This is a genomic window from Rhizobium esperanzae, assembly GCF_002204185.1.
Lineage (GTDB): Bacteria > Pseudomonadota > Alphaproteobacteria > Rhizobiales > Rhizobiaceae > Rhizobium > Rhizobium esperanzae.
In genome coordinates, this window is record NZ_MXPU01000008.1 from 56,903 (window position 1) to 168,989 (window position 112,087).

The following is a 112,087-nucleotide window of genomic DNA, read 5'->3' on the forward strand; positions in this document are numbered from 1 at the left end:
CGTCCATGGGCCTTCAGCCAGTCGGCGAAATCGTCAGGGCGATGGGGCAGCAGGCTCATGCGGCCGGCAGGCACGTTGAGGCGATGGAGATAGAGCTCCGTCCTATATGCCGTCCCGCGTCCGAAACCGGCATCGTCGCCGACGACCGCTATCTTCGCCGTCGCGGGAAGCAGCTCGACGAGATTACAGGTCACAGCGATCGCTGAAAAACCGGAACCGACGACGATCACATCATATGTCAAGGCATTCTCCTTGAACCTCGGTAAAGCCGCTTCTTGTCACTCACCGCCACGCGGATGGCTCAACCGGCAGAATCACGAAAACAATTATCTTCATAGTCTATAAATATAGTTTGTTATTCCTCCCGCCAGCCCCATATCAACCATTACCCTTTTGCAGGTGAGATCAAGGGGCCGCGTGGCCCTCGAACAAAGGGGCTCAAGATGAATTTCAGAAATTTGCTTGCCGCAATCGCCGTCGGCGTCGGCACTCTCGCAACGGCGATCGCCGCTGAGGCGGCGGACAAGAAGGTCGTCGTCGGCTATCAAACCGACGCCCTGCCGTCTTCCGTGGCAATCGCCAACGGCGAATTCGCCAAGAAGACCGGGTATGACATCGACTTCCGCAGGTTCAATTCCGGCGCCGAGATATTCGCGGCCATCGCCTCGGGCGACGTTCAGGTCGGCTATGTCGGCTCCAGCCCGTTTGCGGCTGCGGTATCGCGCGGGCTCGAGGTCAAGGCCTTCTACCTCGCCTCCATCTCGGGCATCGACGAGGCTCTCGTCGTCCGCAACGGCTCGGGCATCGAAAGCCTCAACGATCTGAAGGGCAAGAAGCTTGCCGCCGCGCCCGTCTCCACGGACCACTATCAGCTTCTGGCGCTGATCAAATCGCTTGGCCTGAGCGAGAAGGACGTCCAGGTCTTCGCAATCCCCCAGCCTGAGATCGTGGCGAGCTATAACCGCGGCGATATTGACGGCGGTTTCGTCTGGGATCCGGCGCTCACCGAACTCAAGAAGAACGGCAAGGTTCTGGTGACCTCCAAGGATGTGGCGGACAAGGGCGCGCCGACATTCTCAGCTTGGGTTGCCACCTCGAAATTTGCCGGCGACAATCCGGAATTCCTGAAGGGTTTTGCCTCAGTCGTCACCAAATACTATGCGTCCTTCGCCTCGGACAAGGCCGCCTGGGGTCCTGACAGCGACAACGCCAAGGCGCTCGCCAAGCTTCTCGGCGGAACGGCCGAGCAGCAGGCCTCGGCTCTGAAGAACCTGACGCTGCTCACTCCCGAGGTCCAGGCATCGGACGCCTGGCTCGGTGGCGGCGAAAAGGCGGGCGCCGGCAAGATCCTGAAGGACACGGCATCGTTCCTGAAGGAACAGGGCAAGGTGTCCGACGTGCTGGCAAATTACGGCGCCTTCGTCACCGCCGACGCGCTTACCAGCGTCAGCAACTGATCCTCCCCGATGCCGGCGCGACCATCGTCGCGCCGGCATCGAACTTGCGAGTGGCACCATGCTTAAAGTCGATCACGCCAGCGTTTTCTTCGCAGCCCGGGACGGGCGGACCGTCCACGCGCTCGATCGCGTTTCCTTCGATATCCCCGAACGGGGTTTCGTCGTCGCGCTCGGCGCCTCGGGATGCGGCAAATCAACCCTTCTCAACGCGATCGCCGGTTTCCTTCCACTGTCAGATGGCCGGATCACGCTCGATGGCCGCGCCGTCGAACGGCCGGGTGCTGATCGCGGCGTCGTCTTTCAGAAAGATGCGCTGCTGCCCTGGAAATCGGTGACCGACAATGTCGCCCTCGGCCTGAAATTTGCCGGCGTCAACCGCAAGGAGCGGCAAGCACGCGCCTTGGAACTGCTCCGGCTCGTCGGGCTTGACGAATTCGCCAATGCCTTTCCCTATGAGCTGTCGGGCGGCATGCGCCAGCGGGTCGGCATCGCCCGGGCGCTTGCGACCAATCCCGATATCCTGCTGATGGACGAGCCTTTCGGCGCGCTCGATAGCCTGACCCGCGAGCAGATGCAGGAACTGCTGGTTTCCGTCTGGAACAAGACGGCGAAGAAGATTTTCTTCATCACCCATTCGATCGAAGAGGCGCTGTTTCTCGGCACGCAGGTGCTCGTCATGTCGCCTCGGCCTGGGCGCGTCGTGGCCCGCTTCGATCTCGATTTCATCAGACGCTTCGCGGAGACGGGCGATGCACGATCGATCAAGGCGTCGCCGCAATTTGCCGAACTGCGCGAGGAGATCCGCGCCATTCTCCACAGCAGCGAAGATTTGAGGAGCGCCGCATGAGCGATGTAATACAGGCCTCGCCGGCTACGGCCCATGTCCAGGATCGTCAGGTCAAGCTGGTGAAAATGGCCGGCTTCGGCGCCGGCGAGAGATCGACGGTGGCCATCAGTGTTGCCACCGCCCTGGCAATCCTGCTGCTGTGGTGGCTCGTCGCGGCCCTTGGCATCGTCCCGCACCTTTTCCTGCCGCGTCCCGACGAGGTGCTGACGCAGATCGGCGTCATCTATCGCGATGGGTACGCCGGTGCATCGCTTTCTGAACACGTCGCTGCAAGTCTGTTCCGCATCGTTGTCGCGGCTCTCATCGCCATCTCCGCCGGCATTCCGCTCGGACTGCTGATGGGCCTGAACCGCTGGGCCAAAGGTGTGCTCGATGCGCCGATCGAGTTCTACTGGCCGCTTCCGCCCCTCTCTTACCTGCCGCTGATGATCATTTGGCTCGGCATTGGCGAGACGTCGAAGATCACGCTGCTGGTGCTGGCGATGTTTGCGCCGATCTGCCTTTCGGCCCACGCCGGCGTTCGTTCGCTGCCGATCGAGCGCGTCAATGCCGCCCGTTCGCTGGGTGCAAACCGGCTGCAGCTCTTCATCGACATCGTCCTGCCGTCGGCCCTGCCTGAAATCCTTACCGGCATCCGCATTGCGCTCGGCGTCGGCTGGAGCACGCTGGTCGCCGCCGAATTGATCGCCTCGACGCGCGGGATCGGTTTCATGATCATGTCGGCGTCGCAATTCCTGGCAACCGACGTCGTCTTTGTCGGCATCGCCATCATCGCGGCCTGCGCCTTCACCTTCTCGGCCGCCATCCGTTTCCTGGAGACTTACCTTGTGCCCTGGAAGGGCAAGCTCTGAGGGAATGCAAGCAATTCAAAACGTCAAAGCGCCGTGGGTCTGAAAGGACGCACGGCGCTTAACGGGTTGGCGCAACCTCGTTCAGGCCATGGATCGACAGGAGTTCGGCTGCGACGAGCTCCTGGAGGCGCCATAAATTGCGATCGCGAATGCCGCGTTCTTCCAGATGCTTCACCGTCAGATAGAGGTATTCGGCGCAGGAGCCCACATGTCCGCAGGCCCTGGCAAGCACGCGCGCCACCGTCTCCAACGGCAATCTGCGGGAAACGCGCTCGCCTTTCGGGCCGGCCCAAAAGACCAGCGCGCGCACGAAGCCATGTGCGGTCTCGACAGGAATCCAGCGAACCGTCGCCGCATCTTCGATCGTGCCGACCTCACGGCGGATCAAGCGTCGAATCTGGCCGAGGCGATCGTCATCGGCAAGCCTGAAGAGGATGCCATTGCAGCGTCCGCCGCGATCAAGCGCCATCATGAGGCCAGGCTGCCCCCGGCTTCCCCGCCAACGTGTCATCTTCAGGCAGAAGGACCGGTGCCAACCCCTGGCTGCGCCGCGCTGCCACTCGACGGCATCGAAATCCGGCTTCCATATCAATGATCCATAGGCGAAGACCCAGAGCGGCGCGTCGGCGGATTCCTGGAGCAGCCGCCTGGCGAACATCTCCACCTCCAACTCGGTCAGCGGTGTGCGGTGCGGCTCGGGGCCGGGATCGAGCTCGGGGCGAAGGCTGAGCGACACGAGCTCGCCCGTGAGAGCCATACTAGTTGCACTGAGCATCCGAACCTCGCTTCGCCGGATTATCACCTGCCTATGCTCGGCGATATCGGTCACGTTTCAATGCACCGCAGATGTGGCCGCATCGGCCTGGCGCCGCTGCAGGCTGCGGATCAGCATCGCGGCCTCCCTGACGATCGCGGCAAATGTCGTATCATCGGCCTCGGCGATCCTGCCCGTCATGTCGCGGATGATCGTCGTCAAATGCATGATCGAATGGCGATGTTGCGCCTCGTCAGGCCCGATTTCGGCGTCGGCCATGGCAAGCAGCGTCTTCACCAGGCGCTCCATGGTTTGCCGGCGCCGGCTCCTGGGGTCGGCATTCGGATCTTCGCTGAGGCGCAGGAGATCGTCGGTGATATCGGACATTCCGCTTCCATTCACATCGCAAAAGCCGGTCGTGCGAAAACGCTGCGCCTTCGATCGCCGGTGCGCATCTTCAAGGCATCCAGCAGCCGGTAGCCGGTTCGCCAGCGGCCAAAACCACTTGCGATGTTGATGTGGCCGGCAAGGCCGATATTCCTGGTCTCCGCCTTCCACAGTCGGCCAAACAAGGTCAGCCGATCGACCGTCATGTAGGCGTCGTTCATGCTGCCGATGACGATGCTCGGAAATGGCAGAGGCGCCGTCGGCATGCCGCCGAAGGCGATATGCCCGGGATGCAGATTTTCCGTGGCCGGCAGATCGCAGGGAGCAACGAGCAATGCTCCCTTTACGCGCCGGGCAGCGCTTCGCCCGGCCAGCCTCGCGGCGAGCAGGCATCCGAGACTATGGGCAACCAGATAGGCTTCGCCAGCCTCTTCAAGCGCTTCTTCCAATCGCGGCAGCCAGCTGTCGAGGGTGGGATGATCCCAATCGTCCTGAGCGACAAAATGGCTGCCCGGCTGATCCTGCAGCCAGTGCTGTTGCCAATGCCCCTCTCCCGAGCCGAACAATCCGGGAAGAATGAGGACTTCGCTCATTGGATCAGCCCGATTACCAGCGCGAAGAGGAAGGTGAAGGAACCGACGACCGTGCATATTCCGGCCGCATGCCTGAGCTGCGATATGAGGTTTCCTGTTGCTCTTCTGGTGTCGTGCCGACTGACGCCGGTCTCAACAGCAATCGCCATCCCGCCACCCTCCTCAATACCAAAGTCCAGGCATCGCGCCCCAATAGTGAAGCTCGTATTCGCGCGCCGACCGTTCCTGCAGCTCGTCGCAGGTGACCGTTGCGTCTGCAGGCTTTCGCAGCTGGCGCTGGAAGCGGGCGATCGCAGCCTTCAGCCAGAGATGGAAATCAAGCTTCATGCGAACCTCCTGTCAGGAACTGGTAGGTTGGGGAATCAACGAATGACGTTGCGCATTGGCGAGAAGATCGCGCAGCGATGCAGTCGGCCCGTAGAGCATAAGCAGGCGGTTTTCCTCGCGCTTGGCCAGCCGATATCGGCGGGCAAAGTCAAAGACACTCCAGATTTGTTCGCTTGATCCCGGCGGGCCTGCATCATTCATCGCTGCCTCCTGAGAACGAATTTCGTGACCCGCCTTATTCGGCCGCCGCTACTGCCGGTCTTGCCTCTGGAAAGAAGGCCGACAATTCGCCGACCACTTCGTCGATGCGGTTCGAAAGCGCATCGGATGAGACCGCGTAATCCGCAAAATCACGGTCGGACGCATAGACGGCCGTCGGCAGCGTATGGGCCATGAAGAAACCGAACAGCGGCCGAAGCTGATGCTCGACCATCAAGGCATGCCGGTCGCCGCCGCCGGTTGCTGTAATGATGATCGGCTTCGCGCGAAGCTCCTGCGGATCGATCAGATCGATGAGGTGCTTGAAAAGGCCGGGGTATGAGCCCTTGTAAGTCGGCGAACCTATAATCAGCACATCGGCCCTTACGATCTCGTCGACGACACGCTTGGCCTGCTCGTCAAGGTCCTTGCGCCACAGCGCGCCGCCCAGAGACGGACCGACATCGTGCAGATCATAGGTTTTGCTCGAAAAGCCGTATCTGATGCTGGCGCGTTCGGCGACATGCCGGACGAGCGCCAATGTCTTCGATGGGCGGTTGAAGCTGCCGGCAATGCCGACGAGTTTGAAACCTGACATGGTTTTTCCTCTCTGTGGTTGCTTCAAATATTGTCTATAAAATTACTCGATTAAAGGAATGTGCATCTCTCCTTCGGGGTTCGATTGAAAAAAGATTCGCCTTTTAGTCTACGGTCTGTCGCCGCGCAGATGACGCTCGAGGAAGGGCAAGTTGTCCTGGCCCCAATAGAGCTCCCCGTCATAGATATAACTGGGAAAACCGAAGACGCCGCTGTCGCGCGCATGCACCCGGTCTGCCGACCACTTGTTCTGAACGTCGTCGTCGGCTTGGCGCCTGAGAAGCGCTGCGCCATCGAAACCTGCTGATGTAACGATCGCCTCGCGTATATCAGCCTTGCCGATATCCCTGGCCTCGCTCCAGAAAGCATGCTGCAGGGCGCGGGCAATGCCAATCCAATCCTGCCCGTCGAGATAGGCGGCGATCACGAAGAGGGAGGCCGGCGTCGGATCGCTCAGCTCCGGCCGATGTTCGAGCAGCAGTTCCTTGCCGCGCACACGCGCCCAGCGTTTGAGGTCCCGCGTCCAGTAGGCGCGGCGGATCTCCGGCCGGTTGCGCGAGAAGATGCCACCATTCTCCTCGACCACCGTCGTCAGATAAGGCGTGACGACGACGTCATTCTTCGCCGCCAGTTCGGTAAAGGCATCGAAGCCGATGTGCGACCAGGGCGAGCCGATCGAAAAGAAATATTCCACCGATTTGGTCACTGACGAATGCTCCTGCTGAGATGATTGTTTGATGGCGAATGGGACGTTGTCTGCCGACGGCCAATCAGGAAGCAGTCCGAATTCCCGGCTGCGCTTTCCATCCGAGCTCCGGGGCGATTCTGGTGGCGAAGTCGTGGAGGATCTGGCGATATTCCTCGTGCTCGAACTCGTAAGGGAGCTCCAGCCGCAACTCGCTGACCTCTGGAAGGATCGGATCGGCGAAAAGCCGCTCCAAAATTTCCTCCGATGTGCCGACAATATCGCAGGCGAACAAGGTACGCCGCTCGCCCTGTGGCGAAAGCGTCCGCTGATGGCGGCCGTCGGCATAATCGCGGTAGCGGCGGCGCGTTGGCGCATCGGCGCTGTCGAAAGGCACGATGACGCGGCCGAGCGCGACGCGGCGCTGCGTTCCAGAGTCGCGATAGGTTTTAATGAGCGTGGATTGGGCAACGAAGAAATCGTCGGTCCCCTCCCCCGTTATCACATTGCCCGTCAACAGGTTAAAGCCGTTGCGGCCGGCCCAGTCGGCCGAGCGCTGCGACCCGCCGCCATACCAGATCCGGTCGATCAGACCTTTGGCATAGGGCTGCAGGCGCGGCCGCTGCGGGCCGAAGGGCGTCTTGATGAAGGTCGCGTCGTCGCCGAGATAGGCACCGCGCAGATTGTCGGCAAAGCGCAGCACGCGATCATGCGAGAAATCGTAACGCGTCCAGTCGCCGTCGAAGGCGAGCGGACCGATCAGCTCGGCATGCAGCGGCCGGCCGGCGCTGACGCCGATATTCAGCCGCCCGCGCGAGAGAACATCGACCGTCGCAAGGTCCTCGGCCAGCCGATACGGGCTTTCATAGCCGATCGGAATGACCGCCGTTCCGAGCTCGATCCGGCTGGTGCGCTGGGTGGCGGCCGAAAGAAAGGCGCTGGCGGACGAGATCCCCGGCTCCAGGTGGCGCTGGCGGACCCAGGCGCTGTCGAAGCCAAGCGCCTCGCCATAGTGCAGTTGCTGGAGCGTCTGCTCCAATCCCGACAAGGGATCATCATCGGAATAGTTGCCGGGGGTGAGGAAGCCGATATGGCTAATGGATATATTGCCGCCGCTCATGACCTGCTTCCCGCAATCAATATTTCGGCAGGCCGGGCGGATTGGTCTCGGATGCCGGGAGAGCTTCCTCGGAAAGATGCCAGTGAGCGAGAATCCTCGCATAGGTGCCATCCTTGATCAGGCCATTGGTGGCGATAGTCAGCGCATCGGCGAGTCCGCTTCCCTTGCGGGTGGCGATGGCGACGTCCGATCGATCCGGCCAGCCGGCGCTCAGCGTGCCCACCCGCTTGATGTTCTTGTCACGCGCCGCGATGAAGACGAGCTGCGCGTGCGGCTGGACGATGACATCGGCCCGACCGGAACGCAGCGCGAGAAGGCTTGCCGCCTCGTCGTCGTAATATTGCAGCTCGATCGGCTTCAGGCCCGCGGCGACGTCCTCTTCGCTCCACTTGATCAGGATACGCTCCTGGTTGGTGCCGGCACCGACGATGATTCTGAGGCCCGCCGCATCCTTCGGCTCCTTGATCGAGGTGATCGGGCTATCAGCTTTCACGAAGACACCGTGCAGACCCTGGCGATAGGTGGAGAAATCGAACTTCTCCTTGCGCTGCTCGGTCACGCCGACATTGGAGATGACGGCATCATATTTGCCCGATGTGAGCCCGAGCGGCCAGTCGATCCAGGCGACCGGCACGATCTCCAGCGTCAGGCCGAGGCTGTCGGCGATCGCATAGGCATAGTCGGGATCGGCGCCGACCACGGTCTTGGCATCGGTGGCGTAAGTCGCAAGCGGCGGCCCGCCGGGGCTGACGGCGATGGTGAACTTGCCCGGTTTGACGAACTTGAAATCCCTGGGGATTGCGGCGATCGCCGCATTGTTCCTGGCTGCATGAAGCCTGCCCGGCTGCTGCGGGCTCAGGTCGAAATCATCGGCCGCATGGGCTGCACTGAGGCCGGTCAAGGCTGCCGTCAGCGCCGCGAAGAAAAAGCTGCGGATATCAAGAAAACTCGCCACGTTCGGTATGTCTCCGTTTGCAGTGCAAGGCAGGGACGGACCGGCTCGAACGGCCGTCCGTCCCGTAAAGATTACGAACCACTCTTCGGCAGGCCGGGCGGATTGGTCTGGGCCTTGTCGATCGCCTCGGGACCGAGATTCCAGGCGTCGAGGATCTTCTTGTAGGCGCCGCTGGCAATCAGGTCGTTGACGACATTGGTGACGGGCGCCGCCAGACCACTGCCCTTGCGCGTGGTGACGGCGATCTCGGCCGTGATCGGCCAGCCGCCGCTGACGGTGCCGACAAGTTTGGTCTTGCCGTTGATTCCAGCCGCATAGGCCTGGGTGGCGTTGACGCTGAAGACAGCATCGGCCCTGCCGGACTGCACGGCGAGGTCCTTCACCGCATTGTCGTCGTAATACTGCACCTCGATCGGCTTGAGGCCGGCCGCAACATTCCGCCGGTCCCATTCCAGCAGGATCTTCTCCTGATTGGTGCCGGCATCGGTGATGACCTTCAGGCCGGCAATATCCTTTGGCTCCTTGATCGACGTGATCGGGTTGTCGGCCCTGACGTAGAAACCGAGCTCATCCTTGCGGTAGGTCGAGAAATCGAACTTTTCCTTGCGCTCTTCCGTGACAGTCACGTTCGAGATCACCGCATCGAACTTGCCGGAGGTGAGCCCCAGCGGCCAATCGGCCCATGCGACGGAAACGAGGTTGAGCTTCAGGGCCAGGCTGTCGGCAATCGCCTGCGCCAGATCGACGTCATAACCGATGACCGTCTTGGAGTCTGAGGCATAGTCATGGAGCGGCAGATTGCCGCTCGAGCTGATGCCGACGGTGAAGACGCCGTTCTCGACGAACTTGAAGTCCTTGATTTCAGCGATGCGCTTCTCGTTCTTTTCCACCCGCAGCCGGTTCGGCTGTTCGGGGCTTAGATCGAACTTCTGCTGCGCCTGAGCGGAACCGAAACCGATCGCGCCAATGGCGACGGCTCCCGCTATGAGAAGCCTTACTCTATCTGTAAATGCCACGCCCCTTCTCCATTTCATCTTAAGGTTGCGGTTATTGTCATTCGACCGGAGCAGCCCGTCGCGGCCCGGCATTTCACCAGCGCTATCAGGCGCTAGAGAACCTTGGCGAGGAATTCGCGCGTTCGGGGGTGCTCCGCTTGCGTGAAGATCCGGGCCGGCGGACCGACCTCCAGAATGCGGCCGCTTTCCATGAAGACGACCGTATCGGCGACTTCGCGGGCAAAGCCGATTTCGTGGGTAACGATGACGAGCGTCGTTCCGGTGCGGGCGAGCTCCTTGATGACGTCGAGCACCTCACCGACGAGTTCCGGATCGAGTGCGGAGGTCGGTTCGTCGAAGAGCAGAACCTTGGGGCGGAGCGCCAGCGCCCGGGCGATCGCCACACGCTGCTGCTGGCCGCCGGAGAGCTGGCGCGGATAGGCATTGATCTTGTCGCTGAGACCGACGCGTGCCAGCAGCTCCTGCGCCAGCTGCACAGCTTCCTCACGATCGACGCCACGAACCTCGATCGGCGCCTCGGTCAAGTTTTCGAGCACGGTCAGATGCGGGAAGAGATTGAAGCTCTGGAAGACCATGCCGATATCGGCGCGGCGTTTGAGGATATCCTTCTCCTTGAGCTCGTAGAGCGTGTCGCCCTTCCTGCTATAACCGACAAACTCGCCGTCGACGGAGATGAAGCCCTCATCGACACGCTCCAGGTGATTGATCGACCGCAGCAGCGTCGACTTACCCGAACCGGAGGGGCCGAGAATGGCGGTCACGCTGCCGGCGGGCAGGTTGAGCTCGACATCGTGGAGCACCTTCAGCGAGCCGAAACTTTTCGAAATGCCATGGATGCGCACCGCACCGCCTGCCCGGAGAGCCTCGGCATCATGGAAACCGAGATTGCGCACCTTGTCGGCTGCGCTATCCAGCACCGGCAGCGGACGACGGAAGCGTTCGAAAAATGCCTGGAAAGGCAGCGGCGTCGGATTGCGTACGGCGCCTCTGGAGAAATAACGCTCGATATAGTGCTGGGCGATCGACAGCACGGTCATGATGATCAGATACCAGACGGTCGCGACCATCAGCAGCGGAATGACTTCGAGATTACGGCGGTAGATCACCTGGACGGTGTAGAACAGCTCCGGCAGCGCCAGCACATAGACGACGGACGTGCTCTTCGCCAATCCGATGAGCTCGTTGAACCCGGTCGGCAGGATGGAGCGCATGGCCTGCGGCAACACGATGCGGAAGGCCTGACGGCGGCGCGGCAGGCCGAGTGCAGCGGCGGCTTCCAATTGCCCGTGATCCACCGACAGAATCCCGCCGCGGACGATCTCGGCGAAGAAGGCCGATTGGTTGAGCGTGAGGCCGAGATAGGCAGCGGCGAAGGGCGTCAGCAGCTGCACGGTAGGATAGTCGAAGAAGACCGTATCGGTGAACGGAACGCCGATCCTGATCGTTTCGTAGAGATAGCCGAGATTGTTCAATATCAGCAGCAGCACGATCATCGGTATCGAGCGCAGCAGCCAGATATAGCCCCAGGAAAGGCCCGATAGCAGCGGCGACTTGGAGACACGGGCGAGCGCGAGGGCCGTTCCGAGGATAGAGCCCGATATGGCGGCAAGCGCGGTCAGAAGCAACGTCCTGCCCAGGCCGACGAGCACCGGCTCGGCGAAGAACCATTCGGCGAAGACGCCCCAACCCCAGCGCGGATTGGTGAAGGTGGAATAGAGCACGGCGATGATGACGACGGACGCGAATATCGTGCCCGCCAGCCGCTCGGGGTGGCGCGCCGGCACGATGCGATAACGGGAATATTCCTGCCTGAGTTCTGCCGTTCTGCTGCCGGTCTCAATGCCCGCGAAATCCGTCGTCAGTGCCATTCTTGCTTCCCTTTGTGATTATCGTCTTGTCAGAGATTTGCGCCGGCCACGCGCAGGCGCGGTTCGGCCGCCTCGGCTCCGAAGACCGGCGGACCGAGATGGGTGATGTCCTTCTCGAAGGGCAGGCTCTTGTAGGTCTCGGGATCGGCTGATGTGTCGAAGAGAGCGGTGTAGCCGTAGTTCAGGTAGAGGCCGACGGCCTCGGGCTGGCGGAAACCGGTCGTCAGATAAATCCTCGTATAACCTTGGCGGGCCGCCTGAGCCTCCAGCTCCACCAGCACCTTGCGGGCAAGGCCCTGGCGGCGCAGGTCCGAGCGTGTCCAGATGCGTTTGAACTCGGCGGTGCGATTGTCGTAATGCTTGAAAGCGCCGCCGCCGATGGTTTCACCATCCCGGATCAACAGGAGAAAATTGCCGTGAGGCGGCGCGAAGGCTTCGGGAGGATAGCGGTTGAGCTCGGCCGCAGCACCTTCGGCATTGAAGTAGGTGCCGTAGCGGCTGTCATATTCGTGAATCAGTTCCTCAATCAACGGCTTGGCGTGGGGATCGAGAGGGGTCGTATAGAGAAACGTGTCGCTCATGTCGTTCGTCACCCGTTGTCGTCAGTGAGGAAGGTTTCGGCGAGCCGGACCCAGTAGCGGGCGGCGGGCGCGATGATCGCGTCGTTGAAATCGTAATGGGCGCTGTGGAGAGGCGCGCTGTCGCCGTTTCCGACGAAGAGGTAGCTGCCGGGATTGGCCTGCAGCATGAAGGCGAAATCCTCGCTTGCGGTTCGTGGACGGAAGTCCTTCTCGATCGCCGCGAGACCGAGCGCGTCGTAAGCGACATCGCGGGCAAATGCCGTTTCCTTGGCGTGATTGATCAGCGCCGGAAAACCGAGGCGATAATTCACATCCGCCTCGGCGCCGAAGCTTTCGGCCTGGGCGCGGGCAAGGGCCGGAATGCGCTCTTGCAGCAGCTGGCGAACCTCCTCGCTGAAGGCCCGCATGGTGAGTTTCATCTCCACGCTCTCGGGGATGACATTCGAGGCGGAGCCGGCATGGATCGAGCCGACAGTGGCGACTGCCATATCCTGCGGATCGACATTGCGGGAGACGACGCTCTGCAATGCGGTGATGAAGGAAGCCGAAGCCAGCACCGGATCGACGGCGCGGTGCGGTTCAGCGCCGTGACCGCCCTTACCGACGATCCTGATGACCGCCTGGTCGACAGACGCCATGGCCGGACCGGTGACGAAGCCGAACTGGCCCGCCGGAATGCCCGGCCAGTTGTGCAGTCCGAAGACAGCATCGACAGGAAATCGTTCGAACAACCCTTCCGAGATCATCTTGCGGGCGCCGGCGCCGATTTCCTCGGCGGGTTGGAAGATCAGCCTGAGCGTGCCGCTGAAATTGCCGCTTTCGGCGAGATAGCGAGCGGCGGCCAGCAGGATCGCGGTATGCCCGTCATGGCCGCAGGCATGCATGACGCCGGGATTGCTGCTGGCATAGGCAAGATCGGTCGCCTCCTCGATCGGCAGCGCGTCCATATCCGCGCGGATGGCGATCCGCTTCCCGCCTTCGCCGCGTCTGAGGGTGGCGACGATGCCGGTGCCGGCAATGCCTGTCGCCACCTCGTACCCCCAGGAGGAAAGGCGGGATGCCACGAGCTTGCTGGTCCTCAACTCCTGAAAGGCCAGCTCCGGATATTGGTGCAGATCGCGGCGAAGCGCGATGATCTCATCGAGACAGGCGGCGATGCCCTTTTCGATCGGATCATTGCTGCGGGTGTTCTGAGCGATGGTGTCCATGGCGGTTCGCTCGGCACCTCAAGCGCCGACAGCCCTTCCCTGCTCGACCTGATCGGCGCCGGCCGCATACCGGCTTTCCCGGAAGGGCAGGCCCAGATGATCGCGCAGCGTCTTGCCCTTTAGGACCGGATCGAAATAGCCGCGCGCGGTCAGGATCGGCAGGACGTGCTCGGCGAAATCCGCAAAGCCTTCAGCGATGACGGGAAAGCCGAGAATGAAGCCGTCGGCGGCGCCGTGATCCACCCAGCGGATGATCTCATCGGCAATATGCTCGGCCGTGCCGATGAAGGCGGTGCGCGGCGTCGCGGAATCGAGCGCGACCTGGCGGAGCGTCAGCCCCTTCTCGCGCGCCGTCCTCTTGATGCGGTCGGTGGTGGCGCGAAAATTGTTCCTGCCTATATCACCAAGCTCGGGGAACGGCTCATCGAGCGGGTAGACGCTGAAATCATGATGATCGAAGAAGCGGCCGAGATAGAGGAGCGCCTCCTCGATCGTGACGAGATTGCGGATCGCCTGGTACTTGGCTTCCGCTTCCTCGGCCGTTTTGCCGATGATCGGACCGATGCCCGGATAGACGCCGACTTCCGCCGCAGGCCGTCCATGCGCGATGACGCTATCCTTCAGCTGACGATAGAAGCCTCGAGCCTCTTCGAACGGCCCGCCATTGGTGAAGACGGCGTCGGCATGTTTGCCGGCAAGCCTGATGCCGGAATCCGAAGCGCCCGCCTGGAAGACCACCGGCTGGCCCTGTTTCGATCTGCCGATATTGAGCGGCCCCTCGATGCGGAAGAATCGGCCCTTATGGTTGAGGCGATGCATCTTCGCCTTGTCGACAAAAACGCCGGTCTCGCGATTGCGCACGAAAGCGTCGTCGTCCCAGGAATCCCAGAGACCCTTGATCGCATCGATATAATCCTCGGCGATCTCGTAGCGCAGCTCGTGCTCGGGATGTTCACGGCTGTAATTTCGCCCAGAACCCTCGAGTGGCGAAGTCACCGCATTCCACCCTGCCCTACCGCCGCTGATAAGATCGATCGAAGCGAACTGGCGGGCTATGGTGAAGGGGTCGCTGTAGGAGGTGGAGACCGTGCCGACGAGGCCGATCCTCGAGGTCGAAGCCGCCAGCGCCGAGAGAATGGCGATCGGCTCGAACCGGTTGAGGAAATGCGGGATCGACTGCTCGTTGATATAAAGCCCGTCGGCGACAAAGGCGAAAGCGATGCCCGCTGCCTCCGCCTTGCGCGCCGTCGTCACGAAGAACTCGAAATTGACGCTGGCATCGGCCGGTCCGCTTGGATGTTTCCAGGCATTCATGTGACCGCCGGGGCCTTGCAACATAATGCCGAACGTGACGCGTTTCTGAGCCATGGGATCGATCCTCCTTGGAAAGGTCAGGCAACGAGGGAAAGCCGCTCGGCAGCGAGCAGCTCGATAGAGGCGAGGCGCTCGGCGGCCGAAAGCGCCGGCGTGTCGAGCACGAATTCCTTGACGCCGTGGCGGCGGTGAAGTTCGTCCAGTTCCGTGCGGATCTGCTTTGCCGTGCCGTGCAGCACGCTCGGCACCCTCTCCTCAATGCGGTATTCGGTGACGCCGGCCTGCCGCGCAAATTCGGCCGCCTGCTCCTCGCTGCCGACGTTGACGGTCTGGCCGTTCGGCAGGAACAGCTTGACGATGCGCAGCTCGCCGATCCGCTCGCGGGCATAATCCTCGCTTTCGGCCGCAAAGACAGCGAGCGCCAGGATCGGCCGCTTGCCGCCCGATGCCCGCTCATAGGCCTCGAAGGTTCTGCGCAGATTTTCCGGATCGCCGTTCAGATGGCCGGCGAAGACGAGATCCCATCCCTTCTCGGCGGCGAGTTCGGCGCTCTCGACGCTGGCGCCGAGCAGGAAGCGCTCCGGAGCCATCGGCGGGAACGGAGTCGCCTGCGCACCGTCGTAACTGGGATCGGCCGCGAGATAGGTGTTGAGGTCGGAAAGCTGGCTCGCAAAATCCGGCTTCCTGGACGGATCGACGGCATTCTGCAAGGCGCGCGTCGACAGCGGAAAGCCGCCCGGTGCCTTGCCGACGCCGAGATCGACGCGCCCAGGCGCAAGCGATGCCAGGAGATTGAACGTCTCGGCAACCTTGTAGGCGCTGTAGTGCTGCAGCATCACTCCGCCGGAGCCGACCCGGATCCTCGATGTCCTGGCGAGAAGATAGGCTATCAGCGCCTCCGGCGCCGAACTCGCCAGATTGGACATGTTGTGATGCTCGGCAACCCAGAAACGGTGATAACCGAGTTCCTCGGCCCGGGCGGCAATCTTTACCGTCGCCCGCAACGCGTCGGCGGCGGATAGGCCTTGTTCGATCGGGCTTTTGTCGAGAAGGCTGAGGAGGTAGGTCATGCGCCAAGATCCGCTCAGTGGTTGCAATCTGTACTCTATAAAATCAGTAGACAAACATCATTATAAGAAATGACATTCTCTTTCGCGGACATTGAGAGGAAAAAAGCAGCCGTAGCGGAGACGAAACTTCAGGTGCTGGGAATGCGGGCCGCCATGCGCGTGGATCTTTCAATCGACTATTTAATGATCTATATTCTGGTCAAAATGGAGTAGTCGTATGAAGCTGTCAGAACAGGTAAAGCCGATCAGCTATCTCAAGGCGCATGCGCCCGAGATCATCCGGACGCTAAAGGACAATCCGCAGCCCATCGTCATTACCCTTCACGGCGAAGCCAAAGCGATCCTTCAGGATGTCGGCCAATACGAAGAAACGCAGGAGACGCTGGCGCTGCTGAAGGTGCTGGCGCTCACCAATCGAGAGGTCGAGGAAGGCAAACTGCGCCCTGCATCGGAAGCCTTCGCGCGCATCCGCAAACGTCTGGCCGACAACCAGTCCTGATGCGCTACCGTGTTCTTCTCGCCGAGGAGGCGGAACGCGACGTCGAAGATCTCTATCGTTTCATTGCCGCCCGCGACGGCGCCGAGACGGCGGAGCGCATCCTGACGGAAATCGAAAGCGCCTGCGCCGATCTCGGAGAATTCCCTACACGCGGAAATATTCCGAAGGAACTGGCCAGCATTGGTATCTCCGAATACCGCGAACTGCATCACAAGCCTTGGCGCATGATCTACCGTATCATTGGCACCGACGTCGTCGTCTACTGCGTGGCGGACGGACGTCGCGACATGCAGTCGTTTCTGGAACGACGGCTGATCCGCTAACATTCGGTATACCCCTCTCCTTCGACATCCCCCGGCGATCATCCGAGCATGGATGACCCGGACGAGCGCCGAAAACCTATCCCGCCTTTCGGCCTGCCGGCGCATTTGCCCGCAGGAGCGCCATCAGCATCGGGCCGATCGCGAATTCTCCCTTTTCACTTCTCCGCGTCAGGTCGCGAAGATAACCGCCGGCTGAATTGATGTGGCCGCCGCGTTCCAGGATGCATGCCATCACGGTCGCGGCGTTCTCAGCGCCCATGACATTTGCCGCCTCCTCATAGGCCGACGGACTGACGCCCAGCATCGATCGAACCGTGACGGCGGCGCTCATCAGCTCGCGCCAGTTGCCGATCACGCCATTCGGCCCATAGGCCAGGATTTCCGGGCAGGCCTGCAGGACCAGGCCAAGCGGGAAGGATTTCAGTCCGCCGGCATCATGGCGACCGCCCGGCCCCCCACCTTGCCGTTCCTCCGGCCTAATCATCTTGGCATCCTCGTGCTTCTTCCCTTCCATCGTCACGGCCCCTCCCCCATTGTCTTGCTCGGCCGCTGCGCCCTGCTTCGTTTCGAAGCACGGTTCAAGTTCAGAAGTGGATTCGGGGTTTGAATTCTGTATGTGACGCTCGATATAATGGGCATTGCCGCGCTGTTTTGCTGATTTAATCTGAATTTCCAGCCGGTTGAGTATCTCCGCGCGAAGTGCTGTCAATTCATCCAGCAGCTGTTCGACCTGGGCTGTCGTCGGCGACCGCGGCAGGCTTTCGACCAAGCCCCGAAATTCCTGGTGCAGCCCCTGCCAATCCCCTGGCACGTCCTCCTCGACAGCCGCTTCGATCAGTTTCGCGACGTCACGCCGGCAAAGGGTGATGCGTTCGCGCAAGCGCTGGACGTGCAGCCGCTCAGCCATCACCTCGGCTGCGAGCTGCTCGATCTCCTCAGCCCGGGCAAGCAGTGGCGCCAGCGAGAAGCCGAAGGCCTCGTTGACCTCCCCTGCCCTGTCCCTGCGGACATAGCGCTTGCCGTTTGGACTGTCCTTGCGCAACAGAAGCCCCGCCTCGACAAGTGCGGCAAGATGGCGCCGCACCGTCTGTTCGGCCATGCCATGCGTTCGGAGCGACAGCTGGACATTCGACGGAAAGACGATCAAGCCGTTTTCCTGGGCCAGTTCGTTCTTCGGATAGAAGCTCAACAACGCATTGAGCACCGCAAGCGCCCGATCGGTGATGCCGAGCAGCGGCTTTGCTTCGCACAGCGCACGAAACAGTTTCCATTTGTCGACCGACTGATCAGGCTTGATCTCACCTGCCATAACCTGGTTTGCGAGCATTCCAAGCGTCATCGACCGCCGCCCAAAGGGCGTCGATATACTTCCGGTTTCCATCTCTTCCACCTCGACGAGGCAAAAGAAATCCGCTCACCTAAACGGCGTCAAAAACTCTTGACAGCGATTCTCGGAAGTGCGATTCTCGGAGGTGTTCAAGACTACGAGGAAAGCTTCCGTGACGGTGACGTTCGGGGGCTTTTTTCTTTTGCGCGTTATCTCCTGTCCAAATTGTCAGCTGACAACTAGTCTAACTGCCTCATTTTCCCTCATTTTCCTCTTCGAATTCGGCGGCGAGGCCCGCCAACCGCCGAGCCAGGAATTCCGAAAATGCCGCCGATTTGACGGTGATGCGAAAGCTCTTGCCCGAGCGGCTCACCGAAGCAAGCGTCCCGCCGCTTTGCGTCCGCAGCGTCTGCTCGATCCGCTGCGGCGCGCTCTTCTCCTCCAGTGCCTTCCAGATGACATCGAAGCGGCTATTGCTCTCCAGCGTCTGGAAAGCGGCGCCTGCGATTGCGGCCTGCACCTTCTTCCGCCCGCCTGTCTCTCTGAATTTCTCGGCAAAGGCCAACCAGCGGGGACGCCCCACCTTCGGCGCCGGTCCGATGGCAAGAATGATCTCGGGATCGATCGTCTGCGCCACCTGCAGCAGCCGTGACGTTTCCGGTTTATCCGTCGCCAGCGCCTGAGCAATCATGTCGCGACTGAAGCCATGTTCATCCATGCGTCGCGCAAACAGCGCCCGTTCGATGAAGCTCAAGTCGACACGCGGGCCGTTCTCCTGACCCTGCGCGAGAATCAGCTCTTCATCCGTGAGCTTGCGCACGACGGCCTTGACGGGAACACCGATTTCCGCGGCCGCACGCAACCGCCGGTGGCCATAGGCGGCCTGGTAATGCCCAGCCTTTACCGGGTCCGGACGCACAAGGATTGGAACCTGCTGTCCGCTTTCCTGGATCGACTGCTTCAATCGCTCGAACTCAGGATCCCTGTCGACCGGGATGCGGTCGCGGATAAAAGACATTTCGACGACAGCCGCATCGATCTCCAGCACTTTGTCGCCAGAGGCGAGGGACTCACGCAGGGACTTGGCGGCGGCTGCTTCCTCTCCCAACCGTCCCAGCGACAGGTTCATCGCCTTGACCGCACCCGACGGTCGATGCGGCGGCGGCGCGCTTGGCGTCTCCGGCCGTGCCGGTTCGACAGCGCCAACCATGCTCTTCAGGATATCGCGACCTTTTGGGCTCATGTCCTGCTCCATGCACTGCGGATGAGTTGCTCGACCTCGGCATTGACATTGTCGACGGATTCGACGCCGCGGTCATAGGTCTGGCGATGCATCGTCTCGCGGCCCGCCTCGTAGATCGTCTGCTTGGACAGGCCAGCGTCCGAAACCGCCGTTGACTTCACCATCATCGAGGTCAGCACACGCTCGCCGAACAGGCTGCGCAGGAAGGCGACGATCTGCGCCTGCGGACCGTCATTGGACTCATAACGGGTGATCAGATAGCGCATCCAGTCATATTCGAGATTGCCGCCTGCCTGCTTGACGACGGCCAGAAGGTCGGAGGTCATCGTCAGGAACTGGTTCATCGACGCCACGTCGAGCATCTGTGGATGGACGGTGATCAGCACGGCAGTCGCAGCGCAGAGAGCAGACAGCGTCAGAAAGCCGAGGGTAGGGGGGCAATCGATGATGACGACGTCGTAGCTCTGTTCCAGCGAATGCAGCGCATTGCCGACCCGCATGAAGAACATGTCTTTGTCGTCGCGATTGCTGTCGGCCAGCGCCTTCGGGGTATCGTGCTCGAACTCATGCAGTTCGAGATTGCCCGGAATGAGATCGAGACCGGGGAAATAGGTCTGGCGGACGATGTCGGCAACGTCGCGGCGCGTCTCGTCATATTTGATGGCGCCGTAGAGCGTCTCGTTTTCACCGACATCGAACTCCGGCTGATATCCGAGCATCGCCGACATCGACGCCTGCGGGTCGAGGTCGACGGCGAGCACACGATAGCCGCGCAGCGCCAGGAACTGCGCCAGATGGATCGACGTTGTCGTCTTGCCGGATCCGCCCTTGAAATTGGTGACGGCGATCACCTGCAGATGGTCGCCCAGCCGGCGCGTCGGCAGATAGGAGGGTTTGGTGCGCCCCAGATGCTGGCGCATCGCATGGATTTCTTCGAGCGAGAAGACACGGCGGCCGGCCGCCGTCTTTTCGGGATTGATGCTTTCCACCTGGGCGGTGAGGTGGCGAACATAGCTGTCGGTGACGCCGAGCAGCTTGGCGGCCTCGGTGCTGCTGAACCGCCGCAGCGATTTGCGGGCATCGGGCGAAAATAACCGCTCGAACAGCACCTGGAGTTGACTGCTGAGCATCGTCGAGTCCTGCGCAATCGTCTCGTCGATCGAGACTTGACTCGCTCTTCTGGCTTTCTCAACAATCGCGGCCTTGGTCGGCATTCACGCAAATCCTGATAAATCGGGCAATTTTGCGCAAATGATCGTGAGTCTGGCGATTCCGTCAAGCGATTTCTTGGTTAGCCAATATATAACAAACTGAATTCGTCAAAAAAATAGCGTGGAATTCCGGAATCTTAGCGCAATTGTCAGCTGACAACGGCGCCGACCCCACATCGCCGGCGGCGGCCCGACGGATCGCCGCAGATTCTCGATTGAACGTGAAAGCCACCGCCGACTCATCGCAGGGTAACTGCGCTTGGCACAGATCGACCAAGCAAATGCCGCTTCTTATTTATAGGCAGAGGAACGGCAGAGGCTTTCCGCCTCCAAGCCGCGGACGGGCTCGACGCCGGAAGCCTTGACATTTCCATCTTGGGATTCGGAATCGCGGCGTGACGGGGCAAGGCCGAGCATTTGTTCGAGACGGCCAGCGTTGAGCGGAGCGCTTATTCCCTTGAAGTTCATCTTCCATCTTTCGTCTGCATGTGAGCTTGCGTGAAGGAGAGATAAGCGCAATTTGAACCGGCGGAGAACCGCCCGGCGACTTTATCACCATCTTTTCCATGTGCGGCGAAAAAGGAGAGGGGCTCAATCAAGCATCGGTCCCGAGATGGCGCTTGCGACAGCGACAATGCGACGGCATACACGCGAATACGACGGCCGTGTTCTGTTCGCACCATGCGTATTGCAGGGTCGCGAACAGCGGCCGCAGCTGAGCTGCGCGCAGACGGGAACAGTCGCATGTGACTATCGACTGTACGGATTGCAGACGCTCGCGCTATGCGAATCATGTCTCGAGAGGTATGATCGAAATCGTTAAACGGTCCTATGCCGAGCTGCTCCTCCAGAAATTATCTCCTGCCTAACGGAACCTACGGGGGAATTTGCTTCCGTCTACGGAATTCCTCGTTGTTTACCTGTTGTTTACCATAAGGCGGACACAGCGCCGGCCGACTCCATTTTGCGGTCCACGCGCAGGAGGGGCGACATGATCATTGCGTTGCCGGCCGCTTTCCCGCTCTTGGTCGGGGCTACCGCGCTTTCATTCCCTCTCGATTGGTAAAATGGGCATTGCCCAACCCTGTTCCGATGGTCAGCACCGCCCATGTCGATACGTCGTCGATGAATGGGATCTGCGACAAGCCTTGCACGACAGCGTCATTGTGCATCATCACGAATGTGCTGTGATCGCCGATTGCGGGAATGGCCTTCATCAGTGCTGCGGGAAGGTTGAAGCTGTCGCTTTCCCAATTGCCGCCTGGCAGGTTCTGTCCGCCGCGTTCGATCGAACCGTCTGCTTTGATGATACCGGGACAGCCGATCCCGATGATCGGGGCCGGCTTCAGATTGGCCTTTTCTGCCTTATCGATTAGCTCCTGCAACATCGCCGCCAGCCTTTCTATCGTCGCACTGCGGCTCGGCTCGTCGTCGGCGTGACGCCAGATGGTTGATTCCCAGACACTCGCATCGGCAAAGTGCGGTTTTTTTTCCTTTCCGAACTCGACGATTCCGGCACGGACGTTCGTGCCGCCGATATCGACGGCCAGCATCGCCTCATAGCCTTTGAACATCCAGGACGGCATGAGGTGGACGGAACCGATCAGTCCAGCCTCGTCGGGATGGTGGACGATCGGGATGACCTCGATATCGATACCGGCCGCCTTGAGCAGAACCATGGTCCTGGCGATCGTCAGCTCCCCGAAGCGGCTTTGCCTGAAGCCGCCGCCGACGACGATGCGCTCGGTCTTGGACCAGCGCTCGTCCTTGAGGAATTTTTTGATGACCTCGGCGAAATCCTGTGCGAAGTCCTCCACCGCGCCCATGATCAGTGCGGCGGCCTCCATGTCGTCTCCCTTCAGCAGAGACTCGATCTTTTTCTTGGAAAGCTTCGTCGTCTCGACCCTGCCGAGCGGATCGTCTCCGAACTTGCGGACATGGTTTCTCCAATCCTCAAGCTTCTGCTGAAAGGTCTTCTTGTTGGCGTTGTCGCCAACGAAGCCGTTCTTGTCACGCAGTTCGTTGTTGTAGTCGTCGACCGTTACCAACGGCAGGACCATCGCGCCATGCGCTAATGGGGCACTCGCCCCGTCACGGGGCTCCGGATTGCGTTTGGCCATCGATGTCCCTTTCCGGCCGCGAGGGGTCGAACAGGCGGCAAAATAAAACGCCGACCAGCCTCTGGATGTTCCGGAGCTTATTAACTCATCTTGCCCTCGTCCGCCGGCGACCTAGCTTCAATGATTGCAGAGTTTGGAGAATGCCGTGCAGAACGACGCCGCTACGCAGGAAATGCTTTCAATGGTGCTGGAGGAACCGGAGCACTGGGCGATGTTTCTCGACATCGACGGAACGCTGCTTAACCTTGCGCCTACGCCGGATGCGATTGAGGTCCCAGAAGACCTGCCCGGACACCTTCATCGTCTCTCGAACAAGCTCGGCGGCGCCTTGGCGCTGGTCACCGGGCGCTCGCTTGCCTATGCAGACGAGCTGTTCAAGCCCTTTGCGTTTCCAACCGCAGGCCTGCATGGCGCCGAGATCAGGAGCGCCGCCGGAATGCATACGGTCGAGGCGACCCCCGAATTCCAGGCGCTGAAACATGCATTGACCGCCGAAGCCGAACATTATCCGGGTGTTCTGATAGAGGATAAGGGTGCAGCCGTTGCCGCGCATTACCGGCTGGCGCCGGAATATGAAAAAGTCATTGAAGAGCGCATGCACCACTATGCGGAGCTTGCCGGACCGAACTGGGCGCTGCAGCTCGGTAAAAGGGTGTTCGAGCTACGACCGGCACGGTCGAGCAAGGGCGATGCGCTGGAGCGCTTTTTTCAGTCAGATCCTTTCAAGAACCGCTGCCCGATTACCATCGGGGATGATTTGACCGACGAGTCGATGTTTGCGATCGCCAATGCGCGCGGCGGTGTCTCCGTGCGTGTCGGGGCCATCGGCGCCCCGAGCTGCGCCACGAGCCGGCTGTCTTCGGCTGCACTGGTCAGGAATGTTATTGCCGCCCTGGCCGCCTGAGATGAATTTCAGATTGCCGTCGTCTTTGCGCTGCCGGCGTAGCGTCAATCATCAAAAAAGTATCGGTTTTGGCCGGGAATCGTGGTGGCGGGCATGAAGCGAGCCCACTACACTCGTCATAATAATAAAGCCAAAGGGAATTTGGCAGGCGGACGTAGAATCGCCCCTGGAGGAGGAAACGATGGAACCCGACTTGGAAGTCGTTCAGATCAGACCGGGCGAATCCTTCGCAACGAAGGCGCATGGTTATCCCTATCACACCGTTCGCTGGCATTTTCATCCGGAATATGAACTGCATCTCGTCGTGGCGACCACGGGACGCTATTTCGTCGGCGATTTCATCGGGGAGTTCGAACCCGGCAATCTGGTGCTGGCCGGCCCCAATCTGCCTCACAACTGGATCAGCGACGTCCCGAAGGGATCGAGTATTCCGCTTCGATGCCAGCTCATCCAGTTCAGTGAGAATTTTATCAGCGACACGATGAAGGTGCTGCCCGAGCTCAATCCCTTCGAGCCGGTCCTCGAAGCGTCCCGCCGGGGCGTGCTCTTCGGCACTGAGACCAGCCGGCAGGTGGCGCCTTTAATGAACGAGGTGCAGCAGGCCCAGGGCGTACGCCGTATCGAGCTCTTCATGATGATCGTCGGGCTGCTCAGCCGGTCGCAGGATGCCCAGCTTCTCGCAAGCCCCAGCTATCTGCCCGACCCCTCGGGCTATATGTCGGCCGGCATCAACAAGGCGCTCGCTTATATCAGAGAGAATCTGACGAAATCCTTCGACGAAACCGATCTTGCGGCGATCGCCGGGCAGTCCACAGGCGCCTTCTCACGCGCTTTCCGCCGCCACACCGGCATGTCGCTCGTGCAATATGTGAAACGCCTGCGCATCAATCTCGCCTGTCAGATCCTGATGAGCGACGACCATGCGTCCATCACCGACATCTGCTTCGAGGTTGGCTTCAACAATCTCTCCAACTTCAACCGCCAGTTCCTCGCGGAGAAAGGCATGACGCCGTCCCGCTTCCGGCGATTGTTGGGTGACAATATCAACGTGGCGAAGGCGGCATAAGGTCCGCCGAAGACGGCAATAGGGGAGGACAAGGAGGAGGAACGAAAACTGACGCAGGCTTGGACGTGAGCGCGCGAGGAGCGGCTCGCGAGAGGAGACGCTTGTCCTCAGAAACAGCAAACCGCTGGGACAGGCACAGCCGCTCATTCAGCCGAACGGCACAGCAGAACACTGCAATCACGCACTACACGATTTTTTCCAATGGGAGGAGATGGAAATGATGAAATTTTCGACAAAAGCGGCAGGCGCCGCGGCACTTATGCTGTCCTTGCTCGGCGGAACGTCCGCCTTTGCACAAAGCAAAGTTGCGGATGCAACCGTCGCGTTCCTGATGCCCGACCAGGGCTCAACCCGTTATGAAGAGCACGACCACCCCGGCTTCGTCGCCGAAATGAAGAAGCTTTGTGCGTCCTGCAAAGTCATCTATCAGAATGCCGATGCCGACATCGCCAAACAGCAGCAACAGTTCAATTCGGCCATCACCCAAGGCGCCAAGGTCATCGTGCTGGACCCGGTGGATTCGGCGGCGGCAGCCTCTCTCGTTCAGCTCGCTCAGAGCCAGGGCGTCAAGGTCATCGCCTATGACCGTCCGATCCCGAAGGGCAAGGCCGATTTCTATGTCTCCTTCGACAACAAAGCGATCGGCAAGGCGATTGCGGAATCGCTCGTCAAGCATCTGAAAGCCAAGAACGTGCCGACCGACGGCGGCGGCATTCTGCAGATCAACGGTTCGCCGACCGATGCCGCCGCCGGGCTGATCAAGGACGGCATTCACGAGGGTCTGGCGAGCGGCGGCTACAAGACGCTTGCTGAATTCGATACGCCGAACTGGCAGCCGGCGAATGCCCAGCAATGGGCGGCCGGACAGATCACCCGTTTCGGCAAGCAGATCGTCGGCGTCGTCGCCGCCAATGACGGCACCGGCGGCGGCGCCATCGCCGCTTTCAAGGCAGCCGGCGTCGATCCCGTGCCGCCGGTGACCGGCAATGACGCGACGATCGCCGCGCTGCAACTGATCATATCGGGGGACCAGTACAACACGATCTCCAAGCCGAGCGAAATCGTCGCTGCTGCCGCTGCCGACGTCGCCGTGAAGCTCCTGGCAGGCGAGACGATCAAGGCCGAGATGACGCTTTACGATACGCCGGCGCAGCTTTTCGTGCCGGCTGTCGTGACCGCCGAGAACCTGAAGGCCGAGATCATCGACAAGAAGATCAACACCGCCGAGGAGCTCTGCACCGGCCGTTACGCCGACGGCTGCAAGAAGCTCGGCATTATCAAGTAATCCGCCAGGGAAGCGCGGCCGCCATCGGTCGCGCTTCCGCTTCGCTTTTCGGAAAGGCCAGGCGATGTCTGACACCTCTCACACTTTTGACTCGCACCAGCCCGTCCTCAGCCTGCGCGGAGTTTCGAAGAATTTCGGAGCGGTGTCGGCGCTGACCGACATCGACCTCGACGTGCATGCCGGCGAGGTCGTGGCGCTGGTGGGCGACAATGGCGCCGGCAAATCGACACTGGTCAAGATTCTGGCCGGCGTCCACCAGCCGACCTCGGGCACCATCCTGTTCGAGGGTCAACAGGCAGATTTATCGAGCCCCAGCGCGGCGCTCAATCTGGGCATTGCGACCGTGTTCCAGGATTTGGCGCTTTGTGAAAATCTCGATGTCGTCGCCAATATCTTTCTCGGCAAGGAGCTCAATCCCTTCCAGCTCGACGAGGTCGCGATGGAGATCCGCGCCTGGAAGTTGCTGAACGAACTTTCCGCGCGAATCCCAAGCGTGCGCGAGCCCGTGGCCTCGCTATCCGGGGGCCAGCGTCAGACCGTGGCGATCGCCCGGTCGCTGTTGCTCGAACCGAAACTGATCATGCTCGATGAACCCACGGCCGCACTCGGCGTTGCCCAGACGGCCGAGGTGCTGGATCTGATCGAGCGCGTGCGCGAGCGCGGCCTCGGCGTTATCATGATCAGCCATAACATGGAGGACGTGCGGGCCGTCGCCGACCGTATTGTCGTGCTTCGGCTCGGCCGCAACAACGGCACCTTCATGCCCGACGCATCCAATGAAGAGCTCGTCAGCGCGATTACCGGCGCATCCAACAATTCCGTCTCCCGCCGCGCGATGCGCCGCAAGGCGCAAAGCCCAGAGAATGAGGAGGGCAGGCCATGATGAAGACCATTCGGAACGAGCCGGCAACACCCGCGCTTCTCGACCGGCGCGACGAAAGAGTGCGCCATGACGACAGCTTTGCCGGGTCGGTCCGCGCCTTCTGGGACCGCATCCGCTCCGGCGACCTCGGCTCGCTGCCTGTCATTGTCGGCCTGGCGATCATCTGGACGGTCTTCCAGGCCCTCAATCCGGTGTTTCTCTCCAGCGCCAACCTCGTCAACATGCTGTTCGATTGCTCGACGGTCGGCGTCATCTCGCTCGGCATCGTCTGCATTCTGATCGTTGGCGAGATTGATCTCTCCGTCGGTTCGGTCAGCGGCTTCGCCTCGGCGCTCACCGGCGTCTTCTGGGTCAATCAGGGCTGGCCGGTGGCCGCGGCGGTGCTCGCCGCGATGATCGTCGGCGCTCTGATCGGCTCGCTTTACGCGTTCCTGTTCAACCGCTTCGGGATGCCGAGCTTCGTCTCCACGCTGTCCGGCCTGCTCGCGGTTCTCGGCCTCCAGCTCTATATCCTCGGAGCAACCGGTTCGATCAATCTCCCCTATGGGTCCTGGCTTGTTAATTTCGGTCAGATCATGGTCATGCCCGACCCGGTCGCCTATCTGCTGGTGGCAGTTGCCGGCTTTGCCTTCTTCTCCGCGAGCTATCGAACGGCGACACGCCGGCGAGCGGCCGGCCTTTCGTCGAAATCCCCCAGCGGGCTCTTCCTGCGCGCCGTCATCATTACCCTCGCCCTGGAAACGGTCGCCTTCTATCTCAACCAGTCACGCGGCATTCCCTGGATGTTCGGACTTTTCGTCGGCCTCGTCGCAGCGATGAACTATGCGCTGACCCGCACGAAGTGGGGACGCTCCATGCATGCCGTCGGCGGCAACAGGGAGGCGGCCCGCCGCTCGGGCATCAACGTATCGCGCATCTATGCGAGCGCCTTCGTCATGTGCGCCCTGCTGGCCGCGACCGGCGGCGTGCTTTCGGCGGCGCGATTGGCGACGGCCAGTCAGCAGGCCGGCACCGGCGACGTCAATCTCAACGCCATCGCTGCGGCGGTCATCGGCGGCACCAGCCTGTTCGGCGGGCGCGGCAGCGCCTATTCGGCCCTTCTCGGCATCATCGTCATCCAGTCGATCGCGAGCGGTCTGACGCTCCTCGATCTGTCGTCATCGCTTCGCTACATGATCACGGGGGCCGTTCTTGCCGTCGCCGTCATCGTCGACTCGCTGGCACGCCGATCGCGCATTTCGCACGGCCGGGCCTAAACAACCAAGAAAGCAGAGGAAGAAAATGGGACAGGATCTGTCTGGAAAAGTCGCGGCCGTCACTGGGGCGGCGTCGGGTATCGGCCTGGAGTGCGCCAAGACCATGCTTGCAGCAGGCGCCCGCGTCGTGCTGATCGACCGCAACGAAGAGGCGTTGAGGGATGTCTGCTCGAAACTCGGCGAAAAGGCCATTCCGCTGGTCGTCGATCTCTTGGATCCAAAAAGCGTGGCGCAGATGATGCCTGCTATTCTGGAGAAAGCGGGCCAGCTGGACATTTTCCACGCCAATGCCGGCTCCTATATCGGCGGTGAAGTGCTTGATGGCGATCCCGACGCCTGGGATCGCATGCTCAACCTGAACATCAATGCCGCATTTCGCTCGGTGCACGCCGTCCTGCCGCATATGGTCGGACGCAAGACCGGCGATATCATCCTGACGAGTTCGGTCGCCGGGATGATCCCGGTGGTCTGGGAGCCGATCTATACGGCTTCCAAACACGCGGTCCAGGCCTTTGTCCACACGCTCAGACGCCAGGTCGCCAAGCACGGCTTGCGGGTCGGCGCCGTCGCGCCAGGGCCTGTCGTGACCGCTCTTCTCAGCGATTGGCCGCAGGAGAAGCTCGACGAGGCGCTCGCCGCCGGTGGTCTGATGGAGCCGAAAGAAGTGGCCGAAGCGGTGCTCTTCATGCTGACGCGTCCACGCAACGTCACCATCCGCGACCTCGTCATTCTGCCGCAGAGCACGGACATCTGATGAAGATGTGGCGCCTCCGGCAAGCGCAGAAAGGAAACGGACATGATCTTCGACAGATTTCGTCTGAACGGACAGGTGGCGCTGGTGACCGGCGGGACGCGCGGCATTGGGCTGGCAATCGCCGAAGCGCTCGGCGAGGCAGGCGCCAAGGTCTTCATCGCGGGACGAACGCGCAATGAAGCCGCTGAGGAACGGCTCTCCAGGGCAGGGGTCGATTTCGAGTTCATCGCCGCAGATCTGGCGAAGGAGCGTGCTGCTGACGCGCTCATGACGGAAACCCTTTCGCGGTCCGGCCGGCTCGACATCCTCGTCAACAATGCCGGTATCGCCATTCACGGCAACAGCGGCGAGTTCTCCGATGCCATCTGGCGCGAGATCATGACCGTCAACGTCGACGCCGTCTTCCGCGCCTGCCGGGCCGCGCTCGCGCCCATGCGCCGCCAGGGCGGCGGCGTTTTATACGACGCGGTAAAGCTCGGAGAGGGGAGGGCGGGTTCCCGGCGGCTAAGCCGTTTTTCCTTGCGTTCAGAAGTTCACGGCTTCGTGCCGCAGGCGCTCTGGTAGTCGGCAAGTACGCGGTCGACCGCGGTAATCAATATTGTCTCGGGATCGCCGGCTTCGGCTGGCGAGAGCTGCGGCAGGAACTGGTGCAGCAGCGTCTCCGGAATTGTCTTTCCGCGGAGAGCGGCGAGTAGTGTCTCGAAGGCATTATCCGCCTCGGGGCGGTTCCAGTAGTAGCGGATACGATCGCTGTAGCTGTAGTGCCGCTGCAGACGCAAGGCCGTCTCATCACCGTGATAGTGAGCCTGCCAGTCACCCGGCGCCGACAGCATCACCGCCTCCATCGTTGCGGCCAGCGGCCTGTCGCCGTATCCAGGAACCATCTCGGTCGCGATCATGTCGAGCGCATAGGCGGCCTCGCGCAGCGCGAAGGTCAGGCCGGGGCCGACCTTCAAGATCGGGAAGCCGTCCTGCACCAGCCGCGTCAGCGCATCGCGCGTCTGATAATCAGTGGAATGAGCCTCGAAGACGAATTGCGGTTCCTCGTCGAGCAGTGCGGTCAATTCACTCGCAAGTTCGGGCCTGTAGCCGAAGACGTTCTCGCTGCCGAATTCGACACCCGGCTGGACGACGAAGGCGATGACGCGGGAAAACGCCTCCTCCAACCCAGCCCGCGAAAAGATCTCGCGATGAATGGCGATCGTCGAGCGGGCTGCATCCGGCGCGGTCGGCCGGAGTTCTTCGAGCGCATGGTCGGCGCCGCCCGGCACCGGAACCTCGGTGCCGAGAATATAAAGCGGCGGCGGCACGCCGATCGCTTTCGCCGTCCTTTCGCTGATCTCTGCCAATCCTGCGGCACGTTCGGCGATCGTCCGGTCGTCGAGCACTGCCGGGTCGCCGGCGCAGCCCATCGAGGCGTCGAGATGGATCTTGCCGTATCCGGCTCTGACATAGGCTTCGACCATGAGCTCTGCCTGCTCAAGCGCTGCTTCCGGCGCCTTCTTGCGCCATGGATTGGGACCGAGGTGATCGCCGCCGAAGATCATCTGCGCGGGGTCGAGCCCTTCCTCGGCGGCAATGCGCTCGGCAAAGCGGATGAAGTCTTCCGGCCTCATGCCGGTATAACCGCCGAGATGATTGACCTGGTTGCAGGTCGCCTCGATCAGGACCGGCCCACCATCGCGCACCGCCCGCCGGATGGCAGCCCTGAGGACGAGGGAATGGGCGGAACAGACGGAGGTGATGCCGAAGGGTCTGCCTTCGCGCCGCGCGGCGGCAAGACGGGTCAATATCCGGTCCATCGTCTATCTCCTCGGGGTTTCGGCAATAAAGGCCGTGAGTTCGGCAAGGGCGGAGACTCCTTCCATGGGACCGAGCCGGGTCACGTTGCGTGCACCGGCCGCATTGGCGTGGAGCAGGGCGGCATCCGGCGCCATGCCCTTGCGGCGGCAGGTGAGATAGGCGGCGCCGAAGCAGTCGCCGGCGCCGGTCGGATCGACCTCGTCAACGGTGAAGGCTGCGCAATCGATGCGCGGTAGGCCGCGGCCGAAGAAGGAAGCGCCCTGTTCACCGCGCTTCAGGACGATTTCACCGATGCCGCTCTCCAAAAGCTTGGCGACCGCCGCCGCTTCGTCTGCGCGGCCGGCGGCGGTGAAAAGCTCCTCGCCGGAGGGCAGCAGCAGGTCGGCTGTGGCAAGCACCTGATTGAAGCTGCCCAGCGCGCCGTCATCGGTCAGCAATTCCTTACGAATGTTGGGGTCCAGCGACACCGAACCGCCGCGGGCCTGCACCGTCTCGACGGCATAGAGGATCACCTCGCGGGCACCAGGAATGGTGAGAGCCGTTCCCATGACATGCACGTGGCCGGCACGCCGGACGAGAGCCTCGGCGGCTGAAGTCAAGCCGATCTGGCCGGCCGCGGATCTGGCGATGTTGAAGACGAAATCCCGGGCGCCATTCGGCCGGTAGCGAACGAAAGCACTGCCTGTTGGCCAGTCTTCATGGATTGCGATGGCCGACACGTCGACGCCGTCCTGCCGCAGGCGGTCGACGTTCAGCCGGCCGAAATCGTCATCGCCGACACCGGCGATGATGCCGGCCGCACCGCCCATGCGCGCGACCTGATCGATGAAAATCGCCGGTGCGCCGCTCGGATAGGGACCTGTCAGGGATTGCGGCTCGAGAAAGCCGGTGCCGACTGTGGTCGCCATGATCTCCACCAGGATCTCGCCGACGGTGATCGTCGGTCCGAGCGCTTCCGGCGCAATCGCCCTTTGTGACGGCATCTGCACTCTCCGCATTCATCAAATCTCGATCCGCCGTAACTTGCTTGCGGAAGGCAGTCAAGACGAATTTGACGCGCGATAATTTTAATATTGCAATGCAGCGAATAGAGACTGCTTCATCTTGCGCCGCAGAACGTCCTCCGAGCTGAAGAATGGGCGTACATTTGCATGAGCGCTATAAGATGCGATGGATTTACCTCCCCAAACCCGCTTGACAAGATCGATCAAGTTGGCGGATAGAAGTTTACGCATGTAATTTTATGCGTGAACATCCGTAAAGGAGGAGCGGAGACCATGAGCAAGATCATTTGCATTCTATCTGCATCCGTCGCCTGCCTCGCACTGACCGCCGGACTGGTCGGCGCCGAGGAACTGACGATCGCCACCGTCAACAATGGCGACATGATCATCATGCAGAAACTGTCGCCGGAATGGGAGAAGGAGACCGGCAACAAGGTGAATTGGGTGGTGCTCGAAGAAAATGTCCTGCGCCAGAAGGTGACGACCGACATCGCAACGAAGAGCGGCCAGTACGACATCATCACCATCGGCGGCTATGAGGCGCCGATCTGGGGCAAGCAGGGCTGGCTGGCGCCCGTTGACGATCTCGGCGCCGACTACGACTATGACGACTTGCTCTCTCCGATCAAGACGGGCCTGACCGTCGACGGCAAGCTCTATGCCGTGCCTTTCTATACAGAAAGCTCGTTTACGCTTTACCGCAAGGATCTCTTCGATGCCGCCGGCATCAAGATGCCTGATGAACCGACCTACGACCAGATCAAGGAATATGCGGCCAAGCTGACCGACAAATCGAAGGAACAGTACGGCCTATGCCTGCGCGGTAAGCCCGGCTGGGGCGAGAACATGGCGTTCCTCGGAACCATGATCAACGCCTATGGCGGCCGCTGGTTCGACATGGACTGGAAGCCGCAGATCAATTCCGAGCCGTGGAAGAAGGCAATTACAGATTATGTCGAGCTGATGACCAAATATGGTCCTCCCGGCGTGACTGCGAACGGCTTCAACGAAAACCAGGCGCTGTTTTCGACTGGTCATTGCGCGATGTGGATCGATGCCACGTCGGCTGCCGGCCGCGTCTACGACCCGAAGCAGAGCAAGGTCGCCGACAAGATCGCTTTCACGCGCGCGCCTGTCGCCGTTACCGCGAACGGATCGAGCTGGTCATGGTCCTGGAACCTGGCAATCCCGGCCACCTCGACCAAGCTCGATGCGGCCAAATCCTTCCTGAAATGGGCAACCTCCAAGGACTACGTCAAGAAGGTTGGCGAGACGGAGGGCTGGGTCGCGGTGCCGCCCGGCACCAGAAAATCGACCTACGCCCTGCCGGAATATCAAAAGGCGGCTCCCTTTGCCGATACCGTGCTGAAGGCCATTCTTTCGGCCGACCCGTCCAAGCCGACCAAGGACCCCGTTCCCTATACCGGTGTTCAGTTTGTCGCCATTCCCGAGTTCCAGGGCATCGGCACGAGCGTCGGCCAGCAGATCGCCGCCGCTCTGTCCGGACAGCAATCGGTCGATGCCGCTCTCGACAGTGCTCAGAAACAGGTCGAACGCGACATGAAGAAGGCCGGCTACCCGAAGTAAGCCTTTCATCCTCGCGGTCTGCCGCGAGTTCCTCCCGGAAAGGTCAGGCGGCTAGCGTCATTTCGCACTACCGGCGTCTGCGCCGGCTGAACTGGAGAACGACATGAGACTGAAAGACAAGGTCGCCCTCATCACCGGCGGCGCGCGCGGCATCGGCCTCGGTTTTGCCGAAGCCTTCGTCAAGGAAGGCGCCAAGGTCGTGATTGCCGATATCGATATCGAGCGGGCAACGAAGTCCGCCGCCGCGATCGGCCCTGTTGCCAAGGCGATGAAGCTCGACGTCACGGAACTGTCGGCCATCGACACTCTCGTTGCACAGGTCGACAAGGAGTTCGGCGGTATAGACATCCTCGTCAACAATGCCGCCATCTTCGACATGGCCCCGGTCAACGAGATCACCGAGGCCAGCTACGACAAGGTCTTCTCGATCAACCTGAAGGGGCCGCTCTTCATGATGAAGGCCGTCTCGAACGTCATGATCAACCGGGGCAGGGGCGGCAAGATCATCAATATGGCCAGCCAGGCCGGACGGCGCGGCGAGGCGCTGGTGCTTTTATACTGCGCTTCCAAGGCGGCGATCATCTCGGCGACACAGTCGGCAGCACTGGCGCTCGTCAAATACGGCATCAACGTCAATGCGATCGCCCCCGGCGTCGTCGACGGCGAGCATTGGGATATCGTCGATGCGCATTTTGCCAAATGGGAGGGGCTGAAGCCTGGCGAGAAGAAGGCTGCCGTCGCCAAATCCGTTCCGATCGGCCGCTTCGCCACACCCGACGACATCAAGGGCCTCGCCGTCTTCCTCGCCTCATCGGACAGCGACTATATCCTTGCCCAGACTTACAATGTCGACGGCGGCAACTGGATGAACTGATCGCCCTCGCGCAAGACGTCTGGAGTCTGAGATGGAAGCCATCTGCTATACCGAGAAGGGCATCGCGGTCACCAAGGCGCTGCCGCTGCCGGAACTGCGGCCCGGCCATGCGCTTGTGCGCGTGCGCGCCGCCGGTCTTTGCCACACCGATATCGACGTCCTCTACGGCCGTTACGGCGAGGGCCGCTTTCCGCTGGTCCCCTGTCATGAATATGCCGGCGTGATCGAGGCCGTGGCCGGCGATGTCTCCGGCCGTGCCGTCGGCGCCCGTGTCGTCGTCGATCCCAATCTTCCCTGCGGGCAGTGCCGGGCCTGCCGCAAGGGACTGACCAATCTCTGCCGCGATCTGAAGGCCTATGGGGTCACGGAGGACGGCGGTTTTGCCGAATACAGCCTGGTCAGGACCGATCACCTGCATGAGATCGGCGATCTCGACTTCAATCTCGCCGCGCTCGCCGAGCCGCTCGCCTGCGTTTTGAACGGCCTTGGCAGCGCCGGATTGCGGGCCGGTCCGGCGGGAACGGAAACGGCGCTCGTCTTCGGCGCCGGGCCGATCGGACTGCTGCTGGCGCTTTCCCTGAAGGCCGAAGGCGTTTCGTCGGTAACGGTTGCCGATATCAACGAGGGCCGCCTGGCCTTTGCCGAGCGGCTGGGACTGGAGACGGCCGTCTCCGGCTCCGAAGCGCTCGCCGGCCGCCGCCGCTCTTTCGATTTCGTTGCCGATGCAACCGGCATTGCCCGCGTCGTCGAAAGCATGATCGACTTTACCGCCGATGGTGGCACGGTTCTGGTCTTCGGCGTCTGCGCCCCCGACCAGCGCATTTCCATCGCGCCCTTCGAGATCTTCCGACGCCAGATCCGCTTCGCCGGCTCCCACTCGCTGAACCGCAACATTCCCCGGGCGCTCGACGTTCTTAGAAGAGATACCGGCGCCATGGCGCAGCTGGTCTCCCACCGGCTGCCGCTTGGCGAAGTGCTTCCCTTTATCACCAAAAAGTCCGCCGATCCGGCAACGATGAAGGTGCAGTTCTCCATAGACTAAAGCACGTGGCGATCTTTCAGATTCGCTCCCCGTGCTTTAGGTCTTTGTTTTTACGCCTGTCGTTATCGCAAAACCGCGCACACTTTTGCGCGACACGCTTTAGGTTCAGGTGATCGACAGGGCCGCTTTTCGTCCGGCGATGAGTCATCTAGAAACCGTCGGAGACGCCGCGTCAGGAGATCAGATGGTGGGAAAGAGGATCAAAACCATGGAGGACTTTTCGGAGTTCGTCGGCTTGTCGCGTCCCACCGTCTCGAAATATTTCAGCGATCCGATGTCGGTGCGCCAGAAGACACGGGAAGCAATCGAGCAGGCGCTGAAGAAATCGGGTTTCCGGCCGAATATCTTCGCCGTCAACCTCAACCGGCGGCGCAGCAACATTCTCGGCGTCATCATCCCCAATTCCACCGATCCCTTCTATATGGCGCTGACCCGCCGTATCGAGATGATCGCCAATGAGTCCGGGTTCCTCGCCTTCGTCCTGTCGTCAGACGGCAAGGCTGAAATGGAGGATCGGGCGATCAAGACGCTGAAATCGATGAATGTCGCCGGCGCGATCATCGCGCCGCTTGGCGTCGAATCTCATCACGCCACGCTCGACGAGCTTGGCCGCAGCGTACCGCTCATCTATGTCGATTCGCCGCTCGACGAGACATCCTCCTTCGTCGGCACGAACAACCGGCAGAGTTTCAACCTGATCGTTGATTATCTCTGCCGCTCGGGCGAGCCGCCATGCTATTTCGGCATGCCGCATGTCAATACCAATGCCTTGACCCGCCAGACGGCCTATCTGGAAGCGATGGACCAGTTCAAGATGGCGCCCAGCATTGTCGAGCTGACAGACAGCAAGAGCTGGGACTTCGAGCGCTTCGGCTTCGAGGAAGCGACCCGCATCCTGACGTCGGGGCAGGGCTTTCCGACGCGCACTGTGCTCTGCGCCAACGACCGCGTCGCCTTCGGCGTCATCGCCGCTGCATTCCAGCTCGGCCTCAAGGTCGGCCACGGCGCCAATTACGACTTGCGGGTCGCGGGACATGACGATCACCCCCTGTCGCGCTACGCCTGCCCCCCGATCACGACGGTGGCACAGAATTATAACGAGATCGGCCGGCTCGCGATCGAAATGCTGCTCGGCAGGCTCGGCGAAGGCGAGGGGCTTGCCACCACGCCGGCGGCCCGTATTCTTCTCAATGCCGAGCTCATGCTGCGGACCTCGGCCTGACATCGCATCTCAGGCGCGGGGCAGTCCCGGCGGCCGCAAATGTTTCCTCAGTGCGGCAATCCTGAAGATGGCGTTCGCGGCGCCATAGCCGCGGTAACCGCGCCGCTCGACGATCTCGAAGAACAGACCCTCGCCATAGGTCGGGCTGTAGAGCTGGAAATATTCGCCTGAGTCATCGCGGTCATAGAGAATGTTGTTGGCCTTGAGGCGATCGGCGAATTCGGCGTCGAGGCCGAAGCGGGCTTCGAGATCGTCATAATAATTCGACGAAATCGTAAGCGACACGAAACCGTTTGCAGCAAGAGCGGCGGCGGTCGCGAAGATGTCGTCGGTCCTGAAGGCGAGATGCTGGATGCCGGAGCCGAAGGTTTCGGCAATGAAACGGCCGGCGAGCGTATTGCGGTTTTCCGCGCCGTTCATCGTGATGCGCAAAGAGCCTTGCGCATTCTCCACCACCTGGCTGTGGACGATGCCGGAGGGATCAACGATATCGACCATCGGCGTCTTCTCAGCTTCGATGAGCGAGGTGTAGAACAGCAGCCAGGTCAGCAGCTCCTCATACTTCATCGTCTGCGCCATATGGTCGATCGATTGCAATCCGGCCGGCTGCGGCGCGGCGTCGTCTTCGATCGCATCGAATTCGATCTCCCAGATGCGGGCAAGCTCGCTCTTGCGGTCGAGGAAATAGAGGACGCCGCCACCGACGCCGCGGACCGCCGGCATCTCGATTTCGCCGGCATCGAGCGATTGGGAGAACCGTTCGGCGCCCAGCGCCATCGCGCGCTGCAAGGCCGCCTTGGCATCGTCGACCATCAGGCCGGCGGCGTAGGCGGAAGTGCCATGGACGGCGTAGGAGGCGCTGGCAAAGCCTTTCCGCTCGGTATTGATCACGAGATTGATGGCGCCCTGGCATAAGACCGTCACCCGCTTGGTCTTGTGTTTGGCCGCCTTGAGAAAACCGAGGCTCGCAAACAGCGCCTCGAGCTCCGGCGCCTCGTCTTCATCGGCGGTGAACTCGACGAAGGCGATGCCCTCGACGGCAACGCGCGGCGGCATTGAAGGCACCGGCAGAGCGCTCTCCGGCTGCTCACGCTTCACCTGATCGCCGAGATAGATCAGCGAACGACGGCCGTCGACGGCGATCGCGCTTGGCGAACCGCCGCGGAACTGATCGTTGAAGATCTCCAGCGAGAGATAGCCGTCATAGCCGGTTGCGGCAACGGCCTTCATGAAACCGAGCACCGGCAGGTCGCCTTCACCCGGCATGTTGCGGAAGTGCCGGCTCCAATAGAGCAGATCCATATCGATCACCGGCGCATCGGCAAGCTGAATGATGAAGATCTTTTCCTTCGGGATCGACCGGATCGAGTTGACGTCGATCTTGCGCGACAGCGTGTGAAAGCTGTCGAGAATCAGGCCGATATTCGGATGATCGGCCCGCCGGACGATCTCCCAGGCATCGCGATGGTCGTGTATGTGGCGGCCCCAGGCGAGCGCCTCATAGCCAACGCGCAGGCCGCGTTTGGCGGCGCGCTCGCCGAGTTCACGAAAATCCGCCGCCGCCCGGTCGAGACCGCCGAGTGATGCCGGCGAGACGTTGGAGCAGACCAGCACGAGATCGGTGCCCATTTCCTGCATGAGGTCGAATTTGCGCTCCGCCCGGTCGAAGGTGCGGCTGCGCAGCGGCTCAGGCATGCCTTCGAAATCGCGGAACGGCTGAAAGAGCGTGATCTCCATGCCGAGATCGCGCACCATCCGGCCGACCTCCTTCGGGCTTTCGTCGAAGATCAGGAAGTCGTTCTCGAAGATCTCAACCCCGTCGAAGCCGGCCTTGGCGATCGCCTCCAGCTTGTCGCGGAGGTCGCCGCTCAGCGAAACAGTCGCAATCGATGTCTTCATCGCAGTGGTCCTTGCGAGAGCGTTAAGTCGTCATGGTCTTGAAATGCGCAAGCATGCGACCGGCATCCGGCTCCCTGCCGGTAATCAGGCGAAAGGCGCCGACCGCCTGAAAGACAGCCATGCCGCCGCCATCGAGCGTCGGGCAACCGCGCTGCCTCGCCTTCCGCAATAGCTCGGTCTCCAGGGGGAAGTAGACGATTTCAGCAACCCAATGCCGCCTTTCCAGAAGTTCTGGCGGAAGCGGCGTGCCGGGATATTTGGCCATGCCGGTCGGCGTCGCGTGGATCAGCCCGGATGCCGCCTTCATCGCGGCCTCGAGGTCGCCGCCGGCAGTGATCGACGCATCGGGAAAGAGCGCGGACATCGTTTCCGCCAGATCGACGGCGCGCTCATGCTCACGATCGAAGACCGTCAGTCTCTTCAGGCCGAGGGTCAGGATCGCATAGGCGGTTGCGACACCCGCTCCACCCGCTCCGAGCTGCACGGCCGAGGAAAGATCGGCCTGCGGCAGCCCGCGCCGGAAGCTCTCGGCGAAGCCCCACCAATCGGTATTATGCCCGAAGCGCTTGTTGTCCTTCAGAACGACCGTATTGACGGCGCCGAGCGCCCGGGCTTCCGGCGACAGCTCGTCGAGCAGGGCAATGACGAGCTGCTTGCAGGGATGGGTGATGTTGAGGCCGGCAAGAGCACGCTCTTCGGCATCCGCGACCAGCCGCGAAAGATCGGCAGGCGAGGCATTCAGCTTGACGAGATCGATCAGCTCATAATCGTAATCCAGCCCCTGCGCCGCACCTTCCTCCATATGCATGGCAGGCGTCAGCGAAGCCTGGATGCCGGAGCCGATCAGCCCGGCCTTCAACGGTTTCAGCAGTGTCTCGGCCATGCGCCAGTTCCCGTTTCTCTTGTGATGGGAAAGGCCCGCAGGATCGCTGCGGGCCCTGATCCGCTTACTTGCCGCGAACCGTGTCGAGCTCCTTGAAGAGCTGCGTGACGGTCTCCGCGCCGATCTCAGCCGTGAACTTGTCGATCAGCGGCTTGACGGCGTCGCGCAGCTTCTGCGTCTCTTCGGGGCTGAGTTCGGCGACTTCCATGCCGGTCTTCTTGATTTCCGCGATCGCGTTGGCATCCTTTTCCCTGGACACCTTGCGCTGATAGTCGCGGGCTTCCGTCGCGGCGGACTGGAAGACCGCCTTTTCCTCATCGTTCAGACCATCCCAGAACTTCTTGCTGATGAGCACGATCTGCGGATTGTACTGGTGACGGGTGATCGTCATGTACTTCTGCACTTCGAAGAATTTGGCATTGATGATGTTGGCGGCCGGGTTCTCCTGGCCGTCGACGGTGCCGGTCTCAAGCGCTGTATAGAGCTCCGTATAGGGCAGCGGCACGGCATTGGCCCCGAGGCTGTTGAAGAGTTCGATCGGGATCGGCGACTGGATCGTGCGGATCTTCAGGCCCTTGATATCCTCGAGCTTGGTGACGGGATGACGGTTGTTGGTGAGGTTACGGAAGCCGAGCTCCCAATAGGCGAGACCGACGAGGCCGGTATCGGGCAGAAGCTTCATCAGGCTCGTGCCGAACGCGCCGTCCATCACCTTGTCCGCCTCTTCGCCGCTGTTGAAGAGAAAGGGTAGGTCGACGGCGCCGAACTGCTTGACGTTGCTGGCGAGAATGCCGGCGTTGAGCACGGTCATCTCGATGACGCCGCCCTGCAGCGCCGACACCGTCTGAACGTCGCCGCCGAGCACACCGCCCGGAAACAGCTTGACCTCGATCTTGCCGCCGCTCTTTTCCTTCATCAGCTCGGCAAACTTCTCCATGCCCATCACCTGGGGATGGCCCTTGTTGTTGGCAGCGGCGAATTTGAGGCTGTGTTCGCGGATTTCGGCCATTGCAGGGCCGCTTGCCAGGAGGGCAATCGGCAGGGCCAGCCCCAGAGCCAGTTTCGTCAATCTAGTCAGCATGTTTTCCTCCCAGGATGAGGCCGGCATCTCCCTCCGGCCATGTTGAAATTCCATCGCCGCAGGCGAAGTCAGTGCCCGAACCAGGCGACCGGCGCGGTCACCAGTGTGGGAAAAAGGACGAGCAGAAAAAGAACGATCAGTTCGGCGATCATGAAGGGAATGACGCCCTTCATCAGATCCTCCATCGAGAGCTTCGACACGCCGCAGATGACGTTGAGAACCGTGCCGACCGGCGGCGTTATCAGCCCGATCGAATTATTGATGATGAACAGCACGCCGAAATAGACCGGATCGATCCCCGCCTGCTTGATGATAGGCATCAGCACCGGCGTCATGACCAGGATCGTCGGCGTCATGTCCATGGCGGTGCCGACGACGACGATCAGCACCATGATGGCAAGCAGCAGCAGTGTCTGATTATCCATCAGCGGTTCGACGAGAGCGGCGAGTTCGCCGGGCACGTCGGCGACGGTGATCAGCCATGCCGAAACGGCGGCGCAGGCCACCAGGAACATCACCACTGAGGTGATTTTCGCGGCCGCGACGAAGACCTCGAACAGCCGCGACGGCGGCAGTTCCCGATAGACGACCATCGATACGAAGAGCGAATAGACAGCCGCGACGACACCGGCTTCAGTCGGCGTGAACACGCCGAATTTCAGGCCGAAGATGATGATCAGGGGAAGCATCAGCGCCCAGATGCTCTCGGCGAATGCCTTCATCCGCACCGCGCTGCTTTGCTTCGGCGGAAGGGCGAACTGCTCCTTGCGCGCCACGATCAGCCAAGTGACACAAAGGGCCGCGCCGATCATCAGGCCTGGAAAAATGCCGGCCAGGAACAGCTTGGTGATCGAGACCCCGCCGATGACGCCATAAAGGATGAAGCCTATCGAGGGCGGGATGATCGGGCCGATGATCGAGGCGGAAGCGAGCAGGCCGCCGGCGCGAGCCGGATCATGGCCCGATTTCAGCATCATCGGGAAGAGCAGGGCGCCAAGCGCGGCCGCATCGGCGACGGCCGATCCGGAAAGGCTCGACAACACACAGGCCGCGAAGATGGCAACAAAGCCGAGGCCGCCCCTGATATGGCCGACCATGGCCATGGCGAGATTGACGATGCGGCGCGAAAGGCCGCCTGTGTTCATCACCTCGCCGGCGAGAAGGAAGAAAGGCACGGCCATCAGCGGAAAGCTGTCGGCGCCGTTCAGCACGTTCTGCGCGACGATCTGCGCATCGAACATGCCGAGATACATCATCAGCGCCACGCCTGTAATGATGAGGGCAAAGGCGATCGGAACGCCGAGCGCCATCGGACCGAGAAGGGCGCCGAGGAAGATCGTGACAGTCATGACGCGCTCCTCAGTGCTTCGGCTTCAGAACGGGGAATACCGTCTGCGCGGGATCTTCAAGTGCCGCCTGTTCCTCGCTGTCGCGCACAAGCTCGGCGGTCGTCACGTCGATGCGGTCGGTCACGATGGCAAAAGCATCCCACAGAAGGATGAAAAAGGCCGGCACGCCAAAGGCGAGCCCCGCGCCGTAGAAGACGCCCATCGAAATGCCAGTCGCCGGGGCCGAGACGTGAAGGTTGATTAGCGTCTGGGCCCAGCTGCCGCTGATCATCAGCCAGGTGGCGACCAGCATCATTCCATAGCCGAGGAGCACGGCGAGCTTCGCGAGGGTTTTCGGGAGGCGGACGATGAGGGAGTCGACGCCGAGATGGGCATGCTCGCGCATTGCCACCACCGCGCCGAGGAAAGTCAGCCATATGAAGAAGATACGCGACAGCTCTTCCGACGAGGTGATGCCTTGGTTGAAGGCATAACGCAACACGACGTTCCCGAAGACGAGGACGACCATGCCCGCCAGTAACAGAGCGATCGTTGCTTTCAGCGCGAAGAAATAAAAGTCGATAATACGGGTCATTCGCTCCTCCAAGCGCGGCCTTGTCTAGGCCGTCCGCCGACCATCCGTCAGACATGCGAAAGCGTGCCGTGACCGAACAATTGCCGTCGCGATCAATTCCTCCATTGTCGCGATTCCAAAATGTACTAACTAGTTCGTATGTCAAGCGTCATCTATTGAAACATGCAGCCAAGATGAATAAGACTGACGAAAAGACAGATGGAGACGTTCGCGTCGAACGCCGGCCACAGTCTGAATTCCTTATGCACGACAACAAGTTAGAGGATCGGCAATCAGGCTCATGGCGGAACGGGGCGAAAACGGCCGGAAGAACGATCCACAGCAGACGAAGGAAGATATCCTCCTCGTCGCAACGGAGGAATTCTCCACCCATGGGCTTGCCGGCGCCCGCGTCGACGCGATCGCCGAGAAGACGCGCACCTCGAAGCGGATGATCTATTACTATTTCGGCAGCAAGGAAGGGCTCTATCTTGCCGTCCTCGAGCAGTCCTACCGCAAGATACGCTCGCTGGAATCCGATCTACATCTGTCCAATCTCGAGCCGGAAGAGGCGTTGAGGACGCTGATCTCAACGACTTTCGATCATGACGAGGCCAATCCTGACTTCGTTCGTCTCGTCAGCATCGAGAACATCCATCATGCCGCCCATATGCTTCGCTCCGAGGCGATCCGCGATCTCAACGTCTCGGTCATCGAAACCATCGCCGGCATTTTGCAGCGCGGCTTCGACCAGGGCGTCTTCCGGCGGAACGCCGACCCGATCGACATCCATATGATGATCAGCGCCTTCTGCTTCTTCCGCGTCTCGAACCGCTATACGTTCGGCACGATCTTCCGGCGCAACCTATCGGACAGCGACACCATCGAGCGCCATCGCGGAATGATCGCCGATGCCGTCGTCAGCTATCTGAAAAGCTGACGGCGCGGTCTCCTCAGCCGCGCTGGGAAAGCAAGGGCATCGCAATTTCGAATTCGGCGCCGGCGCCGGTCGTCTGCCGAAGGTGGATCGTGCCGCCGTGGGAGCTGAGCATGGCATGGACGATGCCGAGCCCCATGCCGGTGCCGCCCTCTTCGCGGCGGGTCGAGAAGAACGGCTGAAAGATGCGGTCGCGGTTTGCCTCGGAAATACCGCTGCCATCGTCACGGACGAGAATGAGTGCTGTTCGGGCGTCGGCCGACACGGTGAATTCAAGCAGCGCGGCGCCGTGCTGCAGGGCGTTGTCGGCAAGGTTGGCGAAAACGATGATGGCAGCCTCGTCGGGAAGCGCAATCAATGTCTCCGTATCGCCTTTCCCTGAGATATCAAGAGCGGGAAATCGCTGGCACAGTAGGGCCATGACGCTTGCAATGCTGGCTCCGCCCCCGGTCATCGGCATTTCCGCCTGTGCAAGTTCCCTCAGCCGCTGCAGCAGCGCGTCGAGACGGACAGCGTCGGCGGCGATGTTGTCCAGAAAGTGCAGGCGTTGCGCCTTCGTCATCGCTCTGTCGGCATCATCATCACGCAGAAGCTCCGCCGCGCCCCGAATGGCTGTCAGGGGCGATTTCAACTCGTGGGACACATGAGCGGCAAAGGAGCGGACATATTCGGTGCGGTCGACCAGTTTTCCCGCGAGATCGAGGAAACTCTGCGACAAGACGGCGATCTCCCGCGTCCCATAGCTTTCAAGCGGACGGATCGCTGCCTTGCCGCCGCGGGCGATCTCATCCGTCCGGGCGATCAGGGCGTCGATGGGACCGGTGATGGTGCGCGTCAGCACGTAGGCGACGGCGAGCGTCAACACGAGGACGACGACGAGGGCGATGATTTCCACCGGCTCCATCCGGTTCGCGCTCGCCTCCGTGGCGCGAAACCAGATGACGATCAGGACAGGCAGCGCCATCACCGTGAGAAGCACCGCGTAGACGATCAGCGCCAGCGGCGGCCGCCATTTCACCCGGACTTTCGGCGCCGGCATCACGCCTTCCTCCCGATTTCACCGCCGAGCTTGAAGCCGATGCCGTGAACGGTTGCGATGACCCCGGAGCCGCCGACGGCGGCCAACTTGGCCCTGATATTGCGGATATGGCTGTCGATCGTGCGATCGGCGACATAGGTGCCGGCGCCGTAGGCCGCCTCCATCAATTGCTCGCGGCTGAAGACCATACCGGGCCGTAACAGCAATGCGTCCAGGATGGCGAATTCGAGCGCCGTCGTCGCAACAGCGCTCTTGTCGAACATAACGGTCCTGCCGGCGCGATCCAGGCTGAGCTCGCCGGCGACGAGCGTGACGTGGCGCCTATCCGGCCCCGCTTCGTTGCCGCTGCGCTTCAGGATCGCCTTCACCCGCGCCACGAGTTCACGCGGGCTGAAGGGCTTCGTCACATAGTCGTCCCCGCCGATTTCGAGGCCCAATATCCTGTCAATCTCCTCGTCGCGCGCCGACAGAAACAGGATCGGTAGTCCTGACGTCGTGCGGATCTGACGGCAGACTTCCAGACCGTCCATACCGGGCATGCCGATGTCGAGAATGATCAGATCGATGTTGCCGCGGCGGAAGGCCGCCATCGCCTCCGCACCGTTGCGGGCCGCCATCGACGCCAAGTTCGCGCGTTCAAGGGCGAAACAGATCACATCGCGGATGTGAGGTTCGTCATCGACGACGAGAATACGGGGCGCCATCACCAGTCCTGCGTTGGTTTGTCGTGCCTGTTGTTATCGTTCTCGTTCGATCTTGCAATGGTCGCAGGAGACAGAAGATAGTTCTCCAGTCGCGCCGCCCGGAAGGTCCAGTTCCGCCAGCCGCTCCGGCGCATCCCGAAATTCCTGGAGAGATAATACCGAGCTGTCACCGCTTCGCTCCTCTGGTCGATCAGGTGGTCCGGCAGCTTGCGGAGATAGAGATCGAGCGCCGGTATGACGGAGGGGCCAAGCGAGGAGAGATAAGCAAGGTCGAGCGGCGGACCCTCCCGAGTGATCTCCTGGCTGTGGGCGACGTTGAAGCGAGCGATGAAAGCCGGAAAGTCGATGAAGGCGCTGATATAGAGAACCGTCACAAGAGAGGCGAGGTTCATTGCGATCAGCCATTCGTTGGATCGGTTGAGCAGAATGCGCAGCAGGATGAGCACGAGACCGATGGCGACGAGCCCCATCCAGAGACCGGCGGCAACACGCAGTTCCGTCAGCGAATAGGCTTCGATGTAAAGCCCAAGACGCAGCATCGACGACAGGCAGAGAAGGACGTTCTGAGCGATCCAGGCGTGGACAAGGCCGCGGATGAGCGGACTATAGTCGCCGGGTCCGCCGCGTCGCATCGCAACGAGGACAAAACCGGCGGCCAGAAGCGCCGTCGCAATCAGGGGATAGGCGCCGCGATGTGCATATTCAGCATGACTCATGTGATCCGGCAGATCCACGCCACCCCAGAGATAGACGAGATCGAGGAGCGTCTGCACCGCAAAGACGGCATTGAACAGGGCGAGCGACCGCAGCAGCGAGGCGTGGCCGAGCGGTGCATTCCTGGCGGGCACGATCATGAACGTCCTGCCGGCCTGCGACCGCGCAGCACGCCGCTTCAAGCGCGGCCGCAGCATCGCCCAAACCACGATGGCGGTCATCAGCCAGAAGCCTATCCGCCAATGATCGAGGAACTGCAGCAGAACGCCGAAATCGACGCTCCGCAGCGCAATCTCGATAAGCGGGTTCGCAGCCGCAAAGAGAGACACGAAAACCGCTGCGAGAACGACAGGCATGATCCAAAGACCGATGCCCTGTCGAACGCTGACAAGGGAGAGGCGTCTGCCCGGCTTCGCAAGATATTTCTTGATGCTCTCGACAAGTCGCAAAGGAATGACGAGAGCGAACCGAAGAAATACCGGGGGCAGGGCTGCTAGCCGACGAGGCATCAGGTCGGCGCTGACGAGAGCGACCGACATCAGCCCACCGACGCAAAAGGCAAGGCCCGTGAGTGAGGGCGCTTCCAGCAGGGGCGCCGAAGCCAGGACCAGAAAGCCCACGAGAAGAGCCGCTGTCGAAGGCGATGGCGGCTTGCGCGCCGAGAACAGAATGCCGACGCAGACCGCAACAGCAAAGAGAAAAAGATTGATCCCGGGCGCGTGACCGAAGATCAGAAAATCGGCAAGCGCCACCAGCGCAAGCAGCGCGGCGACCCGGCCGCTGCCGCGCCTGATGGGCAGCGGTTGTGTCAGGATGTCGGCTGTGTCCATTGGTGCTCCTCTTGCGGATGCCCATTTTCAATCATGATGAGCGTATTTCCCAGCCTTGCCTCGATAGGAACCTCGGTCAGCCACCACCCGTCCTTGCGCAGGCGATCCGGCAAGGTTGGCGATGTGACGCGCGGCGGGGTGTCGTTTTTGCTCATGACGGGAAGATGCCCCGCCGGATTGCAGATTTTGTGCAGAGAGCGAGGAGCAATTCAGGAGATTGTCCGATCGGGAAGTCATGGAGGGTCGCTCCCGCTCACAACGGGCGTGACGACGGATGGGAATTCCCCGATCCCTCCGGAGCGCGACAACGAACGTCACCCGATCAGGTGATGCTTCTGCCGGTTCAAGGGGATGGCAAGTCGAAATGAACTAAGGAAGCGGGGAATATCGCCGGTCGGCGAGCGAGGACCTCATCGGTATCGAGGCGCACGCCTGGCATTATGGAGCAACTCGCAGGCTGTCGCGAATGGTCCGAAGAGTTTGAGCAACAACGCTTGCTCCTCGACATCTATCCGATGGCGAGCGCAGAACTCGGTTACGGACCAGACTTTCGTCAGTTCGTCCGTTTCGATTTGCTTGGGTTCGATGTGTTCGGTCAAGGGCGTGTCCTCCGAACATCGAGACTACGCCCGCCTCTCTTTTATAAGAACTAGCTAAAAAGGGTTATGTCTGCCAAGGGGCGGCACATGTACAAAAAAGCCCGCCGATTGCGCGGCGGGCGTCTTGTCTCACTGATCTCGCTGCGGATCAAACACCGACGCTGTCGGGATGAGCGTCCGTGCCGAGGATGTTCAGCGTCACCTTGGCAGTGTCCGTATGGCCTTCGCCGTCGGAGATCTTATAGTAACGGAGAACTTCCGTGTAGGTCTGACCATCGTTCAGATCGCTCGTCAGATCATAGGTGAACGAGCCGTCGGCCTTGACGTGGAACATGCCGTAGGTGCCCTGAACATCGGTTACGGCATCAGCCTTGGAGTCCACCTTCGTGCTCAGAAACTGACGGAGAAACAGCTTGCCGTTGTCGCCGGCAATGTCGTTGTCGAGAACGTTGCCGGCGATGGGGCTGCCTTCGGTGAAGCTGTAGGTATCGTCGACTGCGATCGGCTTTTGGGTAACGCCCTGTATGTTCAGCGTGAAAAGGCCAACATCGGTGTGACCGCTGCCATCGGAGATCTTGTACGATACCTTCTCCTGGAGCAGTTCCCCGTTGGTGAAGCCAATCTTTGCAGCATCGCTCAGAACATAGGTATAGCTGCCGTCCGGCTTGACGAAGAACGTGCCGTACTCACCCTGAATTTCGGTGACCTGGCTCATGCCGCTCTTAGCACCAACGCTGGCACCGTCAAAGGCGCGCAGGAACAGGTGACCGTTGTCGGACGAATCGTTGGAAAGCAGATTTCCGGAAATTACGTCAGTTTCTTGAAATATTGCACTATCATCAGTTGCGTGAATTGGGGAAGCCATTAGTTTCTCCTAAAATTGTATATTTAACGGGCCAATTTGACCTTCGAGAGCGGCTTCTTTAACAACTTATTAATACTTCAAGTCAACGGGTTATTTAACGAAAGGTTAAGATTCACCTATAACGTGTGTCTCCGCTTCATAAAACGACCATTACGTACGGCGCTTCAATCAAATTTGAAGCAATTTAGAACAATTTACACGCGGTAAACTTGAAGGAACTTCTGTGGCGGCTAGGTTACGGCGGCGTTTTTCTGGTGCTGCTTTATGGTGCCCGCACACCATTGCAATCCCCGTCGCCGCCACCTATTTTTAGAGCCGAACCCGATCCCATCGGTCACTCAAGCAGTGCCGACTCGTCAAAGACGTAAAGGATCGGCGGTGGGCGTCATCCGCCCGCTATGGGCAATCCCAGCAACAAACGATGAATCCGGCCGCGGCCGGCAGAGGATTTCTTTTTGAGCGACGAAACACAGCGACTGCGATTGCGGTCGTAGGCCGGCAAGCGCAAAAGGACGACATGTTCCCGAACTTGCCGGAGCCTCAAAGGCATTTCGACCTCTTTAGCCGCGCGAATACAGGCGCCGATCGTCGCGCAGTTTGGCTGAAAGACGATCGACACATCATTCAATAAGGAGAATTCGACATGCAGGTACTCGTCAGAGACAACAATGTCGATCAGGCCCTCAGGGCCTTGAAGAAGAAAATGCAGCGCGAAGGGCTGTTCCGCGAAATGAAGGAACGGCGCGCCTATGAGAAACCGTCCGAACGCCGCGTCCGGGAAAAGGCGCAGGCGATCAGCCGGCAGCGAAAGGCTACACGCAAGAAGATGCAGCGCGAAGGGCTGCTGGTCGGGCGCAAGCGGACGGCCGCACGTTAGAATCCTGCCCGGTCTCAGCGGTTACATTTCCCGAAAGGATAGACAATGGACGAATTGAATAGCCTCACCATTTCGGAGGAACGTCTCGAGGATTGCCGCGATGTTGTGGAGCCGGATTTGCAGGAGCTGATCCAGCGCGCACTGACATCGGGCTTTTCACGAGAGGAAATCCTCATAGCAGTCAGCGAATTGGTCGCAGAAGATTTCGCGATGGTCATGGAAACGCCGAGCGTGCATTGAGGAACGAGCGGTGGCCATGATGGCACAGAAGGATCTCTTTGGCGGGGCTGACGACGGCTTTCCCGAGGGTTTCCGATATTCGCGGGATATTGTGCCCGCCGATCTGCAGAGCTCGGCTCTCGAAGCAATACCTGTCCTGCCGTTCAAAGCCTTCGACTTCCATGGGTTCGAAGGCAACCGCAGAACCGTCTCCTTCGGCTGGAGATACGACTTCGAGAGCCAGCGCATGAGAAAAACAGAGGAAATACCCTCATGGCTGCTCCCCATTCGAGAGGTCACCGCACGCTTCGCGGATATCGTGCCGGAGGCGCTCGAACATGCTCTCGTGACGGAATACGCACCCGGCGCGCCGATCGGCTGGCACAAGGATAAATCCGTGTTCGGCCGGGTCGTCGGCATCTCCCTGCTTTCGTCCTGCACCTTCAGGCTGAGGCGCCGGAACGGCAACAAGTGGCAGCGGCAATCGCTCGTGCTTGAACCCGGCTCCGCCTATCTCATGGCAGGCGCCTCAAGAACGCTCTGGGAGCATTCCATCCCGCCTGTCGATCGACTGCGTTATTCAATCACCTTCCGGGAATTAGCCGAATAGACCGCGGGAACATCGGCTCCAGCAGATGGTTACTCCGTCTTCACACGAATGGAGATGACGATGGCCGACCAGGATGACGCGACACGGGTATGGGAGTTGATCGACAGAATAGGGTTCTGCATGTTGACGACCCGCAACGGCGACAATCTGCACGCCCGGCCGATGTCCGCCTACAGCGCGCAACTTGAAAACGCGGTCTATTTTCTGACTGATCTCGCTAGTCACAAGGACGACGAGGTCGCCCGCTGGCCGAACGTCTGCCTGGCCTTTGCAGACACCAAGGCACAGAAATATCTTTCAGTATCGGGGACGGCCGAGGTGCAGAACGATCGCGAGAAGATCCGTGAATTGTGGGCAACGCCGGCAAAGGCCTGGTGGGACAATCCCGACGATCCCTCCATCCGCATCCTCAAGGTCACCCCGTCTTCGGCCGAATATTGGGACAGCCCCGGCATCATCATCAGCTATATCAAAATGGCGGCCGCAGCGGTCACAAACAGCAAACCGCATATGGGCGACAATGCCGAGGTCACGCTCTGAGACACAGGCGCGGAGGCCGAAGGCTTGCCGCTCGCCAACCGAAGTCAAGCCCGGTTGGCCGACGCCTTGACGAAATCGATGAATGCCCTGAGCGGCGCAGGCACCAGACGCCGGCCGGGATAATAGAGGAACGGCCCGGAAAAGCGTTGCCACCACGGCTCGAGGATAGGCTCAAGTGCGCCGCTGTCGAAATGCGGGCGCAGCCAATCTTCGAAAATGCAGACGATTCCTGTGCCCGCTATCGCCGCATCGACGGAAAGATCGGTCGCCCCGCCGACCCTGACGATCAATGGGCCGGCCGGTTCGATCCGCACCACCTCGCCGCCCCGCTCATATTCCCATGGGGTCGTCAGCGCACCGCTGGCAAAACGGCCCAACAAGCAGGCATGATCGAGGAGTTCACTCGGATGTTGCGGCCGCCCGTGGCGGTCGAGATAAGCAGGCGATGCTGCAGTGGCAAAGCGCTGGTGGCGCGGACCGATCGGAATCGCGATCATATCCTGCTCCAGCCGTTCGTCATAACGGATGCCGGCATCACACCCGGCAGCGAGCACATCGACAAAGCTCTCCTCGGCGACGATCTCCAGGCGAATGTCGGGATAGGCGGCGAGGAATGGCGGGACGATAGCGGGCAGCACCAGCCGCGCAGCGCTGACCGGAACATTGAGCCGCAGCGAACCAGCCGGCCTGTCGCGAAAACGGTTGACCACATCGAGCGCGGCCTCCACCTCCGTCAAAGCAGGGCCGAGCCGCTCCAGCAGTCCCTTGCCCGCTTCGGTCGTAACGACGCTACGGGTCGTGCGATTGAAGAGCCTGACGTCGAGATCGGCCTCCAGGCGACGCACCGCTTCGCTCAAGAAGGAGGCGCTGCTGCCACTGGCACGCGCTGCCTCGCGAAAACCACCAGCCCGCGCCACTGCGACGAAGGCGTTGAGATCACTCAGGTCTGCTTTCACTGTTCGCCACTCCGCACAGCCTGTGCACATTGTACCCAATTATCATACGCGCCGCTACGGCATAAGCTCGACCTCATCTCTTGAAAGGAGTGAAATCATGTCCATCATAGATCAGTCCGGCACATTCAATCTCGGCGACCACAAAGTGAGGCGACTTGGCTATGGGGCCATGCAGCTCGCCGGGCCTGGCGTGTTCGGCCCGCCCAGGGATCATGACGCCGCGCTTGCGGTGCTGCGCGAGGCGGTCGCAAGCGGTGTCAATCACATCGACACCAGCGATTTCTATGGTCCGCACATCACCAACCAGATCATCCGCGAAGCCCTCCACCCCTATCGCGATGATCTCGTCATCGTCACCAAGGTCGGCGCAAGGCGCGGCACGGACGGGTCCTGGATTCCGGCTTTCTCGCGCGATGAGCTGACCGAGGCCGTACAAGACAACCTCCGTAATCTCGGCCTTGACGTGCTTGACGTCGTCAACCTCAGGATTATGTTCGACGTGCATGGCCCAGCCGAAGGCTCTATAGAAGAACCCCTGACGGTGCTTGCCGATCTCCAGCGCCGGGGTCTCGTCCGCCACGTCGGCTTGAGCAACGCTACCTCGGGCCAGATCGCCGAAGGCCGCGGGATCACCGAGATCGTCTGTGTGCAAAACCAGTACAATCTGGCGCATCGGAACGACGACCGGTTGATCGACGATCTCGCCCGTCAGGGCACCGCCTATGTGCCGTTCTTCCCGCTCGGCGGATTTACGCCGCTACAATCGTCCACGCTCTCCAATGTCGCCGCACGCTTGAGTGCCACGCCGATGCAGGTGGCGCTCGCCTGGCTGTTGCGCCGCGCACCCAATATCCTGTTGATCCCAGGCACGGCCTCGCTCAGCCATCTCAGGGAGAATCTCGCCGCCGCCGGATTGGCGCTGCCGGATGATGCCGTCGAGGAACTGAACCATATGGCTGACGTCGCGGCCTGACGGCTGCCGGTGGCGCGTCGTTACGCCGTGTTCTCGCGCGGCGTGGCGATCTTGCCGGACGTGGTAGCGCAATCTGTCGATCGGCCGCACCTTGTTGGCTGCGCCAACGGGCCGATAAACGAGAGCATCAGGAAGGCTTCCGTGTCAGAAGCTCATAAGCCACCAAGGCCCCTGACATCGCCAGAAAAACCACGATTGCCAACGGATAATCGGTACTGGTGTTCGGATCGGTAAGCTTGGGAAGGCTGAGGACAGCGCCGGCCGCCAGAATCGCCGAGAGCACAATCTCCTGAACGATTAATCTCCAAAAACCCGTCATGACCAACCTCCTGTCATCTCCGTATTATCGGCCGATGGGACGCCCAGTCTTTATACTTCACGATGCAGCCGTTGGGAAACACGCATTGACCGCACGGTCCAGTGACCATGCGGGTCTCGGTTTCAACGCTTCGGCAGCCGACTTGTTGCGGCTATGCTTTCAATAGCGCTCCGGTACGTGCATTTCAGGCGGAACCGGCGCCCTGATGTAGTCGGCATGGCGGATACGATCCGGCAGCTGAATCTCAGGCTTCGGGACATCCTCATAGGGAATCTGGTCGAGAAGGTGGGCGATGCAGTTCAGCCGCGCCCGTTTCTTGTCGACGGCCTGCACCACCCACCAGGGGGCCTCCTTGGTGTGTGTGCGCGCCAGCATTTCTTCCTTGGCCTTGGTATATTCCTCCCAGTGGATGCGGCTTTCCATGTCCATCGGCGAAAGCTTCCACTGCTTCAGCGGATCGTGGATGCGCATCTTGAAGCGGAACTCCTGTTCCTCGTCGGTGATCGAGAACCAGTATTTGATCAGGACGATGCCGGAACGGACGAGCATCCGTTCGAATTCGGGCACCGAGCGGAAGAACTCCTCGAGTTCGTCAGGGGTGCAGAACCCCATCACGCGCTCGACGCCGGCGCGGTTGTACCAGCTGCGGTCGAAGAGCACGATCTCGCCGGCGGTGGGAAGATGCGGGATATAGCGCTGGAAATACCATTGATGGCGCTCCCGCTCGGTCGGCGCAGGCAGTGCCACGGTTCGGCAGACGCGCGGGTTGAGCCTTTGGGTTACGCGCTTGATCGCGCCGCCCTTGCCGGCCGAATCCCGGCCCTCGAAAAGCACGACCATTTTCAATTGCTTGTACTGGACCCAATCCTGCAGCCGCACCAGCTCGTGCTGCAGCCGGAACAGTTCGCGGAAATAGATCCTTCGATCGAGTGTCTGCTCCGCCGGTTCGGTCATTCCTTCGACGACCAGATCGTCCAGCCGGTCTTCCTCCATCTGCATTTCCAGCTCCTCATCGAAGCTGTCGGCGATTTCGGCCTTTATCCGGCTGAGCTGGTCCTGATGTGTTTTAGACATGGGCTTTTCCTTCCTGCTCATCTGAAAGGAGCATGTCACTGCAAACTTTGTGTGACGGTTGGATAACCCCAAGCTCGTTCACTTGTTCGCCTCTTTCGTCATTCCGTATGCCGGAGATCGTTTCGACGCCGGTCGCACCGAGGCGGAGGCGTGTCTAGAGCAGTCCCGTCCTGTAGCGGTCGACGAGGTTGCGGCAGGCGCGGATCGTCAGCGCCATGACGGTGAGCGTCGTGCCGGCGATGCCGCTGCCCGGGAAGGCGCTGGCGTCGGTGACGATGATGTTCGGGGCATCCCAGACCTGGTTGTAGGAATTGAGCACGGAAGCTTCCGGAGTTTCGCCCATGCGCGCACCGCCGGTTTCATGGATCGCCGCGCCCATGCACATGGTCTTGCGGAACCATGTGCGGAACATGAAGCGGCTGAAGGCATCGGCGTCGGGAAAGGCGCCCCTGCCCATCTCCTTGAGGCCGCTGGGCGAGCCGATGAATTCGAGATCGCCGCCGACCTCCCGGATCATGGCGATCAACGTCTCCTCCTGCCGGCCGAGCAACCGCCGCTCCTCCTCCTGCATGACGCAGCGAATGTGCGGCACAGGAATGTTCCAGGCATCCTTTCGCTTGCCATCCAGGGTGATGCGGTTGTCGGCATAGGGCAGCATGCGGCCGAAGCCGAAGAAGGCGAGACGCGCATCGGTCTCCTCTGAAACCGGCGCCCTGCCGATGCTGCCCTGATAGTCGAAATCGCCGCGGGCGGCGTCACCCTCGCCGAAACGCGGGATGAAGATCCCACCGGACGGATTATAGAAGGGATCGACGGGAGCGGAATCGTCAACAGCCCAACCCTTCGCCTTGGAAAAGGAGCCGAAAGCGAGGCATGGAAGCTGATCCATGAAATAGCGTCCGAGCGCGCCCGAGCTGTTTCCAAGCCCATCAGGATGTCTTACCGATGCCGAGTTCAGCAGCAGCCGCACGCTTTCAATCGGCGAGGCGGAGAGCACTACCGTCGCGGCATGCGCCGTTGAAATCTTCCCAGTGTTGCGATCGATGAATTCCGCGCCGGTAGCGCGGCCGGTTTTTTCGTCGGTGGTGATGCGGCGCACGACGGCATCATAGCGGACCGTCAGCCGCCCGCTCGCCTTTGCCTCCCGCAGCGGTCGCGGCATACGTTCGGCGTCCGGCGCGATATAGCGCCAGGAGACGACGCGCCTCTCCGGCCATCGGCTTTCCACTGCCTGCTTGAAGATCTGTTCTGCCGGCGTCAGGTTGGCCGGCTTCGCATAGAGGCCGTCCGGCAAAGTCGGCACATCATCCTTGTTGCCGTAGAGCCCGAGATAGGCCTCTACCTCGTCATAGAAGGGCGTGATCTCGTCATAGGAGACCGGCCAGTCCACGCCCTTGCCACTGCGCGATCGGATCTTGAAATCATCGTCGGTCCAGCGCAGCAGCACGCGGCCGAAACTGTGCAGACGTCCGCCGCCCTGGCGGCCGCGGATCCAGAGGAAGGGCTCGCCCTTCGGCGTCGTATAGGGGCTCTTGCGATCGTTGACGAAGAAGTGGCTGAAACGTTCGGTAAAGAAGGCCGCCCGCGCCTGGATCGGCTGGCCCTTCAGGGTGGCACGTGCGCGCTCCCAGATATTGATACTACTTGCCGGCGCCTTCTTGCGCGCCGGGTCGAAATCCTTCGGCTCGACGGCGGGGCCGGCCTCGAGCAGCAGCACCGACAGCCCATGAGCCGTGAGCTCTTTGACGGCGAAGGAACCCGCCGCGCCGGAGCCGATCACCAGCGCATCATAAACGATCTCAGACATGTCCTTTTCAAATCCTGTCCTGGGCAATTCCTCAAAGCAGCGCAAAGCGCATCCGAAATTGCGGGAAAGCAAAGGGATGGCGCGTCAAAGCCGCGACCCATCGGCAGCGAAGAGCGACGCCTTGGTGATATCGAGACCTGGAGCCACGGCATCGCCGGGCGGTCGACGTCGCCCATGAAACGAAGCGAGAGGCTCTGCTCCGTCCAGTCGAACCAGACGACGGCATCCGAACCCATCGGCTCGACGACGGAAACGCGGCCAGGAATGGTGGGCAGCCCGCTTGCCACCCCGTCGAGCACAAGGTGCTCAGGGCGAAAGCCTAACGTAACAGGCCCTTCCGCCACGGCTGCCCGGAAGGCATAGCCGGAGAGATCGACGGCCAGCCCGCTGTTCCGGAAGAGGGGAGCCTCGCCGTCGTGCTCGATCCGGCCCTCGATGAAATTCATCGCCGGAGCACCGATGAAGCCGGCCACGAAGAGGTTGGCCGGACGGCGATAGATCTCCGCCGGCGAGGCGAGCTGCTGGATCACGCCGTCACGCATGATGGCGATGCGATCGGCGAGCGTCAGCGCTTCGACCTGATCATGAGTCACATAGATCATGGTATTGCCGAGGCCCTGATGCAGCTTTTTGATCTCGACGCGCAATTCGTTGCGCAGCTTGGCGTCGAGATTCGACAGCGGTTCGTCGAAGAGGAACACATCCACTTCCCGCACCAGCGCCCGGCCGATGGCGACACGCTGACGCTGGCCGCCGGATAGTTCGGCAGGGCGCCGGTCGAGCAATTTGTCGAGATGGAGAAGGGCAGCGGTCCGGGCGACGCGCGCCTCGATCTGTGGCTTCGGCAGACCGGCGACACGAAGGCCGAAAGAGAGATTCTTGCGCACCGACATGCGCGGATAGAGCGCGTAGGATTGGAAGACCATGCCGATGCCGCGGTCCTTCGGCTCTTCCCAGCTGACGTTCTTGCCTGAAATCCAGACCTCGCCCGCCGTAATGTCCTGCAGGCCGGCGATAGCGTTCAGGAGCGTGGACTTGCCGCAGCCGGAAGGGCCGAGCAGCACCAGGAACTCGCGAGGCGCGATATCGATCGACATCTTTTCGATCACCGTGTGGTCGCCATAAGCGATCTTCAGGTCTTTGACGGAGACGGCGGATTGCATGGAAGACTTACCCCTTGACTGCACCGGCGGCGATGCCGCGCACGAACCAGCGGCCGGACAGGAAATAGATGGCGAGCGGAACGATGGCGGTCAGGATCGTCGCCGCCATGTTCACATTGTAGGTTCGCTCGCCCATCGTGGTGTTGACGATATTGTTGAGCTGCACGGTCATCGGCAGGTTGTCGCGCCCGGCGAAGACGAGACCGAGCAGGAAGTCGTTCCAGATGCCGGTGAACTGCAGCATGGAGACGACCACGACCATCGGCACGGCGATCGGCAGCATGATTTCGAAGAAGATGCGCCAGAAGCCGGCGCCGTCGACGCGCGCCGCCTTGCAGAGCTCCTCCGGCACGCTGACGAAATAGTTGCGGAAGAGCAGCGTCACCAGCGGCAGGCCGAAGATGACATGGACGAGAATGATGCCGGCGAGCGAATTGTAGAGGCCGATATTCGCCATGGCGCGAACCATCGGATAGAGGAAGATCTGGTAGGGGATGAGACCGCCGGCCATTAACAAGCCAAAGAGCGCATTGGCCCCGCGCGGCCGCCAGAGCGACAGCGCATAGCCGTTGACGGCGCCGATGAAGACCGAGATCGCGACCGCGGGAACGGTGATCGCCACCGAATTCCAGAAGCCGCTGCGAATGCCGACACAGACGGTTCCCATGCAGGCGCCCGACCAGGCGGTCACCCAGGCGGAGAAATCGAACCTTGCCGGCAGGGCGAAGATCTGCCCGAGCCGGATTTCGTCCATGCTCTTCAGCGAGGTGACGACCATCGTATAGAGTGGCAGAAGGAAGAAAAGTGCGGCGGCGACCAGGAAGGTGTAAAGGCCGATTCGTCCCGCCGTGATCCTCGCCGGCTTTGGCCCGTTGGGGTGAGGCTGGTTCATCACGCCGCTCCCTTCGCCCGGTTGCGCATCTGCATCGCATAGCGGAACGGCGCGACCGCGATGATGACGCCGAGGACGAGCACCGTCGCGCCTGCCGTGGCAAGGCCGAGATTCTGGCGCCCGAACAGATTGTCCATGATGAACTTCGCCGGCACTTCGGTCGCATTGCCCGGGCCACCGTTGGTCATGGCGACGACGATGTCGTAAGTCTTGATCACGCCCATGGCGAGCAGCATGCCGGCGGCGGCGAGGGCCGGTCCGAGCTGGGGCAGGATGATCGAGACATAGATGCGCCAGACGGGGATGCCATCGATGCGCGCCGCTTTCCATTGCTCGGCCTCGATGCCGCGTATGCCGGCAAGCGCAATGACCATGACGAGCCCCGCGCCCTGCCACACGCCGGCAAGCACCATCGCATAGATCGCCATGTCGCGATTGACGATCCAGTCGAGGACGAAGCTGTCCCAGCCGAGCGCACGCACGCTCGCCTGAATGCCGAGCGTCGGATTGAGCATCCATTGCCAGATCAGCCCCGTCACCACGAAGGACATGGCGTAGGGATAGAGAAAGATTGTCCTGAAGGCGCTTTCGAAGCGGATCTTGCGATCGAGGGCGGCGGCCAGCAGGAAGCCGAGCACCAGACATCCCGACACATAGAGGACGCCGAAGACCAAGACGTTCTGCAGCGAGGCGAGCCATTTGGCCGAGGAAAAGAGCTTCGAATATTGCGCGAAGCCGACATAGGTTGAAGATGGAAAGAGCGTGGAATTGGTGAAGGACAGCCGGATCGACCAGGCCATCGTGCCGATGAAGACCACGACTGCGGCGAACCATGTCGGCAAGAGGGCGATGGTCGCGGAAAGATTGCGCTTGCGTTTGACGGACATCGGCCAGCTCTTTGACGGATGAAAAGCGGAACACGCGCCGTGGCGTCGGGATCAATCCGACGCCACGGCCACGATCCTACTCGAAGATGGCGAAGAAATTCTCGGCCGCAGACGCCGCGTCGTTCGAGCCGCCGTTCCAGTATTCGTCGACGAAATCATCGAGCGCGCCGACCTGCTGCGGTGTGAGCACGATGGCCTGATCGGGCACGATCGCGCCGGCGCTCATCAGCTCGACGCCCTTCTGGGCGCAGACGTCGAGTTTCGACTTGTCGACGTCGGCGCGCATCGGGATAGAGCCCTTCTTACGGGCGAATTCGACCTGGACGGTCGGGTCCATGACGACCTCGGCGAGAAGTTTCTGCGCCTTGTCGGTCTGGGCATTGCCGGTCTTGGGGAACCAGAGGGAGTCGGCGATATAGACCATGCCCTTGGATTCGGGAACGATCATGCAGCCATAGTCCTTGCCCGGCTCCTTGCCGGCGACGGTGAATTCGCCCTTGGCCCAATCGCCCATGAACTGCACACCGGCCCTGGCGGTGATCAGCATGGCGGTCGCATCATTCCAGTTGCGGCCGGCGGCACCCGCATCGACATAGCCGCGCAGCTTGCCGAGGATTTCAAGCGTCTTCTTGACGCCCGCGACAGACGCTTCGCTCTTGTCCTTATTGACATAGATCTTCAGAAAGCCATCTATCCCGACCTGCGACAGCAGGATCATATTGAAGACCTTGGTTTGCTGCCAGGGCTGCCCGCCCCAGGCGACGGGAATGAGGCCGGCGGCCTTCAGCTTGTCGAGATCGGCGAAGAATTCGTCCCAGCTCTTCGGCTCCTGCGCAATGCCGGCCTTGCCGAAGGCGTCCTTGGAATAGAAGACCCAGCTTTCGCCATGAGCGCCGGTCGGCGCGAGATAGACCTTGCCGTCATAGGAGATGAGATCATGGATCGATTTCGGCAGGGCGTCGGCCCATTTGCCGGCGGCAGCGACGTCGTCGATCGGATTGAACAGGCCCTGGCTGACGAAATCGGCGGCTGCGAGACCGATGACGCCCTGCTTGGCGCCGGGCGCATCACCGGCAACGATACGGTTCTGAAAAGCCGCATCGGCCGCGCCGAAACCGGCGATCGATGCATCCTTCCAGACGCCGCCGCGCTTTTCGAATTCGCTTCTGATGACGTTGAGGGCCGCGGCTTCGCCGCCCGACGTCCAGGACGACATGATCTCGATCGTCGGTCTGTCCTCGGCATGCGCCGCGGCGAAGAGACCGGCGACAGCCACGCCGGCAAGAAAAAGCTTCATCATGGTCTTCATTGTTCCACCTCTTGAAAATGCCCTCTTGGCGGGGCGTTTATCGTCTTCGGAATTGATATCAGCGGTAGATCGGCAGGAGCGCCTGCTGGACGAGCGTGAGCCCGTTGGCGATGTCGCGGACGGGATCGGGCGCGGCATCGAGTTCGAGGATCGCCCAGCCTTCATAGGCCCGGTCACGCAGCAACCGGATCCAGGCCGGCCAGTCCACCCGCCCGAGGCCGAAGCCGCAAAAATAGGGCTGGTGGCGGTCGTGGATGTGCTTGTCGATCGGGGTATCGGCAGGCATCGGACCGATCGCGTCCTTCCAGTGAGCGATGATCATGCGCTCGTGATGGCGGTCGACGAGCTGGATGGGGTCGGAGCCGGCAACTATGATGTGGGCCGTGTCCGGGCACATATGCACATAGGCTGGGTCAGTCAGCAGCATCATCAGATCGACATCGCGCGCCGCGGCAAAGATCGAGTGTGCCTCCGTGTGCAGCGCGAGCCGGACGCCTCCGGCATGGAGGGTCGCACCGAGCCGGTTGAGGAAATCGGCGATCGTCTTGGCGCGATCGAAAACGTGGAACTGCACCGGCTGAGCGCCGAGCGTCTGGCGCAGGGGGGCGCCGATCACCATAATGTCGCTGCCGCAGGCTTTCAGGAAATCGGCATATCGTTCCGCCTTGTCGATCAGCGCGCGCTGGGCTTCAGCGTCGGCAAAGTCTCCCGCTGCCTCGAGCTCTGCGAAGAAGCCGCTGCAAAGCGTCAGCCCGCGCCTTGCCAGTTCGGCGGCAAAGCCATCGATCGAACCGTAGGTCTTGATCGCGTCCTGCCAGTTGAAAGGAGAAAAGGTCAACTCGACGCCGGTGACGCCGGAAGCCTGGACGCTGTCGAGGATCGTGTCCCAGAAGGCGCGCGGCGCGGCGTGTGCATGGTCGACGATCGCATCATGGCTGCCGACGCCCCAGAAGCCGGGATGGAAGAATGTCACGAGATCGACGCCGAAACGCAGCCTGTCGCCAGCCATAACCTATCCATTTCTCAAGGCATGACCTACCGCGTGCGGAACGAGAGTTCCACATCCAATGAATTTCAATGCATTAATGAATGGCAATCGTTTGCCATGCTCAGATGATAACCAAGCTGGTTTTTTAAGCAAGCGATTTTTGGCAAACGTTTGCTATAATCCGCCACCTGCCTTAGAGTTACAAATCGAAGCATCCGGGAGCGGGAATTAAAGGTGAATAAAAACAAGGGGGTGGCGGGAGATGAGCCGTCTGGCGCGTTGATGGCTGACGTTGCGCGGCTCGCCGGCGTCGCGATATCGACGGTCAGCCGGGCGCTTGCCAATCCCGGACGGGTCAACGAGAAGACCCGCGCCAAGATCAATGCGGCCGCCAGGCAACTCGGCTACACACCGAACGCAATGGCGCGCGGCCTCAGGGTCGGAAAATCCAACACCATTATGATCATTTTGCCGGGTTCGCCTTATTATGGCGCCTCGCAGATCATCCCGCAGGTCCTGCAAAGCATCAATAAATCCCTGATCCAGAGGGGGTATAACTTGATGATCGCCAATCTCGATCGCGAGGAAGCTTCCGAACGGCACATACTTGACCTTGCCTTCAGCGGTACGGTTCGGGGAGCCATTATCTTCTCGTCGAAACTTCCGGAGATCGAAGGGCGTTCACCTGCGGGGGCAGGCCTGCCGATCGTCTCAATGTTGTTCGACATGAGTGATGCCGGTTTGCCGAGCGTCGTCACCAACGACCGGGAGGCGATCCGTGACGCGACGATGGAATTGATCCGTTCGGGTCATCGGCGCTTCCTCTATATAGCCGGCCCCGAGGGAAACTACCACGACGTCGAGCGCTACGCCGGGGTCCTTGAGGCTCTACGCGCAGAGGGACTTTCCGAGGAAGCCGTGTCGAGATCTGGCGGCGACCTCGAATACCAGCATGGCTTCGAGATCGGCATTCGCGCCGCCGACGATTTCATGAAGCTCGCCGTCAGGCCGACGGCTGTCATCGCAACGAGCGATGACATGGCAATCTCGTTCATGAGCATCATTCAACGCGCAGGCCTTGTTATTCCAGAGCACGTGTCCGTCGTTTCCTTCGACGGCTCTCCGGTCTGCGAATTCTGTTCGCCGCCGCTCTCGACGATCAAACAGCCCGTGGAAGAGATGGGACGCGCGGCCGTGGAACTTCTGCTCGGCGCCATCAGCCAGACGCAGGATGCGGCAACGATGCGCACCGTCATCCGCAGCCAGCTTATCCTGCGGGAGAGCATTGCTCCTGCGAGGGATTGACGGTGGCGGAGCCAACCACGCACAGAAGCCCATGACCGTAACAATAAGCGCTGCGCGATAAATTCATTCATAGACAAATACCGCAGGGAAGCCTAAGTTAGCGCCAGGTATTACCTGTAGCTAAGGAAAGCCTTATGGCATCGCCAACCTCGCTCAAGCTCGATGACGAGCTGAAGGGCCGCGTCCAACAACTGGCCGAGGCTCGCCGCCGTTCGTCCCACTGGATCATGCGTGAAGCGATTGCGCAATATGTGGAGCGCGAGGAGAAGCGCGAGGCGCTGCGGCAGGAGACGCTAGGCGCCTGGAATGAATTTGAAGCGACGGGACTGCATGTTACCGGCGCCGAGGTCGAAAAATGGCTTTCGTCCTGGGGAACTGACGACGAGTTGTCCGCACCCGAATGCCACAAGTGATCTTCTCCTCGGCCGCAATCCGCGATCTTGAGCGGCTTCGGGAATTCTTGCGACCGAAAAATCCGTCAGTCGCCAAGCGGGCAGGCGAAACTATTCTCAAAGGCGTGAGCGTCCTCGGTGCGCATCCCCATATAGGACGGCTCATCGAGGATATGCCCGAGCAATACCGGGAATGGCTCATCGATTTCGGAGATAGCGGGTACGTCGCTCGTTATCGTATGGATGGGGACATTTTGACGATCCTCGCCGTGCGGCATCAGAAGGAAGCCGGGTTCTGACCAGGATTTCGAGGGCCCCGCACCTGCCGGTTGGGAATTCGCAACCGACAGGCGAGATGTCCTATAGGGTACCGACTGCGCTCCATCAAAACTTCGTCTGACCCCATCAATCCGCCCGTCGTGCTACGAAATCACAACACCGGGCGATCTGAAACTTCGGCTATGCGCGGTGGGATTTTGAAATTCCGAGCACGCACATGGACCTCTCGAAGATCAAGACGCTGATCGACTTTGTCGGACGATCTAATATTACCGAGCTGACCGTGACAGAAAAGGACGTGACGGTTCGGATTTTCCGATCGGCGGCGGGCCAGGAGGCTGTCGCCGAACCCGAGCAAAAGCCGAGACCGATCGCCGATGCGTCCTTGGGGGTCGAGCAAACCTTCCATGCGGTGACGGCGCCTGTTTTCGGCGTTCTACACAAGGCCCCGGCGCCCGGGGAACCGCCATTTGTCGCGATCGGAGACGCGGTGGAGGAGGGGCAGACGCTCTTCATCATCGAGACGATGAAGGTCTTCAACACGATCACCGCACCGCGGGCCGGGCGCATCACGCGCCTGACCGAAATAGACGGCGGAGAGGTCGAGACCGGCGATCTGCTGGCGGAGATTGTCTGATGCCGGAAACATTTGAACAATCCGCTGTCTCAGGGCGCCGCTTCGATACCGTCCTCATCGCCAATCGCGGCGAGATCGCAGCACGGATCCAGCGTGCCTGTCGCGAGCTCGGCCTTAGCACGGTCGCAATCTGCTCCGAGGCGGACAGGGAAGCGCCCTACGGCAGCACCGCTGACGGCTTTCTCTGCATCGGCCCGTCGAGCGCGGCGAAAAGCTACCTCAATCAGGATGCCATTCTTCTCGCGGCGCGCCTGACCGGTGCGGGCGCCATCCATCCCGGTTACGGATTTCTATCGGAAAATGCGGCATTCGCCGACGCCGTCGAAAAGGCAGGGCTGGTCTTCATCGGTCCGACGGCTTCGTCGATCGCGGCCATGGGCGATAAGATCGCGGCGAAGCGGGCGATGATGGCGGCGGGCGTGCCCTGCGTTCCCGGGCCGGACACGGTGCTGCCCGACGATCCCGCATCGGTGGAGCGGCTCGCGCTGGAGATCGGCTACCCCGTCATCATCAAGGCATCAGGCGGCGGCGGCGGGCGCGGCATGCGCGTCGTTCCGAAGGCCGACCAGTTGCATGAAGCGATCGCGCTGACCCGGGAAGAAGCCCGCAAGGCTTTCGGCTCACCCTCGCTCTATATGGAAAAGTTCCTCCAGCATCCGCGTCATATCGAGATACAGGTTCTTTGCGACGACCACGGCAATGCCGTGTGGCTGGGTCACCGGGACTGCTCGATGCAGCGCCGCCATCAGAAGGTAGTGGAGGAGGCACCGGCGCCAGGGATTGCGCCTGAGATCATCCGGCCGGTCGGCATGGCCTGCGTCGAGGCCTGCCGGCAGATCGGCTACCGCGGCGTCGGAACCTTCGAATTCCTCTATGAGGACGGCGCTTTCTATTTCATCGAAATGAACACGCGGCTTCAGGTCGAGCATCCCGTCACCGAGATGACGAGCGGGCTCGATATCGTCCAGGCGCAGATAAAGGCGGCCCAGGGTGAGGTTCTGAACCTCGTCCAAAGTGAGGTGATCTGCGAAGGCCATTCTTTCGAATGCCGCATCAACGCCGAAGGTCCCGACACCTTCCTGCCGTCGGCAGGTGTCGTCACCCATCTGGCTTTGCCGCAGGGGCCGGGCATCCGCGTCGACACGCATATCCACGCCGGCTATAAGGTCTCGCCCTATTACGACTCGCTCATCGCCAAACTGATCGTGCATGCGCCGACGCGGGCGAAAGCCATGGCCAGAATGTGCGAAGCGCTTGCCGGCACCGAAATCGAGGGAATCGCGACCAATATTCCCTTCCTGCGCGCCCTGTTCGAGGACCATGCTTTCGCCCGTGGCGAGACGGACATTCACTATCTCGAACAATGGCTGAAGCTGCGGAGGGCGGCGGCATGAGCGCGATCGATTTCAGCGATCCGGCCGCCATCGCGCTGCTGACCCAAGCACTGACGGCCGCCGGAGTGGACGGGCTGGAAATCTCCCGTCCGGGCGCACAGCTTCGCATCATCATTTCAGGGGAGGGAGAGGCGCGGATCAGCGCGACGGGAGCAGCGCCGCGCGCGCCGGGCTCTGCACAGACGGTCGTGACGGCGCCGATGGCAGGCCGCTTCTGCGTCGAACATCCGGCCGCCTCCGCCGTGCCGCAAAATTTGCCGCGGTCCCTGTCCGACACCGATATCCTCGGCTTCATCAGGGTCGGGGATGTACTGCTTCCCCTTCGCGCCGGCGGTTCCGGCGTTATGACCAGGCTGCTCGCCGCGCCCGGCGCGCTGGTGGGCTACGGCGATCCTCTGTTCGAAATCGAGTTCCCATCATGATTGTCACGACGGACAGGCACGCTTCGCAACGCGAGATCGTTCCGGCCACCAAAAGCCGGGCACGGGTTTCCTCGATCGGCGCCAGGGCCTTCCTGCTCGAGGCGCCGGGTGAATTCGACATTGCCGCGCAGCGGCGGATCTGGGCTCTCTCCCAGACCGTGAGAGGCTGGGCGGACCTCGCGGAAGACATTCCGGGGATGACCAATCTGCTGGTAATTTTCAAGGAGACGCCCGAGGACCCCGATGCGGTGGTCGCACGGCTGCTGGAGGCATGGGCGAATGCTGAGAGCATCGATCTCGATGGCAAGACCATCGAGATCCCCGTCCATTACGGCGGCGAACACGCGACGGACCTTCCGGCCCTTTGCGATCTCTCGGGCTTAAGCGACCGCGAAGTGGTGCGCATCCATCATCAAGCGATCTATCGTGTTTTCGCTTTGGGAAGCGCTCCCGGCTTCGGCTATCTGCATGGTCTCGACCCACGTATCTACATGCCACGGAAGACCGTCCCCTCGCTGAAGATGGCGAAGGGCTGCGTGACCATTGGCGGCATGCAGACCGGCGTCGCCATGCTGACAGGACCGAACGGCTGGAATTCCATCGGTTTTGCCACACTTGAAATGTTCGACCCCACCTCGCCCATCCCGGCCATGATGGCGCCGGGAGATACGGTCCGGTTCCTGCCGGCGAGGATCGAGCTATGATCGAGATCTTGGAAAGCGGCCCTTTCAATACGGTGCAGGATCTCGGCCGTTCCGGCTATCGCGATATCGGCGTATCGGCGAGCGGCGCGATGGATCCGCTTGCCGTCCGGATCGGCAATATTCTCCTCGGCAATGACGAGAATGCGGCCGCAATCGAGGTGCAGACCTTCCCGTTCAGCCTGCGTTTCCAGCGGCGCACCGTCTTTGCCGTAACCGGCGCCGACGGCAATGCTCATCTCGACGGATCGGAACGGCTTGCCTGGTGCGCCCATATCGCCGAACCCGGACAGGCTCTCGAGCTGAGGCAGCCGCCGCGGCTGGCACGCTCTTACATTGCACTCGGCGGCGGGCTGGATGTTCCTGTTATCATGGGCTCGCGCAGCACGTCGCTACGCGGCGGCTTCGGAGGCAATGCAGGCCGGCCACTGGCGAAAGGCGACCGGATCGCGGTCGGCGAGGACGCGGAGATTGCCATGCTGCCGGCCATGGGCCTCGCCGTCGTCGAACCGGCGACAGCGCTCAGCGATGTCTTTCCCGCCCCGGTCGACGGCGTATTGCCGATCCGCGCCCTGCCGGCTGGCGAGCATGAGCTTTTCGCCGGAGACGGCGAAGCCTTCTGGAGCCAGATGTGGAGGATTTCCTCCCGAAGCGACCGGACCGGCTACCGCTTGTCGGGCGAACCGATCAAGCCGGTGGCATCGATCGAGATGCGCTCCCACGGTGTCGTGCCCGGCGTTATCCAGGTGCCGCCCGGCGGCGAACCGATCGTACAGATGAGCGATGCGAACACCGCCGGCGGATATCCGAAAATCGCCGGCGTGATCGAATGCGATCTCTGGCGGCTGGGACAGGCCCGCATCGGCACCCGCCTGAGCTTTGTTCGCTCGACACACGCCGAAGCGCGCGCTGTCGAACAGGCCGTCACCCGCTATGTCGACGACGTCAGACGGACGTCCCGGATGGTCAAGCGCGCGTTGAAGGCGATGGCCTAGGACCCTCACAAGGAGGAACTTATGAAGATCGATCTGAATTCCGATATGGGCGAAGGATTTGGTCCCTATCGGCTGTGCGACGACGAAGCGATGATGAAAATCGTCTCCTCGGCCAACATCGCCTGCGGTTTCCACGGCGGCGATCCCGATACGATGGGGCGCATGGTCCGGCTCGCAAAGCTGAACGGCGTCGGTATCGGCGCTCATCCCGGTCTGCCCGACCGGCTCGGCTTCGGCCGGCGCGAAATACCGTTTTCGGCAGACGAGCTTCGCCAGCAGATGCTCTACCAGCTCGGCGCCCTAATGGCGATCGCCAGGAGCGAACGGGTCGCCGTCTCCCATATCAGCTTCCATGCGGCGATGGGCAATATGGTCAACCGCGATCCCGTCCTCTCCGACCTGATGATGGATGCGATCGCTACCGTGGACCCCGGTCTCGTGGTCTTCGTCACGTCGGGCAGCGAGATCGAATTGGCGGCCAGACGCGCGCGCCTGAAGACGCTGGCGCTTTTCCTCGCGGACCGTGCCTATGATGCCGACGGCAAACTCGTCGCGCGTGGGCTCCCGGGCGCTGTCATCAAGGACGAAGCCTCGGTGCGCGCGCGGGTGCGGCAATTCCTGCTCGACGGGACCGTCCGGACGATCGACGGCGCCGTAATCGCCATGCCGGCGCGCTCCATTCTCGTTCACAGCGACACACCCGGTGCCCTCGAACTGGCAGGCATCGTGCGCGGCGAGATCGAAGCCACCGGCGCGGCACTCGCTCCCGCCGCCGAACTCGCCGAATGACACAATCCCGATCGCCCGCGGGCGGTCCATAAGTCCAATCCCTCACCGAAGGACCATTCCGATGTCCATCAAAGCCAACCGCCTGAAAAACGTCTCCATATCAGCATCCGCCGCCATGACCCAACGGGCCAGGGAGCTCGCCGCCAAGGGGATCCAGGTCGTCAGCCTCTCCTCCGGCGAGCCGGATTTCCCCACGCCGGCGCACGCCATCGAAGCGGCGCATGCGGCGGCTCTCGCGGGTGACACGAAATATCCGCCGATGGACGGCACGCCGGCCCTCAAGGCCGCGATCATCAGGAAGTTCAAGCGCGACAATAATCTCGACTATGACGCCAGCCAGATCGTCGTCTCGGGCGGCGGCAAGCAGGTGATCTTCAATGCGATGCTCGCAACCTGCAATCCGGGCGACGAGGTCGTCATTCCGACACCCTCCTGGGTCAGCTATGCCGATATCGTCAAATTCGCCGGCGGCGTCCCGGTCGCCGTCCCCTGCCACGAACAGACCGGCTTCAAGCTGCGCCCGGAGGATCTGGAGGCGGCGATCACACCACGCACCAAATGGCTCTTCCTGAATTTCCCGAACAATCCGACCGGCGCGGCCTGCTCCCGGACCGAGATGGCCGCCATTGCCGAGGTCATGCTGCGCCATCCCCACGTCTGGATCATGACCGACGACATTTACGAGCACCTGGTCTATGACGACTTCCAGTTCTGCACCATGGCGGAAGTCGAACCGAGGCTCTATGAGCGCGTCCTGACGATGAACGGCGTCTCCAAGGCTTACGCGATGACGGGCTGGCGGCTCGGTTTCTGCGCCGGCTCGAAAGAGTTGATGGCGGCTATCAGCAACGTCAACGGTCAGAACGGCGGCGGCATCGCGACACTCACCCAGGCGGCCGCGACCGCGGCGCTCGACGGACCTCAGGATCTCCTGAAGGAGCGGGCGGCGATCTACAAGAAGAGACGCGACTTTGTCCTCGATAAATTGTCGGAGGTGGAAGGGCTGCGCTGCCACAGGCCCGAAGGCGCCTTCTACATCTATCCCAACATTTCAGGGCTGATCGGCAAGACCAGCAAGGGCGGACGAAAGATCGAAACGGATGTCGATTTCGTTATGGCGCTCGTCGAGGAGCATCATGTTGCGACCGTGCAAGGCGCGGCTTACGGAATGAGCCCCTTCTTCCGCATTTCCTACGCCACCAGCATGGAGAAAATCGGCGAGGGCTGCGCCCGCATCGCCGAGTTCTGTAAGGATATGCGCTGACCGGCAGCCGTTAATCCTTAAGCCGCGCCGTCAGCTCGAGGAGGATGTTCCGGACGGCAAGCGCCGGCTCCGACAGGGGATTCTGGTCGGAAACGCAAAGCGACAGGGTTTCCTCGATCCGCGGAGAGACGAGCCGGCAGATCAACGGTTCGCTCGATTCCGATACGATACGATCGGCGATGGCCTTCGGCATAATGGTCGCGCCGAGACCGTCGCCGACCGCGCGCCCCAGGGTGCGGACGATCTCGATTTCCGCCACGACCTTCAAATTGGAGCGGGTGCGCGTGAAGGCGGTATCGACTGCGCGGCGAACAAAATTATAGGCCGGCGGCAGCAGCATCGGTATCCCGTCGAGAGCGTTGACGGCGACAGGATTGGCATCCGCGTCGATCGCAAAATCGCGATGCGCGACCAGGAAAAATTCCTCGCTGAGGATCGGTTCGAACCGCACGCCTTTGATTGGCCCGGTTCCATGCAGAAGGGCCATCTCCAGCCGGCCGTTCATGATCATCTGGCTATAGGTCTGACCCACGCTTTCGGTCAGATGCAACAGGATGCCGGGATGCCGCTTCCGGGTCTCCGCCAGCAGATCGACCGACAAGGTGGCAGCGCTGCTGAAAGGGACCAGACCGACGGACACGCGCCCTGCAAGGGAATTGCCGGCCGCCGAAGCATCCGCTTGCGCCTGCTCCATCTGCCGAAGAATAATCTGCGCGTGGCGATACACCGCATGGCCCGCATCGGTCATGCTGACGCCTTGCTGGCTGCGGATCAAAAGCTTCTGGCCGAAATGCTCCTCCAGCGCCGCCAGCTGCTGACTGAGCGCCGGCTGGGCGATATGCAAAAGGTCCGCCGCGCGCGTGATGCTGCCGCTGTCGACGATCACGATGAAGGATTTGAGGCGTCTGATGTCCATGAGGATCGTGGAACCGTTCTGATCTGCTGGGATGGCATGTTTGCAGACGCGTATAGCTTTTGCAACGCGCCGCGATCGTCAACCGGCCGGGCCCTGCTGAGGCACCAACGCCGCCAATAGCGCCGACATCGCATCTTTCTCTTCTTCGGCAGCCGCGCAAGGCTCCATAACCGTTGCTTATCGCTCCAGAGATAATCGGTCTTAGGCAAGGAGTTAAAGCTTCGCTACTCTCTCGATCAACAACAAGGGAACGACAATGCCATTCTCCGACTACAAGACCGCACTGGTAACCGGCGCATCCTCCGGAATCGGCGCAGCCGTTGTCGAGCGGCTCCGCCGGGAGAACATCGAGGTCCATGCCGTTGCCCGTAGCACTGAGGCGCTGCAGCAGCTGGCCACGCGGACCGGCTGCATCCCTCATGCCATCGATGTGACCGACCGAAAGGCAATGGCCGAGCTCGCCGATCGGGTGGAATTCGACATTCTCGTCAACAATGCCGGCGTCGACCGGCCGAAGAAATTCCTCGAAGCCGACGAAGGCGATATCGATCTCATCGTCGACGTCAATCTGCGGGCAGTGCTGCATGTCTGCCGCCTGGTGGTGCCGGGCATGGTGGCGCGCGATCGCGGCCACATTATCAATATTTCCTCGATCGCCGGCGCCTACAATTTCGGCGGCAACTCATCCTATCACGCCACCAAGGCAGGCGTGAGCATGCTGTCCAACCAGCTGCGCATCGACGCTTTCGGCAAGCGGGTGCGGGTCACGGAAATCTGCCCCGGCCGGGTCGCCACGGATATTTTCAACCACGTCCACGGCAATGATCCCAGCATCCGGGAGCGGTTCATCGACGGTTTCGAACTGCCGCAGGCCACCGATATCGCCGACGCGATCGCCTTCGCCATATCAGCTCCGGTCGCCGTCAATATCGGGCATATGGAGATCACGCCGACGCTGCAGGTCATGGGCGGCCTGCAGACCGCAAGGCCGCAGCCGAAGACGGATCCATCCGGGGAGCCAAGTCCGTGAGCGGTTTCGACCTTTCGGCAATCCTCGGAAATCCCGAATATTCCGCCATGCTGCTGCATGGCATCGAGATGACCTTCATCATCTATGCCGGGTCCTGGTCGCTGGCGATGGCGCTGGCATTGCTGCTGCTGGGTCTGCGCCTGTCGCCCTTTCGCTTCGGGGATCCGTTGGTCGCCGCTTACGTTTCCTATCACCGCAACGTCCCGACGCTGGTGCAGCTCATGCTCTGGTATTTCGGGATCTTCACGCTGATGCCGAGCAGCATCGCGAATTGGCTTGCAAGCCACAATGCGGAATCCATCTTCGCGGTGATCGGGCTGGGACTCTGCCAGGCGGCCTATTTCAGTGAAGATCTTCGTTCGGGCGTACGCTCGGTCGGTGACGGCCAGATGCAGGCAGCCCGTGCGCTGGGCCACGGCTACGTCTCGGCGATGCGTTTCGTCATTATGCCGCAAGGCGTGCGCAACGCTCTACCGCCGCTCATCAATCACAGCGTCTCCCTGTTCAAGAACAGCAGCCTCGCCGTCGTCATCGGCGCGTCGGAACTGACGCATGCCGTCAAGGAAATCGAGAACCTCAGTTTTCGCACCTTCGAGATCTACTTGATCGGCACGGTTCTCTACCTCTTCTTTTCGCTCGTGATCATGAGCATCGGCGCCTACCTGTCGATGCGCGCCGATCCTGCCCGGAGTGCACGCGCATGATCCAGGACATGATCGCCATCATCAAAGACTATTGGCTGCTGCTCTTGATCGGCCAATATCCGAACGGACCGCTCGGCGGGCTTGCCAACACGCTGATCCTCTCGGCGCTCAGCATCACTCTCGCCTTTCCGGCCAGCATTCTGTTTGCAATGGCGCGGCTCTCCAAGTCGCGGCTGCTGCGCTGGCCGGTCACCGCGCTCGTCTATTTCACCCGCGGCGTGCCGCTTCTGATGCTCATCCTGTGGAGCTATTTCCTGGTGCCGCTCTTGACCGGCGCCGATGTGCCGAGCTTCGTCACCATGCTGACCACGCTGGTCGTTTATCAGAGCGCGTTCCTCAGCGAGGTCGTCCGCGCCGGCATTGTCGCGCTCGGGCCCGGCCAGATGGATGCGGCGCGTGCGCTTGGCCACGGCTATATGATGCTGAGGTCGCGCGCGGCGAGGTGGTCGTCATCTGCGGTCCATCCGGTTCGGGAAAATCCACGCTGATCCGCACGATCAATCGCCTCGAGGAGATCAACAGCGGATCGATCACGCTCGACGGACAGAACATCCATGCGTCGATGCGGGCGAAGGAGCTCAACACAATGCGCAGCCGGATCGGCTTCGTCTTCCAGAACTTCAACCTCTTTCCGCATCTTTCCGTGGCTGAAAACGTCTCGATGTCGCCGATCCGGGTGAAGGGCGTGGCGCCCGATGTCGCGCACGAGAAGGCGCTCAAACTTCTCGACCGCGTCGGCCTCGCCGACAAGGCCCGAGCCTATCCCGGCCAACTCTCGGGCGGCCAGCAGCAGCGTGTGGCGATCGCCCGTGCCCTTGCGATGGAGCCCCCGGTGATGTTGTTCGACGAGCCGACGAGCGCGCTCGACCCTGAAATGGTCGGCGAAGTTCTGGCCGTGATGAAGAGCCTGGCATCGGAAGGCATGACCATGCTTTGCGTCACCCATGAAATGGGCTTCGCGCGCGAGGTCGCGGATCGGATCTGGTTCATCGATGCCGGCCAGATCATCGAAATGGCGGCGCCTGAAAATTTCTTCAGCAATCCGACCCATCCTCGGGCTCAGCGTTTCCTCGCTGATCTCAGGCATTGAGACCAACCATCAAAAACAAAGGAGAACAGCAATGAACTGGAAATACCTGAGCCTCACCGTCGCATTGGCCGGCCTGGCGGCGGCGATGCCCGCGAAAGCCGATCAGCTCGACAACATCATGTCGGCAAAGACTCTGCGCTGCGCGACTTTCGCCGATGTTCCTCCCTTCGCTTCGCCCGATCCGAAGACCCGCGAGATGGCCGGTTTCGACGTCGATCTCTGCGGCGCCATCGCCAAGGAATTGGGCGTCAAGGCCGAGATCAAGCCGGTTTCGGTCGAGGCCCGCGTGCCCGAGGTCAAGCTTGGCCGCGTCGACATCACCGTTGCCAACCTTGCCTATACGCTGAGCCGCGCCGAGCAGATCCAGTTCAGCGATCCCTATTACCTCGCCAAGGAAATGCTGATCGTGCCGGCGGACGATGCCGGCAAGACAAAGGCCGATTATGCGGGCCAGCGCATCGCCTCGACCAAGGGCTCGACATCAGAAATGTCGATCAAGCTCAACAAATCGGAACCGCTCACCTTCCAGGATACCGCCTCGGCCTATCTCGCCGTTCAGCAGGGCAAGGCGCGTGGCATGGTGGCCAACACCATGACGACAACCAAGTTCGTCAATGAATCGAAGAGCAAGGGCAAGGAAATGCGGATGATCGAGGAGCCGATGCTCTACCAGCCGATCGGCATCGGCATGGCCAAGGATCAGCCGGCGCTGACGGCCAAGATCAATGAGATCCTGCATAAGCTCGATGAGTCCGGCGAGATCAACAAGATCTGGGACAAGTGGCTCGGCCCGAGCACCGAATACAAGATGACCCGCACCGACAAGGTCGTGCCGCTCGCGCAACTGAAATTCGACCCGATCCCGTAGACCGACCGGTCTCGGAACCTCCCGATGACAATCAACCGAGATAAGACGGCGGGATATGCCCGCCGTCTACCAACGATGTGAGGCATCCATGATTCATATAAAAGACATCGCTGAACGGCCCAGCAAAGCCGACATCGAGGCCGTTTCCAAATTTTCGCCGGCGACCGTCCACGAAGCCCAGGGGCGCCGCGGCGCACTTTCCTCGCGGCTCAAGCCCGTGGACTACCGCATGAAGCTGTGCGGCCCGGCATTCACGGTCAAATGCGCGCCGCGCGACAACATCATGCTGCAGCTCGCCATCAACTATGCGAAGCCCGGTGACATCATCGTCGTCTCCGCCGGCGAATATGAAGAGGCCGGCTCCTTCGGCGACGTGCTTGCCAATGCCTGCCTTGCCAAGGGCATCGGCGGTCTCGTGACCGATACCGGCGTGCGCGACACACTGCAGCTGCGCGAACTCGGCTTCCCCGTCTTCTCGCTCAGCGTCTGCATCAAGGGCACGGTGAAGGAAACCATCGCTGCGGTGAACGATCCGATCATCGTCGGCGGCGAAACCATCAATCCCGGCGACATCGTCGTCGGCGATGCCGATGGCCTGGTGGTCGTGCGCAGACAGGAAGCGCAGGAAGCGGCCCGGCTGTCGCAGGCGCGCGAAGATGCCGAAGCCGGTTATATCGCCGCCTACAAGGCGGGCAAATCGGTCATCGAGGTCAGCAATCTGGCACCGGTGCTGAAAGCCAAGGGCCTTGTCGTCGACGTCTGAGACGATCGCCTCATTCCCAGCCCGCGCCGGCCTTCCGCTCGCGGGCTCAGATATTCTCAGGCGTCACGATTTCAAAGGTAATGGTCCGCTGAATCGTGCTGCCCGACGCGCCCTGCGTGATCGTTTCGATCATCGTCTCCACCAGAACCGTGGAAGTCTGTTCCAGCGGATGACAGAGGGCCGCGGTAATCATCCCTTCTGACAGGCCTTTTCGCGTCTCCGGGCCAATATCCCGGCAGACGAGGCGGATGCTTCGGCGCCGCTCCGCAGGCACCTCCCTCAGCGCCCGCAAGACGCCGGAAATGCCACCGCCGACGATCAGGATGCCGGTAAGGTCGTCCGTCGTCGCCAGCAATTCCTTGACCATCCGGTAGGCCTCGTTCGGCTCCTCGTGCGTGGGGCGGCTGTCCTCGATGGTCAGATGCGGCGCATGCTCGCGCATATAGGAGCGGAAACTCGCGTCGGAGACGTCCTGGCATTGGTAGCGGTGGTTGCCGATGAAGACGGCAATGCGGCCCGGCCCGTGGGTCATGTTGGAGATCAGCCATGCCGCCGTTCGCCCCATTTTCCAGTTGTCGGCCCCGACGTAAGCGGCCCGTTCCCGGGCGGATTGGTCCGTAATATAGGCGATGACAGGCTTGCCCTTCTCGTGCAGCTCGCGGATGGCCTGGGCGATGACTGGGTGATCGGCGGCGACCACGGCGACGGCGTCACAATTTGCCCCGAGTGCCTTGAGGCGGCCGGCGATATTCTCCGGCGTCAACAGATCGACGAAATCGACCACAGGGTCGACGACTTCGTCACGCCTGGCGCGGCAGGCCTCGACGATCTTCTTGCCGAACAACTGGTAGAGCTCGCGGCTGGATTGCTGCAGCAGAAAGCCAAGCCGGTATTTCGGCACCGACTTGCGCAATCGGTCCTCGATTGCGCCGGCGCCGTAAAAGCCGATCCGCTCCGCCGCCGCCTGAACGCGCTGCACCGTCGTGCCTTTGACGGAAGCGCTTCCGGCCAGAATTCGGTTGACGGTCGCAATGGAGACATCCGCCTCTTTGGCAAGATCGGTGATGGTCGGCCGCCGCATGATTATACCTTCCCAGCGTCATACGTTCATATCATTCTGAGTGATATGCTATGATACTTTATGCATGTTTAGTATGATTTCATATTTCGAGAGTTTCAAGCAGTGATATGTTTCTCTTCACGGTCACGCCAGGGAGGCGGGCCAAGGGAGGAGATAGAGATGATTAAATTGCGCCGCCTCGCGGCAACGGTGTCGGTTGCCGCCATCATGACCTGCGCTGCAACGGCCGTTATGGCCGCCAACATCTTCGTCGTGGGCGGCAAGCCGGACGATCCGTTCTGGTCGATCGTCAAGCGTGGCGCCGAGGATGCCGGTAAGGTCGTAGAAGCGCAGGGCGGCAAGGTCGTCTGGCTCGGGCCGCAAAACTACGACAATCTCGGCGTCGACGCGGCCGAGCTGATCCGCCAGGCCATCGACCAGGGCGCCGATGCGATCGTCGGCCCGGACTGGGTGCCGGAAGCCATGGATCCCGCCTTCAAAGCGGTCGTCGACAAGAAAATTCCGCTGGTTATCTATAATGCCGGCGGCATCGAAGCTGCCGATCGTCTCGGCGCGATGAATTATGTCGGCTCCAACGACTATCTGTCCGGCAAGGCAGCGGGCACCTACTTCGCCAAGCATGACCTGAAAAACGCCGTCTGCCTCAATACGCTGCCCGGTGCGGCAAACATCGAAGCCTTCTGCAAAGGTATGACCGATGGCGTGACCGAAGGCGGCGGCGTCGGCTCGTCGCTGCCGCTGCCGGCAACCTCGTTCGGTTCAGCGACCGCCGTGGCGCAGGCCCTGAAGGCGCATCTCCTGCAGCATCCGGAAATTAAGGCCGTCTTCGCGATCGGCAATGTCGACACCAACTCGGCGGTCAACGGTGTGACGCAGGCCGGCAAGCAGGGGCAGGTGAAGGTCTGCGGCATGAATATGGATGAGACCGTTCTGAACAACATCAAGAGCGGCAGCCAGCTTTGCGCGATCGACCAGCAGGGTTACCTACAGGGTTATCTCGCGGTCTCGATCCTGAACGGCAACGTCAACTACGGCCTCACCGTACCGACGCGTGAGATCCTGACCGGCCCGGGCGTGATCGACGCCTCCAACGTCGACGCCACCTTGGCAGGTGTGAAGGCCGGCGCCCGGTAAGGGATCGGCCGAACGTCGGAAGCTGCCTGTCCCTCACGCAGGCGGCTTCCATTCTTTCAAAAGCCCGGCCGATCGGTCGCGCGGCTTCATGGTGGTGTCAAATGAACGCGAGAAACGATGTCCTCGCCTCTTCGGTTCCTTCGAGCGGCCACGCCAAAGCGACCATCGGTCAGCTTTCCCGGCGCCCTGAAGCCGGTTCGTTACTAGGCTTGATTGCGGTGTTTGTCTTCTTCGCCTTGCTGGGCGGCAAGGTCTTCCTGTCCGCTGCAGGCTATGCAAGCTGGCTTAACGTCGCCGCGGAGATCGGCATCGTCGCGCTGCCGATCGGACTCCTGATGATTGCAGGTGAAATGGACCTCTCGATCGGCGCGGTCATTCCGGCATCATCCCTGACGGTGGCGATCATATCGGGCCATTACGGCCTTCCCGAGATCGTGGGAATTTCCGCCGGCCTGGGCGTCGGGCTGATCGTCGGGCTCTTCAATGGCTATCTGGTCAATCGCACCCGCGTGCCGTCTTTGATCATCACCATCGGCTCGATGTTCGGCGTCATGGGATTGACGCTGGGCTTCACCGTGCTCATTGCCGGCAGCACCGGCGTGTCGCTCGTGCCGAGCCCGAGCGTCAAGGCGATCCTCGGCGATTTCATCGGCGGCATGTTCCAGGTGACGATCTTCTGGTGGATGCTGTTCGTGGCCGCATTTTTCTGGCTGCTGCACATCTCGCCCGTCGGCAACTGGATCTTCGCTCTTGGTGGCGACAAGGTCTCGGCCCGTAACGCCGGCATTCCGACGCAAAGGTTGACCATCGCGCTTTACATGATGTCGGGCTTTTCCGCCGCCTTCGTCGGCGTGAGCCAGGTGCTTGTCTACCAAAGTGCGCAGGTGCTCGGCGGGCAATCCTTCATCTTCAATTCGATCATGTGCGTGGTCATCGGCGGCGTGCTTTTGACCGGAGGCGCGGGATCGGTGGTGGGCATCGTCTTCGGCACGCTCACCTTCGCGATCGTCAACCAGGGCATCTATTTCACCGGCATAGACCCGAATCTCGGCAGCGTCATCATCGGGGCGCTCCTGCTGCTCGCCGTGATGATGAATGACAAGTTCCGGCTGATGGCGATGTCCTACGCTGCGAAAAAGAAGAAGTGAGGGCAGGGAGATGAACGGCTTTTCCATAGGACACTTTGTACGCCGCCCGGAATTCGGCGCCCTGTTGAGCTTCATCGCGGTGATCGCTTTCTATGTCGCCTTCGGCGGGGTCAGCCTTGCCGCGCTCTTCGGCGCGGCAAGCTGGGTCAACTTTGCCGCCAATCTCGGTATCGTCGCCTTGCCGGTCGGCCTTCTGATGATATCAGGCGAGCTCGATATCTCGATCGGCGCGATGATCCCGGCGGGCTCGATGACGATTGCCATCCTCTCGGGATATTACGAGTTGCCGATCGTCGTCGGCATGCTTGGCGTGCTCGCCATCGGCGTTGCCGTCGGGCTGGTCAACGGTGTGTTGGCGGTGCGCACCAGCGTGCCCTCGCTGATCATCACACTCGGCACGCTGGTCGCGGTGCAGGGGCTCGTTCTTGCCGGATCCGTCATCCTGACCGGGGCCGCGTCGGTGCCCCTCAATGCCCCGGCCTGGGCCAAGACGCTCTTCGGCGACCTGATCCACGGCAAATTCCAGGTGATCATCCTGTGGTGGCTGGCGCTGACGGTGGTTTTTGGTTTCGTGCTGCATGCGACGCGCTACGGCAACTGGATCGTCGCCATGGGCGGAGACGAGGTCAGCGCGCGCAATGCAGGCATCCCGACCGACGGGCTCAGGATCGTCCTCTTCGTTCTCTCGAGCACGGCCGCCTCCTTCGTCGGAATGTGCGGCGCCATCCTTTTCAATTCCGCGCAGGTCTCGGGCGGCATGAACTATATCTTCAATACGATCGTCTCGATCGTGGTGGGCGGCGTGCTGCTCACAGGCGGCTTCGGTTCGGTCGCCGGGATCTTTCTCGGTACTTTAACCTTCGCCGTCGTCAGCCAGGGCATCTACTTCACCGACATCGACCGCAACTGGTCCAACCTGATCATCGGCGTGATGCTGATGGCCGCCGTTCTGATGAACAACACGTTCCGGCAGATGGCGCTGAGCTTCGCGCCGAAGAAAAACAAGTGAGCGTCACCATGTCCGACACTATTCCGATCCTTGAACTCCAGAATGTCGACAAGAGCTTCGGCCCGATCGACGTGCTGCACGATATCTCGCTCAAGGTCCGTGCGGGCGAGGTGCTCTGCCTGCTCGGCGACAACGGCGCTGGCAAATCGACGCTCATCAAGACGCTTGCCGGCGTTCACAAGCCGACTCGCGGCACCATCCTGATGGATGGCAACCCGGTCGAATTCAGCGGGCCGCGCGATGCGCAGGAAAAGGGCATCTCGGCGGTGCATCAATTCGGCGGAACATTTCCGCTGATGTCGATCGGCCGATCCTTCTTCGTCGGCGTCGAGCCGACCAAGGGCTGGGGGCCGTTCAAGGTCTATGACCGCAGGAAGGCCAATGAGATTGCCGTCAGGGCGGTGCAGGATTTCGGCATCACCCGGATCGACGATGGCGATCGTCTTGTCGGCGGGCTTTCTGGCGGCGAACGCCAGTCGCTTGCCATTGCCCGAGCCGTGCATTTCGGGGCGCGCGTGCTGATCCTTGACGAGCCGACGGCTGCTCTCGGCGTCAAGCAGGCGGCGCATGTGCTGCGGATCGTCAACGAGGCGAAGCGGCGGGACCTGGCGGTGATTTTCATCACCCATCAGGTCATGCATGCGATGGCGGTGGGCGATCACTTCGCCGTTCTCATCCGTGGGGCAATCGCTGCCGATTTCCGCAGGGGCGAAAAGACCCGCGAAGAGATCACCGACCTGATGGCGGGAGGGGAAACCATGGCGGATCTCGAAGCCCAGATCGATACTTACATTGCAAGTCATGAGAGCCATTCGCCGCCGGCCGGCTAACCGCTGACGGCACCACAAACACACAGAGCAAAACACGTAACGTCCGGCAGCGTCAGAAAAGACCGCCGCCGGAAAGGAAAATCATGTCTGGAATCCGGAGGTCAAAATGAAGATCGCAATCGACCCGTTCATGCATCGGCATCTCTCGCTTGAGGAGTTGCCGAAGAAGGTCAAGGAGCTCGGCTACGACTGGATCGAACTCTCCCCGCGCGGCGATTTCCTCGAATGGTTCAAAGCGCCGCGCGTCTTTCCCGAGCGGATCAAATCATTCAAGCGCGCGCTGAAGGAGGCCGATGTCGGTATCGCCTCGCTGCTGCCGATGTACCGCTGGGCCTCCAACGACGAGATCGAACGCAAGGCCGCCGTCAAGCACTGGAAGCGGGCGATCGAGATCGCCGTCGAGCTGGAAGTCGGCGTCATGAATTCCGAGTTCGGCCGCGGTCCGCATCCGGACAAGGGATCGTGCTACTGCTGCCACACGGGATCGATGATCGAGGCCTGCGAGGACGCCTGGTGGCGCTCGATGGAAGAGCTGGTGCCGATCTTCGAGCGCGAGGGCATCACACTCCATGTCGAGCCCCATCCCGAAGACTGGTGCGAGACGCTGCAGCCGGCGCTCGACATCATCCGCACGGTCAATTCGAAGAGCGTCAAATTCCTCTATTGCGCCCCGCACACCTTCTATTTCGGCGACGACACCAAGGCGATGTTGCGCGATGCAAGCGATGTGCTGGCGCATGTCCATGTCGGCGACACTTTCAACCACAAGGCTTCGTCGGGCCTCAGATATATCCTCAACCCGCCCGGCACCAACGCACGGGTGCACCAGCATCTCAATATCGGCCAGGGCGAAGTTCCCTGGGACGAGTTCTTCGGCACGCTCGCCGAGATCGGCTTCGACGGCATCATGACAGCCTGCGTCTTTGCCTGGGAAGACAAGGCAGACCACAGCGGCACCTTCATGCGCTCGGAAATGCAGCGTTACATCGACAAGTACTGGGGGGCGAAATGACCCTCCAGGTTGGTGTCATCGGTACGGGGATGATCGGTCGGGATCATATCCGCCGCCTGACGAATGTCGTTTCCGGTGTCGAAATCGTCGGCGTGACCGACATCGATCAGGCCCGCGCTGCCGCTGCCGCCCCCGCAGGGGCGGAGGTATTCGCCACCCCTTCAGCACTGATCTCTTCGGAAAAAGTCGAGGCTGTGATCATCTGCTCGTGGGGACCGGCGCATGAGGAGCAGTTGCTCGCCTGCATTGCCTCGGGCAAACCGGTTTTCTGCGAAAAACCTCTGGTGACATCCGAGTCGGCCGCGCTTCGCGTGATGGAGGCCGAAGTCGCCTGCGGCCGGCGGCTTATACAGGTGGGCTTCATGCGCCGCTTCGATTCCGATTATCGCCGATTGAAAGCGGTTATCGACGGAGGCAAACTCGGCGCCCCGCTGATGTTCCATTCCGTGCATCGCAATGCCTCGGTTCCCGAGGGGCTCTACACCTCCGAAATGCCGCTCAACGACACGCTGGTGCATGACGCCGATATTTCCCGCTGGCTCCTGTCGGATGAGGTCATTGGGGTAGAGGTGCGCGCGCCGCGCCGTTCCTCGCGCGGTGGCGCGTTGCGCGATCCGGTTTTCGTGCTCCTGCACATGGCCTCCGGCGCGCTCGTCGACGTCGAGATTTCGGTGAACATCGCCTATGGCTACGACATCCGCGGCGAGGTCAGCTGCGAGGCGGGTGTCGCCGCGCTTCCGAACCGCCCGGCGACTGTGATTTCGGATTCGAACGGTATTCGTCAGGCGATCCCCGAGGACTGGCGCGAGCGCTTCATCGATGCTTACGACCAGGAATTCCGCGAATGGATCGTTGCCGCCTCGAATGGCACGGCCTCCGGCCCTTCCACCTGGGACGGATATGCGGCGACGCTCGTGGCCGACGCCGCCCTACGGGCCGTGGTCAGCGGCGGCTTCGAACCAGTCAACATGATAGCGAAACCCAATCTCTACGGACGTCCGGCCGCCATGGCGGCGGAGTGATCCGGCAGGTTATTTCAGGAGCGATGATCGAATGATCAACGGAGAAGGATTGATCGAACGCCCCTTGCGCTGGGGAATGGTCGGCGGCGGCCGCACCGGGCAGGTCGGCTATAAACACAGAACCGGCGCCCAGCGGGACGGCACCTACCGGCTTGTCTGCGGAGCATTCGACCTCGACGCCGAGCGCGGGCGCGATTTCGGCACGAAGATCGGCGTCGCCCCCGACCGATGCTACGGCGACTACAAGGAGTTGATCGCCCGGGAGGCCGGGCGCGGGGACGGCGTCGAAGTTGTCTCGATCGCCACGCCGAACTTCACCCATTACGAGATCACCAAGGCGTGCCTGGAAGCCGGGCTGCATGTGATCTGCGAAAAGCCGCTGTTCTTCACCGTTGCCGAATGCGACGAGGTTGCCAGGCTCGCAGAAGAGAAGGGCCTGATCGTCGGCGTCACCTATGGGTTCACCGGCCATCCGCTGGTTCACCAGATGGCGGCGATGGTCAAGAAGGGCATGCTCGGCGATATCAGAATTGTCGACATGCAATATACCCATGGCTTCAATTCGGGCGACGACGTCGGCGCCGGTGAAGCGGTGAAATGGCGCACCAATCCGAAGATGGCCGGTCCGACCTTCGTTCTCGGCGACATCGGCACGCACCTCTATTACCTCTCCGAAGTGGTGCTGCCGCATCTGAAGATCGAAAAGCTACTCTGCGACCGCAAGGCCTTCATTCCAACCCGCGCACCGCTCGAAGACCATGCGACGGTTCTCATGCATTACGACAACGGCGCCCGCGGCCGCCTTTGGGTATCATCGGTCGACGCCGGCAATATGGGATCGCAGCGCTACCGTTTCGTCGGCTCCAGGGCCTCCGTCGAATGGTCCGACGCGCATCCCGATCAGCTGGTCTACGAAGTGCAGGGGGAGCCTAACCGCGTCCTGCACCACGGCATGCCCTACCTCGAAGGGGAAAGCCTGGCGGTCGATCGCATGGGCGCCTTGCACACCGAGGGTCTCGGCGACAGCTGGGCGAACGTCTACCTCTGGATCGCCCAGGCCATCGACGCAAAGCGCCGTGGCGACGAGACGTTCCTCGAGAGCCACCATTATCCGGGCATCGACGCCGGCACCGAAGGCGTGCGCTGGCTGGAGAACTGCGTCCGCTCAGCCGATGCAGGCTCCGCCTGGGTCGACTTCAAGTGATTTCACCCGGGGGCGCGGCGGCTCTCCTCAACCTCCACCCCGACGCGTCCCCACCCCTCTTTCAGAAAGACAATGAGATGAGACTTTCGATCTGCACCGATGTGATGGGCAACCTGTCCTTTACCGACATGCTCGACAAATGCGTCAAACTCGGCGTGGAAGGCATCGAGATGACCGGCGGCGGCTGGTCGCGCGCGCCGCATTTCCGCGCCGACGCGTTGCTAGCCGACAAGGGGCTCCTGAAAACCAGGCTCAAGGAAATCGAAGCTCGCGGCCTGGAGATTGCCGCACTGAATTGCTCGGCAAACCCGCTCGATCCGGGCGAGATGGGCAAGCGTCACCGCAATGAGATGGAGCAGACGATCCGTCTTGCCGGCGAAATCGGCGTCAAGACAATCGTGACGATGTCCGGCCTGCCGGAAGCCGCCCCCGGCGACACCGTGCCGAACTGGCTCGTCTATACCAAGAGCTGGCCCGAAGAGATGCCGGAGCGCGACCGCTACCAGTGGGAAGACCGCGCCTTCCCGCTCTGGCACGATCTGGTGAAGCTCGCAAGCGAAGTCGGGGTCGAGCGATATGCGCTCGAAAACTTCTCGGCGATGCTCGTCTGGAACCCGGAAACCCTGTTCCGCCTGCGCAACGAGGTCGGCCCGTCCGTCGGCATGAACCTCGATCCCAGCCATCTGTTCTGGAAGGGGGCCGATCCGATTGCTTCGGCCCGTGCGCTCGGAAACGCGATCCATCATTGCCACGGCAAGGATACGCGCATCGAGCGAGGCCTTGCCGACGTCAATGGCCTGCTCGAGCTCAAGGACGTCACCGACGTCGCCAACCGCAGCTGGAACTATGTCGCCGTCGGCGCCGGCCATGACCTGCAGTGGTGGAAGGAGTTCTTCTCGGTGGTGCGGATGGTCGGCTATAACGGCTGGGTCAGCCTCGAGATGGAAGACTTCACCATGTCGACCGACGCCGGCATCCAGTCCTCCATCGACGCGCTGCAAGCAACGATCAGCCGCTGACTGGCAGGGCGGGCGGCTTTCGCCCGCCCTCCGCGGTCAAAGATCGGTCTGGACACTATTATGGACACATGTTCTATAAAGCGGACAGACTTGAGCGGAGCGCGACATGCATCTTTCCATGTGGACTTACCCCTGGGATATCCAGGACCAGGGGCTCGATAGGATTGCCGCCGAGCTTCGCAACCGAGCAGGCCTCAACACGATCAGCATCGCGACCTCCTATCATGCCGGCCGCTTTCTCCAGCCGCGCAGCCCGCAGCAGAAGGCCTATTTTCCCGAGGACGGTACGGTCTACTTCCGGCCGAACGAAAGCTTGTGGCAGGACAAGCTGATCCGGCCGCTGATGGCGGGGAATGTCACGGAACGCGGCGACATGCTGGAGGCGCTGACCAGAGAGCGTGACGCGACCGGTCTCGCGGTCTCCTGCTGGACGGTCTGCCTCCACAATAGCCGTCTCGGCATGCTGCATCCCGATCACGTGACGCGAAACGCCTTCGGCAATCCCAATTATTACAACCTCTGCCCCTCCAGCCCAGCCGCGCGGGATTATGTCGTCACTCTCGTGCAGGACATCACGACGAACTACCGGCCTGACATGGTCGAGCTCGAGAGCCCGAACTTCATGGGCTTCGCGCATGAATATCATCACGAAAAAGATGGGGTCGGCCTGAATGCCGAAGACGATTTCCTGCTGTCGCTCTGCTTCTGCGATCATTGTATCGCGCGCGCCGCCAGGGCCGGCGTGCCCGTGGAAGGCGCGCGCAGAACTGTAGCGCGCTTCATTGTCGAACTCTGCGAGCGAGCGGTGCCGGAGCGGCAGTTCCCCGATTTCCCGGCGGCTGGCATCGATGCCTTCCGGGGCCATCCCGATCTCCATGCCTATCTAGCGTGGCGCAGCGAACCGGTGACCAGCCTGATCGGCGAGATCAAGGCCGCGGCCGATCCGGCGACGCGCATCGTGCTTATCGATTTGAAGGACGGCTGGCTCGGCGGCGTCGATCTCGCAGCCGTCGGCAAGCTCTGCGACGGGGCAATTCTTTGCTGTTACGACATGACGCCGGAGGCCGTCGGCGATGTCATCCGAGCCGGCCGAGCGGCAATCGGGCGGGAAAAATTCCTTGGAGTCGGCCTGCGCATCTTCTATCCCGAGGTCAGCGGACCCATGATGCTCGCCGTACGCGCCAAGGCCGCAGTCGATGCCGGCGGCGACGGCGTCAATTTCTACAACTACGGCCTCATTCCGGCAAAGCGCCTCGACTGGGTCAAGGCCGCGGTGGACGCAATCAGTTAGTGGGATCGCGCGCGGGGTTGGCTCAGGATGCGATAGGTTCGGCGACCTGGATCAGGCAGTCGCCGGCCTGGCTGTCGCAATGCAGCCTGTGGGAAATCACCATGCCGCTCTCGGCAAAGCGCAGCTCTTCCTCCGCCTGCTCCAGGCGTTCCAGATCATGATACCATCCCGCCAGATCGCCGGCGGCAACGACGGTGCCGAGCCCGACAGCCGGCTCGAACCAGCCTCTGCGGCTCGCATAGATGCCCTGGCTGTGCCGAGATAGCGAAAGCAGCTGCAGCGGCCCGGGCTGAGGGAGCGTTCCGCGCGACAGGACCGGGCGCTCGACAATGCCGAGTGTCACGAGCAACCGGTCGATTGCCGCCGCCGTGAAAGTCATCGTCTCGCGCGTCACGGTTCCGCCGCCGCCGAATTCGCCGGAAAGCCCGATCGTCCCCGCCCGTGCCGCCGCCCCCATCGATGTCGGCGCCGCCGGCCCGTTATCGGCGATGAAGGCATAGGATGCGCCGAGTGCCCGCATCAGCGACACGGAGCGCTCGAAGCGGGCGGCATCGGCCTGCCGTTCGATCAGCGTGCAGGGCAGGTGCGCCATCGACGTGCCGCCGGCGTGCAGGTCGAGCAGGACGTCGTGCCGGGGAAAGAGGTCATGTTCGAGGAAATGCGCCATTCGCGCCGTCGGCGAGCCCATGGGGTCACCGGGAAAGGCGCGGTTGAGGTTGCCGCCGTCGAAGGGCGAACAGCGCTTGGCCGCCATCACCGCCGGCAGGTTCGCCATCGGCAGGATGGTAACGGCGCCGCGGATTTCCGCAACATCCAACAGCCGCATCAGCCGGCCGAGCTGCAGTTCACCCTCATACTCGTCACCGTGATTGCCCGCCATCAGCAGCAGAGACGGACCCTCGCCGTTCCTGAGATGAAGGACCGGGATGCGGATCTGATAATAGGGCGAACGGTCCACCGAATAAGGAATGGCGAGGTAGCCGGCCTGCCGGCCCTCACGCGAGAAGTCGATCGGGTTGACGAGGCCGCTGTGCATGATGTCTCCAGTCCGGGCGGTTACTTCGCCGTCAGAGCGCGGCGATCGCGGTCATTTCGACGCGCAGATCTGGATCGGCAAGGCGTGCTTCGGTGCAGGCGCGCGCAGGCGGGTTTTCGATGTCGATCCAACCGTCATAGACGCCGTTCATCGCCTCGAAATCCACGATTGCCGGCAGGAAAACATTGACGGCGATCAGACGCGAGCGGTCCGTACCGGCTTCCTTCAAAAGAGCGTCGATTTTGCCGAGCACATCGCGGGTCTGCTCTTCGATCCCAGCCTTGCGATTTTCCGCGACCTGGCCGGCAATATAGACGAGACCGCCATAGCTGACGGCTTGGCTCATTCGCGAACCCTTCTGATAACGCTGGATCATGGGCAGGTTTTCCTTTTCTTGCTTTTGGAAGGAGAGGTCAGCCGAAGCTTGTGAGATAGGCCGCCGTCACCGAATGCTCGGGGTCGAGACCATAGAGAATGGCATGCCGGTCAAGGCAGGTGCATGGATGCGAGATGCCGAACTCGATGACGTCGCCGACGCGGACGTCACTCGCCTCGGCAAGGGCGATGAAGGCGTGTTGATCGTTGAGTCGGAAAACCTCGGCGCCTTTGAGGTCGCCGAGGCATGCCCCATCGCGATAGAGCGCCAGCGGCCGTGGCAGACCCTGGTCCATCGCCACGTCGCGCATGCCCATGCCTGAGATCGCAAGCCGCGGCTCGGGCCGCGACAGGACCTCGGCCCAGACTCGCAGCGCCGGACGAAACCCTGCCGCCGCCGAAAGCGTCTCGCCAGCCACACGGAAACCGCCGCGCGCATCGAGACCGGCAAGGCCGCGCTCGTAGACACCGTGATCATGGAAGAAGATGGCGCCGCTACGCAGGATCAGCCGGCAGACCGGATCGGCCGCAACCGCGGCCGAAAGCCCGGCGATCACGACATCGAAAAACACCGAGCCGCCGGCCGTCACAAGAAGCGGCCGGTCAGAGCCGATGCGGGCGCGCACCTTCGGCAGAAAATCTGCCGTCATCGCCATCAGAGTCTCGATGCGAAGCATCGTCTCTGCCGCATCGGCGGTCGCGGCAGCACCTTCATAGGCGGCGATGCCGCTCAACCGGAAGGTCGACGTCTCGGCGGCAAGGATCGCATCGAGAACTGCCTCGGCGGCAGCGGCGCTGCGGATGCCGGCCCGGCCGGCGCCGAGCTCCACCAGCAGGCCAAGAGGCGGCAGGTCCATACGCTCTCGCCACGCGGACCGGAGCGCTTCGACCAGCGCTGCCGAATCCACGAAGACGTGGAGTTCCGCATCGGGATACTGGCCGAGCAAAGCCGCAAGCCGTCGGGCGGCGGCCACGCCGCCGATCTCGTTGGCGAGGATCAGGCGGCGTTGTCCCGCCTCGAGCAGGACGGCGGCCTGGCGGATATCGGCGACTGTCGTGCCCCAGGCACCCGCCGTCACAAGCGCCTTTGCCAGCACCGTCGACATCGGCGTCTTGGCATGCGGCGCAATTTCGGCGCCGTGGCTTTTCACATAAGCCATCATCAGTTCGACATTGGCGGAGAAGGCCTGCCGGTCGAGCGAGATCAGCGGCAGGGCCATCCTGCCGTCATAGGGCTTCCATCCCTGCTTGCCGATTTCCGAGAGCGAAAGCGGCGGATGGCCCGGCGGAAAGCCTCGCACCCGCTCATCGATCAGCAGGTTTTCCCACGCAGCATGAAGGTCAGACATGGCAGCCCCTCCGGGCATCGGCCGGGTCGGCGATACCGAGATGGTAGGTGTCGTTGGCAGTGGCAAAGAACACAGCGCGCTGCTCGTCCGGAGAGAGCTGCGAGGCGACCGTACGGAAAACCTCATAGATCTCGTCGAAAGAGGCGTGCAGACCTGCGACCGGAAAATCGCTCGCAAACATCGAACGTGCCGGTCCGAAACAATCGAGGCAATGCTCGATCACCGGCCGCAGGCTTTCGAGTGTCCAGTCATTGTCGTAGGCGACGAGATCGGAAATCTTGACCCGCACGTTGGCCTCTCTGCCGAGCGCCTGCAGGCCGCGGCGCCAGAGCGCCATGCCCTCCGGCGTCCGGTCAGCGGGGCTTCCGCCGTGATTGACGACGAAAGGCGTTTCCGGAAAAGCCCGGACGAGCTCGAGCGCGTCATCCATCTGCCAGGGATAAAGCATCAGGTCGAAGACCAGCCCGAGCCGCGTGGCCTGGGCAAGCCCCGCCCGCCAGACGGGATCCCTCATGCGATCCGGACGCGACGCAAAACTCTTGGCCACATTGGGATGCCAGCTCAGAATATCGCGGATGCCGACGACGTTGGAGTTTTCCGCTTCCGCCTCGAGCAGGCGCGGGGCCTCCGGCCGATCGAGGGCAATGCCGGCGATATAGCGGTGCGCCACGCCGGAGCGGCGGTCGAGCCCATTCAGCCAGCGGCTCTCCTCCAGCGGATAGGCAGCGGACCAGCCGGCCTCGACATGAACGGTCGCAACCACATTCTGGCGCGCGGCGTCGGCGCGATAATCGTCGATGCCATAGTCGCGCAGGATCGGCGCCAAGCTCCCGAACACCATCCCTTCACCGGATGCCCGCGCCTTCTCAAGCCAGGGATGACGCTGCAGGCCGAGGTCCCAGAGATGATGGTGCGGATCGATCACCGGCCCATCGTAGCGTCCCGTCATCGGCGCGCCTCGCGGCCGGAAACGAGCAGGAGGGCGAGGATCAGCGTGCCGAACATGATCGACCGCCAGCCAGGCGAGGCGTTGACGACGGTGATCAGCGCCGTCGCCGTCACAAGCAGGATCGCTCCCGGAACGGTCCCGGCATAGGTGCCGCGGCCACCGAGAATCGAGGTGCCGCCGAGCACGACGGCGGCGATCGAGGTCAGCAGATAGGGATCGCCGATGCCGACATAACCCTGCCGGTTCATGCCGAGAATCAGAATGCCGGCAAGACCGGCGAAAAAGCCCGACAGGGTATGGGCGATCAGCGTGTTGCCCGTGACGCTGACGCCGGAAAGCCGGGCGGCCAGCGGGTTCGCCCCAAGCGCGAGGAAACGGGCGCCGATCGGCATGCGGTGGACGAGCAGCAGGACGACGACCGCGACTGCGAGCCACAGAATAATGCCCGAGGGGATGCCGAGCGGCCGCGCCTGCCCGAGCAGGATGACTGCGGGATTGCTGACGGTGACGGCGCTGCCGCCGGCGACGATGACGAGCAAGCCCTGCAGGAAGGTTGCCATGGCAAGCGTCATGATGATCGGCGGCACCCGGAGATAGGTGGAACCCGCGCCGTTCATCAAACCGATGCCGGTGGCGATGGCAAGCGCCGCCGCGATGCCGGCAAGGCCGGTCGGATCCCATGCCGGCGAAATCAGCGGCAACAGGATCGCCGTGACCGTGATGACCGCGCCGACGGAAAGGTCGATGCCGCCCATCAGGATAACCAGCGTCTGCCCGGCGGCGACGATGCCGATCACGGCCGCGAGTTCGAGGAGATAACGCAAGTGGCCGTAAGCGCCGAAGCCGCGCAGCGTGACGCTTGCGACGATCCAGACGAGCGCCACCAGAAGAAAGGTCAGGAGCGGCGGGTTGCGGAATGCCGATCTGATGATGTTCATCGTCTTGCCCTCCATGCGCCGAGAAGTTCCGGAACGGCGACCGCGCCGACGATGATCAGGCCTTGAGCGACATATTGCGCCACCGGCGGAAAGCCGAGGAAGAACATGACGTTGATCATGACCGAGAGCAGCAGGCTGCCGCAGATCGCACCGCGCACCGTGCCCTTGCCGCCGAGGAAGCCGACGCCGCCGAGCACGGCGGCAGCGATCGAGTTCAGCGTGAAGGGCGTGCCGATGACAGGATCGCCGGAGCCGGTCTGCGCGGCGACGAAGAGACCGGTCAGCGCTGCCAGCAGACCGGAGAGCGCAAAAGCCGTGACCTTCACTTGTTCGACCGGCACGCCGGAACGGAATGCGCCGACCGGATTCTCGCCGGCGGCATAGATGCCGAGACCGAGCGGCGTCGCCAGGAAGGCTTTCCAGAGCGCCAGGATCACCACGAGCATCAGAAAGGCGACGGGCGTGTGGCCGGCCAGCACCGTCGACAGCCAGTCGGGAACGGTGCCACCCGGCCGCGGCAGCAGAATGAGTGCGACGCCGCTGATGATGAAGGAGCCGGCGAGCGTGACGATGATCGCGGGAAGCCTCAGATAGGTGACGATGGCACCGGTGGCGGCGCCGACCGCAAGGCCGGCGGCGGCGACCGCGAGAATGCCGCCCGACACGCCGAGCGCCCCTTCCATCGTCGTCGCGGCGATGACCGCGCCGAGGCTGACGAGCGGACCGATCGCCAGCGTGATGCCGCCATTCAGCATGAGCAGCGTCTGCGCCATAGTGACGAGTGCGAGCGGGAACCAGTTCTGCGTGAACTTCGAGAAGCCGCCGATTGAAAGGATGCCCGGGAAGAGCATCGCATAGAGGATGAGAAAGGCTGCGACGACAAGATAGAGGCCGGAGAGGCCGCGATTGCGGCGCATCTGGATCGAGGGATAGAGCCGGGATGAGGAATTGGTGTTCATGCCGCCTCTCCCTGCGCCGTGGTGTTGACGCCCATGGCCGCACCGACGATCGCCCGTTCGCTGATCTCATCCTGCGACAGCGCCGCCGCGACGCGCCCTTCGCGCAGAACCACGACACGATCGCAGAGATGCACGAGTTCCGGCGTATCGGAACTGGCAAGGATGACGAGCTGCCCCTCGGCCGCGAAGGCGCGGAGCATGAGATAGATTTCCCGCTTGGTCCCGATGTCGACACCGCGGGTGGGATCGTTGAGCAGCAGAACGGACGGATCGAGCGGCAGCCATTTGGCGAGCGCCACCTTCTGCTGGTTGCCGCCGGAAAGCGCCTGCACCGGGCGGGCCGTATCACCCTTGATCATCAGCCGGCGGGCGAGATCGGCGACGAGGCCGGTTTCGGCCTGCCGGTCGCGCAGGCCCTTGACGGCGAGCCGCCCGAGCGAGGGCAGGATGAGATTGGAGGCGATGGAATGCGGCAGCACCAGCCCCTCATGTTTGCGGTCGGCCGGGACATAGACGATCCCTGCCGCATTCGCCTCGCCGACATTAGCGGGCAGGCCTGACTTGCCGGATATTTCCGCTCGGGCGGCTGCGGCCGGAATGGCGCCGTAGAGGCCAAGCAGCAGGTCTTCCTGCCCTTGCCCCACGAGCCCGCCGATGCCGACGATCTCGCCGGCGCGGGCGGAGAAAGCGATGTCGCGAACCATGCCGGCGGAAAAGCCTTCGACGCCGATGCGCATGACACCGGGCGCAGTGGCGCCACGCGGCGGGAACAGGTCGCCGGTCTCGCGGCCGACCATCAGACGCACCAACCCTTCGCCGTCGATGCCGGAGAGCGACTGATCCGCAGTGACACCGCCGTCTTTCAGCACTGTGACATGCGAGCAGAGCGCCTTCACCTCGTTGAGACGGTGGGAAATATAGAGGAGTGCCATGCCGCGACCCTTGAGCGTCTCGATCAGCCGAGCAAGGATGCCGGCTTCATGAGCCGAAAGTGACGAGGTCGGCTCGTCCAGAATGAGCACGCGCGGTTTGCGGAACAGCGCCTTGGCGATCTCCACCATCTGGCGGCGGCCGAGCGCGAGATCGGCGACCGGCATGTCGGGCGGTTCGGTGAGCCCCACCATGTCGCACACCTCCCGCACGCGGCGATGAAGCGCTCGGTAATCGATGAGACCGAAGCGGCGCGGAAAGGCGCCGAGCCCGATATTTTCGGCAATCGAGAGACTGGCCGTCAGGCTCAGCTCCTGCTGAACCACAGCGATACCGGCTTTGCGTGCCGCCGCCGGGCTGAAACGCCCGACGGTCTTGCCGTCGACAAGGATGGACCCGCCGTCGGGCTGGAGTGCGCCGGACAGCAGGTTGATCAGGGTGGACTTGCCGGCGCCGTTTTCGCCGAGCAGGGCATGAACCCTGCCCGGCAGAAGGGCGATGTCGACGCCCTTCAAAACCGGATTGCCGAAAAATCCCTTGAACACCTGCCGGGCTTCCAGCAGGGGGTTTTCTTCCGTCATGACGACGTTCCCCAGACGCGGATTACTTGGTCAGCAGCTTGTCGAAGAGCGCCTTGTCGTAGTCCGAATAGATATAGCCGTCGGCCGGGAACTTGTCGGCGCGCGCGAGATAGCTGCCGATCGAGCTGTCGTCGATAACAGGCAGTGGCACCTTGACGAAGGCAGGGACATCCTTGCCTTGCAGCGCCTGGACGGCGGTATAGACGGAAAGCGCGCCGAGCCAGTTGGGCTGCATCGTCGCCCAGCCCTTCAGCCCCTTCTCCTTCCAGAGTTCGAGGAATTGGCGGGCATTTTCCCCTGTCGTCGGCACCTGATCGCGGCCCTGACGCTCGAAGGCAAGAACGGAGCCGGCCGACAAGGCGCCGCCGAGCGACAGCACGCCATCGATTTCCGGATTGGCGAAAAGCAGGCTTGTCATCGCTTCCTGTGCCGGCGCGACATTATATTCCGTGTTGGTCTCGGTGATCACCTGGATGCCTGGGTTGGCATCGAGAACCGGCTGGGCACCCTTGCGGCGGTCGTCGCTCACCGAAATGCCGGCAGGGCCGTTCATGACGATGATCTTGCCCTTGCCGCCGAGCTGGCTGACCATCCACTTGGCAGCCGTCGCGCCCCATTCGTTGGAATCGGTGTTGATCTTCGCCGTCACCTTGTCGGTATTGACCAGGCTGTCGAAATTCACCACCGCGATACCCTTGTCGCAGGCGTCGGAGATGACGCGGTCGAGAGCGGTGGAGGAACCGGCGATTACGACGATGGCGTCGACATTGGCGTCGATCATCGACTGGATATGCTGGATCTGTGTCTGGGCATTGCCCTGCGCGTCTGTGATCATCAGGTCTTTGACGAGGCCCGCCTTTTTCAACTCCTCCACTTCAGCCGTGATCGTGCCTTCGGTCTGTTTCATCCAGGTCGGCACCGAATAGATATTCGCCCAGCCGATCGTGAAAGGCGCCTTCCTGTCACCCTTGATGCAATTAGCGGCAGCCGAGGCCGAGCCGGTGGAAAGAACGAGAAGGGCGGCAGCAGCGGCAGCGCCGGCGAGAAGCCGGCGGCGAGGCGAGGCGGAAATGCTGTTTTCAGAATTTTTCATGTCGATCCCCTTTTTTGTGTGGAAGCGTTAAACGCTTGCCATCTGTTTTTGTCCAATATAATGTACACATGATCTAAATACCGGACGCGCCGATCTTATGCCGATTTTTCCGCCTCGCAAGAGGGATGAAAAAAATTTTCGTCGGCCGGGAACAACAGGATCGGTTGACAGATGCGGCGGAGGGTTTGAAAAGCTTGGCCGAACAGAAATTGGGATCGACAGCAATGGACGCAATTCAGGACGAAGCAATCGGCAAGCGTGCCCGAGGGCTCGACCGCGCCTTCGAAATCCTCGATTTCCTGCGCCAGAAGCGGCTGGCTTTGAAGCCGAATGAAATCGCAGCGCAGATCGGCGCACCGCGCTCATCGGTTTACGAGCTCGTCAACCTGCTGCTGAGCAATGGCATTCTCGAATTCACCGGCGGCGAGGGGCGCGTCTACCTCGGCCGTAAGCTCTATTTCCTCGGCGCCGCCTATGAAAACCATTTCGATTTCACCCGCGAATGCGAGGCGGCACTGGAACAGCTCGCTGACGAAACGCGGGAGACGGCGCAGTTCTGCATGCTGGACGGAAACAAATATACGGTCGTGCGCATGCGCGAAGGCGCACGGCCATTCCGCATTTCGACCGATATCGGCCAGTCGGTGCCGATCCCGTGGACGGCCTCCGGACGTCTGCTCGTCGCGCATCTGTCGGATCAGGAGATCCTGAACTTCATTCCATCGCAGGATTTTCGTCTGCCGAACGGCGAATGGCTCGATCCGCAAAGCTTCATCGTCGAGGTCCGCCAGGCCGAGCGAGAAGGTCTCTTCACCTTCAACAGCATCGTCGACAGCTTTACCCATTGTTTTGCCGTGCCGGTGCGGGGCGAGGAGGGTCATGCGGCTGCAACGCTCTGCCTGGTCACGCCGCGCGACGACGGCATCGCGAACCGCGACCGCTACCTCGACTGCCTGAAAAAGGCCGCCACCGGTCTGGAGCATGCCCCGGCCCGGCCGAAACGGGGCTGATACCCGGGACACGAACACGCATTGATCGCCGGCGACACTTCCTGCGGGAAGCCGCACCGAGCCGCGTGCTTCCTTAAATCATAGCGCGCTCGCGCTCGTTCTCTGCCGCGTGCATATCGAAGAGCCGCCGCAGGATGAGCCATGTCTCGTTGCGCGCTTCGATGTTGATTTCCAGTTTCAGCCCAATCCCGCAAATCTATTCACTCTTCTCCCGAAACTACGGAATGAAGTTTCTCTATGAAATTTATAGAGTAGGTATCTTAACATTCCGACGACAGACGGAAAACGGAGAGGATGCGAAATGACACGGAAAATCAGGCTTGGGGCATTTCTTCCCGGCGGCGGACAGCATGTTGCGTCGTGGCGGCATCCCGACCAGCCGGTCGACGGCGCGACCAGTTTCCAGTTTCACAAGCAGCTCGCCCTGACGGCGGAACGCGGCCTCTTCGATGCCTACTTCCTGGCCGATGGATTGGCCGTCGGTTTCGGTGGAGCGCGTGAAGGCGGCAACGCCCGGGTGGCCGGCTTCGAGCCCGTCACCTTGTTCTCCGCTCTTGCGCCTCTCACCACCCATCTCGGCTTCATCGCGACCTCCTCAACCACCTATGAGGAGCCTTATACGACCGCCCGCAAGTTCGCTTCGCTGGACCTGATTTCGGATGGCCGCGCCGGCTGGAACGTGGTGACCACGACGGGCGACCTCACGGCGCAGAACTTCAACCGTGAAACCCAGCTTCCGCATGCCGAACGATATCGCCGCGCCGCCGAGCATGTCGATGTCGTCCGCAAACTCTGGGAGAGCTTCGAGGACGACGCATTCATCCGCGACAAGGAGACCGGCGTCTTCTTCGATCCGGCGAAGCTGCACGACACCGACCACCGCGGCGAGCATTTCAGCGTGCGCGGTCCACTCAACGTCTCGCGCTCGCCGCAGGGGCACCCGGTCATCGTGCAGGCAGGACAGTCGGAAGACGGGCGCGGGCTCGCCGCAGCAACCGCCGAAGTCATCTTCACCGCCCACCAGCATATCGAAACCGCCCAGGAGTTTTATCGGGACATCAAGGCACGCGCCCGTGGTCTCGGTCGAAATCCCGATCACATCCTGGTTATGCCCGGCGTCTCCGCTTTCGTCGGCAGGACCGAAGCCGAGGCACGCGAAAAATACGAACGTCTGACCTCGCTGATCGTCGAAGAAGACGGGATCGGCCTCCTCAACGGCCTGACCGGCGGCACGCTCGACCTGCACGGTTACGATCTCGACGGGCCTCTTCCGCCCGCACCGCCGACCGAAGGCATGAAGAGCCGCCAGGCCCTCATCCGCCAGATCGCCGACGAAAACAACTTCACCATCCGCCAGCTCTACCAGTGGATCGCCTCAGCCCGCGGCCACTACACGATCGTCGGCACGGCCGAGCAGATCGCCGATACGCTGCAGACATGGTTCGAGAACGAAGCGGCCGACGGCTTCAACATTTTGCCGCCCTGGCTGCCGACGGCGCTCGACGACTTCGTCGATCTGGTCATTCCGGAACTGCAGCGCCGCGGCCTGTTCCGCACAGCCTATGAAGGCAAGACGCTCCGGGAAAACCTCGGCCTGCCTTTCCCGACCAACCGATGGGCTGCGGGGCGCGCAGCTCTCCAGGCAGCAGAGTGAGGAGCGATCCATGGCTTATGAAATCAATCAGGTCCTTCCAAGAAGCTTCGGCCGCCTGAAGAGCGGCGAAAGCAATAGGCCCACTTTCGCGTCGCAAGTGCGCGGTGTGCTCGCATCGCTTCTGCCGCGCTACGGTCTGCTCATCGCCTTCCTCTTGCTCTGGCAGGTTTCGAGCACCAGGGGCTGGATCAATCCCGCCATTTTCCCGCCCTTGAACGTGATCCTGTCGGCTCTCTGGACCAACCTTTCCAATGGCGCCTTGCTCGACGACATCGCCATCAGCCTGCAGCGATCCGGCACCGCCTTCGCCTTTGCCGTCGTGGTCGGTATTCCGCTCGGCCTGTTCATGGGCCAGTTTCGGGCCGTCGAGCAGGCGCTAGACCCGATCCTGCAGCTCTTCCGCCAGACCTCGGCGCTGGCGCTCTATCCGGTTTTCATCCTGCTGCTCGGCCTCGGCGAAACCTCGAAGATCTTCGTGATCTTCTGGGCGACGCTGTTTCCGGTGCTGCTCGCCACCATCGGCGGCGTCAAGGAGGTGGATCAGAAGCTCATCGAGATGGCGCGGACCTACGGCGCCGGATCGCTGACCGTTTTCCGCCGCGTCATCCTGCCGGCCTCCGTTCCCGCAATCTTCGTCGGCCTGCGCCTCTCGGCGACGACTGCGCTTCTGCTGCTGATCGCTGCCGAGATGATCGGCGCCAACAAGGGCATCGGCTTCCAGGTGATGAACGCCCAGTACAATTTCCAGATCCCGCTGATGTTTGCGGCGATCCTGCTGCTCGCCTTCCTCGGGCTAGCCGCCAATGCCCTGCTCGTTCTCCTGCAGCGCCGCCTGTGCCGCTGGTCGCAGCCGAGCACCTGACCGCTTCCACCGATTTTCCTCTTCCCGAAAGGACCTCCCATGACCTTCCATCCCCGCAACCTTCTCCTGCCGGCCGTGATCGCACTCGGTCTTGCCACGCCGGCCGCCGCCGCCGAGGCAGTGAAGCTGCGCTATCTCGCGAGCCAGGGCGGTCTTGCCGCCCATGAACTCGCCGAAGAGCTCGGTTATTTCAAAGACACCGGCATTACGTTTGAGAATGTCGGCTATGCCCAGGGTGGCCCGGCCTCTCTCATCGCTCTTGCATCCGGCGACGTGGAGATCGGCAGCGCCGCCACCTCCGCCGTGCTGAACTCGATCATCGGCGGCAATGATTTCGTCGCCGCCTACCCATCGAACGGCATCAATGACGATGTGCAGTCGACCTTCTACGTGCTGGAAGACAGCCCGATCAAAAGCATCAAGGACATTGCCGGCAAGAGCATCGCCGTCAACACGCTCGGCGCCCATCTCGATTACACCATCCGCGAAGCCCTGCATTCGGTCGGCCTGCCGAGCGACTCCGCCAACCAGGTCGTCGTTCCCGGGCCGCAACTCGAGCAGGTGCTGCGCTCCAAGCAGGTCGATATCGCCGCCTTCGGCTACTGGCAGACGACCTTCGAGGGTGCGGCTCTGAAGAACGGCGGCCTGCGTGCGGTTTTCGACGATACCGACGTCCTCGGCGACATCGCCGGTGGCTTCGTGGTCCTGCGTCGCGATTTCATTCAGCAGCATCCCGAGGCTGCGAAGATCTTCGTCGAGCAGTCGGCTCGCGCCCTCGACTATGCCCGCGAACATCCCGAGGAAACCAAGAAGATCCTGGCAAAGGCGCTCAGCGAACGCGGCGAGAACCCTGATATCGCGCAGTATTTCCGCGGCTACGGCGTCCGCGCCGGCGGCCTGCCGGTCGAGCGCGACATCCAGTTCTGGATCGACGTCCTGGTTCGCGAAGGCAAGCTCAAGCAGGGCCAGCTGGCGGCCAAGGACATCATCTATACGGCCGATACCAAGCCGGCAAGCAACTGAGGAACTGCAATGAGCCTCGCCCAGGATATTCGCCGCGGAGAGGTGACGATCCGTCACCTCTCCAAATCCTACAAGCTGAACGGCAGCCATCTGCAGGTTTTGAAAGATATCAACCTTCACATCCGCTCCGGCGAAAGCCTCGCCATCGTCGGCGCCAGCGGTTCGGGCAAGACGACGCTGCTCAGGGTTCTCGCCGGACTTGAGGATTCCGATACCGGAGAGGTCCTGGTCGACGGCGAGGCGATACGAGGCGTCGGCGCGGAGCGCGCCGTCATCTTCCAGGAGCCGCGCCTTCTTCCCTGGCTTGACGTCCTGGGCAACGTCGCCTTCGGGCTGGAAACGAGAGGTCTCACCCGCGAGCGGGCGAGGGCGAGGGCGCGTCACTACGTCAAGCTCGTCGGCCTGCAGCAATTCGAGGCGGCCTATCCCCGGCAACTGTCCGGCGGCATGGCACAGCGCGTCGGCATCGCCCGGGCGCTTGCCGTCCAGCCGGAAATCCTGCTGCTCGACGAACCGCTCGGCGCGCTCGACGCGATGACCAAGATCGGCATGCAGCAGGAGCTCGCCCGGATCTGGCGCGACGAAGATGTGACGACCATTCTCGTCACCCACGATCTCGAGGAGGCGATCTATCTCGCCGACCGGATCCTGATCCTGCCGCGCGAGAAGGGAGGCGAGCCGCGCCTGATCGACATCGATCTGCCGCGTCCGCGCGACCGCAGCGCACCGGAATTCGTCCGGCACCGCGAGGAGCTGCTCAACCTGTTCGGGCTGCATTGAAGGCTGCAGACGCAAACGCGCGCCGCATGGGACCTGATCATGCGACGCGCGGCAGTTGCGGAAGCGATACCGACAAGCCGGCGCGCTACTGCAACATGCTCCTGGGTCCCGCGGCGAGGTAAGGCCGCCGATCCAGTTCTGCGGACCTCAAGGAGCTTCGCAGTCGCAGAAGATCCTTGCGGGCGATCAGACCGCACAGCCGCCCCGACGCCGGTTCGACGATCGGTATGCGGCCATTGTCCGTCGACAGCATCAGATCGGCGATAAAGGCGACGGTATCATCGGGGTGTCCCACAGGAACCGAAGCGTCCGTTACATTGTCTGCAAGCGTTTGGGCGGCCATGTCCGGTTTTCCTTGCCAAAGCAGGATATCGGCCCTCGATACGACGCCGGCCAACCTGCCCGCCGCGTCGATCACTGGATAGGTCCGGTGCGTCTTCGCCCGTGAGGTGAAGAAATCACAGGCCTCGCCGATTGTCATGGTGACGGGAAGCGTGTCGACATCGCCGATCATGATATCCCTGGCTCGCGAGAGTTCGAAGGGATCGACACCATATTCGCGGGTGATATGCTGCCCGCGGCGCGCGATCTTCTCGGTGAGGATCGAGCGGCGCAACAGCAGCACCGTGACGGCATAGGCGACCACCGTTGCGGCGAGCAGGGGAACCAGCGTGCTGACGTCGCCGGTAATCTCCATCGCAAAGAAGGTGCCGGTGAGCGGTGCGCGCATGGTTCCGCCCATCATCGCCGCCATTCCGAGCAGCGCCCAGAAACCGGGATCATTGCCAGGCATGACGATGCCGACCAGCCATCCGAGAGCGCCGCCGAAGATGAGAAGCGGAGCGAGCACGCCACCGGAGGTGCCCGACGAAAGGGCAAACAGCCAGATGATGGTCTTCACCAGCAGGATCGACAGAACTGCCGGCGCCAATAGCCGGTTGTTGAGCAGGCCGTCGATGATGTCATAGCCGACACCCATCGCCCGCGGCTCGATCAGGCCGCCGAGGCCGATGACGAGACCGCCGAGCATCGGCCACCACATCCAGTGGATCGGCAGCGCCTCGAACAGATCCTCGATCCGGTAGAGCAGCGTCGTCAGCAATCCCGATTGCAGCCCCGATAGGATGCCCATCGCCGCACAGGCGAAGATCCCCCACCAAGGCAAGGTCACCTGGAAATGGGTCGGGAACAGCGGGCCGACACCGAAAAGCAGCGGGCGCCAGCAGATTGACACGCAGGCGGCGACCGCGACGGGAATGAAGCTGCGCGGTTTCCATTCGAACAGCAGCAGTTCGACCGCCAGCATGACCGCGGCAATCGGCGAGCCGAAGATCGCCGTCATGCCGGCAGCGGCACCCGCGACGAGCAGCGTTTTCCGCTCGGCCGCGCTCATGTGAAAGAATTGGGCAAACAGCGAGCCGATCGCGCCACCGGTCATGATGATCGGCCCCTCGGCGCCGAACGGACCGCCCGTTCCGATCGAGATCGCCGAAGACAGCGGCTTCAGGACAGCGACCTTCGCCGACATCCGGCTGCCGCCGATCAGGATGGCCTCGATCGCTTCCGGGATGCCGTGGCCGCGGATTTTTTCCGATCCGAAGCGGGCCATCAGTCCGATAGCAAGCCCGCCGAGCGGCGGTATCAATACCACCCACAGCGAGTGCGGTACGGCGGCCAGGGAAGCTGGCTCTATGCCGATCTCTCCGAACCAGACAACATTGGTCACAAGCGAGATCAAGCTGACCAGACACCAGGCCGCAAAGGCGCCTGACGTGCCGATGATGACGGCCATTCCGACAAGAAGGAGGACCCGCCTGTCTGTGGTGAAATCCCCGGCCTCGCGCCGGGAAAGGCCGCCGGTGAAATCATGCGGCCGGTTGCTTGGTTGATGCTGAGCCATGGAAGCCTCTGCTACGCGAAAACGGGTCGGTTTGTGCAGCGTCATTATATCGTAGTACGATATAAATCAATGGACAAATACGGGAAGGCGAAAATGTCTCGCCAGGTGCCTCACTTGACCGCCTTGCGCCTGCCCATCTATTCGAGATCGGCAATAGTGCGCGCAAGGATCGCCTCCTGCGAACCAAGCGGCAGAGGAGAACGAGTGTGAAGAAAACCCCGCCGCCGCTGAGACAGGAGGATTACGAGGCGCTGGCCGACCTCAGGTTCGCGCTTCGCCAGTTCATGGACTTCAGCGCCTCAGCCGCCCAGTCGGAAGGACTGCCCGTGCAGCAGCATCAGGCGCTGCTGGCAATTAAGGGACAACGCGGCGAAGCGATGACCATCGGCATGCTGGCCGAGCGGCTGATCATCGCGCCGCATACGGCGACCGAACTCGTCGGACGGTTGTCGGATGCCGGGTTGGTCGAACGCCATGCCGATCCCGCCGACAGACGCCGTCAGACGCTGCAGCTGACCGAGAAAGCCGACGAGCTTCTGACTAGGCTGAGCGCCGTCCACCTGTCGGAAATCAGGGTGATGGCGCCGAAGCTGATCGAGCTGCTGCTCGAGCTTCAGAAGACAGCGCCGAAAGCGGAGTAATTGGTTTCGTCGCCCGCAGGCGAGGCCACAGAAAGAGCCCAAGCGCTGCGGGAGCGCCGGCAGCTCCCTCTCGGACGATCAAGCTTCGACCTCAGCTTCGAAGCGTCTTACCCAGACGATGGATGTGGGCAGCACCGATGCCACAGCAGCCGCCGATGATCGTCGCGCCGGCTTCGGCCCAGGAGCAGGCAAAACGCGAATAGGCGTCGTCATTCAGATCGTCGCGGGTCTCGTGCAGGCCTTCATTTGCGGCCGACTCGCCCTGTTCGCCTTCGAAGGCATTGGCATAGACGCCGATTTCGATGCCGGCATCCATCTTGCGGAATGCCGCGGCTGCCGTCGCGACGGCCGCCTCCATCACTTCCGGTTTGCTGCAATTGAACAGGAAGGCTTCGGCGCCCGATGACGCCGCCCAGGACGCCGCATCCTCGACGCTTTCGCCGGAACGAAGCTTCGGCTCGCCGCTTTCGATATCCGCTTTGTCATCGGCCAGCGTGAAGGAAATCCAGAACGGTTTACCCGATTCCGCCACCGCCTGACGGACGGCCTCGCCCTCGGCAATCAGGCTCAGCGTCTCGCCGAGCCATATGTCGACGAAAGGGGCGAGGTTTTCGACCAGCACCTTGAGGTAATCCTGCACCCGCTCAGGCTGAAAATTCTGCGGCTCGTAGGAGCCGAAGATCGGCGGCAGCGAACCGGCGACCAGCACCTTGCGATCGGTGACGGACTCAGCCGCCTCGCGCGCCAGGCGGCCGGCGAGACGAATCAGCGCTGCCCCCTCCTTCTGGAACCGGTCCTCGCCGATATGGAAGGGCACCAGCGCATAGCTGTTGGTCGTGATGATCCCAGAGCCGGCGGCGATGAATTCCTTATGCACCTCACGGACGATATCCGGCGAATTGATCAGCGCCAGGGCCGACCATTCCGGCTGTTTCAATTCGGCGCCGAGCCGCAGCAGCTCGCGGCTCATGCCGCCATCGAGTATTCGTGTCCTGCTCATGAAGTCTCCATTCGGGCCGCCGCACCGTCACCAGCGGGCGTGCTTTTCATTTACAAAAGGGGTGAGTGTGCGTTGTTCGCTCCGACAGGCGGCGGGGTTCATAGCGAGCTCTTTCCGATCGGCTAACGACGAACCGGCACCTGCGCTTCGAGACCTCGAAAGACGCGGGCAATCACTGCGGTCAGGGCGAGATAGAAGAGAGTGACGACGAGCAGCGGCTCATAGACCAGCAGCGTATCCTGACGGACCTTGTTGGCCACGGCGTAGAGATCCATCACCGTCACTGTGAAGGCGAGCGGCGTCGCCTTGAGCTGCATGACGATCTCTCCGGCAATCGTCGGCAGGGCGATGCGGATGGCGCGCGGCAGCCAGATGCGGCGGGTCAGCTTCCAGGGCGACAGACCGAAAGCCCGCCCGGCTTCCAGCTCGCCCTTGGGAACGGCAAGCAGCGCGCCGCGCAAAACCTCCGCCTCATAGGCCGCATAATTCAACGTGAAGCTGACTGCGGCGAAGAAGAAGCCCTCGCGCAGGATCGGCCAGAACAGGCTTTGCCGGATGCCGGGAACCATCGGCAGCAGCGAGCCGACGCCATAATAGAGAAGCCAGAGCTGGATCAGCAGCGGCGTGCCGCGGAAGAAGGTGCAGTAACCGCGGGCCAGCAGCCGCGTCAGCCTGCCGCCGCTGACCTGCGCGAAAGCGAGGCCAATGGCGATGATAAAACCGAACACCACTGAGATGACCAGCAGCGCCACGGTCTGCCAGGCGCCGGTCAGAAGCAGCGGCCAATAGGAAGAGATCCAGGTGAAACTCATGGGGCGCGGCTCCTCAGGCGAGACGCGGCTGTCCCCGCCGCACCCGTCCCTCGATCAGCTTGAAAGCGACGTTGGAAACGAGTGTGATGGCGAGGTAGAGAAAGGCGGAAGCAAGGAAAAACACGAAGTAGTGTTTGGTGCTTGCCCCAGCGAGGCGGGTGGCGAGCGCCAGTTCCTGGTAGCCGACGACCGCGACCAGCGCGCTGTCCTTGGTGACCGACATCCAGAGATTGGCAAGCCCCGGCAGCGCGTTCGGCAAAAGCGCCGGCAGCAGGACGCGGCGGAACCGCAGTACGGGTCCCATGCCGAAGGCCTTGGCCGCTTCGATCTGGCCGGCGGGAATGGCGAGGATCGCGCCGCGTAGCACCTCGGTCATATAGGCGCCCTGCACGAAGCCGAGCACCGCGACCGCCGCAACAAAACCGTTCACATCGATCGGCGGCAGGTCCAATGCCGCCAGCAGCCGGTTGAGGCCGTCGGTGCCGGCATAATAGAGCCCGACGATCAGGATCAGCTCGGGAACGGCACGAATGACCGTGGTGTAGAGATCGAGCATGAGGCGGAGCGCGCGATTGCCCGAGAGCTTTCCAAGCGCGCCGCCCGTGCCGAGCAACAGGCCGACCGCGAAGGCGCAGGCCGAGATGGCGACCGTGGAGACCGCACCTGCCAAAAGAACGCCGCCCCATCCCGGAGGATAGGGAGACAGCAGGTCCAGAATGCCTTGTTGTGCGGTCGCCATCGCCGAGACTGCTTACTTCGCGCCGTAGATGTCGAAGTCGAAATATTTCTTGGTGATGGCGTCATACTGGCCGTTGGCGCGAACCGCAGCGATCGCCGCATTCAGCTTGGCTTTCAGCTCCGTGTCTTCCTTGCGCAACCCGCCCGAAACACCGGCTCCAAGGATTTCCTTGTCGTCGGCGACATCACCCATCTTGGCGCAGCAATCCTTGCCGCCGTCGCTCTTCAGGAAAGCGTCGAGCGCGAGCGAATCGCCGAAGACGTAGTCGATACGGCCGGAGGCCAGATCCTGGAAAGCCTCGTCGAGCGTCTGGTAGGTCTTCTCCTCGGCGGCGCCGGCGAAATACTTCTTGTAATATTCAGACTGGATCGTCGACACCTGGATGCCGATGGTCTTGCCCTTGACGTCCTCGGCGGTCGCACCCGGCTTCTGGTCCTTTGGACCGATGAGGGTGCTCGGCGTGTTGTAGTACTTGTCGGTGAAATCGATCACCTTTGAACGTTCCGCGGTGTTCGACATCGACGACCAGATCACGTCGAACTTCTTGCTCTGCAGCGCCGGAATGAGACCATCCCAGGAAATGTCCACGATCGAGCATTTCTCCTTCATCTCTGCACAGACGGCGTTCATCAGGTCGATTTCCCACCCGTGCCACTCACCCGAGGCGTCCTTGGCGAAGAAGGGCGGATAGGATTCATTCATGACGCCGAAGCGGACGTCCGCCTGTGCGGCGACCGCGGAAAGCGCAAGGGCCGCGCCGGCAAAAAGCGTGGGGAGCAGTTTCATTCGCAGGATTCTCCTGGTTCGTGTGTTGTCGATGATGGCTGGTGTGGATCAATGGGTGCTGAGACGGGTGAACTCCCGGCAGCGGGCGCTGACCGGCGCCCCGAAAACTTGCTCCGGCGGCCCCTCCTCCTCGATCCGTCCCTGATGCAGGAAGAGGACGCGGCTCGACACATCCCGGGCGAAACGCATTTCATGCGTCACGATCAGCATGGTCCGGCCTTCCTCGGCGAGATCGCGGATGACCTTCAGGACCTCGCCGACCAGCTCCGGATCGAGCGCCGATGTCGGCTCGTCGAACAGCATGACGGCGGGATCGACGCAGAGCGCCCGCGCAATCGCCGCGCGCTGCTGCTGGCCGCCGGAGAGGAAGGCGGGATAGGCGTCGCGCTTGTCGAACAGCCCGACCTTGTGGAGCAGGGCCTCCGCCTTTTCGATCGCCTCGCGCTTTGAAATGCCCATGACATGCACCGGCGCCTCGATGACATTTTCCAGCACTGTGCGATGGGCCCAGAGATTGAAACTCTGAAACACCATGCCGAGCCCCGTCCGCAGCCGTTCGATCTGCCGCCAGCTGTGTGGCTGCAGCCGCCCGCCGCGACCGGCTTTCAGCGCGACTTCCTCGCCATTGACGGCGATACGGCCGCGATCCGGGGTTTCCAGGAAATTGATGCATCGGAGAAAAGTGCTCTTGCCGGAGCCTGACGAGCCGATGATCGAAATCACGTCCGACTTGTGGGCTTCGGTCGAGATACCCTTGAGAACCTGTTGCGAGCCGAAGCTTTTATGGAGATCTTCGACGCGAAGAGCAGGAAAGGGCTGATCCGACATGCATGGTCCCGGCTGAATTCAATCTTGGAAGGATAATGATAAAATAACGCGGTTTTCTCGCGCAGTTTCCATCTCTTTTGCATATTATGAGCAAAATAATCTTTTCAACGCCGCGAACACGGCGCAAAGCTGCTGCGGCAAGGATCGGACTGGACCATGGAGCAACTGGATCGTTTTGACCGCGACATTCTCGATATCGTGCAGCGCGATTGCCAGTTGAAAGCTGAAACGATCGCCGAACGAATCGGACTGTCGGTCTCCGCCGTGCAGCGGCGGTTGAAGCGGCTGCGCGGGGAGGGGATCATCAAGGCGGAGGTGGCCATACTCGATCGCAAGGCGACGGCGACATCGATGGTCTTCATCGTCGGCATGGAGATCGAACGGGACAATTACGACGCGCTGGCGAAGTTCCGCGTCTGGGCGGAGAAGCAGGATCATATTCAGCAGGTCTATTACGTGACCGGCGCCGTCGATCTGATCGCGATCGTCACCGCCCGCGACGTCGAGCATTATGACGACATCGCCGCTCTGATCATGGCCGACAATCCGCAGATCCGCCGCATGCATACCAATGTCGTGCTGCGCGACGTCAAGCTCGGCCTGTTCGTGCCGCTGGAATAGCGATCGCGCCGGGCAAGCGGCTGGACTCATATCGGACAAAGGGCATAATTCCCGGCGCAGATCCTTGGGAGGAATGACCGTTGACGCTACGACACCAGATCATCGCATTGGCGATCGTCCCGCTGGTCATTTCGATCCTTGCGATCACCACATTCATTACCTGGCAATCGGCAAACCTCGCCAAGAACAGCATCGATACGTTCGAGCAGAACATGCTGAAGACGAGGGAAGCCGAGATCCTCAATCTGACCAATCTTGCCCTGTCGGCCATTCAGACGATCTATGACAAGGCCGGGTCCGACGACGAGGCCGCCAAGCAGCAGGTGGCTGATATTCTGACCTCGCTCGACTACGGCAAGGACGGGTATTTCTTCGTCTATGATTACGACGGCAACAATATCGTCCATCCCCGCCAGAGCTTCCGGCATGGGCAAAACTGGCTCGATCTCACCGACCCCGATGGCGACAAGGTCATCGCCGAACTGATCGCCACGGCCAAGGCCGGCGGCGGCCTGCACCAGTATAAATGGCAGAAGCCGTCAACCGGGCAGATCGCCGACAAACTCTCCTTCGTCGTCAGCCTCGATAAATGGCACTGGGTCGTCGGCACCGGCGTCTATCTGGATGACGTCTTTGCCCAGAGTGCCGCCGCCAATATGGTAACACGCGCCAACATCCGGCGAACCTTCGTCATCGTCGCGCTGATCGCCGTTCCTTCGGTGCTGGTCGTGTTCACCACCTGCATGCTGCTCACCTTCCATGAGCGCCGCATGGCCGACAGCCGCCTGAAGGAGTTGACGCAGCGGGTCATCGACACCCAGGAAGAAGAGCGCACCCGGCTGGCGCGCGAACTGCATGACGGCATCTCCCAGACGCTTTTAGGCGTGCGTTATGCGATGGATCTCGCCGGCCGCAAGGTCAGGACCAATGTCGACGAGGCGGCGCTGACCATCGAGCGCGGCGTCGAGGCACTGAATGGTGCCATCAAGGAAATCCGCCTGCTTTCGCATGATCTGCGCCCGCGCGTGCTCGACGATCTTGGCTTGACCGCGGCGCTGGAGGCACTGTGTCATCACTTTGCCGAGCGGACGGGGATCGAGACGGAGATCGACGCCTCGGGCTTTGCCGGCATGTTGAAGGCGGAAGCCAGCACCGCCCTTTATCGCGTCGCCCAGGAGGCCTTCAACAATGTCGAACGGCATTCGGGCGGCTCGAAGCTTTCGGTCAAGCTCTGGAGCGACGGCGGCCGCGCCCGCATGACCATCTCCGACAACGGCAGCGGCTTCGATGGCGCCAGGGATGGCGCGTCCGGCGGCTCGGGCCTCGGCCTGCGCAACATGCAGGAGCGGATGGCGCACTTCCGGGGCCTGCTTCTCATCAACAGCAGCGAGGCCGGCACAACGCTAACGGCGATGATGCCGAGGTCGGCCAATCTTGCCGCCGACAAACAGGCGGAAGCCGCATGACGCAACGCCGGAAAATCAGGGTGCTCCTGATCGACAACCATCCGCTGGTGCTGGACGGATTGAAAGCCGTGCTCGAAACATTCGATCACATCGAGGTCGCCGGCACCGCCGCGCTCGCGCAGGTCGGGCTCGATATCGCCCGGCAGATCCAGCCGCAGGTGGTGCTGATGGACATCAACATGCCAAAGCTCAGCGGCATCGATGCGATCGAACTGTTCAGGAGCGAACTTCCGCAGACCCGCGTCGTGATGCTCTCCATGCATGACAGCCGCGAGTATATCTCCTCTTCGGTGATGCGCGGCGCCGCCGGTTATGTTCTGAAAGACGTCTCCACGGAGGAGATCGTCGCGGCGATCGAAACCGTCGCGGATGGCGGCACCTATTTTTCCTCCGGCGTCTTCGACGCGCTGATGGGGGAACGGGCGGAGGAGGGGAGCGATCCCTTGACGCCGCGCGAGCGCGACACGCTCGGGCTGATCGTTGCCGGCCGGAGCAACCGCGAGATCGCCGAAGTGCTCGGGATAAGCTCTGCCACGGCGGAAACCCATCGCAAGAACCTCAAGAAGAAACTTGGCATCGCCACCACCGCAGGCCTGATCCGCTATGCGCTCGATCACGGCATCGCCTCGAAAATCGACGCAAATTCGCGCCTACCCACTTCTGGGTAGTGCCCGGTATTTCGGCTCAGCGCCCATCTTGTGAGGATAAAACCGACGTCCTAGGACTCCACTCGCGGCTTGCCAAGTGCTAGCCGTTGGGAGGAATTCACATGCGTTACATCAGCTTCCGATTGGCCGGAAAAGCTCGAGCGACCCGAACAGGGCCTGCCGCCGCCGCCGGCTGACAGACCTGCCTTCCACGCCGACAACTGGAACATGGCGACCGCCATTTACGGCGCCTGAAAGGTACTCCGACATGGAAAAACCACGTAGCAAGGCAGCGCTCTGGCTGCTGATCATCCCGTATATCGGTCTGCTCTGGCCGCCATTTTACAATCTCCGCGAGCCGTCGCTTTTCGGCTTCCCCTTCTTCTACTGGTATCAGCTTCTCTGGGTGCCGATCACGGCGACGCTGACCTGGATTGCCTATCGGAGCGTTCGCCATGACGACTGACATCAACGGCACGGCGCTTGCCGTCTTCATCTTCTTCTTCGCCCTCGTCACGGTCATGGGATTCGTCGCCAGCCGCTGGCGCAAGCCCGAGACGCTCGCCCACATCGATGAATGGGGTCTCGGCGGACGCAACTTCGGCACCTGGATCACCTGGTTCCTCGTCGGCGGCGACTTCTATACCGCCTATACCGTCATTGCCGTCCCGGCGCTGGTCTATACGGTCGGCGCCTACGGCTTCTTCGCACTGCCCTATACGATCGTCGTCTATCCCTTCGTCTTCATGGTCATGCCGGTCCTGTGGAAACGCGCCAAGGATTTCGGTTATGTCACGGCCGCCGACGTCGTTCACGGCCAGTACGGATCGCGCGGTCTCGAACTCGCGGTCGCGGCAACAGGCGTCATCGCCACCATGCCTTATATCGCCCTCCAGCTCGTCGGCATGACGGCGGTCCTGAAGGCGCTCGGGCTGCATGGCGAACTGCCGCTGGCGATCGCCTTCATCGTGCTGGCGCTCTATACCTATTCGGCGGGCCTGCGCGCCCCGGCGCTGATCGCCTTCGTCAAGGACATCATGATCTATATCGTGGTGATCGCAGCGGTCGCGCTCATCCCGTCGAAGCTCGGCGGCTATGCCAATGTCTTTGCCTCGGCCGATGCGGCCTTCCAGGCCAAGGGCGCCGGCAACCTGCTGCTCGGCGGCAATCAATATGTCGCCTATGCTACGCTCGCTCTCGGTTCGGCGCTCGCGGCCTTCATGTATCCGCATACGCTGACCGGCATCTTTGCCTCCAACAGCGGCAAGACGATCCGCAAGAATGCGATCATGCTGCCCGCCTATACGCTGCTGCTCGGCCTTCTGGCGCTGCTCGGCTATATGGGCCACGCCGCCAATCTGAAGCTCGACAGCGCCAATGACGTCGTTCCGACCCTGTTCAAGACGCTGTTTTCGGGGTGGTTCTCCGGCTTCGCCTTTGCGGCGATCGCGATCGGCGCACTGGTGCCGGCAGCGGTGATGAGCATCGGCGCGGCCAACCTATTCACCCGCAATTTCTGGAAGGCCTATGTCGACCCCAAGGTCAGCGATGCGGGCGAAGCCAAGGTTGCGAAGGTGACGTCGCTGGTGGTGAAGGTCGGGGCACTTCTCGTCATCCTCTTCCTGCCGACGCAGTTCGCCCTCGACCTGCAGCTGCTCGGCGGCATCTGGATCCTGCAGACGCTTCCGGCGCTGGTCTTCGGTCTCTACACCAACTGGTTCCGTGCACCCGGCCTGCTTGCCGGCTGGTTCGTCGGCTTCTGCGGCGGCACCTATCTCGTCTGGGATGCCGGCTGGAAGCCGCTTCATCTGATCAGCCTCGGCGGCGAACCCTTCACCGTCTATACCGGATTGCTGGCGCTGGCGGCAAACATCGCCGTTGCCATCGTGGTCAACGCCCTGCTTCCGGCCAAGGTCCTGGCCCGGGCGTAAACCAAAAAATACGAAGGGCAGCAATCGCTGCCCTTCATCACTTCATTTTTGGCAGATTGCCGTGCGGTTCAGAACTCTTCCCAATCGCCGGCCAATGCCGCATTCCCCTGGGTAGCATTCCCCTTCAATGACCTGCCGACCTTGGCAATCATCTGGCGCGCCGGCGAAGCCACGGGCTGAGCATGCTGTGCCGCGGGAGCCGGCTGCGATATGCGCCTCGATGCCACTGCTCCACCAATGTTGAACTGGCCCAGGAGCTGGAACAATGCGTCGGCTTCCTTGGCGAGTTTGTGAGCGGCGGCCGTGGCCTCTTCCACCATGGCGGCGTTCTGCTGGGTGCCCTGATCCATCCTGTTGACGGCGGTATTGATTTCCTTCAGCCCGGTCGCCTGCTCCTGCGAGGCGCCGACGATGGCGCCGACATTGCCGTCGACCTGCTGCACCTGTACCGCAATCTCCTGCAGGGCCTTTCCGGTCTCGCCAACCAGGGCGACGCCGTTCTTCACATGGCCGTTCGACGCGTTGATCAACTCCTTGATTTCCTTTGCCGCCTTGGCGGAACGCTGCGCCAGTTCGCGCACTTCCTGGGCGACAACGGCAAAACCCTTGCCGGCTTCACCGGCGCGGGCCGCCTCGACTCCGGCGTTCAGCGCCAGCAGGTTAGTCTGGAAGGCGATCTCGTCGATGACGCCGATGATGCTGCCGATTTCGGTGGCCGACGATTCGATCTTGCCCATCGCATCGACCGCGTCGCGGACGACACTGCCCGAGCGCTCCGCATTGTCTTTCGTCTTGCGGACGAGCTGGCCTGCCTCCTGAGCCCTGTGGCTGGAGTCGGCGACGGTGGTCGTGATCTCTTCCAGGGCCGCGGCGGTCTCCTCGACGGAGGCAGCCTGCTGCTCGGTCCGCTTGGCGAGGTCATCCGAAGCGGAGCGGATTTCCTGTGCGCCGGACGCGATGGCGCTAGCGTTCTCGGCAACCTTCTGCATGGCGGCACGGAGCTTCTCGACCGCGGAATTGAAGTCGGCTCTGAGTTTTTCCAGGGACGGGATGAACGGCGTGCCGATCTGCTGCGTGAGATCGCCATCGGCCAGCGCCTGCAATGCACTGCCAAGCTGGCCGACAGCCCGGTCCGTCTGCTCGGCAAGGGTGCGGCGTTCGTCGGCATCCTGTTCGAGCCGGTGCCGTTCCGCGACAGCCCGCCTGGCTTCCGCATCGGCTTCCCGCTCCGCCTTTGCCGAAATGGCGTCGCGCAATCCCGCCACGGCGCGGGCAAGCTTGCCGATCTCGTCGCCGCGCGCTTCGAGGCGACGATCGCCGTCGAGGTTGCCTTCCGCCATAGCCTTCAGCGAAAGCTGCAGTTTTGCCAGCGGGCCGACGATCGTGCGCGCGGTGACGACCGCGGCGAGGACGGAAAGAAGCGCCGCGATACCGAGCGCCGTCAGAACGATCGGCTTGAAGCCGCTTGCCGTGCTGCGGACCTCTCCGCCGATCGATTTGTTCAGTGCTTCCTGGTAGTCGATGAATTTGTTGATGGCGCCGAGCCAGGCAACGAAGGCTGGCCGCGCCTGTTCGAGCAGGATCTTGCGGGCAGCCTCGCCGTCGCCCTTCTCCTGCAGGTCGATGATCTGGGCGACCAGGGGATTGGTTTTCGCCTGGATGTCGGCGATCTCCTTCAGGATGGACTTCTCCTGGTCCGTCGCACCGGCCGGAGACGCGACCATGTCGGCCATGCGCTTTTCGTTTTCGGCATAGGAAGCCGCGAGCTTTTCGATCAACGCCTCGGCCGCCTGGCGTTCATCGGAAGAGGTCACCAGGGTCACGTCCCGAATGGCAATCGCCCGGTCGTGCACGCTGCCGCGATAGTTGATGGCGAACCGCTGCTTGACGCTATTGACGTCGTTGATCGTTTCGAGATTGCTGTTGATCTCCGCGACCTTAACCGCCGCATAAATGCTCAGGCCGGCCATCAGCAAGATCAGGAAGCTGAAGCCAAGGGCGAGACGCACCGCGACCCCGAAACTCTGAATGCTCTTCATTACCGCTCTCCATCGTGTGGGAGGTTTTGTTACAGGTGTCTGGACTACCAGGATTGTTCGTCGCATCTCGTTCAAATGTGGGACCCCGTTGTCCCAAGCAGCCGTCGGCAGCCCCGCACGCGGAAGCGATGCCATGCGCCTACGTCCGCGCGTTGTTCTCTGAGCCAGCGCACCAATGTGCCAGGCGCCTGCGTCGCGGTAACAACGTCGATTTCATACGAGATTCGGATCCCGGCCCGCCGTCATGGCGTAGGTGACGATCTCTGGGAACGTCGCTCCGATAACTTAAAAATAGGGTGATATATTTTAGAGAGTGTAAACGACGTCGAGAGGGGTCATTCTGCTGCGCTTTTTGTATATTTCATCTGTATTTCTGCGCAAAACGTCTGATTTTCGTACGCGGAAGAATATTTGAAGTTGCCACAGGGAAAGACGCGTATCGACTGTTGCATAAATGAGGGCTGGATGTTTGCGGAAGCCCGCGTTGATGTAATCGAGGATCATATTCTGGCCGATTGGTCCTTGGCCGACAGGCTGGAGG

General features: G+C 61.8%; 115 protein-coding genes and 4 pseudogenes (2 of these 119 cut by a window edge). 59 read left to right on the top strand and 60 right to left on the bottom strand.

All coding sequences use genetic code 11. The features are described from left to right. A protein-coding gene (locus B5E41_RS13925; protein WP_088394434.1) for an FAD/NAD(P)-binding protein crosses the window boundary here: on the bottom strand, positions 1-242 show its start. Its footprint begins 1,129 nt before the window's first position; 242 of the gene's 1,371 nt are visible here — the first part of the coding sequence; the start codon lies at positions 240-242; its stop codon lies beyond the left edge, outside the window. A gap of 201 nt (positions 243-443) precedes the next feature. Here B5E41_RS13925 and tauA point away from each other — a divergent pair, with 201 nt between their 5' ends. The 3 genes from tauA to B5E41_RS13940 are packed head-to-tail and all read left to right on the top strand — an operon-like array spanning position 444 to position 3,155. Next, complete coding sequence (gene tauA, locus B5E41_RS13930; protein ID WP_088394436.1) at positions 444-1,457, top strand: taurine ABC transporter substrate-binding protein; 1,014 nt, start codon at positions 444-446, stop codon at positions 1,455-1,457. 58 nt (positions 1,458-1,515) lie between these two features. Beyond that, a complete protein-coding gene (locus B5E41_RS13935; RefSeq protein ID WP_088394438.1) occupies positions 1,516-2,304 on the top strand; it encodes a taurine ABC transporter ATP-binding protein in 789 nt (262 codons plus the stop codon). After that, entirely contained in the window at positions 2,301-3,155 is an 855-nt protein-coding gene (locus B5E41_RS13940; protein ID WP_088394440.1) for an ABC transporter permease subunit, read from the top strand. The genes B5E41_RS13935 and B5E41_RS13940 overlap by 4 nt, the downstream gene beginning before the upstream one ends. 58 nt (positions 3,156-3,213) lie before the next feature. Here B5E41_RS13940 and B5E41_RS13945 read toward each other — a convergent pair whose 3' ends face one another. From B5E41_RS13945 to B5E41_RS14010, 16 genes are all read right to left on the bottom strand, one after another. Further along, positions 3,214-3,984, bottom strand: coding sequence for a gamma-glutamylcyclotransferase (locus B5E41_RS13945; RefSeq protein ID WP_088394442.1), 771 nt, complete (start codon positions 3,982-3,984; stop codon positions 3,214-3,216). A 3-nt stretch (positions 3,985-3,987) separates the two neighbouring features. Continuing rightward, a complete protein-coding gene (locus tag B5E41_RS13950; protein ID WP_088394444.1) occupies positions 3,988-4,296 on the bottom strand; it encodes a hypothetical protein in 309 nt (102 codons plus the stop codon). An 11-nt stretch (positions 4,297-4,307) separates the two neighbouring features. Beyond that, positions 4,308-4,889: an RBBP9/YdeN family alpha/beta hydrolase gene (locus B5E41_RS13955; protein ID WP_088394446.1), complete on the bottom strand. Its 582-nt coding sequence runs from the start codon at positions 4,887-4,889 to the stop codon at positions 4,308-4,310. Beyond that, positions 4,886-5,038: a hypothetical protein gene (locus tag B5E41_RS31675; protein WP_176439388.1), complete on the bottom strand. Its 153-nt coding sequence runs from the start codon at positions 5,036-5,038 to the stop codon at positions 4,886-4,888. Before B5E41_RS31675 ends, B5E41_RS13955 begins: the two co-directional genes overlap by 4 nt. Before the next feature lie 13 nt (positions 5,039-5,051). Next, positions 5,052-5,216, bottom strand: coding sequence for a hypothetical protein (locus B5E41_RS31680; RefSeq protein ID WP_176439389.1), 165 nt, complete (start codon positions 5,214-5,216; stop codon positions 5,052-5,054). A gap of 12 nt (positions 5,217-5,228) precedes the next feature. Next, complete coding sequence (locus tag B5E41_RS13960; RefSeq protein ID WP_088394448.1) at positions 5,229-5,417, bottom strand: hypothetical protein; 189 nt, start codon at positions 5,415-5,417, stop codon at positions 5,229-5,231. 34 nt (positions 5,418-5,451) lie between these two features. Next, positions 5,452-6,012: an FMN reductase gene (gene msuE / locus B5E41_RS13965; protein ID WP_088394450.1), complete on the bottom strand. Its 561-nt coding sequence runs from the start codon at positions 6,010-6,012 to the stop codon at positions 5,452-5,454. A 108-nt stretch (positions 6,013-6,120) separates the two neighbouring features. Further along, positions 6,121-6,717 carry a 2-hydroxychromene-2-carboxylate isomerase gene (locus B5E41_RS13970; protein ID WP_088394452.1) on the bottom strand — a complete coding sequence of 199 codons (597 nt, stop codon included), beginning with the start codon at positions 6,715-6,717 and terminating at the stop codon, positions 6,121-6,123. A 64-nt stretch (positions 6,718-6,781) separates the two neighbouring features. Then, positions 6,782-7,816, bottom strand: a complete 1,035-nt coding sequence (locus B5E41_RS13975) for an LLM class flavin-dependent oxidoreductase (protein ID WP_088394454.1) — start codon at positions 7,814-7,816, stop codon at positions 6,782-6,784. A gap of 16 nt (positions 7,817-7,832) precedes the next feature. Next, positions 7,833-8,753, bottom strand: coding sequence for an ABC transporter substrate-binding protein (locus tag B5E41_RS13980; protein WP_425350132.1), 921 nt, complete (start codon positions 8,751-8,753; stop codon positions 7,833-7,835). Between the two features lie 89 nt (positions 8,754-8,842). After that, positions 8,843-9,787 (bottom strand): ABC transporter substrate-binding protein, encoded by a 945-nt coding sequence (locus B5E41_RS13985; RefSeq protein WP_088394458.1) that lies wholly within the window; start codon positions 9,785-9,787, stop codon positions 8,843-8,845. A 92-nt stretch (positions 9,788-9,879) separates the two neighbouring features. Beyond that, positions 9,880-11,655: an amino acid ABC transporter permease/ATP-binding protein gene (locus B5E41_RS32575; RefSeq protein ID WP_088394460.1), complete on the bottom strand. Its 1,776-nt coding sequence runs from the start codon at positions 11,653-11,655 to the stop codon at positions 9,880-9,882. Between the two features lie 29 nt (positions 11,656-11,684). Further along, positions 11,685-12,248: a GNAT family N-acetyltransferase gene (locus B5E41_RS13995; protein ID WP_088394462.1), complete on the bottom strand. Its 564-nt coding sequence runs from the start codon at positions 12,246-12,248 to the stop codon at positions 11,685-11,687. Next, entirely contained in the window at positions 12,245-13,444 is a 1,200-nt protein-coding gene (locus tag B5E41_RS14000) for a M20 aminoacylase family protein (RefSeq protein WP_088394464.1), read from the bottom strand. Before B5E41_RS14000 ends, B5E41_RS13995 begins: the two co-directional genes overlap by 4 nt. 18 nt (positions 13,445-13,462) lie before the next feature. Next, entirely contained in the window at positions 13,463-14,812 is a 1,350-nt protein-coding gene (locus tag B5E41_RS14005) for an LLM class flavin-dependent oxidoreductase (protein WP_088394466.1), read from the bottom strand. A 23-nt stretch (positions 14,813-14,835) separates the two neighbouring features. Beyond that, the gene (locus B5E41_RS14010) at positions 14,836-15,828 is read right to left on the bottom strand and encodes an LLM class flavin-dependent oxidoreductase (RefSeq protein ID WP_088394468.1); all 993 of its coding nucleotides are present in this window, start codon (positions 15,826-15,828) and stop codon (positions 14,836-14,838) included. Positions 15,829-16,045: 217 nt separating this feature from the next. On the opposite strand from B5E41_RS14010, the gene B5E41_RS14015 reads away from it, so the two are divergent. Both B5E41_RS14015 and B5E41_RS14020 read left to right on the top strand, forming a co-directional pair. After that, complete coding sequence (locus B5E41_RS14015; RefSeq protein WP_088394470.1) at positions 16,046-16,327, top strand: type II toxin-antitoxin system Phd/YefM family antitoxin; 282 nt, start codon at positions 16,046-16,048, stop codon at positions 16,325-16,327. Beyond that, complete coding sequence (locus B5E41_RS14020; RefSeq protein ID WP_088394472.1) at positions 16,327-16,650, top strand: type II toxin-antitoxin system RelE/ParE family toxin; 324 nt, start codon at positions 16,327-16,329, stop codon at positions 16,648-16,650. Before B5E41_RS14015 ends, B5E41_RS14020 begins: the two co-directional genes overlap by 1 nt. A 76-nt stretch (positions 16,651-16,726) precedes the next feature. Here B5E41_RS14020 and repC read toward each other — a convergent pair whose 3' ends face one another. The 4 genes from repC to B5E41_RS14040 all read right to left on the bottom strand — a co-directional run bounded on the left by repC (position 16,727) and on the right by B5E41_RS14040 (position 22,551). Beyond that, complete coding sequence (gene repC, locus B5E41_RS14025) at positions 16,727-18,031, bottom strand: plasmid replication protein RepC (protein ID WP_088394474.1); 1,305 nt, start codon at positions 18,029-18,031, stop codon at positions 16,727-16,729. 199 nt (positions 18,032-18,230) lie between these two features. Then, positions 18,231-19,220: a plasmid partitioning protein RepB gene (gene repB / locus B5E41_RS14030; protein ID WP_088394476.1), complete on the bottom strand. Its 990-nt coding sequence runs from the start codon at positions 19,218-19,220 to the stop codon at positions 18,231-18,233. Then, positions 19,217-20,434, bottom strand: coding sequence for a plasmid partitioning protein RepA (repA, locus tag B5E41_RS14035; RefSeq protein WP_088394478.1), 1,218 nt, complete (start codon positions 20,432-20,434; stop codon positions 19,217-19,219). Before repA ends, repB begins: the two co-directional genes overlap by 4 nt. 1,031 nt (positions 20,435-21,465) lie before the next feature. After that, a complete protein-coding gene (locus B5E41_RS14040; RefSeq protein WP_088394480.1) occupies positions 21,466-22,551 on the bottom strand; it encodes an ROK family protein in 1,086 nt (361 codons plus the stop codon). Positions 22,552-22,675: 124 nt separating this feature from the next. Between B5E41_RS14040 and otsB the strand changes: the two genes are divergently transcribed. The 7 genes and pseudogenes from otsB to B5E41_RS14075 all read left to right on the top strand — a co-directional run. Further along, complete coding sequence (otsB, locus tag B5E41_RS14045) at positions 22,676-23,455, top strand: trehalose-phosphatase (RefSeq protein WP_176439390.1); 780 nt, start codon at positions 22,676-22,678, stop codon at positions 23,453-23,455. A gap of 181 nt (positions 23,456-23,636) precedes the next feature. Then, complete coding sequence (locus tag B5E41_RS14050; RefSeq protein ID WP_088394484.1) at positions 23,637-24,521, top strand: helix-turn-helix domain-containing protein; 885 nt, start codon at positions 23,637-23,639, stop codon at positions 24,519-24,521. 211 nt (positions 24,522-24,732) lie between these two features. Then, positions 24,733-25,806, top strand: coding sequence for an ABC transporter substrate-binding protein (locus B5E41_RS14055; protein WP_176439391.1), 1,074 nt, complete (start codon positions 24,733-24,735; stop codon positions 25,804-25,806). A gap of 64 nt (positions 25,807-25,870) precedes the next feature. After that, complete coding sequence (locus B5E41_RS14060; RefSeq protein WP_088394486.1) at positions 25,871-26,689, top strand: ATP-binding cassette domain-containing protein; 819 nt, start codon at positions 25,871-25,873, stop codon at positions 26,687-26,689. Continuing rightward, the gene (locus B5E41_RS14065) at positions 26,686-27,945 is read left to right on the top strand and encodes a sugar ABC transporter permease (protein ID WP_088394488.1); all 1,260 of its coding nucleotides are present in this window, start codon (positions 26,686-26,688) and stop codon (positions 27,943-27,945) included. Before B5E41_RS14060 ends, B5E41_RS14065 begins: the two co-directional genes overlap by 4 nt. 25 nt (positions 27,946-27,970) lie before the next feature. Beyond that, a complete protein-coding gene (locus B5E41_RS14070; RefSeq protein WP_088394490.1) occupies positions 27,971-28,699 on the top strand; it encodes an SDR family oxidoreductase in 729 nt (242 codons plus the stop codon). A 42-nt stretch (positions 28,700-28,741) separates the two neighbouring features. Then, positions 28,742-29,158: pseudogene (locus B5E41_RS14075) on the top strand (SDR family NAD(P)-dependent oxidoreductase); the annotation flags it as partial. A gap of 74 nt (positions 29,159-29,232) precedes the next feature. On the opposite strand, the gene B5E41_RS14080 reads toward B5E41_RS14075, so the two are convergent. Together B5E41_RS14080 and B5E41_RS14085 are read right to left on the bottom strand one after the other, a co-directional pair. After that, positions 29,233-30,501: a D-tagatose-bisphosphate aldolase, class II, non-catalytic subunit gene (locus B5E41_RS14080; protein WP_088394492.1), complete on the bottom strand. Its 1,269-nt coding sequence runs from the start codon at positions 30,499-30,501 to the stop codon at positions 29,233-29,235. 3 nt (positions 30,502-30,504) lie between these two features. Next, entirely contained in the window at positions 30,505-31,485 is a 981-nt protein-coding gene (locus B5E41_RS14085; RefSeq protein WP_088394494.1) for a tagatose kinase, read from the bottom strand. A 294-nt stretch (positions 31,486-31,779) separates the two neighbouring features. Between B5E41_RS14085 and B5E41_RS14090 the strand changes: the two genes are divergently transcribed. The 4 genes from B5E41_RS14090 (at position 31,780) to B5E41_RS14105 (ending at position 36,231) form a co-directional block, all read left to right on the top strand. After that, the gene (locus B5E41_RS14090; protein ID WP_176439392.1) at positions 31,780-33,093 is read left to right on the top strand and encodes an ABC transporter substrate-binding protein; all 1,314 of its coding nucleotides are present in this window, start codon (positions 31,780-31,782) and stop codon (positions 33,091-33,093) included. Positions 33,094-33,196: 103 nt separating this feature from the next. Beyond that, complete coding sequence (locus B5E41_RS14095) at positions 33,197-33,967, top strand: L-iditol 2-dehydrogenase (protein WP_088394496.1); 771 nt, start codon at positions 33,197-33,199, stop codon at positions 33,965-33,967. Positions 33,968-33,998: 31 nt separating this feature from the next. Then, positions 33,999-35,009 carry a zinc-dependent alcohol dehydrogenase family protein gene (locus B5E41_RS14100; protein ID WP_088394498.1) on the top strand — a complete coding sequence of 337 codons (1,011 nt, stop codon included), beginning with the start codon at positions 33,999-34,001 and terminating at the stop codon, positions 35,007-35,009. Positions 35,010-35,217: 208 nt separating this feature from the next. Beyond that, complete coding sequence (locus tag B5E41_RS14105) at positions 35,218-36,231, top strand: LacI family DNA-binding transcriptional regulator (RefSeq protein WP_088394752.1); 1,014 nt, start codon at positions 35,218-35,220, stop codon at positions 36,229-36,231. Between the two features lie 9 nt (positions 36,232-36,240). Here B5E41_RS14105 and B5E41_RS14110 read toward each other — a convergent pair whose 3' ends face one another. From B5E41_RS14110 to B5E41_RS14130, 5 genes are all read right to left on the bottom strand, one after another. Continuing rightward, on the bottom strand, positions 36,241-38,130 hold the full coding sequence (locus B5E41_RS14110) for a bifunctional sugar phosphate isomerase/epimerase/4-hydroxyphenylpyruvate dioxygenase family protein (protein ID WP_088394500.1): 1,890 nt from the start codon (positions 38,128-38,130) through the stop codon (positions 36,241-36,243). 22 nt (positions 38,131-38,152) lie between these two features. After that, complete coding sequence (locus B5E41_RS14115; protein ID WP_088394502.1) at positions 38,153-39,013, bottom strand: shikimate dehydrogenase; 861 nt, start codon at positions 39,011-39,013, stop codon at positions 38,153-38,155. 64 nt (positions 39,014-39,077) lie between these two features. Continuing rightward, positions 39,078-40,094, bottom strand: coding sequence for a TRAP transporter substrate-binding protein (locus B5E41_RS14120; RefSeq protein ID WP_088394504.1), 1,017 nt, complete (start codon positions 40,092-40,094; stop codon positions 39,078-39,080). 68 nt (positions 40,095-40,162) lie between these two features. Next, positions 40,163-41,443, bottom strand: a complete 1,281-nt coding sequence (locus B5E41_RS14125; RefSeq protein WP_088394506.1) for a TRAP transporter large permease subunit — start codon at positions 41,441-41,443, stop codon at positions 40,163-40,165. Positions 41,444-41,453: 10 nt separating this feature from the next. Further along, positions 41,454-42,017, bottom strand: coding sequence for a TRAP transporter small permease (locus tag B5E41_RS14130; RefSeq protein WP_088394508.1), 564 nt, complete (start codon positions 42,015-42,017; stop codon positions 41,454-41,456). Between the two features lie 280 nt (positions 42,018-42,297). On the opposite strand from B5E41_RS14130, the gene B5E41_RS14135 reads away from it, so the two are divergent. Further along, on the top strand, positions 42,298-42,936 hold the full coding sequence (locus tag B5E41_RS14135) for a TetR/AcrR family transcriptional regulator (RefSeq protein WP_064807132.1): 639 nt from the start codon (positions 42,298-42,300) through the stop codon (positions 42,934-42,936). A gap of 13 nt (positions 42,937-42,949) precedes the next feature. Here B5E41_RS14135 and B5E41_RS14140 read toward each other — a convergent pair whose 3' ends face one another. The 6 genes from B5E41_RS14140 to rapA2 all read right to left on the bottom strand — a co-directional run bounded on the left by B5E41_RS14140 (position 42,950) and on the right by rapA2 (position 47,684). Beyond that, complete coding sequence (locus B5E41_RS14140) at positions 42,950-43,972, bottom strand: sensor histidine kinase (RefSeq protein WP_088394510.1); 1,023 nt, start codon at positions 43,970-43,972, stop codon at positions 42,950-42,952. After that, a complete protein-coding gene (locus tag B5E41_RS14145) occupies positions 43,972-44,676 on the bottom strand; it encodes a response regulator (protein WP_088394512.1) in 705 nt (234 codons plus the stop codon). Before B5E41_RS14145 ends, B5E41_RS14140 begins: the two co-directional genes overlap by 1 nt. Then, complete coding sequence (locus B5E41_RS14150) at positions 44,676-46,220, bottom strand: DUF4153 domain-containing protein (protein ID WP_088394514.1); 1,545 nt, start codon at positions 46,218-46,220, stop codon at positions 44,676-44,678. The genes B5E41_RS14145 and B5E41_RS14150 overlap by 1 nt, the downstream gene beginning before the upstream one ends. Beyond that, positions 46,199-46,375, bottom strand: coding sequence for a hypothetical protein (locus tag B5E41_RS31685; RefSeq protein WP_176439394.1), 177 nt, complete (start codon positions 46,373-46,375; stop codon positions 46,199-46,201). Before B5E41_RS31685 ends, B5E41_RS14150 begins: the two co-directional genes overlap by 22 nt. 255 nt (positions 46,376-46,630) lie before the next feature. Further along, positions 46,631-46,819: a hypothetical protein gene (locus tag B5E41_RS14155; protein ID WP_088394516.1), complete on the bottom strand. Its 189-nt coding sequence runs from the start codon at positions 46,817-46,819 to the stop codon at positions 46,631-46,633. Positions 46,820-46,967: 148 nt separating this feature from the next. Beyond that, on the bottom strand, positions 46,968-47,684 hold the full coding sequence (rapA2, locus tag B5E41_RS14160; RefSeq protein ID WP_088394518.1) for a calcium-binding lectin RapA2: 717 nt from the start codon (positions 47,682-47,684) through the stop codon (positions 46,968-46,970). Between the two features lie 643 nt (positions 47,685-48,327). On the opposite strand from rapA2, the gene rpsU reads away from it, so the two are divergent. Genes rpsU through B5E41_RS14180 form a run of 4 tightly spaced genes read left to right on the top strand, consistent with a single transcriptional unit; the run spans position 48,328 to position 49,930 of the window. Continuing rightward, positions 48,328-48,561 carry a 30S ribosomal protein S21 gene (rpsU, locus tag B5E41_RS14165; protein WP_064807120.1) on the top strand — a complete coding sequence of 78 codons (234 nt, stop codon included), beginning with the start codon at positions 48,328-48,330 and terminating at the stop codon, positions 48,559-48,561. Between the two features lie 45 nt (positions 48,562-48,606). Continuing rightward, positions 48,607-48,801: a hypothetical protein gene (locus B5E41_RS14170; protein ID WP_064807118.1), complete on the top strand. Its 195-nt coding sequence runs from the start codon at positions 48,607-48,609 to the stop codon at positions 48,799-48,801. Positions 48,802-48,820: 19 nt separating this feature from the next. After that, complete coding sequence (locus B5E41_RS14175; RefSeq protein WP_176439397.1) at positions 48,821-49,390, top strand: alpha-ketoglutarate-dependent dioxygenase AlkB; 570 nt, start codon at positions 48,821-48,823, stop codon at positions 49,388-49,390. A gap of 60 nt (positions 49,391-49,450) precedes the next feature. Beyond that, positions 49,451-49,930 carry a pyridoxamine 5'-phosphate oxidase family protein gene (locus B5E41_RS14180; RefSeq protein ID WP_088394522.1) on the top strand — a complete coding sequence of 160 codons (480 nt, stop codon included), beginning with the start codon at positions 49,451-49,453 and terminating at the stop codon, positions 49,928-49,930. A gap of 44 nt (positions 49,931-49,974) precedes the next feature. Here the strand turns inward: B5E41_RS14180 and B5E41_RS14185 are convergent, their stop codons facing one another. After that, positions 49,975-50,886 carry a LysR family transcriptional regulator gene (locus B5E41_RS14185; RefSeq protein ID WP_088394524.1) on the bottom strand — a complete coding sequence of 304 codons (912 nt, stop codon included), beginning with the start codon at positions 50,884-50,886 and terminating at the stop codon, positions 49,975-49,977. A 97-nt stretch (positions 50,887-50,983) separates the two neighbouring features. Here B5E41_RS14185 and B5E41_RS14190 point away from each other — a divergent pair, with 97 nt between their 5' ends. After that, complete coding sequence (locus B5E41_RS14190; RefSeq protein WP_088394526.1) at positions 50,984-51,859, top strand: aldo/keto reductase family oxidoreductase; 876 nt, start codon at positions 50,984-50,986, stop codon at positions 51,857-51,859. 127 nt (positions 51,860-51,986) lie between these two features. Here B5E41_RS14190 and B5E41_RS14195 read toward each other — a convergent pair whose 3' ends face one another. The 8 genes and pseudogenes from B5E41_RS14195 to B5E41_RS14230 form a co-directional block, all read right to left on the bottom strand. Continuing rightward, entirely contained in the window at positions 51,987-52,178 is a 192-nt protein-coding gene (locus B5E41_RS14195; RefSeq protein WP_088394528.1) for a hypothetical protein, read from the bottom strand. Positions 52,179-52,337: 159 nt separating this feature from the next. Continuing rightward, positions 52,338-53,252 carry a polyphosphate kinase 2 gene (gene ppk2, locus B5E41_RS14200; RefSeq protein WP_088394530.1) on the bottom strand — a complete coding sequence of 305 codons (915 nt, stop codon included), beginning with the start codon at positions 53,250-53,252 and terminating at the stop codon, positions 52,338-52,340. A 154-nt stretch (positions 53,253-53,406) separates the two neighbouring features. Beyond that, on the bottom strand, positions 53,407-55,059 hold the full coding sequence (locus tag B5E41_RS14205; RefSeq protein ID WP_088394532.1) for a GMC oxidoreductase: 1,653 nt from the start codon (positions 55,057-55,059) through the stop codon (positions 53,407-53,409). An 84-nt stretch (positions 55,060-55,143) separates the two neighbouring features. After that, positions 55,144-56,222, bottom strand: a pseudogene (locus B5E41_RS14210) (ABC transporter ATP-binding protein). Between the two features lie 7 nt (positions 56,223-56,229). After that, positions 56,230-57,114 (bottom strand): carbohydrate ABC transporter permease, encoded by an 885-nt coding sequence (locus B5E41_RS14215; RefSeq protein WP_088394534.1) that lies wholly within the window; start codon positions 57,112-57,114, stop codon positions 56,230-56,232. Then, positions 57,114-58,001: a carbohydrate ABC transporter permease gene (locus tag B5E41_RS14220; RefSeq protein WP_088394536.1), complete on the bottom strand. Its 888-nt coding sequence runs from the start codon at positions 57,999-58,001 to the stop codon at positions 57,114-57,116. The genes B5E41_RS14215 and B5E41_RS14220 overlap by 1 nt, the downstream gene beginning before the upstream one ends. A 76-nt stretch (positions 58,002-58,077) precedes the next feature. Continuing rightward, positions 58,078-59,310: an ABC transporter substrate-binding protein gene (locus B5E41_RS14225; protein WP_088394538.1), complete on the bottom strand. Its 1,233-nt coding sequence runs from the start codon at positions 59,308-59,310 to the stop codon at positions 58,078-58,080. A 58-nt stretch (positions 59,311-59,368) separates the two neighbouring features. Further along, entirely contained in the window at positions 59,369-60,319 is a 951-nt protein-coding gene (locus B5E41_RS14230) for a sugar phosphate isomerase/epimerase family protein (RefSeq protein WP_088394540.1), read from the bottom strand. Positions 60,320-60,532: 213 nt separating this feature from the next. Between B5E41_RS14230 and B5E41_RS14235 the strand changes: the two genes are divergently transcribed. The 10 genes from B5E41_RS14235 to B5E41_RS14280 all read left to right on the top strand — a co-directional run bounded on the left by B5E41_RS14235 (position 60,533) and on the right by B5E41_RS14280 (position 68,476). Next, positions 60,533-61,603, top strand: coding sequence for a LacI family DNA-binding transcriptional regulator (locus B5E41_RS14235; RefSeq protein WP_088394542.1), 1,071 nt, complete (start codon positions 60,533-60,535; stop codon positions 61,601-61,603). Between the two features lie 134 nt (positions 61,604-61,737). Next, positions 61,738-62,016, top strand: a complete 279-nt coding sequence (locus tag B5E41_RS14240; protein ID WP_088394544.1) for a CopG family ribbon-helix-helix protein — start codon at positions 61,738-61,740, stop codon at positions 62,014-62,016. Further along, entirely contained in the window at positions 62,004-62,294 is a 291-nt protein-coding gene (locus B5E41_RS14245; protein ID WP_088394546.1) for a type II toxin-antitoxin system RelE/ParE family toxin, read from the top strand. Before B5E41_RS14240 ends, B5E41_RS14245 begins: the two co-directional genes overlap by 13 nt. A 197-nt stretch (positions 62,295-62,491) precedes the next feature. Then, the gene (locus B5E41_RS14250) at positions 62,492-62,911 is read left to right on the top strand and encodes an acetyl-CoA carboxylase biotin carboxyl carrier protein (protein ID WP_088394548.1); all 420 of its coding nucleotides are present in this window, start codon (positions 62,492-62,494) and stop codon (positions 62,909-62,911) included. Beyond that, positions 62,911-64,305, top strand: a complete 1,395-nt coding sequence (gene accC / locus B5E41_RS14255; RefSeq protein ID WP_088394550.1) for an acetyl-CoA carboxylase biotin carboxylase subunit — start codon at positions 62,911-62,913, stop codon at positions 64,303-64,305. The genes B5E41_RS14250 and accC overlap by 1 nt, the downstream gene beginning before the upstream one ends. Further along, positions 64,302-64,727, top strand: coding sequence for an acetyl-CoA carboxylase (locus tag B5E41_RS14260; protein ID WP_088394552.1), 426 nt, complete (start codon positions 64,302-64,304; stop codon positions 64,725-64,727). The genes accC and B5E41_RS14260 overlap by 4 nt, the downstream gene beginning before the upstream one ends. Further along, entirely contained in the window at positions 64,724-65,431 is a 708-nt protein-coding gene (gene pxpB, locus B5E41_RS14265) for a 5-oxoprolinase subunit PxpB (protein WP_088394554.1), read from the top strand. The genes B5E41_RS14260 and pxpB overlap by 4 nt, the downstream gene beginning before the upstream one ends. After that, on the top strand, positions 65,428-66,423 hold the full coding sequence (locus tag B5E41_RS14270; protein ID WP_088394556.1) for a 5-oxoprolinase subunit C family protein: 996 nt from the start codon (positions 65,428-65,430) through the stop codon (positions 66,421-66,423). Before pxpB ends, B5E41_RS14270 begins: the two co-directional genes overlap by 4 nt. 21 nt (positions 66,424-66,444) lie before the next feature. Then, positions 66,445-67,212: a 5-oxoprolinase subunit PxpA gene (locus B5E41_RS14275; RefSeq protein ID WP_088394558.1), complete on the top strand. Its 768-nt coding sequence runs from the start codon at positions 66,445-66,447 to the stop codon at positions 67,210-67,212. Between the two features lie 61 nt (positions 67,213-67,273). Further along, complete coding sequence (locus B5E41_RS14280) at positions 67,274-68,476, top strand: pyridoxal phosphate-dependent aminotransferase (protein WP_088394560.1); 1,203 nt, start codon at positions 67,274-67,276, stop codon at positions 68,474-68,476. Positions 68,477-68,486: 10 nt separating this feature from the next. Here B5E41_RS14280 and nac read toward each other — a convergent pair whose 3' ends face one another. Beyond that, entirely contained in the window at positions 68,487-69,392 is a 906-nt protein-coding gene (gene nac, locus B5E41_RS14285) for a nitrogen assimilation transcriptional regulator NAC (protein WP_088394562.1), read from the bottom strand. Between the two features lie 256 nt (positions 69,393-69,648). Here nac and B5E41_RS14290 point away from each other — a divergent pair, with 256 nt between their 5' ends. The 6 genes and pseudogenes from B5E41_RS14290 to B5E41_RS14315 all read left to right on the top strand — a co-directional run bounded on the left by B5E41_RS14290 (position 69,649) and on the right by B5E41_RS14315 (position 73,847). Continuing rightward, positions 69,649-70,422 carry an SDR family oxidoreductase gene (locus B5E41_RS14290; protein WP_088394564.1) on the top strand — a complete coding sequence of 258 codons (774 nt, stop codon included), beginning with the start codon at positions 69,649-69,651 and terminating at the stop codon, positions 70,420-70,422. Next, positions 70,419-71,126, top strand: coding sequence for an amino acid ABC transporter permease (locus B5E41_RS14295; RefSeq protein WP_088394566.1), 708 nt, complete (start codon positions 70,419-70,421; stop codon positions 71,124-71,126). Before B5E41_RS14290 ends, B5E41_RS14295 begins: the two co-directional genes overlap by 4 nt. Further along, positions 71,123-71,545 (top strand): annotated as a pseudogene (locus B5E41_RS14300) (ABC transporter permease subunit); the annotation flags it as partial. The gene B5E41_RS14295 and the pseudogene B5E41_RS14300, both read left to right, overlap by 4 nt. Next, positions 71,545-72,216 (top strand): annotated as a pseudogene (locus tag B5E41_RS14305) (amino acid ABC transporter ATP-binding protein); the annotation flags it as partial. The pseudogenes B5E41_RS14300 and B5E41_RS14305, both read left to right, overlap by 1 nt. Positions 72,217-72,247: 31 nt before the next feature. Beyond that, complete coding sequence (locus tag B5E41_RS14310; RefSeq protein WP_064819702.1) at positions 72,248-73,084, top strand: ABC transporter substrate-binding protein; 837 nt, start codon at positions 72,248-72,250, stop codon at positions 73,082-73,084. Between the two features lie 88 nt (positions 73,085-73,172). Beyond that, on the top strand, positions 73,173-73,847 hold the full coding sequence (locus B5E41_RS14315; protein ID WP_088394568.1) for a 4-carboxy-4-hydroxy-2-oxoadipate aldolase/oxaloacetate decarboxylase: 675 nt from the start codon (positions 73,173-73,175) through the stop codon (positions 73,845-73,847). A gap of 46 nt (positions 73,848-73,893) precedes the next feature. On the opposite strand, the gene B5E41_RS14320 is transcribed toward B5E41_RS14315, so the two are convergent. Continuing rightward, positions 73,894-74,928 carry a LacI family DNA-binding transcriptional regulator gene (locus tag B5E41_RS14320; RefSeq protein ID WP_088394570.1) on the bottom strand — a complete coding sequence of 345 codons (1,035 nt, stop codon included), beginning with the start codon at positions 74,926-74,928 and terminating at the stop codon, positions 73,894-73,896. A gap of 159 nt (positions 74,929-75,087) precedes the next feature. On the opposite strand from B5E41_RS14320, the gene B5E41_RS14325 reads away from it, so the two are divergent. The 9 genes from B5E41_RS14325 (at position 75,088) to B5E41_RS14365 (ending at position 84,597) form a co-directional block, all read left to right on the top strand. Further along, on the top strand, positions 75,088-76,062 hold the full coding sequence (locus B5E41_RS14325) for a sugar ABC transporter substrate-binding protein (protein WP_176439395.1): 975 nt from the start codon (positions 75,088-75,090) through the stop codon (positions 76,060-76,062). Positions 76,063-76,163: 101 nt separating this feature from the next. Next, positions 76,164-77,210, top strand: coding sequence for an ABC transporter permease (locus B5E41_RS14330; RefSeq protein ID WP_088394572.1), 1,047 nt, complete (start codon positions 76,164-76,166; stop codon positions 77,208-77,210). A gap of 10 nt (positions 77,211-77,220) precedes the next feature. Beyond that, entirely contained in the window at positions 77,221-78,219 is a 999-nt protein-coding gene (locus tag B5E41_RS14335; protein WP_088394574.1) for an ABC transporter permease, read from the top strand. Positions 78,220-78,227: 8 nt separating this feature from the next. Then, complete coding sequence (locus tag B5E41_RS14340; protein WP_088394756.1) at positions 78,228-79,049, top strand: ATP-binding cassette domain-containing protein; 822 nt, start codon at positions 78,228-78,230, stop codon at positions 79,047-79,049. Between the two features lie 106 nt (positions 79,050-79,155). Beyond that, positions 79,156-80,061, top strand: coding sequence for a sugar phosphate isomerase/epimerase family protein (locus tag B5E41_RS14345; protein WP_088394576.1), 906 nt, complete (start codon positions 79,156-79,158; stop codon positions 80,059-80,061). After that, positions 80,058-81,083: a Gfo/Idh/MocA family oxidoreductase gene (locus B5E41_RS14350; RefSeq protein ID WP_088394578.1), complete on the top strand. Its 1,026-nt coding sequence runs from the start codon at positions 80,058-80,060 to the stop codon at positions 81,081-81,083. The genes B5E41_RS14345 and B5E41_RS14350 overlap by 4 nt, the downstream gene beginning before the upstream one ends. Positions 81,084-81,114: 31 nt before the next feature. Beyond that, on the top strand, positions 81,115-82,287 hold the full coding sequence (locus B5E41_RS14355; protein ID WP_088394580.1) for a Gfo/Idh/MocA family protein: 1,173 nt from the start codon (positions 81,115-81,117) through the stop codon (positions 82,285-82,287). Positions 82,288-82,364: 77 nt separating this feature from the next. Beyond that, the gene (locus tag B5E41_RS14360) at positions 82,365-83,306 is read left to right on the top strand and encodes a sugar phosphate isomerase/epimerase family protein (protein ID WP_088394582.1); all 942 of its coding nucleotides are present in this window, start codon (positions 82,365-82,367) and stop codon (positions 83,304-83,306) included. 106 nt (positions 83,307-83,412) lie between these two features. After that, positions 83,413-84,597 carry a hypothetical protein gene (locus B5E41_RS14365; RefSeq protein WP_088394584.1) on the top strand — a complete coding sequence of 395 codons (1,185 nt, stop codon included), beginning with the start codon at positions 83,413-83,415 and terminating at the stop codon, positions 84,595-84,597. Between the two features lie 22 nt (positions 84,598-84,619). Here B5E41_RS14365 and B5E41_RS14370 read toward each other — a convergent pair whose 3' ends face one another. The 8 genes from B5E41_RS14370 to B5E41_RS14405 are packed head-to-tail and all read right to left on the bottom strand — an operon-like array spanning position 84,620 to position 92,807. Beyond that, positions 84,620-85,633 carry a succinylglutamate desuccinylase/aspartoacylase family protein gene (locus tag B5E41_RS14370; RefSeq protein WP_088394586.1) on the bottom strand — a complete coding sequence of 338 codons (1,014 nt, stop codon included), beginning with the start codon at positions 85,631-85,633 and terminating at the stop codon, positions 84,620-84,622. A 31-nt stretch (positions 85,634-85,664) separates the two neighbouring features. Then, positions 85,665-86,009 (bottom strand): RidA family protein, encoded by a 345-nt coding sequence (locus B5E41_RS14375; protein ID WP_088394588.1) that lies wholly within the window; start codon positions 86,007-86,009, stop codon positions 85,665-85,667. Positions 86,010-86,046: 37 nt separating this feature from the next. Further along, positions 86,047-87,357, bottom strand: coding sequence for an alanine racemase (locus B5E41_RS14380; RefSeq protein WP_088394590.1), 1,311 nt, complete (start codon positions 87,355-87,357; stop codon positions 86,047-86,049). Then, positions 87,350-88,306 carry an amidohydrolase family protein gene (locus B5E41_RS14385; RefSeq protein WP_088394592.1) on the bottom strand — a complete coding sequence of 319 codons (957 nt, stop codon included), beginning with the start codon at positions 88,304-88,306 and terminating at the stop codon, positions 87,350-87,352. The genes B5E41_RS14380 and B5E41_RS14385 overlap by 8 nt, the downstream gene beginning before the upstream one ends. Beyond that, a complete protein-coding gene (locus tag B5E41_RS14390; protein WP_088394758.1) occupies positions 88,303-89,244 on the bottom strand; it encodes an ABC transporter permease in 942 nt (313 codons plus the stop codon). The genes B5E41_RS14385 and B5E41_RS14390 overlap by 4 nt, the downstream gene beginning before the upstream one ends. After that, entirely contained in the window at positions 89,241-90,203 is a 963-nt protein-coding gene (locus B5E41_RS14395; RefSeq protein WP_088394594.1) for an ABC transporter permease, read from the bottom strand. The genes B5E41_RS14390 and B5E41_RS14395 overlap by 4 nt, the downstream gene beginning before the upstream one ends. Then, on the bottom strand, positions 90,200-91,714 hold the full coding sequence (locus B5E41_RS14400) for a sugar ABC transporter ATP-binding protein (protein ID WP_088394596.1): 1,515 nt from the start codon (positions 91,712-91,714) through the stop codon (positions 90,200-90,202). Before B5E41_RS14400 ends, B5E41_RS14395 begins: the two co-directional genes overlap by 4 nt. Before the next feature lie 22 nt (positions 91,715-91,736). Then, on the bottom strand, positions 91,737-92,807 hold the full coding sequence (locus B5E41_RS14405; protein WP_088394598.1) for an ABC transporter substrate-binding protein: 1,071 nt from the start codon (positions 92,805-92,807) through the stop codon (positions 91,737-91,739). Positions 92,808-93,031: 224 nt separating this feature from the next. Here B5E41_RS14405 and B5E41_RS14410 point away from each other — a divergent pair, with 224 nt between their 5' ends. The 5 genes from B5E41_RS14410 (at position 93,032) to B5E41_RS14430 (ending at position 98,136) form a co-directional block, all read left to right on the top strand. After that, positions 93,032-93,817: an IclR family transcriptional regulator gene (locus B5E41_RS14410; RefSeq protein WP_088394760.1), complete on the top strand. Its 786-nt coding sequence runs from the start codon at positions 93,032-93,034 to the stop codon at positions 93,815-93,817. A gap of 301 nt (positions 93,818-94,118) precedes the next feature. Then, complete coding sequence (locus tag B5E41_RS14415) at positions 94,119-95,471, top strand: LLM class flavin-dependent oxidoreductase (protein ID WP_088394600.1); 1,353 nt, start codon at positions 94,119-94,121, stop codon at positions 95,469-95,471. A gap of 10 nt (positions 95,472-95,481) precedes the next feature. Beyond that, entirely contained in the window at positions 95,482-96,333 is an 852-nt protein-coding gene (locus tag B5E41_RS14420) for an ABC transporter permease (protein WP_088394602.1), read from the top strand. 39 nt (positions 96,334-96,372) lie between these two features. Continuing rightward, positions 96,373-97,356: an ABC transporter substrate-binding protein gene (locus B5E41_RS14425; protein ID WP_088394604.1), complete on the top strand. Its 984-nt coding sequence runs from the start codon at positions 96,373-96,375 to the stop codon at positions 97,354-97,356. A gap of 9 nt (positions 97,357-97,365) precedes the next feature. After that, on the top strand, positions 97,366-98,136 hold the full coding sequence (locus B5E41_RS14430) for an ABC transporter ATP-binding protein (protein WP_088394606.1): 771 nt from the start codon (positions 97,366-97,368) through the stop codon (positions 98,134-98,136). An 85-nt stretch (positions 98,137-98,221) separates the two neighbouring features. On the opposite strand, the gene B5E41_RS14435 is transcribed toward B5E41_RS14430, so the two are convergent. Continuing rightward, on the bottom strand, positions 98,222-100,036 hold the full coding sequence (locus B5E41_RS14435) for a chloride channel protein (RefSeq protein ID WP_088394608.1): 1,815 nt from the start codon (positions 100,034-100,036) through the stop codon (positions 98,222-98,224). A 206-nt stretch (positions 100,037-100,242) separates the two neighbouring features. Here B5E41_RS14435 and B5E41_RS14440 point away from each other — a divergent pair, with 206 nt between their 5' ends. After that, positions 100,243-100,677, top strand: a complete 435-nt coding sequence (locus B5E41_RS14440; RefSeq protein WP_088394610.1) for a MarR family winged helix-turn-helix transcriptional regulator — start codon at positions 100,243-100,245, stop codon at positions 100,675-100,677. Positions 100,678-100,768: 91 nt separating this feature from the next. On the opposite strand, the gene B5E41_RS14445 is transcribed toward B5E41_RS14440, so the two are convergent. From B5E41_RS14445 to B5E41_RS14465, 5 genes are all read right to left on the bottom strand, one after another. Next, complete coding sequence (locus B5E41_RS14445) at positions 100,769-101,677, bottom strand: homocysteine S-methyltransferase family protein (RefSeq protein ID WP_088394612.1); 909 nt, start codon at positions 101,675-101,677, stop codon at positions 100,769-100,771. Positions 101,678-101,799: 122 nt separating this feature from the next. Then, positions 101,800-102,489, bottom strand: coding sequence for an ABC transporter permease (locus B5E41_RS14450; protein ID WP_020922876.1), 690 nt, complete (start codon positions 102,487-102,489; stop codon positions 101,800-101,802). 13 nt (positions 102,490-102,502) lie between these two features. Continuing rightward, a complete protein-coding gene (locus tag B5E41_RS14455; protein ID WP_088394614.1) occupies positions 102,503-103,228 on the bottom strand; it encodes an ABC transporter permease in 726 nt (241 codons plus the stop codon). A 12-nt stretch (positions 103,229-103,240) separates the two neighbouring features. Beyond that, on the bottom strand, positions 103,241-104,014 hold the full coding sequence (locus B5E41_RS14460) for a transporter substrate-binding domain-containing protein (protein WP_088394616.1): 774 nt from the start codon (positions 104,012-104,014) through the stop codon (positions 103,241-103,243). Between the two features lie 48 nt (positions 104,015-104,062). Next, on the bottom strand, positions 104,063-104,842 hold the full coding sequence (locus B5E41_RS14465) for an ABC transporter ATP-binding protein (RefSeq protein ID WP_088394618.1): 780 nt from the start codon (positions 104,840-104,842) through the stop codon (positions 104,063-104,065). 156 nt (positions 104,843-104,998) lie between these two features. Between B5E41_RS14465 and B5E41_RS14470 the strand changes: the two genes are divergently transcribed. The 5 genes from B5E41_RS14470 to mctP all read left to right on the top strand — a co-directional run bounded on the left by B5E41_RS14470 (position 104,999) and on the right by mctP (position 109,507). Continuing rightward, on the top strand, positions 104,999-105,463 hold the full coding sequence (locus tag B5E41_RS14470) for an Lrp/AsnC family transcriptional regulator (RefSeq protein WP_088394620.1): 465 nt from the start codon (positions 104,999-105,001) through the stop codon (positions 105,461-105,463). Between the two features lie 80 nt (positions 105,464-105,543). Next, positions 105,544-106,929: a two-component system sensor histidine kinase MctS gene (gene mctS, locus B5E41_RS14475; RefSeq protein ID WP_088394622.1), complete on the top strand. Its 1,386-nt coding sequence runs from the start codon at positions 105,544-105,546 to the stop codon at positions 106,927-106,929. Next, the gene (gene mctR, locus B5E41_RS14480) at positions 106,926-107,597 is read left to right on the top strand and encodes a two-component system response regulator MctR (protein ID WP_088394624.1); all 672 of its coding nucleotides are present in this window, start codon (positions 106,926-106,928) and stop codon (positions 107,595-107,597) included. The genes mctS and mctR overlap by 4 nt, the downstream gene beginning before the upstream one ends. A 247-nt stretch (positions 107,598-107,844) precedes the next feature. Then, a complete protein-coding gene (locus B5E41_RS14485; RefSeq protein ID WP_007539443.1) occupies positions 107,845-108,042 on the top strand; it encodes a DUF3311 domain-containing protein in 198 nt (65 codons plus the stop codon). After that, positions 108,032-109,507 (top strand): monocarboxylate uptake permease MctP, encoded by a 1,476-nt coding sequence (gene mctP / locus B5E41_RS14490; protein ID WP_088394626.1) that lies wholly within the window; start codon positions 108,032-108,034, stop codon positions 109,505-109,507. The genes B5E41_RS14485 and mctP overlap by 11 nt, the downstream gene beginning before the upstream one ends. Before the next feature lie 68 nt (positions 109,508-109,575). Here mctP and B5E41_RS14495 read toward each other — a convergent pair whose 3' ends face one another. Then, positions 109,576-111,546 (bottom strand): HAMP domain-containing methyl-accepting chemotaxis protein, encoded by a 1,971-nt coding sequence (locus B5E41_RS14495; protein ID WP_088394628.1) that lies wholly within the window; start codon positions 111,544-111,546, stop codon positions 109,576-109,578. 465 nt (positions 111,547-112,011) lie between these two features. Between B5E41_RS14495 and B5E41_RS31690 the strand changes: the two genes are divergently transcribed. Beyond that, positions 112,012-112,087, top strand: partial view of a hypothetical protein gene (locus B5E41_RS31690; protein WP_176439384.1) — the 5' end (the start) only. The gene runs 77 nt beyond the window's last position; 76 of the gene's 153 nt are visible here — the first part of the coding sequence; the start codon lies at positions 112,012-112,014; its stop codon lies off the right edge, out of view.

Coding starts and splice junctions, on each gene's coding strand:
- B5E41_RS14000 (WP_088394464.1), bottom strand. CDS start 13,444: ATGGACACCATCGCTCAGAACACCCGCAGCAATGATCCGATCGAAAAG.
- B5E41_RS13950 (WP_088394444.1), bottom strand. CDS start 4,296: ATGTCCGATATCACCGACGATCTCCTGCGCCTCAGCGAAGATCCGAAT.
- B5E41_RS14090 (WP_176439392.1), top strand. CDS start 31,780: ATGAGCAAGATCATTTGCATTCTATCTGCATCCGTCGCCTGCCTCGCA.
- B5E41_RS14040 (WP_088394480.1), bottom strand. CDS start 22,551: ATGGCCAAACGCAATCCGGAGCCCCGTGACGGGGCGAGTGCCCCATTA.
- B5E41_RS14005 (WP_088394466.1), bottom strand. CDS start 14,812: ATGGCTCAGAAACGCGTCACGTTCGGCATTATGTTGCAAGGCCCCGGC.
- B5E41_RS14365 (WP_088394584.1), top strand. CDS start 83,413: ATGCATCTTTCCATGTGGACTTACCCCTGGGATATCCAGGACCAGGGG.
- B5E41_RS14425 (WP_088394604.1), top strand. CDS start 96,373: ATGACCTTCCATCCCCGCAACCTTCTCCTGCCGGCCGTGATCGCACTC.
- B5E41_RS14215 (WP_088394534.1), bottom strand. CDS start 57,114: ATGAACCAGCCTCACCCCAACGGGCCAAAGCCGGCGAGGATCACGGCG.
- B5E41_RS14345 (WP_088394576.1), top strand. CDS start 79,156: ATGAAGATCGCAATCGACCCGTTCATGCATCGGCATCTCTCGCTTGAG.
- B5E41_RS14190 (WP_088394526.1), top strand. CDS start 50,984: ATGTCCATCATAGATCAGTCCGGCACATTCAATCTCGGCGACCACAAA.
- B5E41_RS14355 (WP_088394580.1), top strand. CDS start 81,115: ATGATCAACGGAGAAGGATTGATCGAACGCCCCTTGCGCTGGGGAATG.
- nac (WP_088394562.1), bottom strand. CDS start 69,392: ATGGACATCAGACGCCTCAAATCCTTCATCGTGATCGTCGACAGCGGC.
- mctR (WP_088394624.1), top strand. CDS start 106,926: ATGACGCAACGCCGGAAAATCAGGGTGCTCCTGATCGACAACCATCCG.
- B5E41_RS14085 (WP_088394494.1), bottom strand. CDS start 31,485: ATGCCGTCACAAAGGGCGATTGCGCCGGAAGCGCTCGGACCGACGATC.
- B5E41_RS13960 (WP_088394448.1), bottom strand. CDS start 5,417: ATGAATGATGCAGGCCCGCCGGGATCAAGCGAACAAATCTGGAGTGTC.
- B5E41_RS14130 (WP_088394508.1), bottom strand. CDS start 42,017: ATGACCCGTATTATCGACTTTTATTTCTTCGCGCTGAAAGCAACGATC.
- repA (WP_088394478.1), bottom strand. CDS start 20,434: ATGCCGACCAAGGCCGCGATTGTTGAGAAAGCCAGAAGAGCGAGTCAA.
- B5E41_RS14435 (WP_088394608.1), bottom strand. CDS start 100,036: ATGGCTCAGCATCAACCAAGCAACCGGCCGCATGATTTCACCGGCGGC.
- B5E41_RS14250 (WP_088394548.1), top strand. CDS start 62,492: ATGGACCTCTCGAAGATCAAGACGCTGATCGACTTTGTCGGACGATCT.
- B5E41_RS14375 (WP_088394588.1), bottom strand. CDS start 86,009: ATGATCCAGCGTTATCAGAAGGGTTCGCGAATGAGCCAAGCCGTCAGC.
- B5E41_RS14195 (WP_088394528.1), bottom strand. CDS start 52,178: ATGACGGGTTTTTGGAGATTAATCGTTCAGGAGATTGTGCTCTCGGCG.
- B5E41_RS14220 (WP_088394536.1), bottom strand. CDS start 58,001: ATGTCCGTCAAACGCAAGCGCAATCTTTCCGCGACCATCGCCCTCTTG.
- B5E41_RS14390 (WP_088394758.1), bottom strand. CDS start 89,244: ATGAACATCATCAGATCGGCATTCCGCAACCCGCCGCTCCTGACCTTT.
- B5E41_RS31675 (WP_176439388.1), bottom strand. CDS start 5,038: ATGGCGATTGCTGTTGAGACCGGCGTCAGTCGGCACGACACCAGAAGA.
- B5E41_RS31680 (WP_176439389.1), bottom strand. CDS start 5,216: ATGAAGCTTGATTTCCATCTCTGGCTGAAGGCTGCGATCGCCCGCTTC.
- B5E41_RS14055 (WP_176439391.1), top strand. CDS start 24,733: ATGGAAATGATGAAATTTTCGACAAAAGCGGCAGGCGCCGCGGCACTT.
- B5E41_RS14135 (WP_064807132.1), top strand. CDS start 42,298: ATGGCGGAACGGGGCGAAAACGGCCGGAAGAACGATCCACAGCAGACG.
- B5E41_RS14245 (WP_088394546.1), top strand. CDS start 62,004: ATGCCACAAGTGATCTTCTCCTCGGCCGCAATCCGCGATCTTGAGCGG.
- mctP (WP_088394626.1), top strand. CDS start 108,032: ATGACGACTGACATCAACGGCACGGCGCTTGCCGTCTTCATCTTCTTC.
- B5E41_RS14445 (WP_088394612.1), bottom strand. CDS start 101,677: ATGAGCAGGACACGAATACTCGATGGCGGCATGAGCCGCGAGCTGCTG.
- msuE (WP_088394450.1), bottom strand. CDS start 6,012: ATGTCAGGTTTCAAACTCGTCGGCATTGCCGGCAGCTTCAACCGCCCA.
- B5E41_RS14150 (WP_088394514.1), bottom strand. CDS start 46,220: ATGGACACAGCCGACATCCTGACACAACCGCTGCCCATCAGGCGCGGC.
- B5E41_RS14485 (WP_007539443.1), top strand. CDS start 107,845: ATGGAAAAACCACGTAGCAAGGCAGCGCTCTGGCTGCTGATCATCCCG.
- B5E41_RS14270 (WP_088394556.1), top strand. CDS start 65,428: ATGATCGAGATCTTGGAAAGCGGCCCTTTCAATACGGTGCAGGATCTC.
- B5E41_RS14145 (WP_088394512.1), bottom strand. CDS start 44,676: ATGGCGCCCCGTATTCTCGTCGTCGATGACGAACCTCACATCCGCGAT.
- B5E41_RS14495 (WP_088394628.1), bottom strand. CDS start 111,546: ATGAAGAGCATTCAGAGTTTCGGGGTCGCGGTGCGTCTCGCCCTTGGC.
- B5E41_RS14020 (WP_088394472.1), top strand. CDS start 16,327: ATGCGCTACCGTGTTCTTCTCGCCGAGGAGGCGGAACGCGACGTCGAA.
- B5E41_RS14070 (WP_088394490.1), top strand. CDS start 27,971: ATGGGACAGGATCTGTCTGGAAAAGTCGCGGCCGTCACTGGGGCGGCG.
- B5E41_RS14460 (WP_088394616.1), bottom strand. CDS start 104,014: ATGAAACTGCTCCCCACGCTTTTTGCCGGCGCGGCCCTTGCGCTTTCC.
- B5E41_RS14115 (WP_088394502.1), bottom strand. CDS start 39,013: ATGGCCGAGACACTGCTGAAACCGTTGAAGGCCGGGCTGATCGGCTCC.
- B5E41_RS13940 (WP_088394440.1), top strand. CDS start 2,301: ATGAGCGATGTAATACAGGCCTCGCCGGCTACGGCCCATGTCCAGGAT.
- B5E41_RS14170 (WP_064807118.1), top strand. CDS start 48,607: ATGGACGAATTGAATAGCCTCACCATTTCGGAGGAACGTCTCGAGGAT.
- B5E41_RS14120 (WP_088394504.1), bottom strand. CDS start 40,094: ATGCTGACTAGATTGACGAAACTGGCTCTGGGGCTGGCCCTGCCGATT.
- B5E41_RS32575 (WP_088394460.1), bottom strand. CDS start 11,655: ATGGCACTGACGACGGATTTCGCGGGCATTGAGACCGGCAGCAGAACG.
- B5E41_RS13955 (WP_088394446.1), bottom strand. CDS start 4,889: ATGAGCGAAGTCCTCATTCTTCCCGGATTGTTCGGCTCGGGAGAGGGG.
- B5E41_RS14330 (WP_088394572.1), top strand. CDS start 76,164: ATGAACGCGAGAAACGATGTCCTCGCCTCTTCGGTTCCTTCGAGCGGC.
- B5E41_RS31685 (WP_176439394.1), bottom strand. CDS start 46,375: ATGAGCAAAAACGACACCCCGCCGCGCGTCACATCGCCAACCTTGCCG.
- accC (WP_088394550.1), top strand. CDS start 62,911: ATGCCGGAAACATTTGAACAATCCGCTGTCTCAGGGCGCCGCTTCGAT.
- B5E41_RS14125 (WP_088394506.1), bottom strand. CDS start 41,443: ATGACTGTCACGATCTTCCTCGGCGCCCTTCTCGGTCCGATGGCGCTC.
- B5E41_RS14105 (WP_088394752.1), top strand. CDS start 35,218: ATGGAGGACTTTTCGGAGTTCGTCGGCTTGTCGCGTCCCACCGTCTCG.
- B5E41_RS14225 (WP_088394538.1), bottom strand. CDS start 59,310: ATGAAGACCATGATGAAGCTTTTTCTTGCCGGCGTGGCTGTCGCCGGT.
- B5E41_RS14400 (WP_088394596.1), bottom strand. CDS start 91,714: ATGACGGAAGAAAACCCCCTGCTGGAAGCCCGGCAGGTGTTCAAGGGA.
- B5E41_RS14280 (WP_088394560.1), top strand. CDS start 67,274: ATGTCCATCAAAGCCAACCGCCTGAAAAACGTCTCCATATCAGCATCC.
- B5E41_RS14380 (WP_088394590.1), bottom strand. CDS start 87,357: ATGTCTGACCTTCATGCTGCGTGGGAAAACCTGCTGATCGATGAGCGG.
- B5E41_RS14335 (WP_088394574.1), top strand. CDS start 77,221: ATGAACGGCTTTTCCATAGGACACTTTGTACGCCGCCCGGAATTCGGC.
- rpsU (WP_064807120.1), top strand. CDS start 48,328: ATGCAGGTACTCGTCAGAGACAACAATGTCGATCAGGCCCTCAGGGCC.
- repC (WP_088394474.1), bottom strand. CDS start 18,031: ATGGAAACCGGAAGTATATCGACGCCCTTTGGGCGGCGGTCGATGACG.
- repB (WP_088394476.1), bottom strand. CDS start 19,220: ATGAGCCCAAAAGGTCGCGATATCCTGAAGAGCATGGTTGGCGCTGTC.
- B5E41_RS14110 (WP_088394500.1), bottom strand. CDS start 38,130: ATGAAGACATCGATTGCGACTGTTTCGCTGAGCGGCGACCTCCGCGAC.
- B5E41_RS13935 (WP_088394438.1), top strand. CDS start 1,516: ATGCTTAAAGTCGATCACGCCAGCGTTTTCTTCGCAGCCCGGGACGGG.
- B5E41_RS14140 (WP_088394510.1), bottom strand. CDS start 43,972: ATGCCGGCGCCGAAAGTCCGGGTGAAATGGCGGCCGCCGCTGGCGCTG.
- B5E41_RS14360 (WP_088394582.1), top strand. CDS start 82,365: ATGAGACTTTCGATCTGCACCGATGTGATGGGCAACCTGTCCTTTACC.
- B5E41_RS13975 (WP_088394454.1), bottom strand. CDS start 7,816: ATGAGCGGCGGCAATATATCCATTAGCCATATCGGCTTCCTCACCCCC.
- B5E41_RS14015 (WP_088394470.1), top strand. CDS start 16,046: ATGAAGCTGTCAGAACAGGTAAAGCCGATCAGCTATCTCAAGGCGCAT.
- B5E41_RS14065 (WP_088394488.1), top strand. CDS start 26,686: ATGATGAAGACCATTCGGAACGAGCCGGCAACACCCGCGCTTCTCGAC.
- B5E41_RS14275 (WP_088394558.1), top strand. CDS start 66,445: ATGAAGATCGATCTGAATTCCGATATGGGCGAAGGATTTGGTCCCTAT.
- B5E41_RS14395 (WP_088394594.1), bottom strand. CDS start 90,203: ATGAACACCAATTCCTCATCCCGGCTCTATCCCTCGATCCAGATGCGC.
- B5E41_RS14050 (WP_088394484.1), top strand. CDS start 23,637: ATGGAACCCGACTTGGAAGTCGTTCAGATCAGACCGGGCGAATCCTTC.
- B5E41_RS14415 (WP_088394600.1), top strand. CDS start 94,119: ATGACACGGAAAATCAGGCTTGGGGCATTTCTTCCCGGCGGCGGACAG.
- B5E41_RS14370 (WP_088394586.1), bottom strand. CDS start 85,633: ATGCACAGCGGCCTCGTCAACCCGATCGACTTCTCGCGTGAGGGCCGG.
- B5E41_RS14420 (WP_088394602.1), top strand. CDS start 95,482: ATGGCTTATGAAATCAATCAGGTCCTTCCAAGAAGCTTCGGCCGCCTG.
- B5E41_RS14385 (WP_088394592.1), bottom strand. CDS start 88,306: ATGACGGGACGCTACGATGGGCCGGTGATCGATCCGCACCATCATCTC.
- B5E41_RS14455 (WP_088394614.1), bottom strand. CDS start 103,228: ATGGCGACCGCACAACAAGGCATTCTGGACCTGCTGTCTCCCTATCCT.
- B5E41_RS14060 (WP_088394486.1), top strand. CDS start 25,871: ATGTCTGACACCTCTCACACTTTTGACTCGCACCAGCCCGTCCTCAGC.
- B5E41_RS14430 (WP_088394606.1), top strand. CDS start 97,366: ATGAGCCTCGCCCAGGATATTCGCCGCGGAGAGGTGACGATCCGTCAC.
- B5E41_RS14260 (WP_088394552.1), top strand. CDS start 64,302: ATGAGCGCGATCGATTTCAGCGATCCGGCCGCCATCGCGCTGCTGACC.
- B5E41_RS14080 (WP_088394492.1), bottom strand. CDS start 30,501: ATGGACCGGATATTGACCCGTCTTGCCGCCGCGCGGCGCGAAGGCAGA.
- tauA (WP_088394436.1), top strand. CDS start 444: ATGAATTTCAGAAATTTGCTTGCCGCAATCGCCGTCGGCGTCGGCACT.
- B5E41_RS14175 (WP_176439397.1), top strand. CDS start 48,821: ATGGCACAGAAGGATCTCTTTGGCGGGGCTGACGACGGCTTTCCCGAG.
- B5E41_RS14465 (WP_088394618.1), bottom strand. CDS start 104,842: ATGTCGGATCAGCCCTTTCCTGCTCTTCGCGTCGAAGATCTCCATAAA.
- B5E41_RS14240 (WP_088394544.1), top strand. CDS start 61,738: ATGGCATCGCCAACCTCGCTCAAGCTCGATGACGAGCTGAAGGGCCGC.
- B5E41_RS14010 (WP_088394468.1), bottom strand. CDS start 15,828: ATGACCTACCTCCTCAGCCTTCTCGACAAAAGCCCGATCGAACAAGGC.
- B5E41_RS14180 (WP_088394522.1), top strand. CDS start 49,451: ATGGCCGACCAGGATGACGCGACACGGGTATGGGAGTTGATCGACAGA.
- B5E41_RS14315 (WP_088394568.1), top strand. CDS start 73,173: ATGATTCATATAAAAGACATCGCTGAACGGCCCAGCAAAGCCGACATC.
- rapA2 (WP_088394518.1), bottom strand. CDS start 47,684: ATGGCTTCCCCAATTCACGCAACTGATGATAGTGCAATATTTCAAGAA.
- ppk2 (WP_088394530.1), bottom strand. CDS start 53,252: ATGTCTAAAACACATCAGGACCAGCTCAGCCGGATAAAGGCCGAAATC.
- B5E41_RS14405 (WP_088394598.1), bottom strand. CDS start 92,807: ATGAAAAATTCTGAAAACAGCATTTCCGCCTCGCCTCGCCGCCGGCTT.
- B5E41_RS14470 (WP_088394620.1), top strand. CDS start 104,999: ATGGAGCAACTGGATCGTTTTGACCGCGACATTCTCGATATCGTGCAG.
- B5E41_RS14230 (WP_088394540.1), bottom strand. CDS start 60,319: ATGGCTGGCGACAGGCTGCGTTTCGGCGTCGATCTCGTGACATTCTTC.
- B5E41_RS14350 (WP_088394578.1), top strand. CDS start 80,058: ATGACCCTCCAGGTTGGTGTCATCGGTACGGGGATGATCGGTCGGGAT.
- B5E41_RS14410 (WP_088394760.1), top strand. CDS start 93,032: ATGGACGCAATTCAGGACGAAGCAATCGGCAAGCGTGCCCGAGGGCTC.
- pxpB (WP_088394554.1), top strand. CDS start 64,724: ATGATTGTCACGACGGACAGGCACGCTTCGCAACGCGAGATCGTTCCG.
- B5E41_RS14290 (WP_088394564.1), top strand. CDS start 69,649: ATGCCATTCTCCGACTACAAGACCGCACTGGTAACCGGCGCATCCTCC.
- B5E41_RS14450 (WP_020922876.1), bottom strand. CDS start 102,489: ATGAGTTTCACCTGGATCTCTTCCTATTGGCCGCTGCTTCTGACCGGC.
- B5E41_RS14095 (WP_088394496.1), top strand. CDS start 33,197: ATGAGACTGAAAGACAAGGTCGCCCTCATCACCGGCGGCGCGCGCGGC.
- B5E41_RS14310 (WP_064819702.1), top strand. CDS start 72,248: ATGAACTGGAAATACCTGAGCCTCACCGTCGCATTGGCCGGCCTGGCG.
- B5E41_RS14325 (WP_176439395.1), top strand. CDS start 75,088: ATGATTAAATTGCGCCGCCTCGCGGCAACGGTGTCGGTTGCCGCCATC.
- B5E41_RS14340 (WP_088394756.1), top strand. CDS start 78,228: ATGTCCGACACTATTCCGATCCTTGAACTCCAGAATGTCGACAAGAGC.
- B5E41_RS14320 (WP_088394570.1), bottom strand. CDS start 74,928: ATGCGGCGGCCGACCATCACCGATCTTGCCAAAGAGGCGGATGTCTCC.
- B5E41_RS14205 (WP_088394532.1), bottom strand. CDS start 55,059: ATGTCTGAGATCGTTTATGATGCGCTGGTGATCGGCTCCGGCGCGGCG.
- B5E41_RS14100 (WP_088394498.1), top strand. CDS start 33,999: ATGGAAGCCATCTGCTATACCGAGAAGGGCATCGCGGTCACCAAGGCG.